At 63.8% G+C, this 109,722-nt stretch carries 117 protein-coding genes and 2 riboswitches (1 of these 119 cut by a window edge); of the genes, 35 read left to right on the forward strand and 82 right to left on the reverse strand.

Annotated features, from left to right (window positions below):
• The 5 genes from AC07SZ_RS08385 to AC07SZ_RS08405 form a co-directional block, all read left to right on the forward strand.
• Nucleotides 1-540, forward strand: partial view of a M15 family metallopeptidase gene (locus AC07SZ_RS08385; protein ID WP_494913943.1) — the 3' portion only. The gene continues 183 nt to the left of window position 1, outside the view; 540 of the gene's 723 nt are visible here — the last part of the coding sequence; the start codon falls outside the window, past its left edge; the stop codon is at nt 538-540.
• Between the two features lie 211 nt (nt 541-751).
• Nucleotides 752-1,780 (forward strand): sulfate ABC transporter substrate-binding protein, encoded by a 1,029-nt coding sequence (locus tag AC07SZ_RS08390; RefSeq protein ID WP_056571863.1) that lies wholly within the window; start codon nt 752-754, stop codon nt 1,778-1,780.
• A gap of 83 nt (nt 1,781-1,863) precedes the next feature.
• Nucleotides 1,864-2,715 (forward strand): sulfate ABC transporter permease subunit CysT, encoded by an 852-nt coding sequence (gene cysT / locus AC07SZ_RS08395; RefSeq protein WP_202326913.1) that lies wholly within the window; start codon nt 1,864-1,866, stop codon nt 2,713-2,715.
• The gene (gene cysW, locus AC07SZ_RS08400) at nt 2,708-3,592 is read left to right on the forward strand and encodes a sulfate ABC transporter permease subunit CysW (RefSeq protein ID WP_056571857.1); all 885 of its coding nucleotides are present in this window, start codon (nt 2,708-2,710) and stop codon (nt 3,590-3,592) included. The genes cysT and cysW overlap by 8 nt, the downstream gene beginning before the upstream one ends.
• A gap of 13 nt (nt 3,593-3,605) precedes the next feature.
• Entirely contained in the window at nt 3,606-4,646 is a 1,041-nt protein-coding gene (locus AC07SZ_RS08405) for a sulfate/molybdate ABC transporter ATP-binding protein (protein WP_056571856.1), read from the forward strand.
• Between the two features lie 16 nt (nt 4,647-4,662).
• Here the strand turns inward: AC07SZ_RS08405 and AC07SZ_RS08410 are convergent, their stop codons facing one another.
• Both AC07SZ_RS08410 and AC07SZ_RS08415 read right to left on the reverse strand, forming a co-directional pair.
• Nucleotides 4,663-5,061 (reverse strand): type II toxin-antitoxin system VapC family toxin, encoded by a 399-nt coding sequence (locus AC07SZ_RS08410; RefSeq protein WP_494913944.1) that lies wholly within the window; start codon nt 5,059-5,061, stop codon nt 4,663-4,665.
• Nucleotides 5,061-5,336, reverse strand: coding sequence for an antitoxin (locus tag AC07SZ_RS08415; protein ID WP_172373188.1), 276 nt, complete (start codon nt 5,334-5,336; stop codon nt 5,061-5,063). Before AC07SZ_RS08415 ends, AC07SZ_RS08410 begins: the two co-directional genes overlap by 1 nt.
• 224 nt (nt 5,337-5,560) lie before the next feature.
• Between AC07SZ_RS08415 and AC07SZ_RS08420 the strand changes: the two genes are divergently transcribed.
• The 3 genes from AC07SZ_RS08420 to AC07SZ_RS08430 all read left to right on the forward strand — a co-directional run bounded on the left by AC07SZ_RS08420 (nt 5,561) and on the right by AC07SZ_RS08430 (nt 8,471).
• A complete protein-coding gene (locus AC07SZ_RS08420; RefSeq protein ID WP_494913945.1) occupies nt 5,561-6,547 on the forward strand; it encodes a sulfate ABC transporter substrate-binding protein in 987 nt (328 codons plus the stop codon).
• A gap of 238 nt (nt 6,548-6,785) precedes the next feature.
• A complete protein-coding gene (locus AC07SZ_RS08425; protein WP_027029809.1) occupies nt 6,786-7,235 on the forward strand; it encodes an RrF2 family transcriptional regulator in 450 nt (149 codons plus the stop codon).
• 192 nt (nt 7,236-7,427) lie between these two features.
• A complete protein-coding gene (locus tag AC07SZ_RS08430) occupies nt 7,428-8,471 on the forward strand; it encodes a hypothetical protein (protein WP_320412012.1) in 1,044 nt (347 codons plus the stop codon).
• Here AC07SZ_RS08430 and AC07SZ_RS08435 read toward each other — a convergent pair.
• The 7 genes from AC07SZ_RS08435 to AC07SZ_RS08465 all read right to left on the reverse strand — a co-directional run bounded on the left by AC07SZ_RS08435 (nt 8,466) and on the right by AC07SZ_RS08465 (nt 16,560).
• Entirely contained in the window at nt 8,466-9,014 is a 549-nt protein-coding gene (locus AC07SZ_RS08435) for a gluconokinase (protein ID WP_494913946.1), read from the reverse strand. The two genes, AC07SZ_RS08430 and AC07SZ_RS08435, sit on opposite strands and share 6 nt — an antisense overlap.
• A 116-nt stretch (nt 9,015-9,130) precedes the next feature.
• On the reverse strand, nt 9,131-10,117 hold the full coding sequence (locus AC07SZ_RS08440; protein WP_155772460.1) for an ABC transporter permease: 987 nt from the start codon (nt 10,115-10,117) through the stop codon (nt 9,131-9,133).
• A 14-nt stretch (nt 10,118-10,131) separates the two neighbouring features.
• Nucleotides 10,132-11,112 carry an ABC transporter permease gene (locus AC07SZ_RS08445; RefSeq protein WP_494913947.1) on the reverse strand — a complete coding sequence of 327 codons (981 nt, stop codon included), beginning with the start codon at nt 11,110-11,112 and terminating at the stop codon, nt 10,132-10,134.
• The gene (locus AC07SZ_RS08450) at nt 11,109-12,656 is read right to left on the reverse strand and encodes a sugar ABC transporter ATP-binding protein (protein WP_056571835.1); all 1,548 of its coding nucleotides are present in this window, start codon (nt 12,654-12,656) and stop codon (nt 11,109-11,111) included. Before AC07SZ_RS08450 ends, AC07SZ_RS08445 begins: the two co-directional genes overlap by 4 nt.
• Nucleotides 12,657-12,731: 75 nt before the next feature.
• Nucleotides 12,732-13,859, reverse strand: a complete 1,128-nt coding sequence (locus AC07SZ_RS08455; RefSeq protein ID WP_056571832.1) for a sugar ABC transporter substrate-binding protein — start codon at nt 13,857-13,859, stop codon at nt 12,732-12,734.
• A 308-nt stretch (nt 13,860-14,167) separates the two neighbouring features.
• The gene (gene gntR / locus AC07SZ_RS08460) at nt 14,168-15,196 is read right to left on the reverse strand and encodes an HTH-type transcriptional regulator GntR (protein WP_056571829.1); all 1,029 of its coding nucleotides are present in this window, start codon (nt 15,194-15,196) and stop codon (nt 14,168-14,170) included.
• Nucleotides 15,197-15,330: 134 nt separating this feature from the next.
• A complete protein-coding gene (locus AC07SZ_RS08465; RefSeq protein WP_172373177.1) occupies nt 15,331-16,560 on the reverse strand; it encodes an MFS transporter in 1,230 nt (409 codons plus the stop codon).
• 178 nt (nt 16,561-16,738) lie between these two features.
• On the opposite strand from AC07SZ_RS08465, the gene AC07SZ_RS08470 reads away from it, so the two are divergent.
• Nucleotides 16,739-17,029 carry a DUF3175 domain-containing protein gene (locus tag AC07SZ_RS08470; protein ID WP_056571823.1) on the forward strand — a complete coding sequence of 97 codons (291 nt, stop codon included), beginning with the start codon at nt 16,739-16,741 and terminating at the stop codon, nt 17,027-17,029.
• Nucleotides 17,030-17,137: 108 nt separating this feature from the next.
• Here the strand turns inward: AC07SZ_RS08470 and AC07SZ_RS08475 are convergent, their stop codons facing one another.
• The gene (locus AC07SZ_RS08475) at nt 17,138-17,914 is read right to left on the reverse strand and encodes a FadR/GntR family transcriptional regulator (RefSeq protein WP_056572158.1); all 777 of its coding nucleotides are present in this window, start codon (nt 17,912-17,914) and stop codon (nt 17,138-17,140) included.
• A gap of 102 nt (nt 17,915-18,016) precedes the next feature.
• Nucleotides 18,017-18,913, reverse strand: a complete 897-nt coding sequence (locus tag AC07SZ_RS08480) for an NAD-dependent epimerase/dehydratase family protein (RefSeq protein WP_056572156.1) — start codon at nt 18,911-18,913, stop codon at nt 18,017-18,019.
• 119 nt (nt 18,914-19,032) lie between these two features.
• Here AC07SZ_RS08480 and AC07SZ_RS08485 point away from each other — a divergent pair, with 119 nt between their 5' ends.
• Nucleotides 19,033-19,971, forward strand: coding sequence for an NAD(P)-dependent oxidoreductase (locus AC07SZ_RS08485; protein ID WP_494913948.1), 939 nt, complete (start codon nt 19,033-19,035; stop codon nt 19,969-19,971).
• Between the two features lie 20 nt (nt 19,972-19,991).
• Here the strand turns inward: AC07SZ_RS08485 and AC07SZ_RS08490 are convergent, their stop codons facing one another.
• Nucleotides 19,992-20,774: a FadR/GntR family transcriptional regulator gene (locus AC07SZ_RS08490; RefSeq protein ID WP_056571817.1), complete on the reverse strand. Its 783-nt coding sequence runs from the start codon at nt 20,772-20,774 to the stop codon at nt 19,992-19,994.
• A 181-nt stretch (nt 20,775-20,955) separates the two neighbouring features.
• Complete coding sequence (locus tag AC07SZ_RS08495) at nt 20,956-21,945, reverse strand: sugar-binding protein (protein WP_056571814.1); 990 nt, start codon at nt 21,943-21,945, stop codon at nt 20,956-20,958.
• A gap of 450 nt (nt 21,946-22,395) precedes the next feature.
• Here AC07SZ_RS08495 and AC07SZ_RS08500 point away from each other — a divergent pair, with 450 nt between their 5' ends.
• The 11 genes from AC07SZ_RS08500 (at nt 22,396) to AC07SZ_RS08550 (ending at nt 32,407) form a co-directional block, all read left to right on the forward strand.
• A complete protein-coding gene (locus AC07SZ_RS08500; RefSeq protein WP_056571811.1) occupies nt 22,396-23,139 on the forward strand; it encodes an ATP-binding cassette domain-containing protein in 744 nt (247 codons plus the stop codon).
• Between the two features lie 61 nt (nt 23,140-23,200).
• The gene (locus AC07SZ_RS08505; RefSeq protein WP_056571808.1) at nt 23,201-24,199 is read left to right on the forward strand and encodes an ABC transporter permease; all 999 of its coding nucleotides are present in this window, start codon (nt 23,201-23,203) and stop codon (nt 24,197-24,199) included.
• 177 nt (nt 24,200-24,376) lie between these two features.
• The gene (locus AC07SZ_RS08510; protein ID WP_494913949.1) at nt 24,377-25,204 is read left to right on the forward strand and encodes a helix-turn-helix domain-containing protein; all 828 of its coding nucleotides are present in this window, start codon (nt 24,377-24,379) and stop codon (nt 25,202-25,204) included.
• 114 nt (nt 25,205-25,318) lie between these two features.
• The gene (locus tag AC07SZ_RS08515) at nt 25,319-25,762 is read left to right on the forward strand and encodes an SRPBCC family protein (protein ID WP_056571803.1); all 444 of its coding nucleotides are present in this window, start codon (nt 25,319-25,321) and stop codon (nt 25,760-25,762) included.
• Nucleotides 25,763-25,787: 25 nt separating this feature from the next.
• Nucleotides 25,788-26,582 carry an FAD binding domain-containing protein gene (locus AC07SZ_RS08520; protein ID WP_494913950.1) on the forward strand — a complete coding sequence of 265 codons (795 nt, stop codon included), beginning with the start codon at nt 25,788-25,790 and terminating at the stop codon, nt 26,580-26,582.
• Nucleotides 26,583-26,643: 61 nt separating this feature from the next.
• Nucleotides 26,644-27,126: a (2Fe-2S)-binding protein gene (locus AC07SZ_RS08525; protein ID WP_065005353.1), complete on the forward strand. Its 483-nt coding sequence runs from the start codon at nt 26,644-26,646 to the stop codon at nt 27,124-27,126.
• Nucleotides 27,127-27,139: 13 nt separating this feature from the next.
• Nucleotides 27,140-28,507 (forward strand): xanthine dehydrogenase family protein molybdopterin-binding subunit, encoded by a 1,368-nt coding sequence (locus AC07SZ_RS08530; protein WP_494913951.1) that lies wholly within the window; start codon nt 27,140-27,142, stop codon nt 28,505-28,507.
• Nucleotide 28,508: 1 nt separating this feature from the next.
• Complete coding sequence (locus AC07SZ_RS08535) at nt 28,509-29,513, forward strand: xanthine dehydrogenase family protein molybdopterin-binding subunit (RefSeq protein WP_023779827.1); 1,005 nt, start codon at nt 28,509-28,511, stop codon at nt 29,511-29,513.
• A gap of 1 nt (nt 29,514) precedes the next feature.
• Nucleotides 29,515-30,396: an AAA family ATPase gene (locus tag AC07SZ_RS08540; RefSeq protein WP_494913952.1), complete on the forward strand. Its 882-nt coding sequence runs from the start codon at nt 29,515-29,517 to the stop codon at nt 30,394-30,396.
• Nucleotides 30,393-31,520 (forward strand): vWA domain-containing protein, encoded by a 1,128-nt coding sequence (locus AC07SZ_RS08545; protein ID WP_494913953.1) that lies wholly within the window; start codon nt 30,393-30,395, stop codon nt 31,518-31,520. The genes AC07SZ_RS08540 and AC07SZ_RS08545 overlap by 4 nt, the downstream gene beginning before the upstream one ends.
• Nucleotides 31,520-32,407, forward strand: coding sequence for an amidohydrolase family protein (locus AC07SZ_RS08550; RefSeq protein ID WP_065005349.1), 888 nt, complete (start codon nt 31,520-31,522; stop codon nt 32,405-32,407). The genes AC07SZ_RS08545 and AC07SZ_RS08550 overlap by 1 nt, the downstream gene beginning before the upstream one ends.
• 176 nt (nt 32,408-32,583) lie before the next feature.
• On the opposite strand, the gene AC07SZ_RS08555 is transcribed toward AC07SZ_RS08550, so the two are convergent.
• The 12 genes from AC07SZ_RS08555 to AC07SZ_RS08610 all read right to left on the reverse strand — a co-directional run bounded on the left by AC07SZ_RS08555 (nt 32,584) and on the right by AC07SZ_RS08610 (nt 46,989).
• The gene (locus AC07SZ_RS08555) at nt 32,584-33,849 is read right to left on the reverse strand and encodes an ABC transporter substrate-binding protein (protein WP_494913954.1); all 1,266 of its coding nucleotides are present in this window, start codon (nt 33,847-33,849) and stop codon (nt 32,584-32,586) included.
• Between the two features lie 40 nt (nt 33,850-33,889).
• Complete coding sequence (locus tag AC07SZ_RS08560) at nt 33,890-34,720, reverse strand: carbohydrate ABC transporter permease (protein ID WP_056571780.1); 831 nt, start codon at nt 34,718-34,720, stop codon at nt 33,890-33,892.
• Nucleotides 34,717-35,640 carry a carbohydrate ABC transporter permease gene (locus AC07SZ_RS08565; protein ID WP_056571777.1) on the reverse strand — a complete coding sequence of 308 codons (924 nt, stop codon included), beginning with the start codon at nt 35,638-35,640 and terminating at the stop codon, nt 34,717-34,719. Before AC07SZ_RS08565 ends, AC07SZ_RS08560 begins: the two co-directional genes overlap by 4 nt.
• Complete coding sequence (locus AC07SZ_RS08570) at nt 35,633-36,784, reverse strand: ABC transporter ATP-binding protein (protein ID WP_172373148.1); 1,152 nt, start codon at nt 36,782-36,784, stop codon at nt 35,633-35,635. The genes AC07SZ_RS08565 and AC07SZ_RS08570 overlap by 8 nt, the downstream gene beginning before the upstream one ends.
• Nucleotides 36,781-37,617, reverse strand: a complete 837-nt coding sequence (locus AC07SZ_RS08575) for a metallophosphoesterase family protein (RefSeq protein ID WP_172373146.1) — start codon at nt 37,615-37,617, stop codon at nt 36,781-36,783. Before AC07SZ_RS08575 ends, AC07SZ_RS08570 begins: the two co-directional genes overlap by 4 nt.
• Nucleotides 37,618-37,864: 247 nt before the next feature.
• Complete coding sequence (locus tag AC07SZ_RS08580) at nt 37,865-38,272, reverse strand: carboxymuconolactone decarboxylase family protein (protein ID WP_056571771.1); 408 nt, start codon at nt 38,270-38,272, stop codon at nt 37,865-37,867.
• A 200-nt stretch (nt 38,273-38,472) separates the two neighbouring features.
• Nucleotides 38,473-39,969, reverse strand: coding sequence for a sugar ABC transporter ATP-binding protein (locus AC07SZ_RS08585; RefSeq protein WP_172373145.1), 1,497 nt, complete (start codon nt 39,967-39,969; stop codon nt 38,473-38,475).
• The gene (locus AC07SZ_RS08590) at nt 39,969-41,018 is read right to left on the reverse strand and encodes an SMP-30/gluconolactonase/LRE family protein (RefSeq protein ID WP_494913955.1); all 1,050 of its coding nucleotides are present in this window, start codon (nt 41,016-41,018) and stop codon (nt 39,969-39,971) included. Before AC07SZ_RS08590 ends, AC07SZ_RS08585 begins: the two co-directional genes overlap by 1 nt.
• Entirely contained in the window at nt 41,015-43,138 is a 2,124-nt protein-coding gene (locus AC07SZ_RS08595; protein WP_056571761.1) for an ABC transporter permease, read from the reverse strand. The genes AC07SZ_RS08590 and AC07SZ_RS08595 overlap by 4 nt, the downstream gene beginning before the upstream one ends.
• 75 nt (nt 43,139-43,213) lie before the next feature.
• Entirely contained in the window at nt 43,214-44,239 is a 1,026-nt protein-coding gene (locus AC07SZ_RS08600) for a sugar ABC transporter substrate-binding protein (protein ID WP_494913956.1), read from the reverse strand.
• Between the two features lie 60 nt (nt 44,240-44,299).
• Nucleotides 44,300-45,286 carry an ABC transporter permease gene (locus AC07SZ_RS08605; RefSeq protein ID WP_494913957.1) on the reverse strand — a complete coding sequence of 329 codons (987 nt, stop codon included), beginning with the start codon at nt 45,284-45,286 and terminating at the stop codon, nt 44,300-44,302.
• A gap of 269 nt (nt 45,287-45,555) precedes the next feature.
• The gene (locus tag AC07SZ_RS08610) at nt 45,556-46,989 is read right to left on the reverse strand and encodes a DHA2 family efflux MFS transporter permease subunit (RefSeq protein WP_172373142.1); all 1,434 of its coding nucleotides are present in this window, start codon (nt 46,987-46,989) and stop codon (nt 45,556-45,558) included.
• 120 nt (nt 46,990-47,109) lie between these two features.
• On the opposite strand from AC07SZ_RS08610, the gene AC07SZ_RS08615 reads away from it, so the two are divergent.
• A complete protein-coding gene (locus AC07SZ_RS08615) occupies nt 47,110-48,111 on the forward strand; it encodes an ornithine cyclodeaminase family protein (RefSeq protein ID WP_494913958.1) in 1,002 nt (333 codons plus the stop codon).
• Nucleotides 48,108-49,616, forward strand: a complete 1,509-nt coding sequence (locus AC07SZ_RS08620; protein WP_056571745.1) for an HAL/PAL/TAL family ammonia-lyase — start codon at nt 48,108-48,110, stop codon at nt 49,614-49,616. Before AC07SZ_RS08615 ends, AC07SZ_RS08620 begins: the two co-directional genes overlap by 4 nt.
• On the opposite strand, the gene AC07SZ_RS08625 is transcribed toward AC07SZ_RS08620, so the two are convergent.
• From AC07SZ_RS08625 to AC07SZ_RS08690, 14 genes are all read right to left on the reverse strand, one after another.
• Complete coding sequence (locus AC07SZ_RS08625) at nt 49,617-50,420, reverse strand: 3-methyl-2-oxobutanoate hydroxymethyltransferase (protein WP_056571743.1); 804 nt, start codon at nt 50,418-50,420, stop codon at nt 49,617-49,619.
• A 49-nt stretch (nt 50,421-50,469) separates the two neighbouring features.
• Complete coding sequence (locus tag AC07SZ_RS08630) at nt 50,470-50,781, reverse strand: MocE family 2Fe-2S type ferredoxin (protein ID WP_494913959.1); 312 nt, start codon at nt 50,779-50,781, stop codon at nt 50,470-50,472.
• A 30-nt stretch (nt 50,782-50,811) separates the two neighbouring features.
• Entirely contained in the window at nt 50,812-51,894 is a 1,083-nt protein-coding gene (locus AC07SZ_RS08635; protein WP_056572152.1) for a fatty acid desaturase family protein, read from the reverse strand.
• A gap of 85 nt (nt 51,895-51,979) precedes the next feature.
• Nucleotides 51,980-53,161, reverse strand: a complete 1,182-nt coding sequence (locus tag AC07SZ_RS08640) for an aldose 1-epimerase family protein (protein WP_494913960.1) — start codon at nt 53,159-53,161, stop codon at nt 51,980-51,982.
• 10 nt (nt 53,162-53,171) lie between these two features.
• Nucleotides 53,172-53,954, reverse strand: a complete 783-nt coding sequence (locus AC07SZ_RS08645) for an ATP-binding cassette domain-containing protein (RefSeq protein WP_162258925.1) — start codon at nt 53,952-53,954, stop codon at nt 53,172-53,174.
• The gene (locus AC07SZ_RS08650) at nt 53,951-54,955 is read right to left on the reverse strand and encodes an ABC transporter permease (protein WP_494913961.1); all 1,005 of its coding nucleotides are present in this window, start codon (nt 54,953-54,955) and stop codon (nt 53,951-53,953) included. The genes AC07SZ_RS08645 and AC07SZ_RS08650 overlap by 4 nt, the downstream gene beginning before the upstream one ends.
• 58 nt (nt 54,956-55,013) lie before the next feature.
• Nucleotides 55,014-55,958, reverse strand: a complete 945-nt coding sequence (locus tag AC07SZ_RS08655; protein WP_056572147.1) for a sugar ABC transporter substrate-binding protein — start codon at nt 55,956-55,958, stop codon at nt 55,014-55,016.
• Between the two features lie 56 nt (nt 55,959-56,014).
• Nucleotides 56,015-56,929 (reverse strand): sugar phosphate isomerase/epimerase family protein, encoded by a 915-nt coding sequence (locus tag AC07SZ_RS08660; RefSeq protein WP_056571731.1) that lies wholly within the window; start codon nt 56,927-56,929, stop codon nt 56,015-56,017.
• Between the two features lie 56 nt (nt 56,930-56,985).
• Entirely contained in the window at nt 56,986-58,071 is a 1,086-nt protein-coding gene (locus AC07SZ_RS08665; RefSeq protein ID WP_172373127.1) for a Gfo/Idh/MocA family protein, read from the reverse strand.
• A 35-nt stretch (nt 58,072-58,106) separates the two neighbouring features.
• Nucleotides 58,107-59,168: an ABC transporter ATP-binding protein gene (locus AC07SZ_RS08670; RefSeq protein ID WP_494913962.1), complete on the reverse strand. Its 1,062-nt coding sequence runs from the start codon at nt 59,166-59,168 to the stop codon at nt 58,107-58,109.
• Nucleotides 59,169-59,171: 3 nt separating this feature from the next.
• Nucleotides 59,172-60,263, reverse strand: a complete 1,092-nt coding sequence (locus tag AC07SZ_RS08675; protein ID WP_056571721.1) for an ABC transporter ATP-binding protein — start codon at nt 60,261-60,263, stop codon at nt 59,172-59,174.
• Entirely contained in the window at nt 60,260-61,219 is a 960-nt protein-coding gene (locus AC07SZ_RS08680) for a carbohydrate ABC transporter permease (protein ID WP_056571718.1), read from the reverse strand. The genes AC07SZ_RS08675 and AC07SZ_RS08680 overlap by 4 nt, the downstream gene beginning before the upstream one ends.
• Nucleotides 61,216-62,076: a carbohydrate ABC transporter permease gene (locus AC07SZ_RS08685; RefSeq protein WP_056571715.1), complete on the reverse strand. Its 861-nt coding sequence runs from the start codon at nt 62,074-62,076 to the stop codon at nt 61,216-61,218. The genes AC07SZ_RS08680 and AC07SZ_RS08685 overlap by 4 nt, the downstream gene beginning before the upstream one ends.
• 81 nt (nt 62,077-62,157) lie before the next feature.
• Nucleotides 62,158-63,771 carry an extracellular solute-binding protein gene (locus AC07SZ_RS08690; protein ID WP_172373123.1) on the reverse strand — a complete coding sequence of 538 codons (1,614 nt, stop codon included), beginning with the start codon at nt 63,769-63,771 and terminating at the stop codon, nt 62,158-62,160.
• 357 nt (nt 63,772-64,128) lie between these two features.
• Here AC07SZ_RS08690 and AC07SZ_RS08695 point away from each other — a divergent pair, with 357 nt between their 5' ends.
• A complete protein-coding gene (locus AC07SZ_RS08695; RefSeq protein WP_494913963.1) occupies nt 64,129-65,157 on the forward strand; it encodes a LacI family DNA-binding transcriptional regulator in 1,029 nt (342 codons plus the stop codon).
• 42 nt (nt 65,158-65,199) lie between these two features.
• On the opposite strand, the gene AC07SZ_RS08700 is transcribed toward AC07SZ_RS08695, so the two are convergent.
• From AC07SZ_RS08700 to AC07SZ_RS08730, 7 genes are all read right to left on the reverse strand, one after another.
• Entirely contained in the window at nt 65,200-66,219 is a 1,020-nt protein-coding gene (locus AC07SZ_RS08700; RefSeq protein WP_172373112.1) for an aliphatic sulfonate ABC transporter substrate-binding protein, read from the reverse strand.
• A gap of 31 nt (nt 66,220-66,250) precedes the next feature.
• Nucleotides 66,251-67,123, reverse strand: coding sequence for an ABC transporter permease (locus AC07SZ_RS08705; RefSeq protein WP_081294887.1), 873 nt, complete (start codon nt 67,121-67,123; stop codon nt 66,251-66,253).
• A 10-nt stretch (nt 67,124-67,133) separates the two neighbouring features.
• A complete protein-coding gene (locus AC07SZ_RS08710; RefSeq protein WP_494913964.1) occupies nt 67,134-67,970 on the reverse strand; it encodes an ABC transporter ATP-binding protein in 837 nt (278 codons plus the stop codon).
• 14 nt (nt 67,971-67,984) lie between these two features.
• Entirely contained in the window at nt 67,985-68,311 is a 327-nt protein-coding gene (locus AC07SZ_RS08715) for a 4Fe-4S binding protein (RefSeq protein ID WP_494913965.1), read from the reverse strand.
• Entirely contained in the window at nt 68,308-69,933 is a 1,626-nt protein-coding gene (locus AC07SZ_RS08720) for an FAD-binding protein (protein ID WP_494913966.1), read from the reverse strand. Before AC07SZ_RS08720 ends, AC07SZ_RS08715 begins: the two co-directional genes overlap by 4 nt.
• Before the next feature lie 39 nt (nt 69,934-69,972).
• Nucleotides 69,973-70,569 (reverse strand): thioredoxin family protein, encoded by a 597-nt coding sequence (locus AC07SZ_RS08725; protein WP_494913967.1) that lies wholly within the window; start codon nt 70,567-70,569, stop codon nt 69,973-69,975.
• Nucleotides 70,570-70,807: 238 nt separating this feature from the next.
• Nucleotides 70,808-71,749 carry a heme/hemin ABC transporter substrate-binding protein gene (locus tag AC07SZ_RS08730; RefSeq protein ID WP_494913968.1) on the reverse strand — a complete coding sequence of 314 codons (942 nt, stop codon included), beginning with the start codon at nt 71,747-71,749 and terminating at the stop codon, nt 70,808-70,810.
• A gap of 179 nt (nt 71,750-71,928) precedes the next feature.
• Here AC07SZ_RS08730 and AC07SZ_RS08735 point away from each other — a divergent pair, with 179 nt between their 5' ends.
• The gene (locus AC07SZ_RS08735) at nt 71,929-74,061 is read left to right on the forward strand and encodes a TonB-dependent hemoglobin/transferrin/lactoferrin family receptor (protein ID WP_494913969.1); all 2,133 of its coding nucleotides are present in this window, start codon (nt 71,929-71,931) and stop codon (nt 74,059-74,061) included.
• A 2-nt stretch (nt 74,062-74,063) separates the two neighbouring features.
• The gene (locus AC07SZ_RS08740) at nt 74,064-75,149 is read left to right on the forward strand and encodes an SIP domain-containing protein (RefSeq protein ID WP_494913970.1); all 1,086 of its coding nucleotides are present in this window, start codon (nt 74,064-74,066) and stop codon (nt 75,147-75,149) included.
• Between the two features lie 51 nt (nt 75,150-75,200).
• Here the strand turns inward: AC07SZ_RS08740 and AC07SZ_RS08745 are convergent, their stop codons facing one another.
• From AC07SZ_RS08745 to AC07SZ_RS08785, 9 genes are all read right to left on the reverse strand, one after another.
• The gene (locus AC07SZ_RS08745; RefSeq protein ID WP_494913971.1) at nt 75,201-75,653 is read right to left on the reverse strand and encodes an aconitase X swivel domain-containing protein; all 453 of its coding nucleotides are present in this window, start codon (nt 75,651-75,653) and stop codon (nt 75,201-75,203) included.
• Nucleotides 75,650-76,900, reverse strand: a complete 1,251-nt coding sequence (locus AC07SZ_RS08750; RefSeq protein ID WP_494913972.1) for an aconitase X — start codon at nt 76,898-76,900, stop codon at nt 75,650-75,652. Before AC07SZ_RS08750 ends, AC07SZ_RS08745 begins: the two co-directional genes overlap by 4 nt.
• A gap of 73 nt (nt 76,901-76,973) precedes the next feature.
• Nucleotides 76,974-78,041: an ABC transporter ATP-binding protein gene (locus tag AC07SZ_RS08755; RefSeq protein ID WP_056571680.1), complete on the reverse strand. Its 1,068-nt coding sequence runs from the start codon at nt 78,039-78,041 to the stop codon at nt 76,974-76,976.
• Entirely contained in the window at nt 78,041-78,829 is a 789-nt protein-coding gene (locus tag AC07SZ_RS08760) for an ABC transporter permease (RefSeq protein ID WP_056571677.1), read from the reverse strand. Before AC07SZ_RS08760 ends, AC07SZ_RS08755 begins: the two co-directional genes overlap by 1 nt.
• A complete protein-coding gene (locus AC07SZ_RS08765) occupies nt 78,829-79,692 on the reverse strand; it encodes an ABC transporter permease (RefSeq protein ID WP_056571674.1) in 864 nt (287 codons plus the stop codon). The genes AC07SZ_RS08760 and AC07SZ_RS08765 overlap by 1 nt, the downstream gene beginning before the upstream one ends.
• A gap of 66 nt (nt 79,693-79,758) precedes the next feature.
• Entirely contained in the window at nt 79,759-80,820 is a 1,062-nt protein-coding gene (locus AC07SZ_RS08770) for an ABC transporter substrate-binding protein (RefSeq protein ID WP_056571672.1), read from the reverse strand.
• 39 nt (nt 80,821-80,859) lie between these two features.
• Nucleotides 80,860-81,837 (reverse strand): PfkB family carbohydrate kinase, encoded by a 978-nt coding sequence (locus AC07SZ_RS08775; RefSeq protein ID WP_056571669.1) that lies wholly within the window; start codon nt 81,835-81,837, stop codon nt 80,860-80,862.
• Nucleotides 81,834-82,883: an ADP-ribosylglycohydrolase family protein gene (locus AC07SZ_RS08780; RefSeq protein WP_056571666.1), complete on the reverse strand. Its 1,050-nt coding sequence runs from the start codon at nt 82,881-82,883 to the stop codon at nt 81,834-81,836. The genes AC07SZ_RS08775 and AC07SZ_RS08780 overlap by 4 nt, the downstream gene beginning before the upstream one ends.
• A 3-nt stretch (nt 82,884-82,886) precedes the next feature.
• Nucleotides 82,887-83,612, reverse strand: coding sequence for a GntR family transcriptional regulator (locus tag AC07SZ_RS08785; protein ID WP_056572142.1), 726 nt, complete (start codon nt 83,610-83,612; stop codon nt 82,887-82,889).
• Nucleotides 83,613-83,797: 185 nt separating this feature from the next.
• Between AC07SZ_RS08785 and AC07SZ_RS08790 the strand changes: the two genes are divergently transcribed.
• From AC07SZ_RS08790 to AC07SZ_RS08800, 3 genes are all read left to right on the forward strand, one after another.
• A complete protein-coding gene (locus tag AC07SZ_RS08790; protein ID WP_056571663.1) occupies nt 83,798-84,055 on the forward strand; it encodes a hypothetical protein in 258 nt (85 codons plus the stop codon).
• Between the two features lie 136 nt (nt 84,056-84,191).
• Nucleotides 84,192-84,485 carry a hypothetical protein gene (locus tag AC07SZ_RS08795; protein WP_056571660.1) on the forward strand — a complete coding sequence of 98 codons (294 nt, stop codon included), beginning with the start codon at nt 84,192-84,194 and terminating at the stop codon, nt 84,483-84,485.
• A gap of 185 nt (nt 84,486-84,670) precedes the next feature.
• Nucleotides 84,671-85,741, forward strand: coding sequence for a sensor histidine kinase (locus AC07SZ_RS08800; RefSeq protein WP_056571657.1), 1,071 nt, complete (start codon nt 84,671-84,673; stop codon nt 85,739-85,741).
• Between the two features lie 6 nt (nt 85,742-85,747).
• Here the strand turns inward: AC07SZ_RS08800 and AC07SZ_RS08805 are convergent, their stop codons facing one another.
• The 9 genes from AC07SZ_RS08805 to AC07SZ_RS08845 form a co-directional block, all read right to left on the reverse strand.
• The gene (locus AC07SZ_RS08805) at nt 85,748-86,233 is read right to left on the reverse strand and encodes a pyridoxamine 5'-phosphate oxidase family protein (protein ID WP_056571655.1); all 486 of its coding nucleotides are present in this window, start codon (nt 86,231-86,233) and stop codon (nt 85,748-85,750) included.
• Nucleotides 86,230-86,421, reverse strand: a complete 192-nt coding sequence (locus AC07SZ_RS08810; protein ID WP_155772452.1) for a hypothetical protein — start codon at nt 86,419-86,421, stop codon at nt 86,230-86,232. The genes AC07SZ_RS08805 and AC07SZ_RS08810 overlap by 4 nt, the downstream gene beginning before the upstream one ends.
• Nucleotides 86,422-86,693: 272 nt before the next feature.
• Nucleotides 86,694-86,858, reverse strand: coding sequence for a DUF3309 family protein (locus tag AC07SZ_RS08815; protein ID WP_064983672.1), 165 nt, complete (start codon nt 86,856-86,858; stop codon nt 86,694-86,696).
• A 298-nt stretch (nt 86,859-87,156) separates the two neighbouring features.
• Complete coding sequence (locus tag AC07SZ_RS08820; protein ID WP_056571646.1) at nt 87,157-87,759, reverse strand: hypothetical protein; 603 nt, start codon at nt 87,757-87,759, stop codon at nt 87,157-87,159.
• Nucleotides 87,760-88,140: 381 nt separating this feature from the next.
• Nucleotides 88,141-88,767 (reverse strand): methyltransferase family protein, encoded by a 627-nt coding sequence (locus AC07SZ_RS08825; protein ID WP_244494092.1) that lies wholly within the window; start codon nt 88,765-88,767, stop codon nt 88,141-88,143.
• A gap of 230 nt (nt 88,768-88,997) precedes the next feature.
• Complete coding sequence (locus tag AC07SZ_RS08830; protein WP_056572141.1) at nt 88,998-90,014, reverse strand: ABC transporter substrate-binding protein; 1,017 nt, start codon at nt 90,012-90,014, stop codon at nt 88,998-89,000.
• On the reverse strand, nt 90,007-90,774 hold the full coding sequence (locus tag AC07SZ_RS08835) for an ABC transporter ATP-binding protein (protein ID WP_056571640.1): 768 nt from the start codon (nt 90,772-90,774) through the stop codon (nt 90,007-90,009). The genes AC07SZ_RS08830 and AC07SZ_RS08835 overlap by 8 nt, the downstream gene beginning before the upstream one ends.
• On the reverse strand, nt 90,771-91,589 hold the full coding sequence (locus tag AC07SZ_RS08840) for an ABC transporter permease (RefSeq protein WP_065005346.1): 819 nt from the start codon (nt 91,587-91,589) through the stop codon (nt 90,771-90,773). Before AC07SZ_RS08840 ends, AC07SZ_RS08835 begins: the two co-directional genes overlap by 4 nt.
• A gap of 34 nt (nt 91,590-91,623) precedes the next feature.
• Complete coding sequence (locus tag AC07SZ_RS08845; protein WP_056571635.1) at nt 91,624-92,232, reverse strand: YkoF family thiamine/hydroxymethylpyrimidine-binding protein; 609 nt, start codon at nt 92,230-92,232, stop codon at nt 91,624-91,626.
• Nucleotides 92,223-92,336, reverse strand: a riboswitch (TPP riboswitch). Its footprint overlaps the gene before it by 10 nt.
• A gap of 193 nt (nt 92,337-92,529) precedes the next feature.
• Here AC07SZ_RS08845 and AC07SZ_RS08850 point away from each other — a divergent pair.
• Nucleotides 92,530-92,838: a hypothetical protein gene (locus AC07SZ_RS08850; protein WP_056571631.1), complete on the forward strand. Its 309-nt coding sequence runs from the start codon at nt 92,530-92,532 to the stop codon at nt 92,836-92,838.
• Nucleotides 92,839-92,942: 104 nt separating this feature from the next.
• Here the strand turns inward: AC07SZ_RS08850 and AC07SZ_RS08855 are convergent, their stop codons facing one another.
• From AC07SZ_RS08855 to AC07SZ_RS08865, 3 genes are all read right to left on the reverse strand, one after another.
• Complete coding sequence (locus AC07SZ_RS08855; protein WP_056571628.1) at nt 92,943-93,731, reverse strand: formyltransferase family protein; 789 nt, start codon at nt 93,729-93,731, stop codon at nt 92,943-92,945.
• 517 nt (nt 93,732-94,248) lie between these two features.
• Nucleotides 94,249-94,767, reverse strand: a complete 519-nt coding sequence (gene msrA, locus AC07SZ_RS08860) for a peptide-methionine (S)-S-oxide reductase MsrA (protein ID WP_056571625.1) — start codon at nt 94,765-94,767, stop codon at nt 94,249-94,251.
• A gap of 209 nt (nt 94,768-94,976) precedes the next feature.
• The gene (locus AC07SZ_RS08865) at nt 94,977-96,545 is read right to left on the reverse strand and encodes a glycosyltransferase family 39 protein (protein WP_056571623.1); all 1,569 of its coding nucleotides are present in this window, start codon (nt 96,543-96,545) and stop codon (nt 94,977-94,979) included.
• Between the two features lie 176 nt (nt 96,546-96,721).
• Between AC07SZ_RS08865 and AC07SZ_RS08870 the strand changes: the two genes are divergently transcribed.
• Complete coding sequence (locus AC07SZ_RS08870) at nt 96,722-97,429, forward strand: hypothetical protein (RefSeq protein ID WP_056571620.1); 708 nt, start codon at nt 96,722-96,724, stop codon at nt 97,427-97,429.
• Nucleotides 97,430-97,633: 204 nt separating this feature from the next.
• On the opposite strand, the gene AC07SZ_RS08875 is transcribed toward AC07SZ_RS08870, so the two are convergent.
• From AC07SZ_RS08875 to AC07SZ_RS08900, 6 genes are all read right to left on the reverse strand, one after another.
• Nucleotides 97,634-98,032, reverse strand: coding sequence for a GNAT family N-acetyltransferase (locus AC07SZ_RS08875; protein WP_244494086.1), 399 nt, complete (start codon nt 98,030-98,032; stop codon nt 97,634-97,636).
• Nucleotides 98,033-98,248: 216 nt separating this feature from the next.
• On the reverse strand, nt 98,249-98,566 hold the full coding sequence (locus tag AC07SZ_RS08880) for a hypothetical protein (RefSeq protein ID WP_065005382.1): 318 nt from the start codon (nt 98,564-98,566) through the stop codon (nt 98,249-98,251).
• A 103-nt stretch (nt 98,567-98,669) separates the two neighbouring features.
• A complete protein-coding gene (locus tag AC07SZ_RS08885; RefSeq protein ID WP_065005345.1) occupies nt 98,670-98,864 on the reverse strand; it encodes a hypothetical protein in 195 nt (64 codons plus the stop codon).
• On the reverse strand, nt 98,849-99,088 hold the full coding sequence (locus AC07SZ_RS08890; RefSeq protein WP_065005344.1) for an ABC transporter permease: 240 nt from the start codon (nt 99,086-99,088) through the stop codon (nt 98,849-98,851). Before AC07SZ_RS08890 ends, AC07SZ_RS08885 begins: the two co-directional genes overlap by 16 nt.
• Nucleotides 99,085-99,285: a hypothetical protein gene (locus AC07SZ_RS08895; RefSeq protein ID WP_065005343.1), complete on the reverse strand. Its 201-nt coding sequence runs from the start codon at nt 99,283-99,285 to the stop codon at nt 99,085-99,087. The genes AC07SZ_RS08890 and AC07SZ_RS08895 overlap by 4 nt, the downstream gene beginning before the upstream one ends.
• A gap of 2 nt (nt 99,286-99,287) precedes the next feature.
• The gene (locus AC07SZ_RS08900; protein WP_081294884.1) at nt 99,288-100,007 is read right to left on the reverse strand and encodes a glycoside hydrolase family 108 protein; all 720 of its coding nucleotides are present in this window, start codon (nt 100,005-100,007) and stop codon (nt 99,288-99,290) included.
• Nucleotides 100,008-100,286: 279 nt separating this feature from the next.
• Between AC07SZ_RS08900 and AC07SZ_RS08905 the strand changes: the two genes are divergently transcribed.
• Nucleotides 100,287-101,432, forward strand: coding sequence for an acyltransferase family protein (locus tag AC07SZ_RS08905; protein WP_494914167.1), 1,146 nt, complete (start codon nt 100,287-100,289; stop codon nt 101,430-101,432).
• Here AC07SZ_RS08905 and AC07SZ_RS08910 read toward each other — a convergent pair.
• The 3 genes from AC07SZ_RS08910 to AC07SZ_RS08920 all read right to left on the reverse strand — a co-directional run bounded on the left by AC07SZ_RS08910 (nt 101,429) and on the right by AC07SZ_RS08920 (nt 104,849).
• Nucleotides 101,429-101,911, reverse strand: a complete 483-nt coding sequence (locus AC07SZ_RS08910; RefSeq protein ID WP_494913973.1) for a hypothetical protein — start codon at nt 101,909-101,911, stop codon at nt 101,429-101,431. The two genes, AC07SZ_RS08905 and AC07SZ_RS08910, sit on opposite strands and share 4 nt — an antisense overlap.
• Before the next feature lie 28 nt (nt 101,912-101,939).
• A complete protein-coding gene (locus tag AC07SZ_RS08915; RefSeq protein WP_494913974.1) occupies nt 101,940-103,559 on the reverse strand; it encodes a phage terminase large subunit family protein in 1,620 nt (539 codons plus the stop codon).
• Nucleotides 103,560-103,694: 135 nt separating this feature from the next.
• Nucleotides 103,695-104,849 carry an FAD-dependent oxidoreductase gene (locus tag AC07SZ_RS08920; RefSeq protein ID WP_056571613.1) on the reverse strand — a complete coding sequence of 385 codons (1,155 nt, stop codon included), beginning with the start codon at nt 104,847-104,849 and terminating at the stop codon, nt 103,695-103,697.
• A gap of 65 nt (nt 104,850-104,914) precedes the next feature.
• Between AC07SZ_RS08920 and AC07SZ_RS08925 the strand changes: the two genes are divergently transcribed.
• Complete coding sequence (locus AC07SZ_RS08925) at nt 104,915-105,367, forward strand: MarR family winged helix-turn-helix transcriptional regulator (protein WP_494913975.1); 453 nt, start codon at nt 104,915-104,917, stop codon at nt 105,365-105,367.
• Nucleotides 105,368-105,398: 31 nt separating this feature from the next.
• Here the strand turns inward: AC07SZ_RS08925 and AC07SZ_RS08930 are convergent, their stop codons facing one another.
• From AC07SZ_RS08930 to crcB, 5 genes are all read right to left on the reverse strand, one after another.
• Nucleotides 105,399-105,752 carry a hypothetical protein gene (locus AC07SZ_RS08930; RefSeq protein WP_494913976.1) on the reverse strand — a complete coding sequence of 118 codons (354 nt, stop codon included), beginning with the start codon at nt 105,750-105,752 and terminating at the stop codon, nt 105,399-105,401.
• Between the two features lie 66 nt (nt 105,753-105,818).
• The gene (locus tag AC07SZ_RS08935; RefSeq protein ID WP_494913977.1) at nt 105,819-106,466 is read right to left on the reverse strand and encodes a terminase large subunit domain-containing protein; all 648 of its coding nucleotides are present in this window, start codon (nt 106,464-106,466) and stop codon (nt 105,819-105,821) included.
• Nucleotides 106,467-106,488: 22 nt separating this feature from the next.
• The gene (locus tag AC07SZ_RS08940; protein WP_494913978.1) at nt 106,489-106,884 is read right to left on the reverse strand and encodes a hypothetical protein; all 396 of its coding nucleotides are present in this window, start codon (nt 106,882-106,884) and stop codon (nt 106,489-106,491) included.
• On the reverse strand, nt 106,877-107,284 hold the full coding sequence (locus AC07SZ_RS08945) for a hypothetical protein (RefSeq protein ID WP_494913979.1): 408 nt from the start codon (nt 107,282-107,284) through the stop codon (nt 106,877-106,879). Before AC07SZ_RS08945 ends, AC07SZ_RS08940 begins: the two co-directional genes overlap by 8 nt.
• A gap of 197 nt (nt 107,285-107,481) precedes the next feature.
• Nucleotides 107,482-107,913, reverse strand: a complete 432-nt coding sequence (crcB, locus tag AC07SZ_RS08950; RefSeq protein WP_494913980.1) for a fluoride efflux transporter CrcB — start codon at nt 107,911-107,913, stop codon at nt 107,482-107,484.
• A 70-nt stretch (nt 107,914-107,983) separates the two neighbouring features.
• Nucleotides 107,984-108,046: riboswitch (Fluoride riboswitch) on the reverse strand.
• Between the two features lie 295 nt (nt 108,047-108,341).
• Here crcB and AC07SZ_RS08955 point away from each other — a divergent pair.
• On the forward strand, nt 108,342-108,611 hold the full coding sequence (locus tag AC07SZ_RS08955; RefSeq protein ID WP_056571594.1) for a hypothetical protein: 270 nt from the start codon (nt 108,342-108,344) through the stop codon (nt 108,609-108,611).
• 211 nt (nt 108,612-108,822) lie between these two features.
• A complete protein-coding gene (locus AC07SZ_RS08960) occupies nt 108,823-109,128 on the forward strand; it encodes a hypothetical protein (RefSeq protein WP_056571591.1) in 306 nt (101 codons plus the stop codon).
• A 43-nt stretch (nt 109,129-109,171) separates the two neighbouring features.
• Here the strand turns inward: AC07SZ_RS08960 and AC07SZ_RS08965 are convergent, their stop codons facing one another.
• Nucleotides 109,172-109,600, reverse strand: coding sequence for a DoxX family protein (locus tag AC07SZ_RS08965; protein ID WP_056571588.1), 429 nt, complete (start codon nt 109,598-109,600; stop codon nt 109,172-109,174).
• Nucleotides 109,601-109,722 lie beyond the last annotated feature (122 nt).

A 109,722-nucleotide genomic window follows, 5' to 3' on the forward strand; every position in this document is an offset into this window, starting at 1 on the left:
GAGGCGCCGGTCTGCATTCTCACCTTGCAGGCGGCGCAAGCTCTTGCCGGTATCCAGCAGGCGATGGCCGCGAAAGGCCTGACCCTGGTCGTGTTCGATTGCTACCGCCCTGCCCGCGCCGTCGCCGACATGGGCGAATGGACGCGCGCGGGCGGTCCGCCCGATCCGCAATGGTATCCGAAGGTCAAGCGCGGCGACCTCATCGCCAAGGGCTATGTCGGTGAGCTGTCGACCCATTCGCGCGGCTCAACCGTCGATGTCGCGATTGCGCGGGCCGGCGGTCCGGCGGTCTCCAAACCGGCCTGTGGCGTCACCGATGCCCATACGCTCGATTTCGGCACCGGTTTCGACTGCTTCGACCCAATGAGCGAGACCGCGCACCGTCCGCTCGGCAATGAAGCGGCGGCAAACCGCAAGATGCTCGTCGATGCCATGCGCACCGGCGGCTTCAAGAACTACGCCCGCGAATGGTGGCATTTTACGCTCGGGCACGAGCCCTTTCCAAACCAGCGTTTCGATTTTCCGGTAAGCGCCGAATAACCCGCGGGATCGAACCGAATGCGGCCTTGCCTCGGCATCGGGCATCCCTAGATAGGACGTCGAGTCCGCGCGGAGTGTCGGCGAGGAAAATATTTCCCGACATGGCGGAAGACCGTCGAATATTTTCTTCAGGAGGGCAAAAAAGGGAACATTCGGTGCATCTAATTTCTATCAATTCGCTAGATTTGGCGCGGGTTCAACGGAGGCAGAAATGACCAAACCTCATTTCAGGAAACTGCTCGGCGCACTGGTCGCCACATCTGTCCAGTTCGGCACGCTCGGTTTCGCGTTCGCCGACACCACCATCCTCAACGTGTCCTACGATCCGACACGCGAGCTCTACAAGGCCTATGACGAGGCTTTCGTCGCCCATTGGAAAGCCGAGACCGGCGAAACGGTGACGATCCAGCAGTCGCATGGCGGATCGGGCGCCCAGGCCCGCGCCGTGATCGACGGCCTCGATGCCGATGTGGTCACGCTGGCGCTCGAGGGCGACATCAACGCGATCGTCTCGAAGTCGAAGAAGATCAATCCCGACTGGCGCAAGAAATTCGAAAACAATTCAGCGCCTTACACCTCGACCATCATCTTCCTCGTTCGCAAGGGCAATCCCAAGGGGATCCACGACTGGAATGACCTCGTCAAGGACGGCACCCAGGTGATCACCCCCAACCCCAAGACCTCGGGTGGCGCACGCTGGAACTACCTGGCCGCCTGGGCCTACGCCAACGCCCATGACGGCGGCGACGAGGCCAAGACCAAGGAATTCGTCGGCAAGCTCTACGCCAATGCCCCGGTTCTCGACACCGGTGCGCGCGGCTCGACCGTCACCTTCGCGCAAAAGGGCATCGGCGACGTGCTGATCGGCTGGGAAAACGATGCCTATCTGGCGCTCGACGAATTCGGCGCCGACAATTTCGAGATCGTCTATCCGCCGACGTCGATCCTAGCCGAGCCGCCGGTGGCGATCGTCGACGCCAATGTCGATGCCAAGGGCACGCGCAAGGTGGCCGAAGCCTATCTCGGCTGGCTCTATTCCAAGGAAGGCCAGACGATCATCGCAAAGAACCATTATCGTCCGGCCAAGCCAGAACTCGTCGCACCGGCGGATCTGCCCAAGACCCCCGATATCAAGTTGATCTCGATCGACGATCCGCTTTTCGGCGGCTGGAAGAAGGCACAGCCTTATCATTTCGGCGACGGTGGTATATTCGACCAGATCTACAAGCCGGCCCAGTAAGGTTCGGTTGTGCTGAGGAAGCTCGCCAATGGGCTTTCTTCAGGCAGAGTCCGGTTGAATAAGAAGGGACAATCCAGAGCTTCATGACGACAGCACCCGCGCAGGCGGGGTGGCGGTTCAAGCAGCCGAGTGTCATTCCGGGTTTCGGATTGACGCTCGGCTTCTCGCTTGCCTACCTCACCCTCATCATCCTCATTCCGCTGTCCGGGCTGATCTGGCGCTCGGCCTCTCTCGGCTGGGCTGAATTCTGGGCGATCGCGAGCGATCGGCGCACCATCAATGCGCTGGAAATCAGCTTCGGCACCGCCTTTCTGGCGGCCGCCGTCAATGTCGTCTTCGGCACGCTCGTCGCCTGGGTGCTGGTGCGCTACCGCTTCCCCGGCCGCCGCATCGTCGACGCCATGGTCGACCTGCCCTTCGCGCTGCCGACCGCGGTCGCCGGTATCGCGCTGACCACGCTCTACGCGCCGAACGGCTGGATCGGCAAACTGCTGATGCCGCTCGGCATCAAGGTCGCCTACACGCCGCTCGGCATCGTCATCGCATTGGTCTTCATCGGCCTGCCCTTCGTCGTGCGCACCGTGCAGCCGATCATGGAAGAAATCGACAAGGAGGTGGAGGAGGCCGCCGCGACGCTTGGCGCCAACCGCTTCCAGATCATCACCCGCGTGCTGTTCCCGGGCCTGGCGCCGGCCATCATCACCGGCTTTTCGCTGGCCTTCGCGCGCGGCGTCGGTGAATACGGCTCGGTCATCTTCATCGCCGGCAACTTGCCCTACAGATCCGAGATCGCTCCGCTTTTGATCGTCATCCGGCTGGAGGAGTACAATTATCCGGCGGCGACCGCGATCGCGGCGATCATGCTCGCTCTGTCGTTCGTCATGCTTCTGGTCGTCAATCTCGTGCAGACATGGAGCCGCAAGCGCTATGGCTGATCCCGAAATCAAATCCTACGAGCCCTACCATGAGAGCCGCTCGGCGGCGGTGACCGAAAGCCGGCCGGCACAGGCCGTGCTGATGGCGATCGTTTTTGCCTTCCTCGGCGTCTTTCTGCTCCTGCCGCTGATCATTGTCTTCCATGAGGCGCTGGCGAAAGGCATCGGTGCCTATACGCAAGCGCTGGGCGAACCGGATGCGCGTTCGGCCATTCACCTGACACTGCTCGTCGCGGCTATCTCGGTGCCGCTCAACGTCGTCTTCGGCATCTCCGCCGCCTGGGCCATCGCCAAGTTCGAGTTCAAGGGCAAGGCCTTCCTGACCACGCTGATCGACCTGCCCTTCTCGGTCTCGCCGGTCATCTCGGGTCTGGTCTACGTGCTTCTGTTCGGCGCCCAGGGGCTGCTCGGAGAGTGGCTGAAGGCACATGGCATCCAGATCCTGTTCGCCGTGCCCGGCATCGTGCTGGCCACCGTGTTCGTCACCTTCCCCTTCGTCGCCCGCGAACTGATCCCGCTGATGCAGGAGCAAGGCAATGGCGATGAGGAAGCGGCGCTCTCGCTCGGCGCCAATGGCTGGCAGACCTTCTGGTACGTCACGCTGCCCAACGTCAAATGGGGGCTGCTCTACGGCGTCTTGCTTTGCAACGCCCGCGCCATGGGCGAATTCGGCGCGGTTTCGGTGGTTTCGGGTCACATACGCGGCCTGACCAACACCATGCCGCTGCATGTCGAAATCCTCTACAACGAGTACAATGCCGTCGGCGCCTTCGCCGTCGCCTCACTGCTTGCCGGGCTGGCGCTCGTCACACTGGTCTTGAAAACACTGCTCGAGATGCGCTACGGCGCCGAACTCGCCGCGACGCGCGGACACTGACAGAGGGATTTGTATGGAAGTTCGCGTTGCCAACGTGCGCAAGGAGTTTGAGCGGTTTCCAGCGCTCCATGACGTATCGCTCGACATCAAGTCGGGTGAACTGATCGCGCTGCTGGGCCCGTCCGGCTCCGGCAAGACGACGCTGCTCAGGCTGATCGCAGGGCTGGAACGGCCGACGCGCGGCAAGATCTTCTTCGGCGACGAGGACGCTTCGCAGAAGTCGATCCAGGAGCGCAATGTCGGCTTCGTGTTCCAGCACTATGCACTGTTCCGGCACATGACGGTGGCCGACAATATCGGCTTCGGGCTCAAGGTCCGGCATGGATCCTCGCGGCCGCCGGCGCAGGAAATCCGCCGCCGTGCCTCCGAGCTTCTCGATCTCGTTCAGCTTTCTGGCCTCGAAAAGCGTTATCCGGCCCAATTGTCCGGCGGCCAGCGCCAGCGTGTCGCGCTCGCCCGCGCCATGGCGATCGAGCCCAAGGTGCTGCTGCTCGACGAGCCGTTCGGCGCACTCGATGCGCAGGTCCGCCGGGAACTGCGCCGCTGGCTGCGCGAGATCCACGATCGCACCGGCCACACCACCGTCTTCGTCACCCACGACCAGGAAGAGGCGCTGGAGCTTGCCGACCGCGTCGTGGTGATGAGCCAGGGCCGCATCGAGCAGGTCGGCACGGCGGACGATATCTACGACACGCCGAACTCGCCCTTCGTCTACGGCTTCATCGGTGAATCGAGCTCGCTTCCCGTCAAGGTCGAGAATGGCGAGATCTGGCTCGCTGATCGCCCCATCGGGCTTGCGGCGCCGCACGCGCCCGAGGGTGATGCAACGCTCTATTTTCGCCCGCACGACGTCGAGTTGCTGGACGGCTGCAGCGGCTGCATCGCCGGCACGGTCGCCGCCAGCCGCCGCGTCGCCGGCACGCGCCGGGTGGAGCTCGAGATCGGCGGCGACCGCCAGCGGGTCGAGATCGAACTGCCCGTCGATCACCCGGCGGCACAGAAAAGCCGGGTGGCGTTCCGTCCGGGGCGCTGGAAGCTGTTTCCGGCGGCCTGATCTTTCGGGTCAGGCGCTATTCCAGCCAGTTCTCGACCTTCAGCTTCCGTATCCGGGCGAACTTCCCCACATTGGCCGTCACCAACGTGGTGCCCAACACGCAGGCGTGAGCGGCAATAAAAAGGTCATTGTGGCCAATGGGTTGGCCAGCGGCCTCCAACTCGGCGCGAAGCGCGCCGTATTCAGCGTCCACCGGTACGTCGAGCGGCAATACAGGGATCTCGGCCAGCAGATCCTCGACCTTCTTGAGCAGCTTGGCCGATCCCTTCCTGGCGCAGCCATGTCGCAATTCGGAGGCGACGACGATGCTGGTGCAAACAGCGGCGTCACCTTCGCGCACCATTGCACTGGCAGCCTTGCCGGCCGGGTTTCGGATCATGTCGCTAATGACGTTTGTATCCAACATGAACCGCATCAGAAAATGTCCTCGGCTTCAACAGGCGCATCCTTGATCCCGGGAAAGTCGTCCTCAGGACCAAGCGGTGGCTCTTTCGCCCATTGGGCGAGCAGCGCGGCAAGGCCTGGTTTGCGGAGCGGCTCGATGACAAGGCGGTCGCCTTCGCGGCTGATCAGAACCTTGTCACCGGGGAGCTCGAATTCGACGGGAATACGCACCGCCTGGCTGCGGTTGTTGCGGAAGAGCTTGGCCTCCTTCGGAGGCGACGCGGTTGTATGCCGGTGCTGTGGCACGGTTGCCTCCGTTTGTATATGCCATATGTATATGCCAAATGATCGCCCTGCACAAGGAATACAGACCGAAACAATTGTCACCTGAAATAAAATTCTAAGGACTCGTTCTGTCGATCATATCTTTTCTCGCGGCAAGGGCGCGGAACCCTCGTGCATACCTCGCCGTGCCCCATGCGCCACGGCTATGGTTGCGCGATTAACACATTGCATCCGGAGCCCTTTTCATGAAGCGATTTTTCCTCGGCATTGCCACGGTCGCCGGCCTGTTCCTCGCGTCCTCCCAAGCCTGGTCGGCCGACAAGCTGCTCAATGCCTCCTATGACGTCGGCCGCGAACTGTTCGTTCAGGTCAACAAGGCCTTCATATCAGGGCATCCGGGCGTGACCGTCGACCAGTCGCATGCGGGCACCTCGGCGCAAGCGCGCGCCATCGCCGAGGGCCTTGGCGCCGATGTCGTCACCTTCAACCAGGTCACCGACATCGATTTCCTGGTCAAGAAGGGGTTCGTATCCGCCGACTGGCAGAAGGATTTTCCCGACAACGCCTCGCCCTTCTACTCGCTGCCCTCGTTCCTTGTCCGCGCGGGCAACCCCAAGCACATCAAGGACTGGAACGATCTGGTGCGCGACGACGTGCAGGTGATCTTCCCCAACCCGAAGACCTCCGGCAATGCGCGCTACACCTATCTGGCGGCCACGGCCTACGCCAAGGAAGCCTTCAAGGGCGACGACGCCAAGGTGAAGGAGTTCATCACCAAGCTGTTCAACAATGTTCCGATCTTCGACACGGGCGGTCGCGCCGCGACCACCACTTTCGTGCAGCGCGAAATCGGCGACGTGCTGATCACCTTCGAATCCGAGACGCGCGGCATCCGCAAGGAGTATGGCGACGACAAGTTCGAGCAGGTCACGCCTTCGGTCAGCCTGCTGGCCGAATTCCCGGTGGCGATCGTCGACAAGGTCGCCGACGAACACGGCACGCGCGACCTGGCCAAGACCTATCTCAACTTCCTCTACACGCCCGAAGGCCAGGACATCCTCGCACAGAACGGCAACCGCGTGCGCGACGCGGCCGTCGCCGCCAAATACAAGGCCGACTTCCCCGAGGTGCGCCTGCTGACCGTGGAAGACGTCTTCGGCGGCTGGGACAAGATCCAGAAAGAGCATTTCGCCGCCGGCGGCCTGCTCGACCAGGCCTATGGCAGCCGCTGAAGGCTCGCGGCACATATTGAGCAGACAAAGACAGCCGGCAATGAGCCGGCTTTCTTCGTTTTTGCCTTCGCCGGCGCCAACCCTGCGAAACGTTACAAAGAATCAACGCGTTCGTGCCTAACGTGCCATTTGGCGTCTCGTTTTCGCAAAATACCACTGCGCGGCAGAACCGTCATTATTTGCACACAAACAGCCGCCAGATGCGGGGTGGTTGGGGTTTCAACGGGTTGACTCGGGCATGCTGACAAAAAAAGGCAAATACGGCCTCAAGGCCCTCGTGCATCTTTCCAGTCTCCCGATTGGCCAATTGGCCTTCGTCAACGACATCGCCGTCGCCAACAACATCCCGAAGAAATTCCTGGATGCCATCCTGGGCGAACTGCGCAATGCCGGCTTCGTCCAGAGCCGCAAGGGCAAGGAAGGCGGCTATCGCCTCGCCCGCCCCGCCTCGGAGATCAAGATCGGCCACGTCGTGCGCGTGCTCGACGGGCCGCTGGCGCCCATTCCCTGCGCCAGCCGCACGCAGTACCAGCGCTGCGAGGATTGCGACGAAGCGACCTGCCAGGTCCGGCACATGATGCTGGAAGTGCGCCAGGCGATCGCCGAGGTGCTCGACAACAGAAGCCTCGCCGCCATGCGCGATGCCGATAACGACGATTTCCCGGTCGAACTGTCCTCGCAGATCTAGACCGACGGCTGGCGAACACCGTTCATCCCCGTGAGATTGCGCGATGCGCGCAGGCGCATTAAAGCGGTCCTGCAACAGGAACAGATGGACGCCCGCAGGATGAGGCTGTCGACGTTCGCGAAATCCCGAAACGCTGCCCGCGGACCGACCCCCACGGCCAGGTTCCAGACTGAAATCATCGCCGATGTCCCCGTGCCGGAAAGGGCTGAGGACGTGCGCTTCTTCAGCCGCAGGATCGTCCGCCCCGGCAAGGTGCGCCGGTTCTCGAACCAGGATCTGCGCGAAACCCTCCTGGCCGCCTTTTATCTCATGGTCGCGGCCTCAGTGCCGGTGCGCTGGTGGGCACCGATTTGCGATCGGATGTCCAGGCTTCGCCTCAAACGCCACATGCGCAAGCAATTTCCAGGCTACGCGGCCGCGACGCGCGCGGTGCTTGGCGGCGGCATCGACGCACGCAAGCTGTTCGAGGCATTGCTCGTGGCACGCCACCGCCGCCGGCTGCAGCTTGCAGCGCACATCGCCGGTTTCCGGTGGTCCCCGATTGTCCGGCTGGAGGGACAGGAAGGACTGCAGGCGGCACTGCGGCGCGGCCACGGCGCCATCATCTGGTGCGATCAGTTCACCTCCCAGACCATCTTCGGCAAGCGCGCCCTGCACGAGGCGGGCATCGAGGCGCATCAGGTGAGTGTCAATTCACATGGTGTCTCGGAATCGAGGTTCGGTCTGCGTTTCCTGAACCCGCCGATGGTCAAGGTCGAGAACCGCTACCTCAAGAGCCGTATCGTCTTCGAGCGCGACGATGCCTATCAGGTCACCATCCGCATCCAGAAGATCCTGAAGCGCAATGGCGTGGTGCTGATGACCAACACCATCCATGCGGGCTCGACCTTCACCGAGGTCGCGATCGGCGAAGGCGGCTGGACGCACCTTGCTTCCGCGCCGGCGAACTTCGCCGCAAGAGGCAAGGCGGCGCTGTTTGCCATGTCGACCTTCGAGACCCTTCCCTTCCGCGAATACCGGGCCGTCATCAGCCCGGAGTTGTTGCCGGCTGAAGCGGAAACGGGACGGGACGGAGCCAAGGACATGGTGCTGCAGGCACGCTATATCCTGCTCAAGCGCGACCGGCTGCTGGAAGCGCTGAAACAGTTTCCCGAACAGATGCTGATCTGGTCCAGCAGCCGAAGGCTGACGGATGCCCCGGACGATGCCATGACAACCGACGATGCCGGCTCATGACTTGGCCAGCAGCCGGATCGCTTCGGCAACGACATCGGCGACGGGTCTCGTCGCGTCGATCGTCAGGGCCCGCTCATCCCTGCCCGGCGGCTCCAGTATGGCGAACTGGCTGCCGACCAGGCTGGCCGGCATGAAATGCCCCCTCCGGCTGGCGACCCGCGCGCTCGCCGTCGCCGGGTCGACCTCCAGGTAGAGGAAGGTGATATCACGGCAAAAACCGCGCAGACGTTCGCGATAGCCGCGCTTCAGCGCCGAGCAGGCCGCGACCACGCCCTCCCCTTTGCTGGCCGATGCCGCGATGTGTTCGCCGATCGCATCGAGCCAGCCTTCGCGCAGTTGATCGGTGAGCGGCTCGCCGCTTGCCATGCGGGCGACATTCTCGGGCGGGTGCAGCCTGTCGCCCTCGATGAAGATGGCGCCCAGCGCGGCCGCCAGCGCGGTGCCGACGGCCGACTTGCCGCAGCCGGCGACGCCCATCACCACGATGGCCGGAGGCACTGAGACGGGGGCGCGCGTCGGCGCCTGCGCTGTTTCTTGGTCCATGGCTAGAGCATGATGCCGAAAAGTGTGAAGCGGTTTTCGGACGACATCATGCTCTATCTCCTTGATCTGGAGGCGGTTTCAGATTTCAGGTCAATTCGACCTGAAATCATCCGGCCCTAGCGGCTTGCCGGCGCGCGGCCGTAGAGCAACAGCATGGCGACGATGACAACGCCATAGATGATCTGCCGCCCCGCCTCCGGCATCTGCATGACCGACAGGATGGATTGCAGGAGCGTGATCAGGATGACGCCGGCAACGGTGCCGAGATAGGACCCGCGCCCGCCGAGGATCGAAGTGCCGCCAAGCACGACCGCGGCGATCGACGGCAAGAGATAGGCATCGCCCATCGACTGCGCCGCCTTGGAGGCATAACCGGCCAGAAGCACGCCGCCGAAGGCGGAGAGCCCGCCGGAGACGGCGAAGGCGATCATCACCACGCGCCTTGTGTCGATGCCCGAGAGATAGGCGGCGCGCTCGCGGTTACCGATGCCGTAGACGGTGCGGCCGAAGCCGGTGCGGGTCAGCACGAATACCATCGCGGCCCCGATCAGCGCCCAGATGATGACCGCGTTGGGGACGCCGGGAATGGCGAAGCCGGTGGCGAGGTAACGCATGGCGCCGGTGGCCGAATCCTGCGGCGAGAAGCCGCCGGTGTAGACCACCATCAGCCCTTGCGCGACGGCGTTGGTGGCAAGCGTGATGATCATCGAGGGGATGCGCAGATAGGCAACGCCGATGCCGTTGACGACGCCGATCAGCACGCCGCAGAAGATGCCGAACGGGATGGCCAGCGCGACGCCGACCGGACCATAGGCGGCCGCAGCGCATGCCATCATGGCGCCCGCCGCCACCGCCCAGGGCACCGAAAGGTCGATCTGGCCGAGCAGGATGACCAGCATCATGCCGGTGGCGATGACACCGAGGAACGAGGCCACCTTGAGCTGCTGCAGCAGATATTCAGGCGACAGGAAGCTGCGCGAATAGAGGCTGCCCAGCAACAGCAGCACCACGATGCAGGCAAAAGCCGTCAGCACCGCCGGATCGGCGCGGCGGATGAATTTAGGCATGCGGCCGGCAATGCCGCCGTCGCTCTTCCCAACCATCGGCGTCGTTTCGCTCACAGGAACCACTCCAGCCGGTTGCGGACCCGAAACAGGGCGAAGGCGCCGAGGCTGACGGCGACCAGCAGGATAACGCCCTGGAACAAAGGCTGCCAGAGCGGATCGAAATCGAACACGAACAACAGATCGCCAATGGTGCGGAAAGCGAGTGCCCCGAAGATGGCGCCAATGGCGCTGCCCTTGCCGCCGAACAGCGAGACGCCGCCAAGCACCACGGCGGCGATCGAGAACAGCGTGTAGGAATTGCCGCTGGCATAGGCCGCCTCGCCCGTATAGGTGAAGAAGGTCAGGAACAGGCCGCCGATCGATGCCAGCAGCCCGGCCAGCGTGTAGGCGGCGAACTTGCCGCGCCGGATCGGCACGCCCGACATGTAGGCCGCCGTCTCCGACGATCCCGCCGCGTAGGCCGCCCGGCCAAGCACCGAGCGGCTGAACGGCACCCAGACCACCAGCACGATGGCGAGCAGCACGACGAGGCTCGCCGGCACCACGCCGAACACGCGGCCGGTCAGCGCATCGGCAAGATCCTCATTGACCGAGCCGCCCGGGAATGGCCGTAGCAAAAGACCGATGCCGTAATAGACGGCGCCCGTAGCGATGGTGGCAACGATCGGCTGCAGTCGTCCATAGATGACAATCGCGCCGTTGATGGCGCCGCACAGAAGGCCGACAGCCAGCACGGCGATGACGCCGAGCGCCGTCTGCGCCGGCGTGCCCACCACCAGCCAGGAAGCCAGGCAGTTGGTGAGCAGGAAGATCATGCCGACGGACAGGTCGATGCCGGCGGTGATCACCACCAGCGTCTGCGCCATGGCGACGAAGGCGAGCAGCACGCCCTTGTTGGCCGCCGTCTGCACCACATTGGCTGTGAATCCGGCCGGATGGTTCGAGGTGTAGATGACGAACATGACGATGAAGATGCCGAGCGCAAGCATCGTTCCGCGCTGCTCGGCCAGCCAGTAGCGCCAATCTTTCACACGCTTGCTCCCAGGCCCACCGGGCTCTCCTCGCCATGGATGTTGAGCGCGCTCGATATCAGCGCCCGCTCGGTGATCTCGGCGCCGACCAGTTCGCGCTTGACCGCGCCATCGTAAAGCACCAGCACACGGTCGCAGCACCCGATCAGCTCGTCATAGTCGGTCGAATAGAACAGGATCGCCGCACCGGCATCCGCCAGCTTGCGCATCAGCTGGTAGATCTCCTGCTTGGTGCCGACATCGATGCCGCGCGTCGGATCGTTGAGCAGGATGATGCGCGGCTGGCGCATCAGCCATTTGGCGATAACCACCTTCTGCTGGTTGCCGCCCGACAGCGCGCCGACCGGAATGTCGAGACCCGCCGTCTTGATCGCCAGCAGACCAACCATGTCGTCGATCAGCCGCTGCTCGGCCGCGCGGTCGATGATGCCGCTCCTGGACAACCGGTCGAGCGCGGCAAAGGACAGGTTCTCGCGCACCGTCATTGGCAGCATCAAGCCTTCCGTCTTGCGGTCCTCCGGAATGAGCGCCATGCCGACGCCGTCCTGTCGGGCCACGGCGGGACTGCTGATGGCCACCGGCTTGCCGTCGATCAACACCTCGCCGGCAAGGCCGCGCAGCACACCGAAGAAGGCAAGCAGCAATTCGCGCTGGCCCTGGCCGTCAAGACCGCCGAGGCCGACCACCTCGCCCGCCCTGACGGTCAGCGAAATATCGTGCAGCCGGTCGGCCCAGGAGAGCTTGCGCGCTTCGAGCCTGGGGGCGGCGCTGGCCGCTGCCGCCACCGGTTTGGGCGGAAAGATGTGGCTGTATTCGCGGCCGATCATCAGTTCGACCACCTCATTGTCGCTCTTCGAGCCAGCCTTGTAGCTGGCGACGTTGCGGCCGTTGCGGAACACCGTGCACTGATCGGCAAGTTCGGCGATCTCGTTCATGCGGTGCGAGATGTAGAGCAGCGCCAGCCCTTCCGAGCGCAGCCGCTTCAAGACGCCGAATATCTTCGAGACATCCGCCGCCGTCAGCGCCGAGGTTGCCTCGTCGAGGATCAGGATGCGCGGTTTTCTGGCCAACGCCTTGGCGATCTCGACCATCTGCCGGCGCGACAACGGCAGGTCCTTGACCAGCGCCAGCGGATGGATGTCGGCCGCGCCGGCGCGGGCAAGGGCTTCCTCCGCGATGCGGCGCTGCGCCTTGCGGTCGATCATGCCGAAGCGTTTGGGCGGATCGGAAATGACGATATTGTCGGCAACGCTGAGTTCGGGGATCAGCGACAGTTCCTGGAAGATACAGACGATGCCGGCCTTGTTCGCCGCGCCGGGCGAAGCGAAGGCCACTTCGCGGCCATCCAGCATCATGCGGCCCTCGTCGGGCGCCACGACACCGGCCATGACCTTGATCAGCGTCGATTTGCCGGCGCCGTTTTCACCGAGAATGGCGTGGATGCTGCCGGCTTCGACCGCAAGCTCGGCCTTTTCCAGCGCCCGCACGCCGCCATAGCGCTTGGATATGCCTTCCATGCGAAAGAGAGGAGCCGCACCGTCCATCAACCCTCCAGGGCCATTAAGGGATTGCAGGCTGGCGCCGCAGGGTAAGCCGCGGCGCCAGCCATTGGCCAGCGATTACTGGTTTTCCTTGGTCTGCCCCATGATTTCCTGGGCACTGAAATTGATGCCGCAGGTCGGGAAGGAATTGCCGACGAAGAAATTGTCGGATTCCTTCGGAAAGTAATCGGTGCCTTCCTTCATGTCAGGATCCGTGGCGACAGCCAGCGGCAGCTTCACTTCCTGTGGCACCACCTCGCCTTCGAGTGCCGCGATCGCGGTCTTGATGGCGACGGCAACCTGGGCCGGACCGGAGCCGGCGGAGGTGCATTTCAGGCCATCGGCGGAATGGGCCGCGCAGAACTTGCGGAAGCCGTTTTCGGTTTCGCCGCCGAACGGCACGAACGGGTGCTTGGCATCGATCATCGCCTGAACGATGCCGGTATCGCCGCCCTGGCCGGTGATGCCGTCGAACGGACCGTTGGTGGCGATGGCGTCGGCCGTCACCTTCTGCGCCACGCCGTCATCCCATTTGCCGGCGACTTCGGTGACGTCCCATTTCTTCCCGGAGGCGTCGAACACCTCATGGATGCCATTGTGGCGATCGGTATCGACGGAGGTACCGGCCACGCCGCGCACCTCGAGGATCTTGCCGCCATTCGGCACCTTCTCGACCAGCCACTTGGCCCACAATTCGCCAAGACCCTTCTGGTCGACATTGACGTTGATGGCATCCTTGGTGTCGAGGATGTTGTCGAAGGCGACCAGCACGATGCCGGCTTCCTTGGCGCGCTTGATGACCGGACCGAAAGCGGTCGGGTTCTGCGCGTCGGTGACGATGGCGTCATAGCCGGAATCGATGAAATTGTTGATCGCCGAGATCTGCGCCGGCACGTCCTCGCCGGTCGAGACGACCTTGAATTCCTTGATCTTGGCCTTGACGTCGGGCTGGGCCGCATAGGCCTTGGCCGTCTGCACCATCTGGATGCGCCAGGTATTGGCGATATAGCCATTGGCGAAGGCGATGCGGAACGGGCCTTCCTTCTTCGGATATTTGAAGAATTTCGTGTCCGCGCCCCACGGCGCGAAGCAGTCGGCCTGGGCGGCGGGTCCGGATACGATTTCCGGGCCGGCGGCCATGGCGGCCGAGTTGAGCATGACGAATGCGCTGGCGGCAACAATGCCACCGACAAGTGACTTGATCATCGATAATCCTCCCGATTGCAGTTCTGATTTGTCGGTTCAGTTTATGGAATTTTCGCGTTTCCGGCTGGCCCCTCCGCCTTGCCCAGTCACGCCTGCCAGGTGCCGAAGACCTCCGCGATCCCTCCCCTTGCCGTCCCCATCGATCGGGGGGAAATTTATCATATTATACATAATAAACAAGCATGAGCTGTTGCTTATGTATAATAAACAGGTTCAACGCCTTTGCCGGCAATGCCCGTTCAGAGAAAATGGTAGCGCTACCATGATGTTGTGTAAAGCGCCATTCGCTGTCGTTCTCGAAAGTGTGTTCAGCGGGCCGTGCTCTCGCGGCGCTTGAGCTCGAAGCCGAGGTCGACGATGCGTTGCTCCGGCCGGTCGCCGGCGATCGCGGCCAGCGCCATGGCCACCGCGCGCCTGCCGATTTCGTAGCGATGGGTGCGGATGCTGGTGATCGAGGGAAAGGCCACCTGCATCATATCGAGATCGTTGAAGCCGACGATGCCTATCGTCTTCGGCACATCGATCGCGGCGCGATGGCATTCGAACAGCACGCCGAGCGCGATATCGTCATTGTTGCAGAACACGCCGTCGAGCGTCGGCATCTTGGCCAGGGCATCGCGAAACATTTCGCGGCCGAGCGATACGCTGGACAGCACCGGCGTGGTGGTGATCAGGCGCGGGTCGAACAGGCCGGCCTTCTCCATCGCGGCGCGATAACCGGCCAGGCGCCGCTGCGAGCGCGGATCCATGCGCGCGCCGATGAAGCCGATGCGGCGATAACCCACCTCGATCAGGTGCTCGGTCGCCGTCCTGCCGCCGTCGAGATGCGAGAAGCCGACCATCATGTCGACGGGGTCCGGCCCGGTCTCCATCACTTGCACCACCGGGCAACCGGCATTTTCCAGCAGTTTTCGCGAGGTTGGCGTCTGGTCGATGCCGGCCACGATCAGTGCCGCCGGCCGCTGCGAGCCGAATACCTGCAGGAGCCGCTCCTCCTCCAGTCCCGAATAATGCGTGTTGCCCATTTGGATGCGGAACGGGCTGTCCGACAGGCTGTCATAGATGCCGCGCACCACCTCGGCGAAGACGTTGTTGGTGAGCGAGGGCACCAGCACGCCGAACACTTCGGCGCGCGCCGAGGCCAGAGCCCGCGCATTGGGGTCCGGCACATAGCCAAGCTCGTCGACGGCGGCCTGGATCTGGCGGCGCAAATCCAGGCTGACACGCTCTGGCTCGCGCAGCGCGCGCGACACCGTGATGGCGCCGACGCCGGCCTTGCGCGCGACATCCGATATGGTCGGGCGGCCTCCGCCCCGGCGCGAGCGTGGCTTGATCATGGCCACGGCCCATGCGCGCCATCACCGGAACGCGCCCGCAACATGATCATCTGAGCTGTCGCCATTTCACCGGCCTTACCGCACCCTTCGGCTCTGGGGTCGCGCAGTGCCCGCCTGTTGTCAAGCCGAGGTGCTCAGGCCGCTATGGCGGTCCTTTGCCTTGCCTTCCACATGAACAGCCCGATCGCCACTATGTTCAGCAGATTCCACGCGATGCCGTTGAGGAAGGCGGCGGCGTAGGAACCGGTCAGGTCGTAGATCCAACCCGACATCCAGCCGCCGATCGCCATGCCGAAGATCGTCGCCATCATGACGATGCCGATACGCTGGCCGGCCTCCTTGGCGGGCAGGTACTCGCGCACGATGATCGCATAGCAAGGCACGATGCCGCCTTGCGACAGGCCGAACACCAGCGACACGACATAGAGCGAGGCGAGCCCGTCGAACGGAATGTAGAACAGCAGCGACAGGCACTGCAGCACCGAACCGATCAGCAGGGTTTTCGCACCGCCGATGCGATCGGCGATGAAGCCTGAGGCAAGCCGGCTGACGACGCCCGCCGCCATCATGATCGACAGCATGTCGGCGCCATGCGCCATGCCGTAGCCAAGATCCATGCAATAGGCGACGATGTGCACCTGTGGCATCGACATCGCCACGCAACAGCCGAGGCCGGCAACAACCAGCAGCGTCTGCAGCGCCGCCGGCGACATGGGAATCGGCTGCACCGGCCGGCTCCCGGGCGAGCCGGCGGCGGCCGCGTCAGGAGCACCGCGTCGCAGCAACAGCACCAGGGGCACCATGGTGACAAGGCAGAAGACACCGATCGCCGCGTAGGTGAAGCGCCAGCCTTCCGCCTTGATCAGCGTCGGCATGATGGTTGGCCAGAGCGCGCCGGCGAGATAGTTGCCGGCCGCAGCCGCTGTCACAGCGACGCCGCGCCGGCGGTTGAACCAGTGCGAGATGTCGGCGATCAGCGGCCCGAAGATCACCGACGTGCCGACACCGATCAGCACCCCCTGGGCAAGGGTGAATTGCAGGATCGAGGTCGAAAGCGCGGCGAGCAGCAGGCCAGCGGAGAGCGCCACGGAAGAGAACAGCGCCGGGATCCAATAGCCCATGCGATCGATGGCGCGGCCGACCAGGACATTGCCGGCGGCAAAGCCAATCATGGTCGCGGTGTAGGGCATCGAAGCATCTGCACGGTCGACGCCGAACTCGGCCTGCACGGCGGGCAGCACCACGACCACCGCCCACATGCCGACCGCGCCGATCGTCGCCAGCAGCATCGAGATGGCCAGCCGCATCCACGCGTAGGAACTGTCGATGCCGGCACTGGGCCGGCTCAAGTCGGTTCGGGTCAAAGGCGTTTCCTGTCGGCGGACTCGAAATCGGCTGCCGTTTTGGCCACTATCGGCACATTCCCAGCCCACAGCAGCGCCACGGCGGGCAAATCCGTGGCTCCAGAGCGGGCACGAAGGCGGGAACCGACGCCAATGTCTGGAGTTTTCCGATCAGCGAACCCGCAAAGGAGTCCCAGCCATGACCACCGCCAGGAAGAAATGGTCGGCCGAGGTGACCGAGCACAGCGACGCGATGGATCTTGAGGATCACGTCTTCGAATCCGACGACGCCAAAAAGATCGCCGCCTCGCTCAAGCGGTCGGCCGAGCACAGCCATCGCCGCAAGGCCGAACCCTTCCAGTCAGCCATGTCGATGCTGAATTTTTACATCAATCGCGCCGGCAAGAACCTGCCGGCCGCGCGCAGACAAGTGCTTGAGCACGCCAAGGACGAACTGCGCCTGGCCTTCGGCCGCGAGAAGGAAGACTAGCGCCGGCCCATGTTGAGATTCAGGTCAGGCCGAGCCGATGGTTTTTGAGAACCGGAGCGGGCCATAAAGTGCCGTGCGCAGAGCCGGATCGCCTGAAGCTCAGCATCCCTAGCGCGACTTGATCACGTGGTCGGTGTTGGCCAGCAGCTTGCGAACCGCGGCGCGCGCCGCGTCCGGGCGTTGCAGCCGGATGTTCTTCTCGATCGCCTCATGCAGCTTTTGCACGTGGTTGAGATCATCGACTTCCCGGGTGGTGAAGGTGAACAGGTGATCGAAGGCGGATTCGATCAGCACGCCGAGCGGCACCAGAAGATCGTTGCCGGAGGCGCGCAAAATGGCAAGGTGGAAGCGTGTGTCGGCGCGGGTGCGCTCCTGCAGGCTCGCGGCCTCCCCCATCTCGCGGCAGGCCTGGCTGATCTCGGCCATCTGTTCGTCGGTCCGCCGCATCGCCGCGAAAGCGGTCGCTTCGGGCTCGATGATGTGGCGGAACTCCTGCACAGTCTTCAGGAACACCTCGCGGTCCGGCGACGTCGCGTACCAGGCGAGCACATCGCGGTCGAGCAGGTTCCAGCGTTCTTTCGGCTCCACCCAGCTGCCGATCTTGGGGCGTGAGGCAAGCAGGCTCTTGGCCATCAGCATCTTGATCGCCTCGCGCACCGCCGAGCGGCTGACGCTGAAGGTCTCCGACCATTTGGCTTCGTTGGGCAGGATGGTGCCGGGCGGATAGTCGCCGCGCACGATCCGCAGACCGATCTCGCTGGCCAGCGACGTGTGCACGCTGGCGCCGGGAATACGTGCCGCGTCGGGCCGTCGAACACCGGTCGAGCGCTCGACGGCGGCCGCCTTGTCCGGCGATTTTTCCTTGTTCGGCTTCGCGTCCCGCATACGCTTCAGAAAGGCCGGTTTGCGGAAGCTGTCAAGCACCACGGAACGGTTGCGCCGCAAAGCGCCCCGCTATGCACAGCCCAACCGCATTTGCCCGCTCGCTCAGGCCGTTTTGACGTATTTGCGCCAGCTGTGTTCCGGGCGGAAGCCGAGCATGTCGCGCGCCTTGCGGTTCGACAGCAGCGTCTCGTATTCACCGAGTTCGGCCTTGACCGGCACGCCCGGATAGAAGCGCTTCAAGAGTTCCGCCGTCGGCAGGTCGGACGAAGTATCGTCGTTGGCCGCGTTGAACACCTGGTAGCCGAGGCCGTCCTTCTCGATGGCGCGTAGCGTGATCTGGCCGAGATCGCGCGCGTCAACATAGCTCCAGGCAATGCGCTTGCGAAAACCGGGGTCGGCGAACCATTTCGGAAACAGCGAGTATTCGTGCGGCTCGATGACATTGCCGATGCGCAAGGCATAGATGTCGGTGCCGTTGCGTTGCGCGAAGGCCCGCGCGGTCTTCTCGTTGACGACCTTCGACAGCGCGTAGCTGTCCATCGGATCGACATCATACGCCTCGTCGAGCGGGAAATATCTGGGATCGCGCGGCTCGTTGGCGAACACCAGGCCATAGGTTGTCTCCGAGGACGCGATGATGACCTTGCGGATGCCGAGCTTCACCGCCGCCTCGATGACATTGTAGGTGCCCATCGCATTGATGCGGAACACCTCGTTGTCGGGCGTGATCATGATGCGCGGGATGGCGGCGAAATGCACCACCGCATCCACCGGCTGCGGGCGCAGCGACGGATCGAATTCGTGCAGGCCCATATAGCTCGACAGTGCGTTGAACACCTGCCCGCTGTCGGTGATGTCGGTGATCAGCGTACGCACCTTGGGATTGTCGAGCGGCTTGGTGTCGATGTTGAGCACCTGGCAGCCGTGCTCGACAAGATATTGCACGACATGGCGCCCAGCCTTGCCGCTGCCGCCGGTGAACATGATCCGCTTCGTCATTCTGGTCTCCATGACAGGCTCTGGAATTCCCGTCTATTGTCAGACAATATTGCATTCCGCAACCACATAGGGCTAAAACGGCGGCGCAATTATCGATAATCCTGGATAGGACAGACGACATGAACACCTCCGCCGCGCGCGAGACGATCGGCTTCATCGGCCTTGGCCTGATGGGGCACGGCATTGCCAAGAACATCGTCGACAAGGGCTATCCCCTGACATTCCTTGGCCGCAAGAACCGCAAGCCGGCGGAGGACCTCCTTGGCCGAGGCGCCAGGGAAGCATCGACCTCGCGCGATGTCGCGGCGGCATCTGACATTGTCTTCATCTGCGTCACCGGGTCGCGCGAAGTGGAAGCCATCATCCGCGGCCCCGATGGCCTCAAGGAAGGCTTGAAGAAAGGTTCGGTCGTCGTCGACTGCTCGACCTCGGACCCGGTCTCGACCGTCGCGCTCGCGGCCGAACTCAACGCGCTTGGCATCGACTATGTCGACGCGCCATTGAGCCGCACGCCGAAGGAGGCCTGGGAAGGCACGCTCGATGCCATGGTCGGCGCACCGGACGCCGTCTTTGCCAGGGTGAAACCGGTGGTCGAGACCTGGGCCGGCCGCATCGTCCACATCGGCGACACCGGCGACGGCCACCGCATGAAGCTGCTCAACAACTTCATCTCGCTGGGCTATGCCGCCATCTATTCCGAAGCACTGGCCCTGGCTCAAAAGGTCGGCATCTCGCCGCCGCGTTTCGACAGCGTCATCCGTAACGGCCGCATGGATTGCGGCTTCTACCAGACCTTCATGCGCTGGACGCTGGAAGGCGACCGCGACGCCCACAAATTCACCATCGCCAACGCCTTCAAGGACCTGACCTATCTGGAGTCCATGGCGGGTGCGGCCGGCATCGCCAACCCGCTCGGCAACGCCACCAAGAATTCCTTTGCCGGCGCCCATGCCACCGGTCCGGCCGAGCAGTTCGTACCGATGCTGGCGACCCATATCGCCAAGGTCAACGGCGTCGACCTGATGCCGATGAAGGATGGCAAGAAGCAGACGATTTGAGGTTCAAACGGCCGCACGGCTCACCGCCGCCTGCTTCCAATCCCTTCATCGGTGTCGGCGAGCAGCTTGTGTACGGCATTGCGGGCCGCCGCCGGCCGTTGCAGGCGGATGTTCTTCTCGATCGCCTCATGCAGTTTCTGCGCTCGCCGCTGGTCGCCGACCTGCCGCGTGGTGAAGACGAAGAGATGGTCGAGCGCGGACTCGATCAGCACGCCGAGCGGCACCAGAAGGTCATTGCCAGAGGCCCGCAGGATGGCGAGGTGAAAGCGTGTGTCGGCGCGGATGCGTTCCGGCAGGTTGGCCGCCTCGCCCATTTCGCGGCAGGCGAGGCTGATCTCGGCCATCTGCTCGTCGCTGCGCCGCATGGCGGCAAAGGCCGACGCTTCCGGTTCGATGATATGGCGGAACTCTTGCACGGTGCGCAGGAAGGCCTCGCGGTCGGGCGCGGTCGCGTACCAGGCAAGCACGTCGCGGTCGAGCAGGTTCCAGCGCTCCTTCGGCTCGACCCAGCTGCCGATCTTGGGGCGTGACGCCAAAAGGCTCTTGGCCATAAGCATCTTGATCGCCTCGCGCACCGCCGAGCGGCTGACATTGAAGGTTTCGGCCCATTTGGCCTCGTTGGGCAGGATGCTGCCGGGCGGATAATCGCCGCGCACGATCCGCAGACCGATCTCGCTGGCGAGCGAGGCATGAACACTGGATCCGGGAAAGTGCGCCGCGTCGGCCCTGCGCATGGCCGCCGGATCGCGGCTGGCTTTCGCCTTGGCCCGGCTGGCTTTTCTTTCTGCCTTCTCGTGCGGCATCCACGTTCCAGTAGGTCGGCTGCCTGTCGCCCGGATGGATCCGTATCTGCGTGGCGCGCCGATCCCGTTGCCGAAAATCCAAACCATGGACGCGACAAGGCCGGAGCCTGTTGCCCCTCGCCACGGCGTCTCGCTCAGGAATTGACGGGGCGCCCGTTGGCCGAGCGCCCCGGATCGAAAACTACTTTTGGATACAGGTGTCGACCGTATCCTTGGTGCATTCGTCGAGGCCGGTGAAGACCGGATCGGCGACCTTCTTGCCCGTGATCAGGTCGATCATCACCGACGGCGCCTTGTAGCCCATTTCAAACGGCCGCTGGCCGACCAGCGCGGTGACAAGGCCATCCCTGGCGATCGCCACCTCGTCGCCGATCGTGTCGGCGGCGCCGATGACAAAGTCGTTCTTGGCCAGCCGGTCCTTCAACGGTCCAACCAGGTCGCGATAAGGCTGCGGCGCGCCGAACAGCGGCCAGCCGCCCATGATGCCGAAAGCATCGAGCTTGGGGTTGGCCGCAAGGATATCGGTCATTGCCTGCACGCCCTTGGCACCGTCGTCATTGGTGAAGACCGGGCAGCCGGCGACTTCGGTCCAGCCGCCTTCACCGGCTAGTGCCGCAAGCCCTTCCTTGCCCGTCAGGGCGTCGCGCATGCCTTGCGCGCGGCGCAGGATGTTATCGGCTGCCGGGTTGCCCTCGATGGTGCAGATCGTGCCGCCATTCGGCTTGGCCTTCTTGATGTATTCGCCGATCTTCTTGCCCATCAGGTAGTTGTCGGTACCGAGATAGGTCTTGCGAAGGGCTGCGTCCTCCTTGGCCAGGTCGGCGTCGACAGTCATGATCGGGACCGTCGGATTGGCGGTCTTGAGCGTCTGCGCGATCAGCGGCGCGTTGGACGGCGAAATCGCCACCGCCGCCGTGTCAGGCTTGCTCAGTATATCCTGAAGGATCTGGGCCTCGCCGGCCTCGTCGGAAGTCGACGCCGGACCCGTGTAGAAGCATTCATATTCCGAGCTGGCGTTTTCCTTGTTCCATTTCTCGCAGCCCTGGTGGATGGCCTCGAAGAACGGATTGTCGAGACCTTTCACCACGATGACGAGCTGCTTCTTGGCCAAGGCCGGCCCGGCGCCCAACGCCATGGCGGCGACGGCGGCGAGCAAAACTGTTTTCCTCATATCAGTCCTCCCTTGAAAAACAGACGGACACGGCGTGCCCGCCACACAGATCGGCCCCAACGCGAGATGGCAGGGCGAATGCCCATGCCGCCTGGCAAGACCGATAAGCATTTCCAGATGCGACCGGACCGGCATTGCCGGCACGATCGATGATCTCCCGCCGACCCCGCCGTCGATCATGGCCCGGGACCGGCAAATCTTCCTCCGACCCTCAGCTAATAACGGCAAGCCGCCAACGTCAATTGCTATTTGTCCTACAAAACGGATTTTTCGGAACCGCCATCCACTATTCGTCTGACAAATGGTCTATTTCCTATTCATCGGACAATTGACGCCCGCACGGGCATTTGCGTAAATGACTGATATCGCTGTTTCCGGGAGGAGCTGGGAGAGCGACGCGAAAGCCGCCCCTGTCCCGGGCATGCGGCAAGCACAGGGAGGCAAAGGCTGGTGGCGGTTCTCGAACTCACCAACATCTCGAAGCATTTCGGCGCCATCCAGGCGGTCAACGACGTGTCGCTGTCGATCGAGCCCGGCCAGGTCGTCGGCCTGATGGGCGATAACGGCGCCGGCAAGTCGACGCTGGTCAAGATGATCGCCGGCAATTTCCGGCCGAGCCATGGCGCGATGCGCATGGACGACAAGGAGCTGATCCTGCACAAGCCGGTCGAGGCGCGCCAGCACGGAATCGAGATCGTCCACCAGGACCTGGCGCTCTGCAACAATCTGACCGCGGCGGCGAACGTCTATCTCGGGCGCGAGTTGCGGCGCGGCGTCGGTCCGTTCCGCATTCTCGACTATGCGGCGATGTACAAGCGCGCCGGCCAGATCTTCGCCGAGCTCAAGTCCGAGACCCGGCCGCGCGACCTGGTCAAGCAGATGTCGGGTGGCCAACGCCAGGCGGTGGCCATCGCCCGCACCATGCTGTCGCAGGCCAAGATCGTGCTGATGGACGAACCGACGGCGGCGATCTCGGTCAGGCAGGTCGCCGAAGTGCTCAACCTGATCCGCAATCTGCGCAACCAGGGCATAGCGGTGGTGCTGATCAGCCACCGCATGCCCGACGTCTTCGACGTCGCCGATCGCGTCATCGTCATGCGGCGCGGCAGGAAGGTCGCCGACAAGACGATCGCGTCGAGTTCGCCCGAGGAAGTCACCGGGCTGATCACCGGCGCCATCGAGCAGGCGGCATGAGGGCGCAAAACCCGTATTTCACCACGCTGGCGCGCATCGCCGCCGGCAGGAAAGGTCGATAATGGCAGTCACCCTTGACCAGACGATCGCGCAGAAGCAGCACACTTTCCTGTCGCGGATATTCTCCAGCCAGACGTTCTGGGTGGTGATCGCCGTCATCCTCGCCTGCATTTTCCTGTCGTTTGCCACCGACGCCTTCGCCACCTCGAAGAACCTCTACAACATCACCCGCAACGTCACCTTCGTCGCCATCGTTGCGCTCGGCATGACCTTCGTCATCATCACCGGCGGTATCGACCTGTCGGTCGGCTCGGTGCTGTGCCTGTCGTCGATGGTGCTGGCCGTCACCATGCATGCCGGCTATTCGATCGAAATCGGCATCCTGGCTTCGATCGCCACCGCGCTTGCCATCGGCGCCTTCAACGGGGTCATGATCGCCTATCTCGGATTCCCGCCCTTCGTGGTGACGCTCGGCATGCTGTCGATTGCCCGCAGCCTGGCCATGGTCGCCTCCAACAACACCGTCGTCTTCCAGTTCGGGCCGGACCACAACAAGCTGCTGGCGTTGGGCGGCGGCGCCTGGCTGTTCGGCATCGCCAATCCGGTGCTCTACATGATCCTGCTGGCGCTTATCACCGGCTTCGTCCTGCGCTGGACCAAGTTCGGCCGCCACATCTTCGCCATCGGCGGCAACGAGCACGCTGCAACGCTGACCGGCGTGCCGGTGCGCCAGATCAAGGTCGCCGTCTACATGATCTCGGCGCTGTCGGCCGGCATTGCCGGCATCATCCAGACCGGATGGCTGGGCGCCGTCACCACCAATCTCGGCACCGGCATGGAACTGCAGGTCATCGCGGCCACCGTCATCGGCGGCGCCAACCTGGCCGGCGGCGTCGGCACCGCCTTCGGCGCCATCGTCGGCGCCGCCCTCATCGAGGTGATCCGCAACAGCCTTGGCCTGCTCGGCATCAACGCCTTCTGGCAGGGCACCTTCATCGGCGGCGCCATCCTGCTGGCGGTGCTGTTCGACCGCATCCGCAACTTCCGCCGCAGCGATTGAGAGCCGCCGCCGTCGAAGCGCTATTCGTTCCGGTTCCTATCGCTCAGTCTGAAAATCGGCCGGGGCGACCCGCCATCGGCACCGGCCGCGAGCCGATGCCTTGACGGAAACCGGAAACCGGCCGCACAATCCCGGTGCAGGCGAAGGGAGGCCAGTCGCCTGCGGGAGGATATACCCATGACGGAAGCGATCAGGCTCTACTGGGGCCGGTTCGGACATGTTTCTATCCTGAATGTCGCAAGCGACTTCGTCACCCATGCCCATGTCGAGGCACACCTGATCATCTGGCTGGAAGGCACGGCCGGCGAAATGACGATCGGCCGCGAGACGGTCAGGCTGGGACCACACACCGCCGCCGGCATCAATTCGCTGCAGCCGCACAGCCACGTCCTGTCGCAGGATGGCAGGCCGGGCCTGTTCCTGGCCTTCTACATCGATCCCGACTGGGCGCGCAGGCGCCGCGACCTGCCCTCTTCCGCGCCATTGTTTGCCCAGGCGGCGATCACGCTGGAGCCCTGGCTGCACCGGGCCGCCGCCAGCCTGCTCGACCATCTGACCGACAATGAAAGCGTCGACGACGTGGCCAATTACGAGATCGAGCGCTTCATCGACAGCGTGCTCGATGCCGCCGACGCCTCGGCGCCGCAGGAAACCCGCATCCGCATCAGCACGATGCAGGACTTCCGCGTCCGCAAGGCGATCCAGTTGATGAAGGCCAATGTCTGCGAACGCATCTCGTTCGATGACGTGGCGCGCAGCGTCGGGCTGTCGCGGCCGCATTTCTTTGCCTTGTTCAAGGAACAGACCAATCTGACGCCCAACGTCTACTGGAACACGCTGCGCATGGAAGAAGCGGTGCGCCAGCTGCAGTGGTCGCAGGAGCCGCTGATCTCTGTCGCCTGCAATCTCGGCTTCACCACGCAGGGCAATTTCTCGCGCTTCTTCCGCGACCATGTCGGCGTGCCGCCGACACTCTACCGTGAGGCGGCGCGGGCAACGGCCTGAGCTCCAGCCGCTTGTTTTTCAGACTCCTTGATACGCGCTCAAGACGCATTGATAAGCGTCACCCGGGTCAGCCCCCTACCCTTGCCGCAACGCTCATTCGCAAGGGAACATCATATGGCCAAGGTCACCATCTCCAGCGTCATCGACGCGCCGGTCGAAAAAGTCTGGGCGCGCATACGCGACTTCAACGACCTGCCGGGCTGGCACCCGCGCATGGTCGAAAGCCATATCGAGGATGGCAAGGACGCCGCCGCGATCGGCTGCGTGCGCAACTTCCAGCTCGCCAGCGGCGCGCGCATCCGTGAAAAACTGCTCGACTTCTCCGACGACAATTTCCTCGTCAGCTATTCCATCCTGGAAACGCCGCAGCCGCTCACCAACCACAAGGCGACGCTGCAGCTTCGGCGCGTCACCGATGGCGACCGCACCTATGCCGAGTGGACAGCCAGCTTCGACGCCGCCCCGGAGGATGCGGACAAGCTGGCCGAGGGCATGGGCGCCAATGTCTTCCAGGGCGGCTTCAACGCCCTGAAGAGCCACTTTGCCGGCCAGAGCTGAATCGGGCTGAGAACAGGAGTGTTCCATGGCGCTTGCCCTCCAGACATTCCCGACCGTGAAGGACGCCAATGCGGCGCTGAAGACGGCCGGTACCCGCTATCTCGGTGGCGGCACACTCGTGGTCCGCGCGGCCAATGAAGGCGATGTCTCGGTCTCCGGCCTTGTCAGGTCGACCGACCCGACCCTGTCGGCCATCACGGTCGCCGATGGCAAGATCCGCATCGGCGCCTCGGTGACCATGGCGGCGATCGCGCGACATCCGGAACTCGGCACGCTCGCCAAGGCCGCGCGCGCCGTCGGCGGCCCGGCGGTGCGCAACATGGCGAGCGTCGGCGGCAATCTGTTCGCGCCCGCGCCCTACGGCGATTTCACCGTCGCCTTGCTGGCGCTCGACGCCACGGTCGGCACCGATGACGGCGAATTGCCGATCGAGACCTTCCTGGCCGGGCGGGACGACAGCCGCGCCATCGTCACGTCGGTCGGCTTCACGCTGCCGAAGGCCGACGGCTTCCGCTTCCTGAAAGTGTCGCGGATCAAGCCCAAGGGCGTCTCGGTGCTGAGCATCGCCATCGTTCTGGAGCGGGCCGCGGACGGCACCGTCTCTTCGGCACGGATCGCGCTCGGCTGCATGGCCGATCGGCCCGTGCGTGCCAAGGCGGCGGAAGAGGCGCTCGAGGGAAAGACGCTTGACCAGGAAGGCATCGCACTGGCGCTGGCCGCCGCCGCCGAAGGCACCACGCCCATCACCGATCCGATCGCCAGCGCCTGGTATCGCGCCGAAGTGCTGCCGGTCCATCTCGGCCGGCTGCTGCTGAGTTGAAATCACGAGTTGGGGGGCGCGCGTCTGTCCGATCCTTCGGGCGGACGCGCAAGGAGGAAACATGGCGAAGGTCCCGGTTCAATTCACGCTCAACGGCTCAGAAAAAGCCGAATTCATCGACAGTGGCACGACGCTGCTCAACGCCTTGCGCGACAAGATCGGCGACACTTCGCCGAAAGGCGGCTGCCACCAGGGCACCTGCGGCGCCTGCTCCGTCATCATCGACGGCGAGCTCCGGCTGTCTTGCCTGACCTTGGCTGAAACTTGCAACGGAACAGCCATCACCACGACATCGGGCCTCGCCGAGGGCGGCGTCCTGCATCCGCTGCAGCGCGCATTCCTCGACACGTTCGCCACGCAATGCGGCTTCTGCACGCCGGGCATGATCATGGCGGCCAAGGTGCTGCTCGACCACACGCCCAACCCCACCCGCGACGACGTGGTCGAGGCGCTGTCGGGCAACATCTGCCGCTGCACTGGCTACGAGCCGATCATCCAGGCGGTGCTGACGGCCGCGCGCTCCAATTCGCAGAACGCCGCCTGAGGGGATCAAGAGAATGGAACTGCGCAAGAACTACTTCGCCGATGTCCGCAAGGACGATCTGCATGAGATCGGCCAGCCCCGGCCCCGTTCGGATTCGCCCGGCCATGTCACCGGCAAGACAGCCTTTTTCGCCGACCGCAACTTTCCCGGCATGCTGCACCTGAAGATGGTGCGCAGCCCGCACCACCACGCCCGCATCCGCTCGATCGACACGTCCGAGGCTGAGAAACATCCAGGTGTGGTCAAGGTGCTGACCGCCAAGGACGTGCCGCACAATGTCTACACCATCCTGATCCTGATCCAGATCGGCCCCGAGGACGAGACCGTGCTGGCCGACGGCAAGGTGCGCTGGAAGGGCGAGGCCGTGGTTGCGGTGCTGGCCGAGACGGAGCGCGCCGCGCAGGAAGCCGCGGCGAAGGTCAAGGTCGACTATGACGTGCTGCCGGCCGTCTTCGACATGGAGGAAGCGCTGAAGCCCGGCGCGCCTTTGGTCAACGAATATCACGGCCAGAACTACTATCTCTATGACAGTGGCGAGTGCCGCAAGGTTCGCTTCGGCGATGTCGAGGCCGGCTTCGCCGGCGCCGACCACATCTTGGAACAGAGCTATCAGTCCTCGCCGATCGAGCATGCGCCGACCGAGACCACCGGCTGCGTGGTGGCGCCCGAGGGCAATGACCGCTTTACCTGCTACACCAACACGCAGGCAATGTTCTTCACCCTCGACAACACGTCGATCATCCTGCAGATGCCGGGCTCGAAGCTGCATTTCGTCGGCGGCACGGTCGGCGGCGGCTTTGGCGGCAAGGTCGACGTCATCGTCGAGCCGATCGCCATCCTCGGCGCCAAGCTGACCGGGCGACCGGTCTGTTTCATCTACAGCCGCGAGGAAGAGATGCAGATCTCGTCACCCCGTGCGGCCGAAAAGGTGGTCATCAAGGACGGCGTGATGAAGGACGGCCGCATCGTCGCGCGCAAGGTCACCGGCTACACCGACGCCGGCGCCTATTCGCGCCACTCGCCCTATGGCGCGCAGAAGGGTGCCGGCCACTATCCCGGTCCCTATACCATCCCGAATGTCTGGATCGACACCTACTGCGTCTACACCAACCGCACGCCGTCGTCGGCCATGCGCGGCTTCGGCGTCACCATCGGCGACTTCGCGCTGGAGGTGCAGATGGACAAGCTGGCGCGGCTGATCGGCATGGACCCGCTCGAATTCCGCTTCATCAACGCCTATCGCGACGGCGACATCAAGGCGCATCGCCAGCCGACGGAAGGGGCAGCGCTCATCGAGTGCATGCAGGAAGCTTCGCGCGCCGCCAACTGGCCGGTGGCGGAGAAATACATGGCGATGTCCTCCTACGTGAAGGGAGCTTGAGATGGCGATCAGGCGCGGACGCGGCGTCGCCGCGATCAACTATCCCACCGGCATGAATCTCGGCGGCGATCCGACCCAGGCGCTGGTCCACTCGACGCCGACCGGCAATTTCATGGTGACGCTGTCCTCGGTCGATCTCGGCCAGGGCATGAAGCAGATCATGGCGCAGATCTGTGCCGAAACCATCGGCGTGCCGACCGACCGCGTCGTCGTCGACACCGCCGACACCGACACCGGCCCGCATTGCATGGGCACCTTCGCCTCGCGCGGCACGCATCGCGCCGGCAACGCCGTCATCCAGGCCGCGAAAGAGGCGCGCCAGGTGATGCTGGAAGTGGCGGCGGAAGAACTGGAGGTCAACGCTTCCGACCTCGAGACCGACGGCCAGGGCAACATACTGGTCAAGGGCGCGCCGCAGAAATCGATCTCGATCTTCGACGTCGCGCTGTCTGCGCATTTCAAGCGCGGGCGCTCGATCTCGGGCCGCGGCATGTTCCTGATCCCGCGTTCCTATCCCGAGAAGGAAACCGGAGCGATGAAGCCGTCGACCTGCTACGCGCATGCCTGCACGGTGGCCGAGGTAGAGGTCGACGACGAGACCGGCGAGGTCACCGTGCTGACGGTCAAGAACGTCTTCGAGATCGGCCGCGCGCTGAACCCGAAAATGGTCGAGCAACAGCTGGTCGGCGGCTCCTGGATGGGCATCAGCCACGCGCTCTACGAGACGACGGAGCCCTACTACCCCAACCGCGATCATGGCGGCACCGACTTCAACCAGTATCTGATGCCGGGGCCAGGCGACCTCGCCGAGACCGAGATCATCGTTCTCGAGCGGCCCTCGGCGGACGGGCCCTACGGCGCCAAGGGGCCGGGCGAAATGTGCGCCAATCCGCAGATACCGGCGGTCGCCAATGCCGTCTTCGACGCCGTCGGCGTGCGCATCGACACGCTGCCGATCACGCCGGAGCGCATCCTGCGCGCGCTCAAGGCGCAAGCGGCGAACTGAAATGCCCGAGGTGAACGCCGAGACTGTCGCGACCTCGCCGGAGGCGGTGGCGTCGCATCTCGCCACCTCGCGCTATCTGGCCGACGACAGCCTGGCCACCGCCATCTTCCTGGCGATCCGGCTCGGCAAGCCGCTGCTGCTCGAAGGCGCGCCGGGCGTCGGCAAGACCGAGGCCGCGAAGGCTGTCGCCGAGCTGCTCGGCCGCGATCTGGTGCGCCTGCAATGCTATGAAGGCGTCGACGCCGCGCATGCGCTCTACGAATGGAACTACCAGCGCCAGCTGCTCGCCATCCGCCATGCCGGCGAACACGAAATCGACATTTACGACGACCGCTTCCTGATCGCCCGGCCGCTGCTGCAGGTGTTGCGGGCACCGGAGCAGCGCGTGCTTTTGGTCGACGAGATCGACCGTTCGGATCATGAATTCGAGGCGCTGCTGCTCGAATTCCTCTCCGATTTCCAGATCAGCATCCCCGAGCGCGGCACCATCCGTGCCGGCGCGCAGCCGATCGTCATCCTGACCTCCAACCGCACCCGCGAACTTGCCGAGGCATTGCGACGACGCTGCGTCTATCACTGGATCGGTTATCCCGATGCCGAGCGCGAAGCCGCCATAATCATGCTGCGCGCCGGCGATGTCGCTGAGGCCACCGCGCGCGCCGTTGCGGCAGCCGTGCAGACCATCCGCGCCCGCCCGCTGGCCAAGCCGCCCGGCATCGCCGAGGCCGTCGAATGGGCCAATGCCGCCACCATCCTCGAAAAAGGCGGCAGCCCCTGGCCGGAAGCCTTCCGCCGCGCCATCGGCGTGCTGATCAAGGACGAGGAGGATCTGTCCTACATCGCGCCTGAGCTTGGCCGGATTGTCGAGGAGGCGCTTGCATGAGCGCGTTGCCCAACGCCGCTACGCCCTTCCTCGGCTTCGGCCGCCTGCTGCGCCGCTACGGCTTCGCCATCGCCCCCGAACAAGTCTCCGGCTTCATGCAGGCGGTCACACTGCTCGGACCACGCTCGATGGCCGACATCCGCGAGGCCGCCCTTGCCACGCTGGCGCCGCCGCCCGATCGCCGCGACGAATTCGAAGCGCATTTCCAGAGCCATTTCTACGGCAGCACGTCAGCCGTGGTCGAAGGTGACGCGGACGAGGAAACCCGCATCAAGGATGATGGCGGCGCTGACGACCAGCGGATCGAAGCCGAGCACAGCCAGGAAGGCGGCGAACTGTCCTCGGCCCTGGAGCAATTGAGCACCCGCGATTTCCAGGGCGACGACGACAGACTGACCGCCTTTCAACGCAAGCTGCCGTCCGCCCTGCCCGCCCGCCGCTCCTTCCGCACCGTGCGCACCCCTTCGCGCGGCAAGCTCGACCTGCGCCGCTCGCTGCGCGAAATCGTCAGCGCCGACGGCGACGTCCCCTCACCGCTGCTGCGCCGCCGCCAGACCGTGCCACGCAAGCTGCTGCTCTTGATAGACGTCTCCGGCTCGATGAAGCTGCACACGGCGGACTATCTCAAGCTCGCGCACGCCATCGTGCAAGGCGCCGACCGCGCCGAGATCTTCACCTTCGGCACGCGGCTCACCCGCATCACCACGGCATTGCGCATCCGCGACCGCGACCAGGCGCTGGCGCGCGCGGCGGCCCAGGTCGACGACTGGGACGGCGGCACCCGCATGGGACCGACACTGCTCGCCTTCCTCTCCGTTCCGCGCTTTTCGTCCTTTGCCCGCGGTGCGGCGGTCGTTGTCCTGTCGGACGCTCTGGAACGTGGCGACCATGCCGAGCTGGAGACGGCCATACGCAGGCTGAGCGCCCGTGCCTTCCGGCTGTCGCTGGCAACACCCTTGGCCGGCGACCCGCGCTTCCGCCCGGCGACGGCGGCACTGCGCGCCATCCTGCCTGACCTCGACGACCTCATCGACGGCTCGTCGTTGACCAGCCTCACCGATTTCATCCTGTCGCTCGCCCGTCCCGCCCCCGCGGCATCGACAATCTGGAAGAGGGTTTCCTGATGCAAAAAGCCATCGACGCGCATTTCCACATTTGGCGCCAGAAGGACCAACCCTGGCTGGTCGGGCCGATGGTGCCGCGCATCTTCGGCCCTTACGAGCCGATCCGGCGCGACTATCCGATCGGCGAATTCCTCGACGACCAGAAGGGATCAGGCGTCGAGAAGGCCGTCTATGTCCAGACCAACTGGGCGAAGGAGGATTTCGAGAAAGAGGTCGCCTTCCTGCAGAAGACAGCGGGTGAAACCGGCTGGCCGCACGCCATCGTCGGCTATGCCGACATGACGGTGGATGACGTCAGGCCCCAGATCGACCGGCTGATGAAGTACAAACTGCTGCGCGGCGTGCGCATGCAACTGCACTGGCACGAAACGCCGGCCTTCCGCTTCGCCGCTTCGGCCGACCAGGTCATCGATCCCAAGGTGCGCGCCAACGTCGCGAGGCTGAGGGACTATGGCCTGTCCTTCGACCTGCAGCTTTTCCCCGCCCAGATGAAGGACGGGCTGACGCTGGTCGGTGAGAATCCCGATACCAGCTTCATCCTCACCCATGCCGGCATGCTGACCGGCACGGATCAGGAAACCACCGAGGCCTGGAAGGCGGGGCTGCGCACGCTCTCGGCGGCACCCAATCTCTACGCCAAGCTCTCCGGCCTCGGCACCTTCGTCCACCGCAACGATCCGGCGCTGATCGCCTATATCGTCGACAACGCGATCGATATCCTGGGCTCCGATCATCTGATGTTCGGTTCCAACTTCCCGATCGAGAAGCTCTGGACCAGCCACGCCGAGCTGATCAAGGCGCACCGTGACGCGGTGGCGAAGCACGGCGCGACCGCCGAGGCCGATATCTTCTGGAACACGGCGGAGCGGGTTTACCGGCCAGTGTAGCACTCTCTTCCTTCCCCCCTTGTGGGGGAAGGAAGATCGGCGCGCAGCGCCGAGACGGATGAGGGGTGTTCCAGCGAAGTGAGACGTTGGCGTTCCCTGGAGCACCCCTCATCCGACCTCGCTTCGCGAGGCCACCTTCTCCCACAAGGGGAGAAGGTAAGTCCCCGCCTAAGCCCTTACTGCGTCGGCAGCATGCCTTCGACGTCGCTGGCCGCGTCCGTGAGCGCTTCCTTGGGCGAGGCCGACTGGTCGACGATGCGCGACAGATTGTCGACGATCGTCTGCGTGACCTTCACCCCGTTGGTGCCCGGGAAGGCGTACCACGGAACCATCAGCGGCATCTGGCTGAGCCCGGCCTGGAACAGCGGGTTCTTCTTGTAGAAATCGCCGAGATAGTCTGACGATTTCGCTGCCAGCTCGTTGTTGGGGACATAGCCGGTGCCCGGCACGACGACGGAAGCGCCATAGGGGCCGGCGGCGAATTTCGCGAACTTCCAGGCAGCCTCCTGCTTGGACGTATCCTTGGTCAGGATGACCACGGCGTTGCCGCCGGTCGGCAGACGGCCGTTGACCGGATCGATCAGCGGGATCTTGGCGGTGCGCAGCGTGAACTTGTCGCCGACATTCTTGATGGTGTTGACCAGCGCACCGGTGGTCTGGAATTCGAAGCCGACCTTGCCGGCCGCGAAAGCCTGCTCGCCCGCCGGCTTGGTGAAGACCGGCATGCCGCCCTCCTTCACCATCCGTTCCAGGATCTCCACCGCCTTCTCGCCTTCGGGTCCGTTGAAGGCGACCTTGCTTTCGTCCTCGTTCAGCATCTTGCCACCGGCGCCGAACAGCAGCGCCGAGAACATCCAGTCATCGCCCTGCCAGCGGAAGTCGATGCCGTCGACACCATTGCCGAGTGCCTTGATCTTGCCGCCGAGCGCGATCACCTCGTCCCAGGTCTTGGGCGGATTGTCCGGATCGCCGCCGGCCGCCTTCACCAGGTCGGCGTTGTAATACATGATCGGGTTGGAGGTGGCGAAGGCCAGGCCGACCTGCTTGCCGTTGACCTGCGCCAGCTTCAGGATCGTGTCGGAGAAGCCGAGCTCCGCCATGTTGCCTTCCTTCTTGACCAACGGGCCGAGATCGACGGCAACGTCGCGTTCGTTCAGCATGCGCAGGCGGTTGAGGCCGATGAAGGTGATGTCGGGCATCTCGTCGGTGCCGGCCTGGCGAAGAATGGTCTGGATGCCTTCTTCATAGGTCGCCGACGGGCTGGCGAACTGGATCTTGATATCGGGGTTTTCCTCCATGAACTTCTTCGAGATCGTGTCCATCACGTTCTTGAAGAAGCCGGGCATCGGGTAGTGAATCGTCAGCGTCGTCTCGGCATAGGCCGGAATGGCCGTCGCCAGCGACACCGCCGCCGCGGCGAAAATCCTGGAAAAATGCTTCATTGCTCGTGCTCCTCGTTGGCCCAGTCAGTTGTTGGCAAGCTCAGCCTTTGAGACCGGTCATGGTGATGCCCTCGACGAAACGCTTCTGCGCCAGCAGGAACGCGGCGACGAGAGGAAGGGTGATGATCAGCGTGGCGGCCATCAGCGCGCCGTAGTCGTCGCCGGCCTCGGCGGCGCGGAAATACATCAGGCCGAGCGGCGGCGTCGCGTAAGCCTGCTTGCTGACGACGATCAGCGGCCAGTAGAGATCGTTCCAGTGCGCGACGACGGAAAAGATCGCAAAGGCCGTGACCGCCGGCCACGCATTGGGGACGATGACGCGGGCGACGATGCCGAGTTCGGACATGCCGTCGAGCCGTGCGGCGTGCAGCAGGTCGTCGGGCATGGCGCGGAAGAACTGCAGGAACATGAAGATCGCGAACACCGATATGGTGAAAGGCGCGACCAGCGAGGTGTAGCTGTTGAGCAGCGACATCCTGTCGAAGGCGACATAGAGCGGCAGCGCCGTCGCGTGGATCGGGACCAGCAGGCCGAGCATGACCAGCACCATCATCAGCCGCGCGGCCCGGAACTTCAGCTTGGCCATCGCATAGGCGCACGGAATCGCCACCACGACCTGGAAGAAGAAGATCACGCCGCACACGACAACGCCGTTCCACAGCAGTGTCGCCATCGGCACCTTGGCAAACGCCTTGGCGAAATTCTCGGCGAAGTAGAAATGCCGCGGAACGAGCGACAGCGACGAGGTGAAGATATCGCTCTGCGTCTTGCCCGCTGTCGAGATCATGAAGATGTAGGGCGCAAGGATCATCAGCGCGCCGAGCGAAAGCAGCGCGAAGCGGATGACGCGGCCGGCCGGAACGCTGCTCATGTGTAGTGGACCCGCCGGTCGAGGACGCGGTATTGCAGCAGCATCAGCACGACCAGGATCGCGAGGAAGACGACCGTCATCGCCGAGGCGTAGCCGACGCGCAGATAGACGAAACCTTCCTGGTAAATAGTGAAAAGCAGCACTTCGGAGGCCTTGTTGGGGCCGCCATCGGTCAGCATCTTCACCGTTTCGAAAACCTTCACCGCATTGGTGATGCTGATGGTGACGACGAACAGCGTCGTCGGCCCGAGCATCGGCCAGGTGACGAGGAAGAACCGGTCGAGCGCCGATTTCGCGCCGTCGACGTGAGCGGCGGCATAGAGTTCGCGCGGGATCGCCGTCAGGCCCGCCAGGAACAGCACCATGTTGAAGCCGACCGACTGCCAGATGCCGATGATCGACAGGCTGTAAAGCACGGTGTTCGACGCGCCGAGCCAGTTCGGGCCGGGAATGCCGGCTAGCGAAAGCAGCGCGTTGAGCGGCCCGATCGTCGGGTGGAAGATGTATTGCCAGACGGTCGCCATGGCGACGATCAGCGAGGCGACCGGCAGGAAATAGACGGTGCGGAAAAAGCCGCGCGCCCGGCCCTCGCCTTCGATCAGCAGGGCAACGCCCAGGCCAAGCACGATCGAGACCGGCGCGACAATGGCCGTATAGACCGAGGTGTTCCACAACGACCGGCGGAAGGTGCGGTCGTTCAGGAGGTGTGCGTAATTCTCGAAGCCGACGAAGCGGAACTTGCCGTAGCCGAGCTCGAAATCGGTGAAGCCGAGAAAGATGACGGCAGCCACCGGCAACAGCACGAACAGCAGCAACAGCACGATGGCCGGCGCCGCCAGCAGCCAGGCGGTCCGGTCCTCGCTGCGCGCGCGCAGCGCCGCCGCGCTCCGGACATTGCCGGCCAGCGCAACGCTAGACATAGGCCGGCTCCTGCCGCGCGCCCGCCGCGATGCGCAGCCGCTTTCCCTCCGGCCCGAAGACCATCGCCTGTTCAGGGGCCAGAAGGATGCCCACCTTCATTCCGGCAATCAGGTCCCTCGCCTCGTGCGGCGCCAGCTTGGCGACGATGATGTCGCCGGAGGCGTCGAGGCGGCAATGGGCAATGACTTCCGAGCCGAGGAATTCGAGGCGCTCGATCCGTCCGGCAAGGCCGCTCCTGCCGCTGGGGGAAAGTCTTACGAATTCGGGCCGGATGCCGAGACTGACCGGCCCGGTCGCAACCTTTTCCAGCAGGGCCAGCCGGATGCCCTCGAAGCCGACACGGCCGCTTTCGGCCTGTGCTTGGATGATGTTGATCCTCGGTTGGCCGACGAAGCGCGCGACCTCGATATGGGCGGGATCGTTGTAGATCACGTCGGGCGCGGCGAGTTGCAGCAGATTGCCGCCGATCATCACCGCCACACGGTCAGCCATCGAAAGCGCCTCGGCCTGGTCGTGCGTCACATAGAGCGTCGGCACGCCGGCGCGGCGGTGCAGTTCGACGATCTCGCCGCGGGCATGGACGCGCAGATTGGCATCGAGATTGGAGAGCGGCTCGTCCATCAGGAAGATGCTGGGATGGCGCACCATCGCACGCGCCAAGGCGACACGCTGCCGCTGGCCGCCGGACATCTGCCCCGGCTTGCGGTCAAGCAGATGATCGATCTTCAGCAGACCCGCCATCTCGCGCACATCGCGCGCAATGCCGGTGCGGATCTCTTTCTGGCCGGGCAGCAGCGAGCCAACGAGCGGCAGGCGCTGCGACCGGCTCAGCCGCTTCATGGCAAGCGGCACGGCGATATTCTGGCCGGCCGTCAGATGCGGATAGAGCGCGTAGGACTGGAACACCATGGCGATGTTGCGGTCGGCCGCGGCAACCGGCGACATGTCCCTGTCGCCGACGAAGATCTCGCCGCTGTCCGCATGGTCGAGCCCCGCCAGGATGCGCAGCAAGGTGCTCTTGCCGCATCCGGAGGGACCGACAAGCGCGATGAACTCGCCGGGCTCCACATCAAGGCTGATGCCGTTCAGAATGGCATTGCCGCCAAACGACTTTTTGACGCCGCGAAGCGAAAGCGCGCTCATGACGCGACCTTCTTGCGAACCTTGTGCGCCTCGTGCGGATAGACCTCCTCGACGACGTCATCCAGGACATGGGCCGTCATGCCCGGGATGGCGACGATCTCGCTGGCGACCGTGTCGCCGAATTGATGCACAACGGCGCCAAGCAGCCGCTCGCCCGGCATATCACGCTCCATGTCGCCGACGACGAAGGCCGCCGACGGACCCCATACAAGCGACGTGTTTTCATATTCGCCCTGCCATGCCCGGTGCAGGTGACCACTGGCGAACAGCGCGACATCGTGGGCGCCGATCAGGTCATAAAGACGCTGCCGCTGCGCCGGCCTGACACTCCAGTAACCCGTGTCGCCCTCACCGGGCTCGTCGATGAAGAGCGGCTTGTGGGCAAAGAGCGCGACGCGCCGGCCGGCGCGGCTTTCCAGTGCGGTCCGCAGCCATTCGAACTGCGCCTCTTCCTCGGCATCGTCAAAACCCATCAGCAGGCTGTCGAGCCCGATGAGACGCCAGGTGCCGGTGTCCTCCATCCAGTAGTCGGGGCCAACCAGCCGGCGCCAGCGCTCGAGGCGTCCGGCATTGACCGGCTGCAGCGAGCCGGGCAGATGGCCGACATCGTGATTGCCGGGCACCAGCAGCATCGGCTTCGGGATCTCCCGCATCAGATCCATGCAGAAGGCGATGTCGTCGTCCCGGTCGGCACCGTCGACGCTGAGGTCGCCCGTGTGGATGACAAGGTCGGCGCCGCTCTGCTCGATCCAGGCGGCCAGCGGCTGCCAATTGCCGTTGAAGTGCGGCTTGGTCGGGCTGAAATGGGTGTCTGTGATCTGAACGATTTTCATGTCGGCTCCAGCATGCGAGCCGAGCCCCCCGGCGAGCGGCATCGCATGGGGCTTCCTTAGTGCCGTTCCATGTCACTTCCTTAACAGCCGCTGGGATAAACCGCGCAATTGCGGGCAGCGGCTGGCGAAGGGTAGCCGGCGGCAATCGGCGCAGCGTGGAAAGCGCCCGGATTTCAGCCGCTTGCCACTGCTAGGCTACAGAACAGCCGCGCTCACGATCTTGCGGCGGCGCGGCGGGAAATCACGCTCACCTCACCTCGAATTGCGGGTCGACCGGGATCTGCATCGCCGTGACCAGATGGTTGGTCTGCCCCGCCAGCCCGATGATCGACACCAGCTCGCCATGCTGCGCATCGGTCATCCCCTTGGCCCGCGCCGCCGCCGTGTGCGAATGGACGCAGTAGGAGCAGCCATTGGCGGTCGAGACGGCGATATAGATCATCTCCTTGGTCAGTGGATCGATGGCGCTGTCGGCCACCATCACCACCTTGAGCTGCTCCCAAACCCGCTTCAGCGACACCGGATCATTGGCCAGCCCACGCCAGAAATTGTTGACGAAGTCGGATTTGCGCGTCGCCCGGATATCGTCGAACACGGCCTTCACATCAGGGATTTTTTCGACCTCGGCATCGCTGAGGAGTCTTGTCGTTGCCATGGTGTGGTCCTTCCGTTTCGATCGATGAATTAGGTCGTTGAATCAAGTGATGCGCATAGACGGCTAACCGGTTTGTCCGATTCAGTTTTTGGCTCGGAACAGCACGGACGCCGAGGTTGGCAGAGCAACCCAGCGTCGCCCGTGGATGACGAAGGGAGAGACGCCTCGGCCAATTGTCGACGCACACACCAGCCAGAACCCTAATGCACCGCCGCGTACATGATCTTCTCCTCCGTCGCCTCCGCCGGCGAAAACTCCTCGACGATACGGCCCTGGCGGCAGACCAAGATCCGGTCGGACAGGTTCATGATCTCCGGCAGGTAGGACGAGATCACCACGACGGCCAGTCCCTCGTCGGCCAGCCGGTTGATGATCTGGTGGATCTCGGCGATGGCGCCGACATCGACGCCCCGCGTCGGCTCGTCGAAGATGACAATGCGCGGCTTTTGCACCAGCCCCTTGCCGATCACCACCTTCTGCTGGTTGCCGCCGGAAAGCTCGACCACGCGCGCATTGTCGTTGATCGCCTTGATGTTCAGCGTCTTCGTCCATTCCGCCGACAGCTGCCGCATCTCCTGCGCATTGATCACCCAGGCCTTTTCGCGGCCCGCCGCCAGCAGCCCGCCGAAAAGGTTCTCGGCAATGCCCATCGTCTCGAAAATGCCTTCGCTCTTGCGGTCTTCGGTTACGTACACGATCCCGTCGGCCACCGCTTCGCTCGGCACGAGATAGCGCACCGGTCTGTCATCGAGCTCGATCGCCCCACCCCGCAAGAAATCCCGCTTGTAGATACCGGACACGATCTTGAAGGTCTCGGTGCGGCCGGAGCCGATGAGACCGAACACACCGGTGATCTGGCCCTCGAAGATCGAGAAGGAATTGTTGCGCACGACATTGCTCATCGAAATGTCCTGCACCGACAGCACCTTCTTGCCCGCCTTGCGCAGCCTGGCTTCGTCGCGCTGTCGGTAGATCTGGCCCGACAAGCTGCGCCCGACCATGGCGGCAACGATCTTGTCGCGGTCGAAGGCGGAAGTATCGTCGGTGACGACCAGTTCGCCGTCGCGCAAAATGGTGATGCGGTCGGCGATGGCAAGCGCCTCTTCCAGGGCATGGCTGATGAAGACGATCGAGACCCCATTCGCTTTCAATCGGCGGATCAGCGCGAAGAAATGCCGCTTCTCCTCCGGCGTCAGCGTTGCCGTCGGCTCGTCGAAGATGATGATCTCGGCATTGTGGTGCACTGCACGCGCGATCTCCACCATTTGCCTCTTGGCCGCGCCCAGCGTCGCCACCATCGCGTTCGGATCGACCGGGAAATTCAGCGACTGCAGGAACTGTTGTGCTGAAATATACGTGCCGCGCAGCCGGTTGAGGAATTTTTCAGTACCGAGATAAAGATTTTGCGCCACCGTCATCGACGGCACCAGGCTGGTCTCCTGGAACACCATGGCGATACCGGCCTCGAGTGCCGCATGCGGCGAGGCGTAGGCGATCTCGCGCCCCTTGTGGAACATCTTGCCGGAGGTGGCGTCGACGACGCCGGCGATGATCTTGGTCAGCGTCGATTTCCCGGCACCATTCTCGCCGAGCAGCGCGTGGATCTCGCCCTTGCGCAGGTCGAAGCTGACATTTTTCACCGCCGGCACGCCGCGATAATTCTTGGTGACATTCTCCAGGCGAACGATCGGTTCCATCAGAAACCTCCCGTATCGACGGCAAGCACACAGTCGCCGCCCCTGGAGGCGATGAACAACTTGCCGTCCTTTTCCACCACGCTGCGGATGCCATGGCGCGTGCCGTTGGCGCGGCTGTGCAGGCTGAACTGCGGCTGCATGTTCTGATCCAGTCTGACCACCAGCCCGTAGGAGCGGCTCGGCGACCATGGCTTGTGGATGCCCATGGTGCGGATGCCGCCGCATTGCAGTGGTTCGAGGAAGCTGCGGTTGGAGGCCAGCGCCGGCGCGATCCAGTAGGCCGGCGGGACCTGGTCAATCATGTCCTGCCGGTAATGCGTCTCCTGCAAGACGAACTCGATCAGCCGGTTGCGCGGCGCGAACAAGGTCAGCCACGCCCCGCCATCGCGCGCCGGCGCGAGTCGCGCGGGATAGCCGGGCAGATGTGTCAGCACCGTCGAACGATTGCCTGTCGCGCTGCTGAAACGGATGAGCTGGTGGCGCCAGCTTTCGCTCACCAGAACGCCCTCGCCCGCCGGATGCAGACCGTTGGGGAACGCGATGTCGCCGGCAACTTTCTGGAAGCCGATCGCTCCCGGGCCACATCGCCACAGCGAACCGGACGCGCCCTTCTTCATCAGGTCGGCGGCCCATTGCGATGGGGTGTGCTCGGCCGAGCCATTGGCCAGCCAGAGCGTGCCGTCATCGGCATAGGCAAGTGCCGTGACGCAACGCACATCCGTCGGCAGCGAAACATCCTTGCCCGATATCAGCAGCTTGCCGCTTTCGAGAGCCACCGTCAGCTCACCCGATGGCGACAGCGCCAGTGCCGAAACGGGGGACGCAAAGGTCTCGACAACCCTGGGCTCGGCTCTGGCGCCAAGCGAACAGACGGCGTTGCCGCTTGAGGCGAGCAACCTCTCACCGGAGGCCAGCAGATTGTCCGGCTCGGCCAGTTCGGCAAACGCAGGCTCGTCATCGAGCCGCGTGTTGGGCCGGAAGGCGCCGTCGAGCGGCGGGATGGTGACCGCCTTGCCGCGAAACATATCCAGGATCGGATCGAGGATCATGGCTTTGCTCCCCAATAGGAAGCGGGGCTGGTCCAGTTCGGGTCGGCACCCGAAATCCTGTAGCGGCCGATGCGGTTGTTGAGGATGCCGCCGACGAAAAGATATCCCTTGTGCTCGCGCATCGAGGTGACCATCGGATGCGCATCGCCGGTGAGGTCGCCGAGTGCCTCCACGATCCCGCCCTTCTCGTTGAATTTCACCACGCCGCCGGTGTTGATGTTGGGGAACAGCCACTCGTCCTGCGGCAGCCGCCGCGTCATGCGCTTGCGCATGTCGGGATGGCGCAGCGACAGGTCGAAGCTTGGCGTGCGCATGCCCAGCCACGCCATCCAGTAATTGCCGTCCGACGCCCGGTTGATGTTGTCGGGATAGCCCGGCATGTCGCGGATGACGCATTCGGCGGTGCCGGCCTTCGGCCCTTCCAGCCAATAGCGATGCACGCGGCAGGCCCAGCTTTCGGCGAAGAACAGCGACTTGCCGTCATGAGCCATGCACACACCATTGGTGTAGCGATAGCCGTCGAGCAGCGTCTTCGTCGAACCGTCCTTGGGGTCGTAGACCAGAAGGCGCCCGGTGGCGCGGTTCTCGATCGAGTCCAGCGCCCAGTCATGCGCGTCGTAGCGCTTCGTTGAATCCGTGAAATAGATGCGGCCATCCGGCGCGATGTCGCAATCATTGGGATCGCGCAGCCGTGCATCGTCGACGATCGAGGTCCAGGAGCGTGACGTCTCGGCCGAAAGGCGTTTCACCTCCCGGTCCGGCGAAACGGAATAAAGCCCCATGGCACCGACGCAGCTGATCAGATTGCCCGATTTGTCGAAGGCGAGCCCCAGCGGAAAGCCGCCAATATGGGCAAACACTTCCGACTTGACGTAGTCCGGCGCGAAGAAGCGGACGATCTCGCCATGGCGGGTGCCGCAATAGAGATTGTCGTCACGGTCGAGGATGACATCCTCGGGCCCTTCCAGCTCACCGAGCCCGATATGATCGGCCGCGGACAGGCGGTTGTCGAGCTCGTAAGGCGTGCCGGAGCCCGGCACCGCGGACTGTGTCTCGCCCATCTTGAGATAGACCGGCGCGACATAGACTTCGTTGAGCACCTTGTGGCGGTTCTTCAGCCAGCGGATGTCGATGGTCACCGCCACCGCCAGCATGATGCCGAGCACCATCTGGTTGGTGCCGGTGCCGTAGCCCAGCCGGATCAGCCCGTTGGTCATGGTCAAGACGATGATGGCGCCCATCAGTCCCTTGATCACCGAGCCGCGCCCGCCGCCGAGGCTGACGCCGCCGACCACCGCCGCCGTCAGCGCCATGATCTCGAGGTTGAGGCCGGTGCCCGGCCCTGCACCGCTCAAGCGGCAGGCAATGAGGAAACCGCCGATCGAGGCGCAGAAGCCCGAGAAGACATAGGTCATGAACACGGTGCGGCGCACGCGGATGCCGGCATTGTGCGCCGAGCGCCGGGATCCGCCGACCGCCAGCACATGCCATCCCGGCCGCGAGCGCGTCAGCGCGATATGGGTGACGACGGCGAGGATGATCGCCAGCCAGACCGAGACCGAGAGGCCCCAGAAGGTGCTGTCGCCGATGAAATCCAGCACATCCGACGTGGCGGTCGAAAGCTGCACGTCGGCGGCGTAGGTGGTGACGAGGATGTCGAACAATGCCCGACCGAAGATGAAGGTGACCAGCGTGGTGAGGAAGGCGCGAAGCCTGAGATATCCGACGAGGTAGCCGTTGATGGCGCCGAAGACGAGCCCGGTGGCGAGCGAAGCGGCCAGCGCCAGCCAGATCGACTGTTCGAGGATGAAGAACACGTAGACGGCCGAGAAGCAGGACAGCGCGAAGATCGAGCCGACCGAGAGATCGATGCCGCCGCCCAGCATCACCACCGTCATGCCGGTGACCACCATGGAGAATTCGCCGAGCTGGCGGGTCGATTCCTGCAGCGACGTCAGTTTGAAGAAACCCGGAATGATCGAGCCGAACACGCCGAGCGTTGCCACCAGCGCCAGGAACGGAATGGCATTGTCGGTCCAGCGTTTGGTCAGGATCTCGCCGACCAGATGGTCGGGCACGAGATTGTAGCGCCAGGACTGAAGGCGTTCGCGAAAGGACATCGGCTCACTGCGGTACGAGAAAGAGGTGGCCGGGCAATCCGGCCACCTCATTGATATCTGTCGGGAACGTGCGGTTTATTTCGCCGCCGCTTCGGCCTGCAGCGCCTTCAGGTCCCAGCAGCTGTCGGGCTTGAGATCGGCCTTGGTCGTCGCCTTCTCGAGCGTATAGATATAGGTGTGCGAGGTGCCGGCTGGCTGGCCGCTCTGCAGCAGGAACTTGATGATGGCGTTCATGTCGCCCGACTGGCGGGCGAGATCGGTCATCACCACGGCGCCATAGGTGCCGTCCTGCAGCTTGTCGCAATCGGCCGCCTTCTCGCCGCCGCCGGTGGTGACGAGGAACACCTTGCCGTCGAGCTTGGCGTCTCGGATCGCGGCCGATGCGCCGGTGGCGTCACCGTCCCAGAAATCGATGATCGAGCAGATGTCCGGGTTCTGCTGCAGCATCGTCGTCGTCACGTTGCGCGAGGTCGTCGCGTCCCAGTTGGAGTCGGGCTTGGCCACCACCTTGAAGTCAGGATGCTTGTCCAGCACCTTCATGATGCCGGCATACTGATAGAGGCTGGAAGAGTTCGCCTGGTCGCCCTGCACAAGTCCGATCTTCTTCGACGAGTTTTCGCCGCAGCCCTTGATCGCCGCTTCGGCCTCGAGCTGGCCGAGCCGGTCCCAGTCGCTGCCGACGAAGGCATCGGCCGGGAAGTTGGCGGGGTTGTCGACCAGAAGCACATAGGTGCCGGCGGCCTGCGCCTTCTTCATCAGCTTGGAATAGGAGTTGAGGTCCGGCGCATGGATGATCAGCACGTCGGGCCTGGCGTCGGACGAGATAGCGTCGGTGATAGCCTGCGCGCCCGCATCGACCACCCAGTTCGGATCGCGCGTCTCGAACACGCCACCCCAGGCCTCGACTTCCTTCTTCAGGTAATGCGCCCAGCCCTGCGCCAGGTCGAAGCCCATCGCCAGCGGCACCAGCATGACGCGCTTGCCCTTGAGCGCCTGCGCATAAGCGGCCGGACCCGGATCATCGGCGGCGAAGGTCGGCGCCACGAAGGCGGTAACGGCCAGCGCCGTGGCGGCGGCCATCAGTGTTCTGATCAGTTTCATGTCACGTCCTCTGTTTCGACTGTCATTGCCGGCCGATCGTCGCGATCGTTCCGGGTACCCCTAAATGTCGCCTTGTTGCGCGGTCTGTTCGTCGCGTGGATTGATGATGCCGTCGACGATGATGGCGCCGAGCAGGATCGCAGCCTTGATCAGGTTCTGGTAGAGCAGCGGAATGTCGATGATGGTCATGGCGTTGAGAAGGATGCCGATCAGCGCCGCTCCAACCAGCACGTTGCGCACCCCGCCCCGCCCGCCCGACAGGCCGATCCCGCCGATCACAGCCACCAGCACGATGTCGTAGAGCAGCGTCGAATTGACGACACGCGTGTTGATCGAATGCAGGCTCGCCGCCGTCAGCAGGCCGGCGATCAGGGCAACGAAGGCAGAAAGCACGTAGCGCAGCACCAACATCGGCCGCACCGGAATGCCGATGTTGCGGGCCGCGACCGGGTTGTCGCCGGCAAAATAGATGTAGCGCCCCCATTTGGTGTAACGCAGGAAGAGGAAGAACAGGAAGGCGAGGCCCGCGAAGACGAACACCTCGATCGGGATATCGAGGAAGCGCAGGCCGCCGAGCAGTTCGACCCAATGTCCCTGCGGCACCGGCACCGCATCCTGCGTGATCAGTTGCGAGCGCACATAGCCGAAGACGAAGGAGCCGGTGGCCAGCGTCACGAAAATCGCCGGCACGTCGGCATAGGCGACGAGAAAGCCGTTGAGCAGCCCGATGGCGAGCACGCCGGCCAGCACATAGGCGAAGGCCAGCCCGTCCGACGTCCCCGTGTTGAGCAGCTGCAGATACCAGGCGACCGACATCGCCATGATCGCCACCGCGGACAGGTCGATACCGCGGCCGATGATGACGACAGCCATGCCGAGCGCCAATATGCCCAGCACCGACACCGAGCGGACAATGGCGACGAGGTTGTTGGGATCGATAAAGCCCGGCAGCCCCATTGCCGCCGCAACGAACAGCACCACGGCAATGGCAAAGACAATGCCTTCCTGATTCAGGCTCCTGGGAGTTAGCCAGCCGGTCGTGTTCATGTCTGCATTTGCCCCGATGGCAGCGCTGCCATCCCGAAAGCAAAAGCTAATCGGCTCAGCGCCGGTTCGTCAAATGAATCCGCGCTTGGAACACCGGCGGATGTCGATATTCACCGGGTGGACACATTGATTGCCGAAACTGGCGCAATGCGCGGAAACTCCTGCATTTTTGGCAACCGATTGCGCCATCGCCGTCATTTACGAAAGCGCTGTATCAAGGCGAAGGGATGGGGCGGAATTTATCTCCGCATCGGGCGAAAAATTTGAGTTCATTTCGCCGGCGCGTGGCCGGAAACCTCGGCTCCCGCGGCGGGCGGCAGCACGAGAAAACGCAATGCCGCGACCAGGCCGATGACACCGATCGCCAGGAAGGCGATTCGAAAATCGACGAGATCGAGCGCCGGCCGGTCCCTGGCGATCTGCGACAGGTTCAGGATCGCCGCCGCCACCGCGACGCCGAACAGCATCGCCACCTGCTGCAGCATGGACGACAGCGTCGCCGCCGAACTGCGCTGCGCCGCATCGATATCGGCGAAGGCCAGGGTGTTGAGCGCGGTGAACTGCATCGACCGCGACAGGCCGGCGATCAGCATCAGGACCACGACCAGCGCCTGCGGCGTCTGCGGCGAGATCGCTCCGCAAGCCATGATCGAGGCCGAGGCGATGATGCCGTTGACGACCATCACCGGGCGGAAACCGAAACGCCGCAGCGTTGGCGTCGTTATCGTCTTCATGCCGAGATTGCCGAGGAAATAGGCCAGGATCATCAAGCCGGCATCGACGGGCGAGAGGCCGAAGCCAACCTGGAACAAAAGCGGCAGCAGGAACGGCGTGGCGTTGATCGCCATCCGGAATATGGTGCCCGCGGCGAGTGTCGAGATGGCGAAGGTCAGCACCTTGAACGAGGAGAGATCGAGCAGCGGATGAGTCGCGCGCCGCAGATGCCGCACCGCCAGCCAGCCGATGACGATGCCCGCCGCGATCAGCAGCACCGTCGGCCGCGGGCCGTCCTCGGGATGCGCGATGCGCTCGAGGCCGTAGAGCAGGCAGGCGAGCCCGAGCGACGTCAGGAAAAACCCCGGCCAGTCGAGCGGCTTGGGATCGGCTTCCCGGTCGCCCGGAATGAAGCGGGCGACCAGCGCCAGCCCGATAAGCCCAAGCGGCACGTTGATGAAGAAATTCCAGTGCCAGGACAGGTAGGTGGTGATGAAGCCGCCGAGCACCGGCCCGACCACGGGCGCGAACAGCGCCGGCCAGGTGATCAGCGCGGTGGCGTTGAGCAGCTCGGACTTCGACGCATTGCGCAGGACAAGAATGCGGCCGACCGGCGTCATCAGCGCGCTGCCCAGCCCCTGCACGGCGCGAGCAGCGACAAATTGGGGCAGGTTTTCCGAAAAGCCGCAGGCAAGCGAGGCCAGCGTGAACAGCGCGATCGCCACGAGAAAAATGTTGCGCGCGCCGAACCGGTCGGCAAGCCAGCCGGACAGCGGCACGAAAACAGCCATGGTCAGCATGTAGACCGTGATGCCGATGCTCATCGCCACCGCCGGCACACCGAAGGAGGCACCCATCTGCGGCAACGAGGTCGAGATGATCGTCGAATCCAGCAATTGCATGAAGAAGGCGATGGCGACGATCAGCGCCACGCGCCGCGCACTGGTGGCCGTTGCCGGCAAGGCTTCAGTTTCGGGAATGGCAGTCATGTCGGAACCGGGTTGAACAGCATTTGGCCGACTGCGTCCATAGCCAGCGCAACAAACTTTCGTGTCGCCTCGCGGCCTGCTATGGGATGGGCGGGGCGACCGAGGAAAGGGCGCGCATAAATGAAGCCCATCTACATCGACTATCTCAATGCTCTAGACATCGATGCGCTTGCCATGACCGACGGCGAAATCATTGCCGCCGTCGAGGCCGGTCTGGTCGCTCAGGGCAAGGGCCAGACCGTGATCGAACCGCGTGTTCACCTGGAACCGGACCCATCCTTCCACGGCCATTTCAATGTGCTGCGCGGCTATGTGGCGCCACTCGACGCGGCGGGCGTGAAGATCGTCGGCGACTACGTCGACAACTATCTGCATGGCCTGCCCTCTGAATTCGGCATTCTGAACCTGTTCGATCCGCGCACCGGCACGCCGCGTGCCATCCTCGATGCCACCGTCATCACCGACATGCGCACCGGCGCCGTCACAGCGATCGGCGCGAAGCATCTGGCACGCAAGCACTCCAAGGTGCTCGCCCATATCGGCGCGCGCGGCACCGCCTATTGGAACGTGCGCCTGCTTGACCATCTCTTCGACTTCGACGAGATCCGCGTCCATTCGCGCCGCCCGGAAAGCCGGGACGGCTTTGCCGCCAAGCTCTCCGGCGACCTCGGCAAGAAAGTGACGGCGGTCGCCGACTGGAAGAGCTGCATCGAAGGCGCCGACATCGTTGTCGAGGCCTCGCGGCTGCCGGAGCCTCGGCCGCTGCTCAAGACCGAATGGATCAAGCCCGGCGCCCTGGTCGTACCCTATGGCACAATGAGCGCGGTGGAGCTGTCGCTGACCGACATCATGCAGAAGATGGTGGTCGACGACTGGGGCCAGTGCAAGGGCGGCAAGTTCGGTTCGCTGCGCGCCCATGTCGAGACCGGACGGCTGAGTGAAAAGACGCTGCATGCCGAGCTTGGCCAGATCGCCGCCGGCCTCAAGCCGGGCCGGCAAAGCGACGACGAGACCATCCTGTTCTGGCATCGCGGCCTGTCGCTGTCCGACATTGCGCTCGGCAAGGCGATGCTGGCCAAGGCAGGAGAAAAAGGCATCGGCCAGAGGCTGCGTTTCGCATGAGCGCGCTCGTCCTCACCGGAGCCGCCGTAAGTGTCGGCGATATCGCCACCGTCGCCCGCGGAGCCCGCAAGGTGGAGATCGGCCCCGATGTCCTCGGCAGGCTGGACAAGGCACGCAAAGTGCTCGACCAGGCCGCTGCCTCCGGCCAGCCCATATACGGGCTGAACACCGGGCTCGGCGCCAATCTCGGCACGGCGGTCGAGGGCGACGCCAGTGCCTTCCAGCGGCAATTGCTGGAAGGGCGCAGCGGCGCGGTGGGAGAGGCGCTGCCGGTTGAGGCGGTGCGGGCAACAATGGTCGCTCGCCTGGCGATGCTGTCGGCCGGCGGCTCCGGTCTCTCTCCCGCTGTCTTCGTCGCTCTGGTCGACGTGCTCAATGCCGGTGTCCATCCGGTCATGCCGTCACTCGGCTCGATCGGCGCCGGCGACCTCGTGCTGATGACCGCGCTTGCCCGTGTGCTGATCGGCGAAGGCGAAGTCGACTATCAGGGCCGTCGCATGCCGGCGGCCAAGGCGCTGATGATGGGCCGCCTCGCGCCCATCAGCCTGGCACCCAAGGACGGGCTGTCGCTGATCAACGCATCGGCGGTGTCCTCCGGCTGCGGCGCGCTTGCGGTAACTGACGCGCTGTCGGCGCTTGCCCAGCAGCAGCAGGCCGGCGCGCTGACCATGGAAGGTTTTGGCGCCAACCGCACCATCCTCGATCCGCGCCTGCACATGGCACGCCCGGCGGCCGGCCAACAGGAAGCCGCCAAGATATTGCATGATCTGCTGGCCCGCGACGAGCCGCCGGCGCCGACCACCCTGCAGGATCCGCTGTCGATCCGCTGCATGCCGTCGATCCACGGCGCGCTGATCGAGGCGATCGGCCAGGCTAAACGTGCCGTCGAGATCGAGCTTAATGCCGCCGCCGACAACCCGCTGGTGCTGGGCGATGACGAACTGGTGCTGTCGACCGGCAATTTCCACACGGCCGCCCTTTCGCTCGCTTTCGAGACACTCAGCCTGGCGATCGCGCAATGCGCCGCCGCGAGCGTCGCCCGCTTCATTCAGCTCACCGGCTCGGGACGCAACGGCCTGGCGAAATATCTGTCGCCGGTCGGCGGCGCGTCGGCCGGCTTCGTGCCCCTGCAGAAGACGGCGACATCGATCCTGGCCGCCATTCGCCACAAGGCCAATCCTGTGATGCTCGACTTCCTGCCGGTATCGGAAGGTGTCGAGGACCATGCGACCCAGTCCCCCCTCGCCGTTGCGAAATGCGCCGGGATGATCGCGCTATGGCGGCGGCTGATAGCCTTCGAGCTGATGGCTGCCGCCCAGGCCGTCGACCTGCGTGAAGGGTCGACGCTGGGGCCACGCACTGGCTCGATCTATGCGGCGGTGCGCGCGCATGTATCGATGCTGAAAGACGACCGGCCGCTGGGAACCGACGCCGAGCTGCTCCACGCCATGCTCGCCGATGGAGCGTGGCAAGGCGCCGCAATGGTCAGCCAGGAAGCCGAATAATCAGCTCCTTGCGTCTACCTTTTTCATGAACAGGCTGAGCTCGGCCGGGTCCATGTGCACGATGTGCCTGTCCTCCGGATAGGCGCCACTGTTGACGTCGGCGACATATTCGGAGAATGCCGCCACCCGCTCCGCCTGCAGCCGGTCATATTCGGCGGCGAAATTGCGATAGACCTTGGAGTGGCGCGGCATGTGACCCCGGTTCTGGCCAAGGATATCCTCGGCGAACAGATATTGCGCATCGCAGCCGGTGCCCGCCCCCATCGACAGCATGATCAGCGAGGTCCGCTCCGAGATTGCCTTGGCAACCTCCACCGGCACCACCTCGATCTCCGCGCCGATGGCGCCGGCGGCCTCCAGTTGCTTCACCGCTTCGAAGACCTGAAGAGCGGTATCGGCGGTCTTGCCGACCGCCTTGAAGCCGCCGGTCCAGGTGGCGCGGGATGGTATGAGGCCGACATGACCGATGACGGGAATGGCATCGTCGGCCATCCGTTTGATCGTGGCATGGCCGGCGCTGCAATAGACGGCGTCGGCACCGGCCTTGTAGAGCCGGAACGCCCAGCGCAGGAAATCATCCGCCGTGCCGATCTCGAAGAAATTCTCGCCCGGCATGGTGAACAGGCTGGGCGCGGCATCGCGATATTGCGGGTTAAGCACCAGTTCGGGCGGCACCGAGACGATGTCGACCCCTGCCCGTTCGGCGGCCTCCGCCTCGTCGAGCGTCAGCACCCGCAGCATGGTCAGCTGGCGCTTGCCCTTCATGGCGCGCAGATCGGCGACGGTCGGTCTCTTTCGGCTCATTAAAACATCCTCTCTGTTGCTTGCCACGTGCTGGGTCGGTTGCCGCGCGTCAAATCTGGATCATCACCTTACCGGCCTCGATCTTCACCGGATAGGTCGCGAGATTGACGCAGACCGGCGCGCCCTTGGCCTGGCCGGTCTTGTAGTTGAAGCGGCCATTATGCTTGGGGCATTCGATGATGTCGTCCATCACCAGCCCCTCGGCCAGATGCGCCTTCTCATGCGTGCAATAGCCGTCGGTGGCGAAGAACTGATCATCCGGCGAGCGGTAGACCGCGAAGGTGCGGCCGCCATGGTCGAAGCGGATGACATCCTCCTCCTCGACGTCGTCCACCGCGCACGCTTCAACCCAATCGGCCATCTTTCAGTCTCCTGCCAACACTCGCGATCGTTATTCGGCGGCCGCCGACATATCGACCTCGTGGAACTCGCCGCGATAGGGCCTGGCCGTCGGCGGCAATTCGCGCTTGAGGTAGAAATCCTCGTATTTCAGCTGCCTGAGCAGGACCGGCCAGACCTCGCGATAGGCATGCCACATCGACGGGTTCGGCTCAGGCAGATCGTGCTTGATCAGCTCGTGCAGCCTGGGCAGCGCGTGGTACGGCACCATCGGGAACATGTGATGCTCCACATGATAGTTCATGTTCCAGTAGATGAAGCGGCTGATTGGGTTCATGTAGACGGTGCGCGTGTTGAGCCGGTGGTCGACGACATTGTCGGCAAGGCCGATATGCTGCAGCAGGCCGGTCGTCACCATGTGCCAGGTGCCGTAAAGGCGCGGCAGGCCGATCAGCACCAGCGGTATCCATGACCTCAGCGCGATCGCAAGAACGATCGTCGCGAGATATATGGCCACGTGCCATCGGGCGGCGACCACGGCCTTGTGCTGTTCCATTTCGGGGATGTAGCTCTTCTCCTCCGCCGACAGCGTGCCGAAGGCCTGGCGCACCAGCGTCGGCAGCGAATAGCGGAAATCGAGAATGCCGGTGAAGGCGAGCGCCGCCTTCAACAAATCCGGCGGACGCATCACGGCGATCTCGGCGTCGCGGCCGACAATGATGGTGTCGGTATGGTGGCGGGCATGGCTCCAGCGCCATTGCACGGGATTGCGCATCAGCATGAAGGAGGCGATGTGGTAGACGACATCGTTCATCCAGCGCGTGCGGAAGGCCGTGCCGTGGCCGCATTCGTGCCAGCGCGAATCGCTCGACGAACCGTAGAGCACGCCATAGACGAACAGGAACGGCACCACCCACCAAGTGCCCCAGAACCAGACGATGCCGGCGGCCGAGCCCAGGATCGCGGCGAGCCAGATCACCGTGTCGCGGATCGCCGGGCCATCGGAGCGCTGCATCAGTTCCTTCATCGCCTTGCGCGGCACGTCGGTGTGGTACCACTCGGCCGAGGCCAGGCCGGTCTCGATCGCCCTGCGTGTGCTTTCGCCGACCAGGCTGTAATCGCGCTTTTTTGCCATCGTCGTCACATCGACCTCCAATCGTCATGCACCGCTGGCAACCCGGTCCGCCGGCCGGAGGGCTTGCTTTGGATAAATGTAGCGCTCATGCCCTGCCCGCCAATCTTGGGAAATTGCCGGAAGGCTGAGGATAATCCTGCTTTGGCTGCCGGGCGATGGCCGCGATCCGGTTTTCGGCGGCCGCGATCTCACCCGCACCGTCGAGCACCCGGAACACCGCATCGTAGGCCCGGCTTTCCCCATGCTCCAGCCAGATCATCTCGCCGCGGTCGCGCGCGGCGAGATCGCCGAGCACATGATGGGTCGAAGGCTCCATGCCCAGCGCATACTGCCCGGCCTGGAAATTCTGCCATTGATAGGCACAAGGCAGCTGGTCCTTGCGCGTCACCACTTCGAAACCGAGTCCGAGGCGGTCGTTGACCACCGCCACCGGAACCTCGCCCTTTGCGTCGGCGCCCATCTCATGCTGCCAGACCTGCTCGCTGAACCCCATTCGCGGTTCCGGCGCTGTGCGATAGCCGACCTTCTGCGCCTTGTAGCGCTCGCCGGCATGACCGGCCCACACCACGTCGCGGATCGGCGCGAGATAGCGCGAACCCTGGTCGAGCAGGGGATGGCTGACATTGATGTGGTAGAAATACATATGCGGCGTGCGGTTGAAGCCGTGATTGACGACACGGTCTGAAAGCCGGATCTCGTTGCCGCCGACATCGGCTTCGATGCGACGGATGAGATGCAGATCCTCGCCGAACACCGCCGACTGCTGGACGATGCCTTCGGCCCACAGCACGCAGCGGTCGCCCTCCCAGCGCTCGCCATGGCCGGTCAGCCGTGCCGGAATGGTGCCGACGCGGCCGTGCAGCGAATGGGTGACGGTACTCTTGCCGGGGTAGTTGTAGTTTTCGGCCGGCACCTCTTCCCGGCCCAATATGTGGTCGAGGCCACAAGTGACGAGCAGCCCGGAAAAGGAGCGTGCCCAGGCGAGCCCGCTCTCTCCCTCATAGTCGTGCAGACCCGGATGGCGGAAGCCGCTCGGCGAATGCCAGCCGATCGCCAGGCCCTTGAACTCGCAATCGGCGATATCAAGCGCCCGGTCGACCAGCGCCGTGAAGCGCAGGCCCGAGCCGGTGCGGAACTCCAGCATGCGGATGCCGCGCTCCACGCCGTCGCCAAGCGTCATCAGCCGCACGCCGGCGAATTGCGACAGCATGCCGGATCGCTCCGCCACTTGCCTTCGCGACAGCGTCTTGCCGTAAAGCTCTACCATGCGACGCCCTTCACTTTGCCCTCGCCTCTTTGAGCAAGGCCGACATGTCGGCGCCGGTGATGATGCTTTCCACGGTCAAGAGGTCGGTGTCGGCGACGATCTGTTCGGCGACGATTTCGCCGCGCCGCATGACGATGATGCGGTCGGCGACCTGGAACACGTGGTGGATGTTGTGGGTGATCAAAAGCACCGAATGGCCGGCGTCGCGCACTTCCTTGACGAAGCGCAGCACGCCATGGGTCTCCTCGACGCCGAGATTGTTGGTCGGCTCGTCGAGGATGATCACCTTGGCGGCGAACTGCATGGCGCGCGATATGGCGATCGACTGGCGTTCGCCGCCCGACAGCGTCGAAACCAGCGCATCGGCGTCGAGTTTCTTCGAGATGCCGACGCGCTTGAGCAGTTCGGAAGCGGCCTTGCGCAGCTTGGCGAGATCGAGCGGCGCGAACACGCCGAGCCAGCCGAAATTGACCGGCTCGCGACCGAGGAAAAGATTGCGCGCGATGCTGAGATCCGGCGCCAGCGACGTGTCCTGATGGATGGTCTCGATGCCGAGGTCCATCGCATCGCGGGTCGAGCGGATCGAGACCTTTTCGCCGCGCACATAGATGTCGCCTCGGTCGACGGGGAACACGCCCGAGATCGCCTTGATCAGCGTCGATTTGCCGGCGCCATTGTCGCCGAGCAGCGCCACCACTTCGCCTTCCCTGAGCGTCAGCGAGGCATTCTTCAGCGCACGCACGCTGCCGAAGGATTTCTGCAAATTCTGCAGCCGAAGCACGTCCATTATCAGCTCCTTGCGGCGTTCTTCTGCAGCAAAGCGTGCAGGATCAGCATGGCGAGGATGATGAGGCCGACGAAGATGTTGTAGGCCAGCCCCGGCACGCCGATCAGCACGATGCCGTTGCGGATGGCGCGCAGCATCAGCGCGCCGACGATGGTACCGAGGATGGTGCCGCGCCCGCCGGTCAGCGCCGTGCCGCCGACCACCACCATGGCAATGACTTCCAGTTCGTAGCCGGTACCGGCCACCGGCGAAGCGGCGGAGATGCGGAAGGCGCTGATCATGCCGGCAAGACCGGCCAGCACCGAGGTCGCGATGAACAGCCAGATCTTGACGGCGTCCGCCGGCACGCCGCGCGCCACCGCCGCGTTGCGGTTGGAGCCGATGGCGCTGATCCAATTGCCGAGCTTGGCGTAGCGCAGGATGTAGATGGCAAACAGCGACAGGCCGATGAACCACCACAGCGAGGTATAGAAGCGGAACGAACCGACATTGAAGCTGCCCGCCAGCAGGGTCACGAAAAAGCCGGGCTGGTCCCAGGATTTCAGCGGGAACCCTTGCGTGATGTAGAGGGCCGCGCCGCGTACGACGAGCAGCATCGACAGCGTCACCAGGAAAGACGAAATGCCGATCTTGGTGACGATCAGCCCGTTGATGGCGCCGATCGCGATGCACAGGAGAAGGCCGGCCAGAAGGGCGATGCCGATATCCAATCCCCCGTTCTGCACCAGCAGCATCACCACCACCGGCGCCAGTCCGAACACCGCGCCGACGGACAGGTCGAATTCGCCCGCCGTCAGAAGCAGCGTCATGCCGAGCGCGATGATGCCGAGCTCGGGCAGGAACGCCATCATGTTGGAGATGTTGAGCGGCGACAGGAAGTTGCGGTCGGCGATGGCGAACACCGCCAGCAGGACAATGAGGATGATGAGCGAGGAAAATTGCGGCGAGCGTATCAGGCTCGATCTGCGTTTCCCGACAGGCATCTCGTCTTCTGCGGCGATCGTCATGACTGTTTGAACCATGCTTGAAAGACGCCCGCCGCTTTCGCAGCGGGCGCTGCTTTTATCATTTCTTGTCGTAGAGCTTCAGGATCGGGTCGACGCTGGAGGCGTCGTAGAGACCGAAAGTGTGGATGTCGTAGCCGATCGGCTCACCCGATGCGGCCAGCCCGAGCAACGCCACCGGCATGAAGCCTTGCGCCGACGGGTACTGCCAGGCGGCAGCGTTGACGAAGCCGTCCTTGACGGCCTGCGCCGTCTCCTTGGAATTGCCCCAGCCGACGACCGGGATCTTGCCGGCCGGCACGCCGGCACCGTCGAACACCCGCTTCACGCTGGCCGCCACGGAATCGCCGAGCGCGATGATCGCCGGCGGATTGTTGGCCACCATATAGTCGGTCATCTTGGCGATGATGCCGGCCGGATCGGTGCCGCAATCGACGACGTCGTATTTGATCCCCAACGGATCGAAAACGCTTGCGATGCCTTCCGTCTCCAACTGCTGATAGCTGGCGCCGGGAACTTCCACCGGCAGGAACACCTTGTCGCCCTGCTTCACCATCTTGTGGTCGACGAGGTACTTGGCCCAGACCGCGCCGGCTTCCTTGAGGTCGGCGCCGACATAGGCCTGGCGGCCCGTCGCCGGATCGTCGGTGTTGAAGAACACGATCGGGATGCCGGCAGCCTTTGCAGCCTTGACCTCCTCTGTCCAAAGCCCCGGCTGCGCCGAGGTTGTGGCGATACCGTCGGGCTTGGCGGCGAGCGCCGAGTTGAACGCCTCTTTCTGCGCCGCCATGTCGCCACCGCTGAAAGAGATCTTGCAGGTCACCTTGAGCTGGTCGCAGGCCTTGGTCGCGCCGGCGTTCCAGTCGATCCAGAACGCATCCGAGGGGCCGCCATGCGACAGCAGATAAAAGGTCTTCTGGCCCTCCGCCGCCTGCGCCGTCGTGCCGAGGGCCACGCCGGCGAGCACCGTCGCCGCGGCCGCCAATTTCCAAGCGAATTTCAACATTCTTTCCTCCCTTGTTTGGAGCCGAGCGGCCGCGAACCGGCAGCGCGAAACAATCATCAAAGGCCGTTGGCGCGGAATTTCCCGTCGAGGAATTTCTTGGCGCGCGGCACGTCGTCCTCCGACAGATGCTCGATGATCACCGGGATGTTCGGATGCTTCTCAGCCAGCCGCTTGAGATAGAGATCATAGTTCAGCGAGCCGAGGCCCGGCGCCGGCAGTTCGATCTCGCCGACGCCGCGGAACGTATGGCTTTCCATCGCATCGGCGTCGCCGATATCGGCGTGCTTCTCCGACTTGTCATCGCCCGAGCGCTTGACGTCCTTGGCGTGCGCGATCTTGATCTTGTCGGTCAGCGTGTCGAACACCTGGTTCAGGATCTGGTCCATCCTGTCGATATTGTGCGTCTCGAAATAATTGGTGGGGTCCATCAGCAAGCCAAGGCCGGGGTGGTCGACCTGCGCGAACATCCTCACCGTCTCCTCGACCGAGCCGACGACGTTGTTGACATAGGTTTCGAGCAGGAAGACCGCGCCGTGGTCATAAGCCGTCTGCGCGAGGTCCGCGATCACCTTGCGGCATTCCTCGAAACCTTCCTCAGTCTTGTTCTTGGGATGATGGACCCAGTCGGATTCGGTGTTGTAGGTGCCGGTCTCCGAGATCACGTAAGGCGAACCGAAATGACGGGCGTTGCGGATGATCTCCTTGAGATAGCCGACGCGCTTGTCACGCTCGGCCTTGTCCGGATGGATGATGTTGGTGTAGCCCGACACGCAGCAGACCGGCAGGTTGTGGTCGCGGAAGACGTCGCGGACCTTCTTCGCCTTGTCCTGCGTGATCTGTCCGGCCGACAGGTCGACATCCTTGAAGTGGAGATCGAGCTGCACCGTGTTGAAACCGAGGCCGCGGATCTTCTTCGCCGTCTCTTCGAGGCCGTACGGGAAATAGCCCGTGAAAATACCTGCCTGCATCATGATCTTGAATTCCTCCCTGTAAGCGATTCAGTTGTCTGGTGTTTCGGTTGCGGTGATCAGATAGCGATTTCGGAAAGCTTGACCGTTCGGCCCGATGCCATCGAGCGGTATCCCGCCTCGACCAGCGCCATGGTCTTGACATTGTCAGCGACGGAGAGCGCGGGCGGCGTGCCGGTCTTCACCGCGTGCTGCAGCTGCTCCATCACGCCGATGAAGGCATGCGGGAACCACATCGTGTCCCAGCTTGGGCTGACCCATTCGCCGCCGGTGGTTTCCGCGGAGGCATAGGTCAGCGTCGAGGCCGCACCCGTCGGCCAGCCGATCGTGCCCTTGGCGACACCCTTCGTGCCGTCGACGCGCCAGTTGATGTGCTGGTCGTCCTTGTATCCCTCCTGGCGCGGGCCGGACCAGACATCCTCGAGCGAAACCGCGAGCACGCCGGACGGGAAACGCAACGTCGAGACGGTGATACCGTCCAGATGGTCGAATGTCGTGCGCGGATCCTTGCGCGTCAGCGTCGTGATCTCGTCGGGATCGCCGAACAGGAAGCGCAGCACGTCGAGATGATGCACGCTCATATTGGCGAGCGTCAGCCGGTCGTAATCCTCGAGGAAGGTCTGCCAGTGCGGGATGGCGTGCATGTCGATCTGCGCGAAGACAATGTCGCCGAGCGCGCCGCTGTCCATGATCTGCTTCAAGACGCGCATCGACTGGTCGTAGCGCATGTTCTGGTTGACCGAGAGGATCTTGCCGGCCTTCGCCGCTTCATCGCGCAGCTTGACGGCTTCCTCGACCGACAGCGCCAGCGGCTTCTGCGCCAGGATTGCCTTGATGTGCTTCTGCTTCAGCGCGTGGCGGATCAGCGCCGGCTGCAGATCGGGCGGGAAGGCAAGGTCGATGATCTCGACATTCGTGTCCTCGATCAGCCGTTCCGGCGTGTCGTGCACGGTCGGGATGCCCCAGCGCGTGGCGACCTTCTGCGCATTCGCCCGCGTGCGCGACGCAATCGCCACGACTGGAAAGCCGGCCTCCTTGTAGGCGGCGAGATGGCACTCCGCCATGATCATGCCGGCACCGACGCAACCGATCCTGTATTCCTTTGTGCGGACCTTCACGTCCGGTTCGAAGCCTTTGGCTGCCATGTCTTCCTCCCGAAATTCTGTCCTTGCGGCCGCAATCATCTCGACAACGCGCCTCCGCTCTGTCCGAAATAATGCACGCGGGTGGCCTCGCAGGATATCGCCACCATGGCGTCAGGCCTGATGTCGGGCTGGCCGCGCAACAGCGCCTTCAGCCGCGCTTGCCCGGCAGCGAGTGTCACGACGGTGTAGCCGCCGAGCGGCTCGACTTCGAACACCCGCGCCGGGCGGCCCGAGCCCCCGTCCGCCCAGGGTCTGACCTTGATGTCTTCCGGCCTCAACCCGATCTCGACGGCATCAGCGGGAGCAGTCTTGTCGGCAATCCGGATCGTGCCTTCAGCCGCCTCGACACCGCCCTCGCCGCGCGCCGATTTCAGGATGTTCATGACAGGCGAGCCGAGCAGCCGCGCCACATAGGTGCTGGCCGGCCGGTCATAGATCTCGGCCGGCGCACCGATCTGCCGGATCTTGCCATTCTCCAGTATGGCGATGCGGTCGGCGATCGACATCGCCTCTTCCTGGTCGTGGGTGACATAGATCAGCGTCTTGCCGAGTTCGCGCTGGATCCGCTTCAGCTCGACACGCGTCTCCTCGCGAAGCCTGGCATCAAGCGCCGAGATCGGATCGTCCATCAGATAGGCGTTGGGATCGCGCACCAGCGCACGCGCGATCGCCACGCGCTGCCGCTCGCCACCCGAAAGCTGCGCCGGCGGCTTGTGCAGGATGTGGCCGATATGCAGCTTGGCCGCGACGTCGGCGACGCGCTTTTTGATCTGGAGCTCGGCGACGCCGCGTTCGACCAGCGGAAAGCGCACATTGTCGAGCGCGCTCATATGCGGGAACAGCGCCAGGTTCTGGAACACCATCGCCACATTGCGCTCGGCCGGCGATACCGTGTTGACCGGTCTGCCGCCGATCAGGATTTCTCCGGCGTCCGGGCTCTCCAGCCCGAGCACCAGGCGCAGCATCGTCGACTTGCCCGATAGCGGCGGCCCGAAGAAGCAGAAGAACTCGTTGTCGTTGACGGTGAACGACGCATCGTCCACGGCGAGCGTTGCACCGTATCGTTTCGTCACGTCGCGGAAGACGATGTCGGCCATGGCTCAATCCACCCTCATCGCAAGGCCGCTGGCGGCATCGAAGATGCGCACCGACGCCGCCGTGGGCGCGACAACCGCTGTTTGTCCGATCGAGAGCCCGACATCATTGTCGAAGACCGCCTTCACGGCGCCCTCGCCCTGGCCGAGATGGACGATGGTGCGCGCGCCGATGCGCTCGACGAAGGTGACAGGCATGGCAAGACCGCGGCCGTCCTGCGCCAGGGCCACCTGCTCCGGCCGGAAGCCGTAGAGCACGTCACCACTGGCACCGCGCAAGGTGGCCGCCAACTCGTCCGGCAGCGGCGGCGTGATGCCCAGCGGCCCGAGATCGACGACAAGCCCGCGATCACTCTCCGCCGGCTTGCCCTTGAGCAGGTTCATGCCCGGCGCACCGATGAAGCGGGCGACGAAGACATTGACCGGATTGTTGTAGACTTCGAGCGGCGTGCCGACCTGCTGCAGAACGCCGTGGTCCATGACGGCGATGCGGTCGGCCATGGTCATGGCTTCGAGCTGGTCGTGGGTGACATAGACCATGGTCTGCCTGAACTGGCGCTGCAGCTGCTTCAGCTCGGTGCGCATGACGGCCCGGAAGGCGGCATCGACATTGGACAGCGGCTCGTCGAGCAGGAAGATCGCCGGCTCCATGATCGCCGAGCGGCCGATCGCCACGCGCTGCAAGATGTTGACCGACAGCCGGTCGGCCTTGCGGTCGAGCAGCGGCGTCAGCTGCAGCAGCTCGGCAATGGCGCCGACGCGTCGGTCGATCTCGGTTTTCGCCGCACCGCGCATTCTTGGCCCGTAGGCCAGGTTCTGGCGCACCGTCATATGGGTGAAGATGGCATAATTCTGGAAGACGAAGCCGACGCCGCGCCGGCCCATCGGCACGCCGGCCATGTCGCGCTCGCCAAACAGGATCTTGCCGCTGGTCGGCTCTTCCATGCCGGCGATCATGTTCATCGTGGTCGACTTGCCGCAGCCGGATGGCCCGAGCAGCGCCATGAACTCGCCATCCGCTATGTCGAGGTCCATCGTCTTCAGCGCGGTGAAGTCGCCGAATGTCTTGGTGAGGTTGCGCAGCTGGATCGCGCTCATGCCGCCACCTGCCCTGCCCGCGCCATGCGCTTCATGGCGAACACGGCGACGACGGAGAGGACGATCAGGATGGCCAGCGCGATCGCCGCCACATAACCCCAGATCAGGTCCTGCGTCGTGACCTTGTAGATGTAGACCGAGATCGTTTCCGTGGCGACGCCGGGACCACCGCCGGTCATGATGTAGAGCGTGTCGAAGATCTTGAAGTTCTCGATCACGCGGATCGCCAGCGCGATGATGATGATGGTCTTCATCTTCGGCAGCACGATGGTGACGAAGCGCTGCCAAGGATTGGCGCCGAGCAAGGTAGCCGCCTTGATCTGGTCCTCCGGCACGCCGACCAGGCCGGCAAGCAAGATCAGGAACATCAGCGGCGTCCATTGCCAGATATCAGCGATCATCACCGCGATCAGCGCCAGCGTCGGGTCCGACAGCCAGGCGATGGTGACCTGTGTACCTGATATGGCGGACAGGATGTCGTTCACCGGGCCGCCGGACTGGAACAGCATGAAGAACATGTAGCCGGCCACCGCCGGCACCACCATCATCGGCGTCAGCAGGATCGAATAGAAGATGCGCTTGCCCGGAAAATCGTCCGCGAACAGCGTCGCCAGCGCCAGGCCCAGCAGGAATTCGGCCGGCACGCAGACGATCATGACGATCGCCGTGCGCTTCAGCGCGCTCCAGAAGCGCGCATCGGCGGCAAGGTCCGTATAGTTGGCAAAGCTGTTCCACATCTCCCAGGCATTCCACCAGCCGAGGCCCGAAAGCGGCGACCAGTCGGTGACGCTGATGTAGAGCTGCATGAGCAGCGGAAAGACCGAGATGAACAGCACCAGGATCTGCGCCGGCAGCGTCAGCCGGAAGCCCAGCTTTGCTCCTTCATCGCGCGGCGCCGGCTTTGCCTGGACGGCCTTCATCGCGTCCTCCGAAATCGTGGCAATCACCGCGCTCATTGCTTGAGCGCTCCAAAAGTCAGGCCGCGCACCAGATGGCGCTGGATGGCGATGCCCATGATGACCGGCGGCACGGCGGCGATGAGCCCCAGCGCTGCCTTGGCACCATAGAGCTGGCCGGTCATCGAGGACGACAGCGAGGCCATGTAGACGGGGATCGTCACCCATTCGCGCGTCGTCAGAAGCAGCGCGATCAGATAGTCCGACCAGTTGAGGATGAAGACGAAGAGGGCAGCACTCGCGAGCGGCGCGCGCATCATCGGCAGCGTGATGCGGGTGAAGACGCGCAGCCGCGAGCAGCCTTCGACCAGGGCGGCTTCCTCGATCTCGCGCGGCATGTCGTCGAAGAAGGTCTTCATCAGCCAGAAGGCGAACGGCAAGGTGACGATGCCGTAGATCAGGGCCAGCCCCCACCAGCTGTCGGTGAAGTTCAGGAACGACCACATGATCATGACAGGGATCATCACCGCCATCGGCGGAAACAGCCTGAGCTGGATCAGCGCCAGCGGCAGATTCTGTCCGGAGCCGAAGCGCGACAGGCCGTAGGCAGCGGCCGTGCCCGCCGACATGGCGATCGCGGTGCCGAACACCGCCGAGAGCAGCGACGACAGGATCGGCTTCAGCGCGGTGCGGTCGAGCGCCACGATCAAATTGTTGGTGGATTCGCCGAAGACGAACTGGAAATTGCTGAGTGTCGGGTTCTTCGGCCACCAGGTCAGGTCGACACCGGTCGCCGACCATTCGGCGATCGGCTTGAAGGCCATCGACACCATCCACAGGATCGGCACCAGCGTCACCGCCATCGCCGCGAGGATCGCGGCGTAGCGGAATATCTCGAAAGGAACGGAACGCTTCATCTGGCTGCTTTTGCTGGTGATATGGGTTGCGGAGGGGAAGAGCTTTCGCCCTCCCCTCCGGCTCTGATCCAGGGAGACGGATCAGCTGATCGGATCGAGAACGGTCGGCCAGGCCTCCTTGTTGGTTCTGATGGCTTCGAGCAATTTGTCCTCGCCGATCCGCCGGGCGATCTTCTTCCACTCGGCTTCGGTGTCGGCCATCGCCTGTTCAGCGGTCTTGGCCTTGGTCAGCGAGGCCATGAGGTTTTCGTCCAGCGCGTTGTGGAAGGCGGTGGCGCCGGGATAGTTGATGGTCGGCACCGTGCGGGCGACGGTCTCGCGCACCACATCCATGTGGTAGGCATGATAGGTCTGGCGCACCAGCGGATCGGAGAAATCCGAAAGCCGGAACGGATCGAGATAGCCGCCGGGATTGGCGCTCATCCAGGCATAGATGCGGGCCGAGCCCAGCCATTGCAGCAGGAGGTAGGCGACTTCCTGGTTTTTCGACTGCGACGAGACCATGCCGGTCAGCGAGAACCACAGCACCGAGCGGCTGATCAGTTTGCCGTCGATCTCGCGTCCCGGCGGCAGCATCGTGCCGATCTTGCCGGTGACGGCCGAATCCTTGTTGCCGGCATTGTCGAGGAATTTCGGCAGATTGGAGAAGGCGCAGGTCATTGCGGCACCCCCCTTGGCGAAATTGCCATACTGCTCCGGCCAGCCCCATGAGATCGCATCCGGTGAATGATGGACGAGCGATTCCACATATTCGTTGGTGGCGGCGATGCCGTGTTCGGAATTGATCAGTGGCTTGCCGTCGTCGCCGAACAGGAACTGGTTGGGCGAGGCCATCGAGACATAGCGCTGGTACCAGTTGGTGTAGCCCCAACCCTGGTTGCGCAGGTCGGTCGAGCCGAACAGGCCCTTGTCGGGGCGCTGGAAGAAGGCGGCGATGTCGCTGTGCTGCTTCCAGGTCTTCGGCGGCGCCAGGTCGTAGCCGTATTTGTCCTTGAAGGCCTTCTGCTCGGCGGCGTCGCCGAACAGGTCGGTGCGGTAGACCCAGGTCTGGAAGTCGCCGTCGAGCGACACGCCATAGTTCGAGCCGCGATATTTGTTGAGCAGCGACACGCCCTTGGCGCCGTCGACATAGCCGGTCTTGGGATCGTCCCACTCGGGCTTGTACTGGGCGACGAAGTCGTCCAGCTTGGCGATGCCGCCGGTCTCGGCGAGGTCGCCGAGGCGGTTCCATTCGGTTGAATAGATGTCGTAGGCCCCACCCTTGGTGGAGATATCCTGCATCGTCTTGGTGAATTCCTGGCCGTTCGGCAGGCCGACGATCTCGATCGGAATGCCGGTTTCCTTTTCCCACAGCTCCTTGATCGATGGCGCGCCGGCCGGGAAAGGCTGCGTCAGCTGGCCGATCGAGCCGTCCGACAGGCCGAGCACGATTCTAGCCGGCGCCTTGCCTGCGCCCTTCAGCGCCTTGGCGGCCTCGATGGCGCGGCCTTCCGGTGTGTCCGCGCCGTATTGATAACGCTCGGCGCCCTCGAAACCGGTCGGGCCGCCGATCATGCCAGGCGCCAGCGCGTCGGCCGCAAAGGCGCGGCCGGGACGAATGAATTGCGGTGCGATGCCGGCCGCGGCCACGAACGCCGCCGCCTTTCCTCCGGACGCCAGCAATCGGCGTCGCGATATGCGGATCAGATCAGACATTGGAATTCCTCCCTCAGGGCTCAATGTTTCCTCCACGAGCCCATGAGGGATATTGACGGCAGTATCGGAAGGCTGTCAACATCATAAATAATCAAAACACCTCACAACATCGCAATAAGGCGAGGAAATGCGTCATACCAAGGTCCATGCATCGCTCCTGATGCCTCGAATTGATGGGAAATGTGCTTTCCCATCCCGGCTCCGAACCGTCAGGCGACCTGATTTAGCCCGGCGGCTTGCGCTTCGGCCAAGGCCGGATACATCATTTCCCATCAGAATCGCGGATAGCGGGTGCCGTCGCCATCATGCCGGCGGCCGGCATTGCACGATCTTGATGCATTGAGGAGATGAAAGACGGTGCGTTCCACCCTGACTGACATAGCCCGGGAAGCTGGCGTTTCCGCAGCCACCGTCGACCGCGTGCTCAACAACCGTCCCGGCGTGCGGGCGCGCACGCGCGACATCGTGCTCGAAATGGCGCAGCGCCTCGGCTACATCGCCGAAAGTCCGAACGGGGCACCGCCGAGGCCCTCATCCGGCGAGGTCATGAGGCTCGACTTCGCGCTGCCGGCCGGCACCAACTCCTTCATCAAGATGCTGCACCGCCACATCGAGGCACAGGCCCTGGCGCGCCCCGATCTCGACGTGCACATCGCCACGATTGAAGGCTTCAATCCAGACCGGCTTGCCCGTCTGCTGCAGGATCTGCGCGGCAAGACGCAAGGCGTCGGCGTCATCGCGCTAGACCATCCAACGGTACGCGAGGCGATCCGCTCGCTGTCGGCCAATGACGTCAAGGTGGTGACCATCGCCTCCGACATCCTGCATGTGCCGAGGGTCGCCTATATCGGCATCGACAACCGTGCCGCGGGTCGCCTGGCCGGCTATCTGCTCAAGCGTTTCATGGGCCCGGAACGTCCCGGCAAGGTGGCGCTGTTCGCCGGCTCGCTGTCTTATCGCGGCCATGAGGAACGCGAGATGGGGTTCCGGCACATATTGACCGAGGAATCCCCCAATCTCGAGATCGTCGAGATGCGCGAGATGCTCGACGACCGCGAAAAGGCCTATTCGGAGGCATCGGCGCTTCTGGAGCGGCACCCCGACCTTGCCGCGATCTACAATGTCGGCGCCGGCAACACCGGCATCGCACGCGCGCTCAAGGAGCGCGGCCGTGCGCAATCCATGGTCTTTCTCGGCCATGAGGTGACGGACGGCACCAAGGACCTGCTGCTCGACGGCACGCTCGACGCGGTCATCGACCAGAACCCGCGCGTCGAGGCCCGCGAAGCACTCAACACCTTGACCCATGCGGTCCGGGGGCTCCCCTATGAATTGCACCAGCCCAGGCTGCAGGTGATCTTCAAGGAGAACATCCCGGAAATCTGACGGATCGGGACGAGCGGCGCAGCGCCGCCCGACGCTTCTGACTTACTGGACGGCGGCGACCTGCGCGGCGGCGGCGTCGACGAAACTCTTGTCGACCCATTTGCCGTAGTCGATCGAACCCTTCAAAAGCCCGGCGCCAGCCATGAATTTCTCCTCGCCCTTCAAGGCGTCGATGGCGTCGTCGGTGAGTTTGGGATCCTGGTGGAACACGCCGTCGGCATAGGTCTTGCGCACTGACTTCTCCGACGATTTGGTCGCCTCGACAAAGATCTTGATCGTCTCGTCGGGATGCGCGTCGGCCCAGCGCGAAATCTCGATATCGACCTTCAGCAGCCGCTTGACCAGGTCGGGATATTTCGCCGCGAAAGCGCCGTTGACCGAGATGACGTTGGGCACGTTCCACTCCGGATGCGTGCTTGTGTCGAACAGCACCCGCGCCTCGCCGGTGTCGACCAGCTTGGCCGCTGTCGAGTCCGTCTCGACGATGGCGTCGATGTCGCCGCGCAATAGCGCGGGGCCGGAGGCCTCGAAAGGCAGGTTCAGCCCCTCGACGTCATTCGTGGTCAGGCCGACGCTGTTCAGCGCCTTGCTGAAATTCGAATGCCTCACCGTGCCGGTGAGATAAGCGACCTTCTTGCCCTTGAGGTCCTGCAGGGTCTTCAGCGGCGAGTTGGCCTTGACGACGACGTAGGAGCCGCCCGCCCTGACATAGCTCGACAGGCCGATCAGCTTGACATCGGCGCCGGACGCGGCGACGCGCAGCGCCGGGTTGTTGCCGGTATAGGTCACCTCGATGGCGCCGGTGGCCAACGCCGTCGTCGCCTCCGAGCCGCCATTGAAGGTCACCAATTCAACCTTGATGCCGTCCTTGGCGAATTCCTTGTCCCACCAGCCATCCTTCTGGGCGAGGATGAATTTGAGATGCCCGGGCGCGGTGCTGCCGATGCGGATCACATCGGGCTTGTCCTGCGCGAAGGCGGGCATGCCGCCAAGGCCGATGACGACGGCAATGGCGCCCTTCAGGAGCAGCCGGCGAAATCCATCGAATGCGATGCTGGTCATGGGAAAATCCTTCCTGATTGGAATGAATGGCTTAAATGAGCGAAGACTCGGACTGGCCTTTCCAGGCGGTCGCCCAGCGCTCGAACCAGACGAGCAGGTAGTTGACGGTCAGCCCGATGACGGTGAGCGTCAGGATGCCGGCATACATGTCGCCCGTCTCCATCATCAGCTGCGAGTTCTGGATGAGGAAGCCGAGGCCGGATTTGGCCGCCAGCATCTCGGCGCCGATGACAGCGAACAGCGAGGATTTGACCGCCAGCCGCGCGCCGGCGACGATCGAGGGAATGCTGGCCGGCAGGATGACTTTGCGGAACAGGTCGAAGTCGGACGTGCCCATCGAGCGTGCCGCCTTGATCAGCAGCGGATCGACCGATTTGACGCCGCTGATCGTGTTGACCAGCAGGAAGAACACCGAGGAGTAGAAGGTGATGGCCACCTTCGATTCCTCGCCAATGCCGAGCAAAAGAATGAACACCGGCAGCAGCGCGAATTGCGAGGTGTTGCGCAGCGTCTGCACCAGGAGGTCGCTGACCTTCTCGAACAGCGCATAGCGTCCCATCAAGAGGCCGAGCGGAATGGCCACCACCACGCCGAGCGCGAAACCGATCGCGGCGCGCTGCAGGCTGATGCCGATATGTTCGATCAGCACGCCCGAGGCGAGCAGGTTCCACCACGCCACCATCACCTCGCTCAGCGGCGGAAAGAAGATGCGGTTGAGCCAGCCGAGCCGCGGCGCGATCTCCCACAGCAGGAAGAACAGGCCGAGCAGCGGCAAGCCGTAGACGAAAGTGCCGAAATGCGCGCTCTTCCTTCGGGCCTTGGCGGCGCGGCCAGCCCTTGGCGCCGCCCCGGCAACGCCGCGAAAACCGATGGCGGGGCCAAGCTTTTCGGTCAGGTAGGCCATGGCTAGCTCCTCAATGGCTGAAGGCTGGCGACAGCGTCCAGTCCTTCTGTGCCTTGTTGACCTCGTCGCGCAGCACGTCCCAGACGCGGGCGCGGTAATCGTTGAAGGCGGTGCTGGCGCGGATGTCGCCGTCGCGTGGCCTCGGCAGGTCGATGTCGATGATCTCCTTGACCGCGCCTGGCCGCGCGGTCATCACCACCACCCGGTCGGCGAGGAAGATCGCCTCGTCGATGGAGTGGGTGACGAAAATGATCGTCGTCTTGATCTTGCCCCAGATCCTGAGCAGTTCGCCCTGCAGCAGTTCGCGCGTCTGCTGGTCGAGAGCGGCGAAGGGCTCATCCATCAACAGCACTTCAGGGTTGCTGGCCAGCGCCCGCGCGATTGCCACGCGTTGCTGCATGCCGCCGGACAACTGGTTTGGGAAACGGTCCTCGAAGCCGGCAAGACCGAACAGCGACAGCAGGTGACGGGCGGTGGCCGTACGCTCCGCCTTGGCGACGCCGCGCACCTCCAGCGCGTATTCGATGTTGGCCAGCGCCGTGCGCCAGGGGAACAGCGCATACTGCTGGAAGACGTAGCCAGTCTTGGGATCAGGCCTGGTGATCCGCCTTCCGTCCAGCCGGACGTTCCCGGCAGTCGCCTGCGTCAACCCGCCGATGATGTCGAGCAGCACCGATTTGCCGGAGCCGCTCGGCCCGACCAGAGTGATGAACTCGCCCCTGCGGATGGACAGATCGACGCCGTCGAGCACGGTGACGCGATCGGTCGCCTCACCGTCGACGGTGACGAACTGCCCCGGCTTGAGCTGGAAGGTTTTCTTGATGTCGCTGACGACGATGCGGTCCATGATCTTGTCGCCTCCTATTGCGCCACGCGGATGCGGTGCGTCGGGTCGAATTCCGAGCCGCCGGCCTTGCCGCGCTTCCAGCCGAGCGCACGGGCATAGGAGCCGAACAGAAGCCGCTCCTCGACTTCCGCCTCGCTGATGCCGGTCGGCCCTTCGGCGAATTCGGCCACGTAAAGCGCGTCGGTCGGGCAATAGATCTCACACAGGAAGCAGGTCTGGCAGTCGTCCTGGCGCGCGATAATGGGGGCGCCGTTGTCAGTCGCGTCGAAGACATTGGTCGGGCATACCTTGACGCAGATGTCGCACTCGATGCAGCGCGTGGCGGAGACGATCTCGATCATGAAGCCAGCTCCGCGAGCCGCTCCGGCGCGCCGGCAATGCGGAACGCGTCGACGCCGGTGATCACCAGCCGGTGCGCCAAATCAGGGCTCTTGCCAGGCACATCGGTGCGGCGGTGCATGCCGCGGCTTTCGGCGCGATGCAGCGCGGCAGCCACCGACCAGCGCCCGGTCGCGGCGATCGATGCCGCCTCGCGTGTGCGGACCCGATCCAGCCCCTCGCCCTGCAGATGGTCGCGCACATCGCGCCAGACGCTCTCCAGCCGCTCCCGGCTTTTATCGAGACCGGCACCGCTGCGGAAGAAATTCCCCTCGAGCGGCGTCACCTCGTTGCGCACGGCGTCGATCACCTCACCTGCCGCAATGTCGGCGCGCGGCGATGCTGCCGGCCTCAAGCCGGCCTGGCCGAGCGATTGCACGATGCCGCGAAACGCCTTGCCGCCGCGACGCTTGGCATGGATCGAGGCGCCCTTGCCCGCCCACCAGCCGCTGGCCAGCGCCCAGGATGAGTTGACGGCGCCGCCGCCGGAAACCGCGCCGGTCATGATTTCGCGGCTGGCCGCGTCACCGGCTACATAGAGGCCGGGCACGCCGGTGGCGCAATCGTCGGAGACGATGTCGACGCCGCCCGTGCCGCGCACCGTGCCTTCGGCGCGCAAGGTGATACGGAACAGCTCGGTGAACGGGTCGATGCCGGCGCGGTCGTAGGGCACGAAGCAATTCGGCTGGCCCTGGCGCAGCCAGCCCTGCAGCGCCGGCTCGGCCTGGTCGAGCCGCGCATAGACCGGACCATCGATCAGCGCGCGCGCCACTTCTTCCTCGCGGTCGCCAATGCCGTTGCGCAACGGCTCGCCTGTCGGCCCGAGGATCGGCGAACCATCCTCGCGATGGAACGAGGCCCAGCGGAACGGCAACCCCTTGTTGAGCGAGGAGCCGTACGGTGCCAGCGTGTATTTGCCGGTGAACTCCATGCCCGACAGGCTGGCTCCGGCCTCCGCCGCCATCAGATAGCCGTCACCGGTCAGGCCGGTGCCGCCGAGGATGCGCTCGCGGAAAGCGCAGCCGCCGGTCGCCAGCACCACTGCATTGGCATCGACGCGCCAGTCATGGCCCTTCTGCCGGGCAACGCCGGCGGCGCCGACGATGGCATCGCTGTCCGAAAGCAGTTCGAGTGCCGGGTGATGGTCGAGCACGGTGACGCCGGCCAGAAGCACGCGGCGGCGCATGAAGCGCATGTAGTCGGGACCGCGCAGATTGGCGATGTAGAGCCGGCCGTCCTCCTCGCTGGGGAAGGGATAGCCCCATTCGGAAAGCCTGAGCAGATTGCGGTAGGCGGTGTCGACGCAGCGCAGCATCCAGCGCTGGTCGGCGAGCTCGCCGGTGCGCTGCCAGCGCCGCTCGACCACGGCATGCCTGTTGTCGCCCGGCGGCACGCACCATGTGCCTGTGTTGGACGGCGCGGTGGCGCCGCTGGTGCCGAGATAGCCCTTGTCGGCCAGCACAACCTTCGCGCCGCTCTCAGCCGCCGCGACCGCCGCCCAGGCCGCGGACGGCCCGCCGCCGAGCACCAGCACATCGGCCTGTAGATGCAAGCTGTCGGACACGGATCGTTGTGGCTGGGGCATGGCTACTCGGATATCGATTCAAGGCAGGCCGCGGCCGCTTCAGGCGGCACGGGCCGCGCCCGCGAACCACACCGGCTCATTGCCGGCGCTCCATTTGATGTTGCAGCCGATCGACGGCACCTGATCGGCCGCGGGCCTGCCGCCCTCCAGCACCGTATCGACCGCGACGCGCAGATCCGCACCCGTTACCGGCTTGCCATTGCCCGGCCGCGCATCGTCGAACTGGCCGTGATAGGCCAGCCGGCGATCGGCGCCGAACAGGAAGAAGTCGGGCGTGCAGGCCGCGCCATAGGCCTTGGCCGCCTGCTGCGAGGCGTCCTTGAGATAGGGGAAGGAATAACCGAATTTCTCGACTTCCTCACCTATGCGGGCGAGCGTCTCCTCGGGGTGCGCCTCATGGTCGTTGGCGTTGATCGCCACCACCTGCAGCCCCTTGGCCGCATAATCCCTGGCGAAGGCGGCGAGTTGCTCGCGGATCAGCACGACGAAAGGGCAGCGGTTGGAGATGAAGGCGACGAGCAGGGCCGGCCTGGCGTCGAAATCGGCCAGCCGGTGCAATACGCCCTGCGCGTCGGGCAACAGGAAGTCCGCCGCCTTGGTGCCAAGCTCGATCGGATTGGATTCTGTCTTCGGCATCGATGCGCTCCCTTTTCCACCTGTTTCACGGGCCATGCCACAGGCGCGCTGGGCGCCCACAGTTAGTCTATGAATTTAGTAGAATTATAGGCTGGAGAACGCGTTTACGGTCAACCGCAAGGACTAGAATATCGTGCCAATGTTCCAGGCCGGACCGGCAAGTTTGTGCGGGAAGCAGCCAATCCGGAGAAATTCGGCGAATGAGGCGTCATCTGCGGATCAAGGGTTGGTGCCGGTATCACCCTTCCGGATAAAGCGCCTTCGCCAGGTCGCGGATCGCATCCGATGTACGCGGGCCAAAGCCGATCATGTAGGCGCCGTCGAGCACGATCAGCGCCTTGTTGGCCGCCGCTGGCGTAGCCGCCAGCGCGCGGTTTGAGAAGACCTGCTCCGGCGTCGGCCCGCCCTTGCCGTCGCTCATCATCAGGATCACATCGGGCGCCATCTCCACCAGTTTCTCTTCCGAGGCGGCCTTGTAGCCTTGCACGACATCCATCGGATTGAGGCCGCCGGCATAACGGATGATGGCGTCGGCCGAGGTGCCGGCGCCGGCGGCGCTCAACTTCACCAGCCCATGGAAGAACACCACTTTCTTGCGCCGCTCCAGCGGGATTTTCGCGGACAGCTCGGCGGCGGCCTGGAAGGCGGCGAGCACCTCGGCGGAAACCGCCCTGCCCTTGTCCTCGAGCCCGAGCGCGGCGGCAATCAGCGTGATCTTGCGTTCGATGCCTTCTGGCGTGTTGTCCTGCGGGACGAAGACGATCGGGATCGCCAGCGACTTCAGCACCTCCACCGCTTCCGGCGGCCCGCTGTCCTCGGCCGCCAGGATCAGATCGGGACGCAGGCCCGCCAGCCCTTCCACCGAAAGCTGGCGGCGATAGCCGACATTGGGCTTCTCGGTCACCTCGGGCGGATACTTGCTGCCCCGGTCGACCGCGATGATGCGCTCGCCGGCGCCAAGCACATGGACGATCTCGGTGACATCGGAGCCAAGCGTCAGGATTCTCGTTGCCGGCCCCGGCGCGACAGTTCGTCCCAGCGCATCGACAACGCTCTCGGCGGCCAGCGCCTTGAAGCCGCAGGACGGTGCCAGCACCGACAGCACCAGAAACAGCACCGCCAGGATCCTGCCCGGCTGGAACCATGGACTCCGCCTGCCCTCGCCTACGCTGCCCTGCATCGTTCACTCCTGTCCATTTGCCTTCTCGATGATTGGCTTGGCCTATAAATTTAAAGTTGACTAATGTCATCATGTTTTAATATGTGACCTCTGCCCGGACCGTTTGGTCGAGGGATTCCAATCATGCCAGCCAGGGCCGTTCAGCCACCGCCAGCAGTTTGCATTTGCTTGGGGCTTGCATGACAACGACAACAAACACGACCTTGATGGCCAGCACCGCGCTCGCCTTCGTACTCGGCCTCTGCGCCGTGCCTTTCGCCAATGCGCAGGAACAGGAACAGGAACAGGAGAAAAAGGCGGCCGCCAAGAGCGACCGCCTGGCGCCGGCCAGTGCCAGGCAGAGCCAGCCCGCGACCATGCTCGACGTGATCACCATCTCGGCGACGATGATCAAGACCGCCGTCATCGAATCGATGGCCGCCATCAGCGCCGTCGGCCAGGATGAGCTCGACCGCATCCAGCCCGACACCGCCGCCGACATTTTCCGCGCCACGCCCGGCGTCGCCGCCTCGATGAATGGCGACGACCCGGCGACCGCCATCAACATTCGCGGGCTGGAACAGTATGGCCGCGTTGTCGTCACGCTGGATGGCGCCCGCCAGGATTACTGGCGCGTCGGCCATGGCTCCGGCTCGTCCTATGTCGAACCCGACCTGATCAAGGAAGCCACCGTCATTCGCGGCCCGGTGTCGAACGCCTATGGTTCCGGCGGCATCGGTGGCGTCGTCTCCTTCGAGACCAAGGACGCCGGCGATTTTCTCAAGCCGCGGGAGAGTTGGGCCCTGAGCGAGAAGCTCGGCTATGAAGACAATGGCGACGGCTTCACCACCAGTACCACCGGCGCTTACCGATTCAGCGAGGATGCCGACATCATCGGCAACCTCATCTATCGCGACCGCGACAGCTACACCGACGGCAATGGCGACACCGTGCCATGGATCGGCGAGCGCGTGACAAGCGGTTATATGAAGACGACGCTGCGTCCGGCCGACGGCCATGAGCTGAAGCTCGGCGCCATCCTGCAGCGCTACAACGACCAGATCACCGGTTCGAGCGGCTCGACCTCGCCGACACTGAGCCGCTACGACACCAACACCACCAACCAGACCTACACCGCCGCCTACAGCTGGAAGCCTGACGACAACGACCTGATCGACCTCAGCGCCAACGCCTATCACAACCGCACCCGCGCCGAGCAGACGCAGGTCTGGCCCACCTCGGCGATCGGCAATTTCCGCTTCTATGATGTCGCGACATCAGGCTTCAACGTGAAGAACTCCTCGCGCTTCCACGCCTGGGGCATCGCCCACACGCTGACCTATGGGCTCGACTATTATTATCTCGAGGCCTCGTCTGAAGCCGCGCATTTCGGCGCCGGTGAACAGCAGGGCTATGGCGGCTTCCTGCAATGGCAGGGCGACTACGAGAACTGGCTGCAGGTGATCACGGCCCTGCGCTATGACGGCTACCAGCTCGATGGCGAGACCCGCTCGGTGCCGCCGGAACAGGCGTCGATCTCCGGCGACCGCTGGTCGCCGCGCCTGACCGTCGGTGTCACGCCGTTCGAAGGCTTCCAGCTCTACGGCACCTACTCCGAAGGCTACCGGGCACCGGGCCTGCAGGATGTCTTCCGTGGCGGCGGCGCGCATGGCGGGGCCGACTCCTACCGGCCCAATCTCCTGCTGCAGCCCGAAACGGCGAAGAACTGGGAGGCCGGTATCAACGTGAAGTACGACGATGTGCTGACGGCGGGCGACCGGCTGCGCGCCAAGGTCAACGTCTTCCAAACCGATGTCGAGGACTACATCGACGTCGACCTCACCGTCCTGCCGCGCACGGCAATCAACATCGGCGACGCGCGCCTCAGGGGTGTCGAGGCCGAGATGGTCTACGACCATAACTGGGGTTTCGTGAACCTCGCAGGCGCGCTGATCGACGCCAAGGTCGTCAGCGGCGTCTATTCCGGCCAGGCCTTGAACAACACGCCGCTCGACCGCTTCTCGGCCACGATCGGCTTGCGCATGCTGGAGGATCAGCTCACCATTGGCGCGCAATATCTCAGCGTCGGCAAGATCACCCGCACCAGCCGCACCAATCCCAACGCCGTGCCGGTGGTCGATGACGGTTTCGACCTCGTCAATGTCTTCGCCAACTGGACCATCAACGACAATCTCAAGCTCGATTTCGGCGTCGATAACGTCTTCAACACCGCCTACACCGACCCGCAAAGCGCATGGTCGACCACGGCTGCAACGGAACAGGGCAAGGGCCGCACCTTCAAGCTGGCCCTCACCGGCAGGATCGGAGGATGACAATGAGCGAAGCATCGATGCATGAACTTGCCTGCGAGGCGCGGCTCAACCTGAAGCGCCTGCCGGACTACATGGACAGCATCAGCGACAGGCTGCGGAGCTTCGAGGCCGATGCCTCGCATGATGGCCGGCGCATCGATTTCCGCTTCGTCTTTGGCGGTGCCTCCATCGACATGGAGCAGTTGGTGATGCGGGCCAACGCGCCCGACCGCGACGGGCTCGCCCGCATCAAGGACCTGCTCGCCACGGCGGTCCAGGTCTACGCCAGGGAGGAAAACCCGGAGATCGTCTGGACCGGCGATCTCTCTGGCGAAACCAGCCTCGCCCAGTTCCGCGAGATGACGGTAAGAGAGGTTCGTGACCTCACCCCGCATATGCGCCGCATCCGTCTTGCCGGCCAGGACCTCGGTCGTTTCGCCAAGTTCGGCGGCATGCATATCCGCATGCTGTTCCCAACCGGGGAAGTGCCCGATCCGCTGTGGCCGATGCTCGGCGACAATGGCCTGCCGGCCTGGCCCGCTGACGACCGGCGCCCGGTGGCGCGCGTCTACACCATCCGCGCGCTAGACGTCGCCAGGGGCATCATGGATGTCGATTTCCTCGTCCACCCCGGTGACAGCGTCGGCTCCGCCTGGGCCACGCAGGCTGCGGCCGGGATGAAGGTCGGCATCATGGGACCGGTCGGCCGTCCGGTGCGGCAGGCTGAGTGGTACGTCATGGGATCGGACGAAACCGGTCTTCCCGCGCTGGCGCGGCTGCTGGAAACGCTGCCGGCGCAAACCAGGGGCGTCGCCTTTGTCGAAGTCGCCGACGAGCGCGAGAAGCAGGAGATCGACAACGCCACGGGCATCGAACTGCACTGGCTGACAAGGGACGGCGTGCCGGCGGGCGAGGACAAGCTGCTCGCCGAGGCCGTCCGCTCGGTGGCATGGCCACAGGACGGCTCGACCTTCGGCTGGTTCGCGGCGGAAGCCGGTGCCGCCAGGATCGTGCGCGAATATTGGCGCGACACGCTGGGGTTGGGCCGGGACCGGACGCTGGCAGCGGCCTATTGGCGGCGCGGGGCCGCGGGGCTGATGGCTGGGTGAGATTTGAGGTCTGTCTGATGGCAGTAAGCTGACAAGCGTTGGCGCTGACTTTCAACGATTTTCTCGGACCCTGCTGACGATCGCCCCGCCATCCGGCCCGATAGCGATAGCAATCCGGTCACCAGGAACAATCTCAGCAATGTCACACACCACCAGCGGCATATGGATGTCGTAGAGAAACTCCGCCACGATGGCGCCAACCGCCAGGATCGGGTCCGGCCGCTCCAGAACAATGCCGGCCGGCGCCGTGCCACGACGGATCGCTTCGGCTAGCACCGAGGAGGACGACGACGACCCCCGCCCGCCCGGCATGATCAGGATCTTGCCGGCCACGTTCTGGCCAAGGCCAGGATGCGAGTGATCGATGATCTCGCCGGTCTCGGCGTCGATGCCGCCCCAGAAACTGAGAGGCTGCGAAAACACCAAAGCCAGGCCTTCGGCCTCGCCGGCGAGTTGGAAAGCGCCCGGCCATTCGACAACTCCACTTGCAGCCGATCGCGTCATGAACCACCCCTCACGACATGCCCGACCGCGGCGGAGCGGATGCAATCCCTCATGTCGGCGAAGGCGACGGTCACGCCGATATTGCCCGGCGCGTAATGCGCCCATTTGCCGGAGTTGGTCATCACCACACCGTCGAGCCGCTCGAGAATCGTGGTGACATAGGTGCAGGTGTCGGCGACCGGGATCAGGCCGAACGCCTCCATGCCGGCAAGCGCGCCTTCTTCCTGCAGCCGCGTCAGCGTCGCGCGCCCGGTGTTGACATAGATCGGAATGCCCTTGCCCGGTGCTGCCTCGCGCAGCACCGGCAACAGGCGCATCCATTCCTCATGCGAGAAATGCGGCGTGCCCAGCGACACCGCCGCCAGCGGCGCTCCGTCCGGCACCGTCGACAGCCTGGCCAGCGCATCATCGATATCGGCGCGGGTGACGATGATCGTCTCTTCCGGCGCCTGGCCGTGCAACGCTTCGTCGAGCGTCCCCGCTTCCGGCGTGATGCCGACCGCATGGAACAGCGCCACGGCGCCCGTCGTCGCGGCGGCCGCGCCCAGCGCCTTCAACTGATCCTCGTCGCGTGGCTTCGGCAGGCCCGATATGACCGGAATGCGGTCGCCACTGGCCTGACCGATGACCAGCCCGACGCCGACGAACAGGCTGTCGCCTGGTTCGGCCTCGGCGATGTTCAACTTGAACAGGATGCGACCACGCCGGTTCTCGCTCAGATGCAGGCCCCAGGCTGGCGCGCGCCCGGTCATGGCGCAGCACAGATCGATGAAATCGCCATAGCGGTTGGTGCGCGCGCCGATCACCGAATTGGCGAAAACGATGGCGTTGGATTCGCCCCAGGCGATCTGCTGGCCGAATTCGGGCCGGAAGCGCGTCTGATAGGGCGCACAGGTGAAGGTCGCCTGGCAGCCGAGTTCCAGATGCGCCTTCATCAGCCGCCGCGCCGGCACCTCCTCGGCCGCCGGCATCTTCACCATGCCCGGATGGATGAGATCGAACGAGCCGACATTGAGCGTCGTCGGCACCTGCACGCGCCCGCCGCCCTCGACCAGCCGTTCGACGAAGTCGAGCCCGGCCTTGCCGTGATAGAGGCAGCCATCGATATGGGCACCCGAAATGTCGAGCAGGCCACGCGCGCCGATCGCGTTGGAAAAGGCGACGAGGATTTTCATGGCGGCGGCCGCGGATGGGCCTTGCTCGCCGTCGAGCATGGATCGGTCCTGCGCGGTCAGTTCAAGCGTCATCGGAATGCTCCGGACTTATGCCGGGCTATGCTGTTCCTTATTGCCCGCTGTCTGGCAAGAGCCAGAACGAGGATCAGCTCGCCGCGATCAGCACCGTGCTTTCCGGCGACCAGCGCAGCACCACATCCTGACCCTCCGCCAGCCTCTCAGCGCCGGTGTTCTGCACGATGACCTTCAACGTCTGGCCGGCGCGCTCGACAAAGTAGGTGCTGTTGTTGCCGGCGAAGATGCGCTTGGAGACCTGACCCTTCAGCATGTTCGCATTGGCCGCATCGGACGCCCCGCCATCCGTGGCAATGCGAATTCGCTCGGGCCGCACGGCGCAGCTCGCCTTGGCGCCGGCGGCAAGCGTTGCGCCCACGCCGGCGGCGATCGCCGTGCCGTCCGGCAGCCGGATGCCGTTGCCGGTCGAGTCGCCGCGAAAGATGTTTGCGTCGCCGAGGAAGGTGGCGGCGAACTCGCTTTTCGGCCGGTCGTAGATTTCCTCCGGCGGCCCCTCCTGTACCAGGCGGCCGTCGCGCAATATGCCGATGCGGTCGCTCATTGTCAGCGCTTCTTCCTGGTCGTGGGTGACGAAGATGGTGGTGATGCCGATCTCGCGCTGGATACGCTTCAGCTCAATCTGCATGTCGACGCGCAGCGCCTTGTCGAGCGCGCCCAATGGCTCGTCCAGCAGAAGCACACGCGGCTTGGTGACGATGGCGCGGGCAAGCGCGACACGCTGGCGCTGGCCGCCGGAAAGCTGGTGCGGGCGGCGGCCGCCGAGCTTGCCGAGTTGCACGAGGTCGAGCGCGCGCTGCACTTCGGTGGCAATCACCGCCTTGGCCTCACCGCGCACCGACAGGCCGAAGGCGACATTGTCGGCGACGCTCATATTGGGAAACAGCGCGTAGTTCTGGAACACCATGCCGATGCGGCGCTTTTCGACCGGCACGCGCTCGACGCTCTCGCCGCCGATGGAAATACGGCCGCTGTCGGGAAAATCGAAACCGGCGATTTGCCTGAGCAGCGTGGTCTTGCCGCTGCCCGATGGTCCGAGCAGCGCGTAGAAGCCGCCATCGGCGAAATCGATGGAGACATTGTCCAGCGCCTTGTGCGCGCCGAAGCTGCGGGAGACGTTCGCGACCTGGACGCCAGCCATTATTTCTCTCCGCCGAATTTGAAGAAGCGCGCCGTGAGCAGCATGAGCGCCATGGACACGACAATGATGATGGTCGAGACCGCGTTGATCTCAGGCGTGAAACCTTTGCGGATCGCGGCGTAGATTTCGACCGGCAGCGTCGTCTGGCCGGGTGTCGAGAGGAAGTAGGAAACGACGAACTGGTCGAACGACACGGCAAATGCAAACAGCCCACCGGCGATGACGCCCGGCATGATCCAGGGCAGCGTGACGCGATTGGTCACCTGCCACTGGTTGGCGCCGAGCGAGCGTGCCGCCTCTTCCAGTTCCGGCGCGAAAGTCTGCAGCCGGGCCGAGACGACGACGATGACATAGGGCAGCGCCAGCGCGACATGGCCGAGCAGGATGGCGAACAGGCCCCGCCCGATGCCGACGCCGAAGAAGAAGATCAGCATCGCCGTGCCGGTGATCAGCCACGGAATGGCGATCGGTGGAAACAGCAGCGCCTGCAGCACCTTCTTGCCGCGGAAATCATAGCGAAAAAGCGCCAGCGACGCCGCCGAGCCGAGCACGACGCTGATGAGCGTGGTGATGATTGCGATCTCCAGGCTGTTCCACGTGGCCGCGATCAGCTGGTCGTTCTGCCACAGCGAGGCATACCATTCCGTCGTCCACTCGAACGGCAGTTGGTAAAAGGGCGAGACGTTGAACGACATCAACGCCATGATGATGATCGGCAGATAGAGGAAGGCGAGCAGCAGGAAGATATAGATCCGGCCGAACCATTCGAGGATGCGGGTCGTCATCATCAAGCGGCCCTCCGCAACACAGGCGAGGCGATCGCCAGGATGACCAGCACGACCGCCAGCAGGATGAAGGACAGCGCGGCACCCAGCGGCCAGTTGAACACGGCGACGAACTGGTCCTCGATCACCGTGCCGTAGAAGGTGCCGGTGCGCCCGCCAAGGATGCGCGGCTCCATGAACGAGCCGACGACGGGAACGAAGATGAGCGCGGCCCCCGCCACCAGACCGGGCATCGACAGCGGGATGATCACGCGCTTGAGCACCTGCAGCCGCGAGGCGCCGAGCGAACGACCGGCCTCGATCAGCGAATCGTCGATCGCCTGCAAGGTGAGATAACAGGTCAGCACCATGTAGGGCACGTAGGAGTGCACAAGGCCGATGATGACGGCGGGATAGGAATACATCAGATCGATGTTGATCTTGAACGGCAGGACGGCGTTGAGCGCCGTATCGAGGATGCCACCCTCGCGCAGCACCATCGCCCAGGAGAATATCCGCACCAGCCCGTTCGACCAGAACGGCAGGATGACCAGCAGGAAGATCGCCTCGCGGCTGCGGCCTTTCAGCACCTTGGCCAGCACATAGGCGGCGGGATAGCCGATGAGGATGCACCATAGCGTCACTTCCAGGCCGAGCCTGAGCGAAGCGAGCAGCAGCGTCAGATAGAGGCTCTGCGAGAAGAAGGCGGCATAGTTGCCAAGCGTGAAAGCCCAAGGCTTCCCCGTCAGCGGCAGGTCGGTCATGAAGGAGAAGAAGACCATGGCAGAGAGCGGCAGGAAGATCGCCACCGTCAGCCAGAGATAGGCCGGCGCCAGCAGCGGCAGGGCCGATCTCAGCCCGCTGCGCGGCGCACCCTGCGCTGCCATGATAAGCCTCCTCCCCAGGATTGAGGGACCAGCCGGCGCGAACCGACGGCTGGTCCGGACGTAGACCTACTTCACGTCGACCTTGAGCTGCTGCCAGAGCGCCAGGTAAGCCTCGCGCTGCGCGTCGGTGATCGGCGCCTGGAACTGGATGCGCTTGGCGACCTCTGGATCGCCCATCACCTTGCGGTTGAAGGCATCCTCGGGCAGAGCGTCCACCGCCTTGGTGTTGGCGGAGACCGGGGCGCCGACCTTGGTGACCCATTCGACATAGAATTTCGGGTCGATCATCCAGTTGATGAAGGCCTGCGCACCCTCGACGTTCTTGGAGCCGACGGGAATGGAGAAGGCATCCAGCCAGGCGACGGCGCCCTCCTGCGGAATGACCAGGGAAACCGGCAGCTTGAAGTGCGTCTTGGCGCGGTCGGCCGAGCCGCTCCAGTAGGTGCCGATGTCGATCTGGTTGGAGGCGACCATCTGGTTCCAGTCGTTCTCCGAGCTCCAGAAGGTCTTGATCTGCGGCATCAGCGAGGTGAGCTTCGTCTTGACCGCATCCATATCCTTGATGTCGTTGATGTTCTGGCCGGTGGCGATGGCGCCGAACTGCACCGCCTCGACGGCGTCGTCGCGAATGACGACGCGGCCCTTGTGCGCGGGATCCCACATTTCGGCGATCGACGTCGGCGGCTTGTCGAAGGACTTTTCGTTGATGGCGAGCGCGGTCAGGCCCCACACCCACGGCACGCCATAGACCTTGCCGTCATGGTCGAGCATCGGCGAACCGGCCTTGTCCTTGCTGATGTCGGCATAGTTCGGCAGCTTCGACACATCGATCGGCTGGATCAGCTTTTCCGCCATCGCCTGGTCGTTGAAGGCAGCGTTGATCATGACGACGTCGTAGAGGCCGGGATTGGTCCGGATCTTGGTCAGCATTTCCTGTTCGGAATTGAAGAAGTCGTTGACGACCTTGTTGCCGGTCGCCTTCTCGAAGGCCGCGACGGCCCATGGCTCGTCGGCGCCGTAGCCTTTCCAGTTGAGCACATGCACTTCGGCGGCACTGGCGGCCAGCGTGAGCGCGGTGGTGAAGACGGCCGTCGCCGTCAAGAGAGCAGTCAGTCTTGGCATGCGCATGTTGGTTCCTCTCTTTGTTTGCCCGCTTGGCGGGGCTTGTCAGGCTGTCTGATGGGCCTTCTGGTTCTGGCCCGGCGCGCCGGTCGCGGCGGCCTGGCTCAGGAAAGTCTGGATTTCGGCATCGTTCGGCGCCGATGAGCCGCCATGACGGGTCACCGAAATGGCCGCCGCCGCATTGGCGTAGCGCGCCGCCTCGAAAGGATGTGCACCCCGCGCCAGCGCGCTGACGAAAGCGCCGATATGGGCATCGCCGGCGCCATTGGTGTCGACGGCATCGACCTTGAAACCGGCAACGGTTTGCGCCGAACCGCCGGCCAGCCTGACATGGCAGCCCTTGGCGCCGGAGCGGATCACGACACCGGCCGCCCTTGGACAATGATCGGCGAGAAGCCGCGCCGCGAGGGTCTCGACATCGCCCTGGCCGGCGATCTCGGCGGCTTCCGCCATGTTGCAGCTCAGCCATGCCGAGCGGGCCAGCACACGCGCCAGGATCGGGCGTGGAATGTCTGAAATGACGGGCGTCGGGTCGAAGACAAAGGGAATGTTTTCCGGCAGCGCCTCGATCCAGTCGGCGAGTGCTTTGCGGCTGCCCGGGTAGCTCAGCGTATAGCCCGAGGTGAACACCCAGTCTCCCGGCGCTACTGATACCGGCGCCATCATGTCGAGGTTGAGAATGCTCTCCGCACCGGGCCATGACACGAAAGTGCGTTCGGCATCGCTCGAGATCATGGCGACGCAATTGCCGCTGTCCATCACAGGCGATGGCGGCGTCAGTGTTTCGATGCCCTCGGCGGCGAAGGCGGCGCGCAGGAAATCGCCATTCGGCCCGCTGCCGAGTTGGCCGCCAAACACCACTGTCATCCCGGTGCGGGTGGCCGCGACCATCATGTTGAAGCCGCCGCCTGCGACCTGCGCGTAGCTGGATGCCGTCTTCTCAGTGCCTGGCGCCGGCAAGGCGTCGATGCGGTAGACATAGTCGACCACCGCGCTACCGATATGGACGAGACGCCCGCTCATGCCGCGGCGTCCTTGCCGGAACCGGCTTTTGGTGCAAGGCCTTTGGACGTCCGCGCAGCGACAAGATCGGCGGCAAGCGCGCGAACATCCGTCATGTCGATCCCCCTGAGGCCGGCGACGCGTTCCCTTGGCAGCCGTGAAAAGCCGGTGCAGGCGCCGGCCATGCCGGCCGCGATGGCGCCGATCGTGTCGGTGTCGCCGCCGAGATTGGCGCTGATGACCGCCGCTTGCCATGGGTCACCATCGGCGACTTCCAGCACAGCGAAGGCCGCGGGAACGGATTCCTGGCTGGCAACGCCGGTGCCGACCAGATCGGTGATCAGCCGGATCGCATCCCTCATCACCTTGCCGCGCACCAGATCCTGCGCCCAGACGATACGCGCCGCGATGTCGCCGCCGGTCACCCAATGGCCAAGCGTCGCCCCTCGCCTCGCCGCCGCGACGCCGCTGTCGGATGCGGCGCGCCAGTCGCCGCCGGAAACGCCGTGGCTGACGGCGGCCGCGACGGCGGCAGCCGACGCTATGGCTATCGAGGTGTTGTGCGTCGCCCGGCAGGTCTCGGCCACCTTGGCGACGAATGCATCGAGCGGTTCCAGCGGCATCATGATGCCGACCGGCGCGATGCGCATCGCCGCCCCATTGGTGTCGCCGCTACGTCCCGCCTCCTCGGCCGGCACGCCATTGTTGATGGCGTCGATGGCGCGCTTGGTCGATGGTCCCAGGAGATCGTAGCTGCCGCGCGCCTTGACCTCGCGCTCCCAGTCGAGCAGCGCGTTGACCCAGCGCGCATGGTCGAAGCGCTCGCCTGAAACAACCAGGATGCGGCCAAGCAGCAGCGCCTGTTCCGTATCGTCGGTGATGGTGCCGGCCGCGAGCCCCTTCGATACCGGATGATCGGCGAAGGGCGCGATGAAATCCTCGACATGGCCGTAGAGTTCGGCAATGCGCGCCGGCGACAAAAGCTGCGTCGGCATGCCGAGCGCGTCTCCCAGCGCTCCGCCGACAAGCGCGCCCATGGCGCGATCAAGTGTGGTGTCGTCCGGCATCGCTCAGAACCTCATATGCAGCGCGAAATGCGCGGGATTGAGCAGGCTGGTGACATATTCGATCGGCCGGTCGTCGGCCGCACGCGTCAGCCGGCGGCCGCGCAGGAAGGGTGTACCTTGGGGGCAGCCCAGAATGGCGGCGTCCTCGGCGTTGAGCATCTCGATACCCACCCATTCCTCGCCATGGTCGGGGATCAGGCCGGCGCCGCGCAACGTCTGGTGCAGCGATCCCTCACGCAGGCCGCGCAGCGGCACGTCCTCAAGCTCCGGCGACAGCGGCAGGCGGCTGCGCTCGATGGAAATCGCATGGCCATCGCTGGCGTTGGTACGCACCCGGTCGACAGCGATGAAGAACGGGCTTTCGATGCCAAGCAAGGCTGCCAGATCCACGTCTTCGATGACTTCCAGCCGCAGCGTCCTGGTCTCGGCATTGGCGCCAGCATTGGCCAGCGCCCGCGACCAGCCGATGGCGTCGTCGACCGGCTTGCCGTCGAAGGTGACGAAGGAGCCGATGCCGACCTTGGTGGTGATCAGCCCGCGGCTGGACAGTTCCTCGAGGCCCTTGCGGACCGTGTTGCGACTGACGGAGAAGCGCTGGACGAGTTCGTTTTCGCTTTGCAGGCGGTCGCCGAAGCCGAGCAGGCCGGAACGGATTTCATGTTCCAGAACGGTCGCGATCTGCTCGGGCTTGCCCGTGCCGGGAGACAGTTGAACCGCGCGCCGCTTCATATTCATACCTGTTCAGTGAACCTGTATAATCCTGTTCAATATATGGTCACAAAACGCGTGTCAATGCGGTGCCGAGGGCAGATGGAGAAGGCAGCGAGTTCCCGGCCCCGGAAAATGTGGTGGAGAGCCGGACAACCGACCACTGGGCCCGACACTGTGATAGGTTCGCGCGTCGAAGGAGCACCATGTCCCATTCAACAGAGCATAAGAATCCCAAGCTGATCGTCGTGATTGCGTTCGATCGCGGCGAGGACGGGGACCTGTTTCCAGCCTTCGGCCCCGCCGACCAGCAAAGCGAAGACCGCGCCATACGCACGGCCAGGGCTTTGGCGGTTAAACACGCCGGCGTGATCGCCTGGAGCCGGGATGCCGACCCGACCCTTGGGGACTACGGCCCGCCGACCACGCTGTTTGCCAGCGGCGACGTCCCGGACATGGAATAATCCGGTAGCGCCCAGGCAGCCCAGAAGGAATAAAATCTGATTTTAATATTCGTTCACCTCAAGGAACTGTTTTCTCTCAATCCCGTTTGTCTTCAGGTCGTTTATTCCAATGACCTCGACAGAGAGGAATTCCCAGATGAACTTCAAGATGCTCACGATGGGCGCGATGGCGCTTGCTATGATGACTGGCTCGGCGTTGGCCGCTTCGGGGGGCAACACCTCCGCGCTCGACAATCCGGAGAAGATGGCACCCTTCTACACGGACTCAGGCATGAAGACGATGAAATCCGAAAAGGAATTCAAGGCCGCCTGGATGGCCATGAAGGAAGAAGACCGCGCAGGCATGATGAAGGAATGCAGCGACAAGGCCATTGCCAAGTCGCATGACAATTTCTGCAAGATGACCAAGCAACTCGGCGGCGCAAACTGACCAGTCACGATTTGGGCGCATGCCGAAATCGAACAGCCGGAAGAAGGCGGGCCGAGTGTCCGCCTTTTCAGCGATACGTGGGACATCACGTCATCGTGGCTGGTGATTTACTTCGCGACAATGGCCGGGCAAAGGTGTAAGGCCCTTGCCTGGAGAGGCAAAACGCCGCTCGTCTGGCTTGCCCCATGTTTCAACCCATTGCGAACATCGAAGACGCGCAGACGCTGGCGCAGGCGATCGTCAACACCATCACCGAACCATTCCTGGTGCTGGACGAGCAGTTTCGCGTGCTGGCCGCCAGCCGCTCCTTCTACAAGACATTCGAGGTCGACCCCGCGCAGACCCAGGGCTCGCTGCTCTATGCGCTAGGCGATGGTCAGTGGGACATTCCGGCACTTCGCTTGCTGCTGGAGACGATCATTCCCGAGAAAGTCGCCATGGACGGCTTCGAGGTGGAGCATGATTTCCCGCGGATCGGCCGCCGCACCATGCTGCTCAACGCCCGCAAGGTGCTTTACGACCACAGCCCGGCCGTAACCATCCTTCTCGCCTTCAATGACATTACCGCCCGCCGTGTCATCGAACGGGAAAAGGAAGAATTGCTGCGCCGCACCGAGGATCTTCTTCACCAGAAGGACGTGCTGCTGCGCGAGATGGAGCACCGGGTTGCCAACAGCCTGCAGATCATCGCCAGCATCCTGTTGCTGAAGGCACGCTCGGTCACGTCGGAAGAGACGCGTCAGCATCTCAAGGATGCCCACCAGCGCGTGTTGTCCGTGGCAGAGGTGCAACGCCATCTTCATACCTCGGTTGGCGTCGACGAGATCGATGTTGGCTCCTACCTTCCGAAATTGTGCAGCAGCCTCGCCTCGTCGATGATCGGCGAAGCCCAGCCCATCACGGTCGCTGTCATGGCCGAAGGCGGCAGAATGGATTCACAAAAGGCGGTCAGCCTTGGGTTGATCATCACTGAACTGGTGCTCAACGCCATCAAATATGCCTTCCCCAAGGAAAAGTCCGGCGCCCTTATCCAGGTGACCTTCGAGACCGCGGGCAACGATTGGAAACTGACCGTTTCGGACAACGGTGTCGGCAAGGTCGCCAACGACTTGCCGAGTACTGGACTTGGAACAGCGATCGTCGAGGCACTGGTGAAACAGCTGGAGGCCAAGGTGGAAACCGTCAGCGACACCAACGGCACAAGCGTCTCGGTCACCCGGGCAACGTTCACTTCACGAGTGCCGCGCGCGGCGTAGGAACCGCTACCACGAGGCCTGCCTTCCCGACATCGCCTCGATCCTGATCCGATAGAATAGATGGCTGCCCGAGAGCGCCAGAGTATCGCCGGGCTTCAGCGCTCCAGGCTCCCACCAATTCCCATGCTTGGCAAGAAGCGACCAGGCAAGCCGGCGATCGCTATCGACCGGAGCGATCATCCTTTCAACGCCGGTCATGCAGCCATCTGGATCAGGCGCTTTGGACAACTCCTCGAACAGGCCTTCCACCACGACACTCCTCCAGCCATCGACACCGCCGACATCGTCGACCTGAAGGCAGACATGGGGATTGGCCCGCATCCAGTCGACTTTCCTGCCGGGAAGCGAGAAACTGAAAATGGAATTCTCGCCAAAGGCGAAATGGACCGGCACCACATAAGGTTTCTGGTCACGCACGCATGCCAGGCGACCGATGCGTTGCGTCTTCAAAAGGGCGACGCACTCCTGCCGCGTCATCTCCTTGATGTTCATCCAATCCTTCTTCCTGTTCGGGCCGCGCGCTCGATGCGGCGTACGACCTTGATCGCCTCTGCTTCCGCTATGCCGATCAACCCATCGATCTCCTGGATGGTCTCGACATGCTTGCCAGCGCCGCCATCCGCCGGGACATGAAGATCATCGCGAATTTCGCAGAGTGCGGTTCTGAGTGCTGCGGGCATCGGGCTGCCTTCCGCAAGCTCAACAGTCTCGACGCAAGCCGGTTCCTTCGGCTTCAATGCAAAAGCCCGCTCCGGGATGCCGGGGCGGGCCTTGGAGGAGGATGAAGGGGTGGGACCCTCTCCTCTTGTTTCCACGGGGGGTGTGGACCGAATTCACAATACGATAGTCGCGAAAAATTTGGGATCACAAGCCGGCTTGCTTCCATCACAATCCGGTGCGCTCCGACCTGGGCTTGGTCACAAGATCGCGATTATCCGAAGCTTGCGGGCCTCTAGATCCGCCCTAGCACGACAAGGATGATAATGATTAGCAGCACGAGCCCGAGCCCGCCGCCACCATAGTAGCCAGTCCCATAGAACGGTCCGCCGCCGAGCCCGCTGAAACCGCCAAGCAGCGCGATGACAAGGATGATGATGAGTATGGTGCCTAAGCTCATGGTTTCCCGCTCCTGTAGGCGCTGCCACGCCGGTTTTAACATCGCCACATGCGACGTTTCGAAGACGTGAACGTTCGAGCAGCCTTACCGTTCCGCGCTATAGTGGGCACGGCATCCGCACGGAGATGATTTCCGCCGGCGAATGCAATCTCGGGCAATAAAGTGCCGGTGGAAATTGAAAGCGCTCGACATGCAGGAAGCCCGCCTGAGTGACGGGCTTCCGACCGGCCGAAGGCCAGGAGAGTGCTGTCAAAGCCTCACGGCTGGTTTCGCACGTCCGACCCTGGCGCTCTTTGCCTCAACGACGGGCGATCAGCAGGCAGAGTTGACGCAGATCGCGGTCATAGGTGCCTGCGCTGCTGAGCACGTCGACGCAGCGCTTCTTCATGCGCGCTACCTGGCCGCCGGACATCTGCGCTACGACACCCGGGAGGCTCGGGTTCGACGGGTTGCTCGGGTTGGACGGATTGCTCGGGTTGGACGGAGTTGTCGGATTGGTTCCACCGATGCCGATGCCGACCCCGACGCCGCTCGCGCCGCCAACATTGGCGCCGAGCCCGGCGGTAACGCCACCCGTCCCGCCGACATTCGCACTGGTCCCCGCATTGATGCCGTTGCTTCCACCGACCGAGGCCCCCAATCCGGCGCTGACGCCGTTCGAGCCGCCGACATTGGCACCGGCACCAGCATTGACGCCGCCGCTCCCGCCAACCGAAGCGCCGACGCCGGCGTTGACGCCACCGCCGCCACCGACGGAGGCACCGACACCGGCATTGACGCCGCCGCTACCACCCACCGAGGCCCCGACACCTAGCCCTGCCGCATTCGCTGGCAAGGAAAGAACGAGGACGATTGCACTACCGGCCAACACACTGGCGACTGTCTTGATGGTAAAAGCCATAACACTCTCCTGTTGTCGTTGCGCTAAGGCAGTCGGCGTACAGCCGATTGCAGATTTAACTACGTGACAAAGGAGAGCAGGTTTCAAACCATCACATACTTGCGATGATGATGGTGTTTATTGCAAGAATGCAGAAATTATAAGAGGAATAAAAATATAATACACGTGTAAAAAACATTCTACGTCAAAGAGCGCGAATTATCGATATAGCAGCTGATCTTGGAATAAAAACGATTTTTCATGGAAGCGTCGCTCCGTGTCAAACCGGAAGATCGGACATCACTCAGCGATCAGGACAGAAACAAGGAACCGCTCCGGGCAAGCGCTGCCAGCCATCCCCAGTCCTGGCAGGATCGGCTCTCTTCAGCGACAGTCCTGCTCTCAGAATATCCGGTAGAACAGCCTGTAGTGCACCCGTTCCATGTAGGCGCGATATTCCGGCTCGGCCGCCAGCAGGGCCTCCTCGCGCAGGATGCGATACAGTTGCAAATAGGTGATGACCGCATAGACCGCGAGGTTGTGGAAGGAGAAGGCCGACAGCAAGTAGAGCACGTGGCCGGCAAGGTAGCCGGCATAGATCGGGTGCCGCACGATACGGTAGGCGCCGCCCGTCATCACGCCACGGTTGCCGGGCAGGATGGCAAAGGAACGGCCCAGCGATATCTTGCCCCAGATGACGAATAACAGCGCCGCGAACTGCAGCGGCGCGGCGATATAGACTGGAATGAGCGCCGTGCCTGGTTCAAGGCTGATCAATGCAACCCCGAAACTGGCGCTCACCGAGACGATGACCGTAAGTGGATTCCAGTCGCGCGTCACCGGACGCCGCGACACGAGCAGCCAGGTGAAGGTGAGTATCTCGGAAATCGCCACCAAGGCGGCGTTGAGCCGAGTCGGATCCTCCACGACCTGGTAGAGGCCGCGATAGACGAACAGCCCCGCGCAGGCCAGGGCGCAGGCACGAAAGAAGCCTTCGCGCAGGTCGGCAAGGATCTCGCGCTTGCGCACGTCGGACAAGATCCCGTTCCGGCCTGCGCTTGAAAGCGTTTCACTTTTTGACGTGAGCAAGCCAAGCACCCCGATGATCCCTCGAAGGGACCATTGCATGCAACCATTGCCGGGCGGTTAACCGGCAAGATCGGATCGGGATTGTCGGGATCGACCAGAAGGCTGGAGAAAGACGCGCCCCGACGCCAACCAATAGCGCACCGAGTGCACCGGCTGACGCGCATCCAGCCTCAACCCAGATATGAATTTGCGAAATACCTGGCGAAATCCGGACGTTGCGTCAGAACCTTGCCATCGGCGTCTCGCAAAATGCCCGCGGTGAAGAGATAGCCGCCGATCGCGCCCATCTTCACCGGGTCCATCGTGCCGATGGCACCGTTTTCCGCGCGCAGATAGTGTCCGTTGATCAGCACTTTCAGCGACGCCTCGATCAACGACGGATTGGTCAGGGCATCCTTGTTGGCGGCGATCAGCAGCGCGGCGGCTTCTTCCGGATGATCGACGGCGAACTGATAGCCGCGCCGCGTTGCCTGGACGAAGGCCGATGCCAGTGCCGGGTTTGCTTGGAGATATGCTTCGCTCGACGAGATCAGCGTCGTGTGCTCGTCGGGCACGCCATAATCGGCATAGACGAAGCTGCGCTGCTTGACGCCTTTGAGTTCGGCCTCGACGCCCTCCCAGGTCGCGACCTCCAGCGTGAAGTCGACCGAGCCATTGGCCAGCGCCTCATAGGCGGAGGTGCCGAGCGTCACCGTCTCGAACTTGCCCTTGCCACCGTCGTGGCGGATGATGGTCGAGATCAGCGCATTTTCCCAGGCGCTGCCGAAACCGCCATAGGTCAGGCCGTCTAGGTCCCTCGGGCTTTTGATCTCGCTGCGCGCCGCATTGAAGACCACGCGGCCGGTTTCGGCCTGCACCACCGCATAGACCGCCTTCAAGTCGGCACCGGCGGTCCTCTGGGTGAAAAGGCTGATGGTGCCGTTGATGCCGAAATCGGCAACGCGGTTGGCGACCAGCGTGCCGGCGCCGGTGTCGCTGTAGGGCAGGATGTCGGCCGCGAGGCCGGCCTCGCGGTAAAATCCCTTGTCGCGGGCGACGAACAGCCCGATGTGGTTGGTGTTGACGGTCCAGTCCAGCGCGACAGATACTTTTTGCGTTGCCGCAAGCGAGCGGCTCGATCCCCCAACCAGCGGAAGACCGCTGGCAAGGGTGAGCAGCAAAGCCTGCCGGCGCGTCAAGTCAGTCATGGTCATGTCCTTTGGATGGTTGAGGGTTGAGCAAGATGTCGAGGATCTCGGCCTCGAGTGCGCCGGCCTGTCGCGCGGCGGCGCCGGTCGGATCGCGCGGGCGCGGCAGCGGCACCCTGATTTCACGCAGCACACGGGCCGGGCGCGCCGACAGCACATAGATGCGGTCGGACAGGAACACGGCCTCGCGCACATCGTGCGTGATCAGCAACGCCGTCCAGCGATGGTGACGCCACATCTGCTCGAGCCAGCGCTGCATGGCCGCGCGGGTCAGCGCGTCGAGCGCGCCGAACGGCTCGTCGAGCAGAAGCATGTCGCGCTCCTGCACCACCGTGCGCAAAAGCGCCGCGCGCTGGCGCATGCCGCCCGAAAGCTGTGCCGGAAAATGCCGCTCGAAGCCGGCAAGCCCGAACTCGGCAAACAGCGGCGCGACGCGAGCCCGCGCCACCTTGCGCCTGGTGCCTTGCACTTCCAGGCCGAGCGTCGTGTTGTCGATGATACGCCGCCACGGCATCAGCGCGTCGCGCTGCGGCATGAAAGCAAAATGCCTGCCATGGTCGTCGAGCGGCGCGCCATCGAACAACATCTCGCCCCCGCCATGCTCGGCACCTGTCAGGAGTTGGAACAGCGTCGACTTGCCGGCACCCGAAGGCCCAAGGATGGAGACGAATTCGCCGGCGCCAACGCTGAGCGAAATATCGGCGAGCACGTCGAGCTCGTCGAATGCCTTGCGCACATGCCGCAATTCGAGCCGGCTCATCTCCGCGCCCCCTTCCCCGCCGGCTGCCGGCCGGCCCGTTCCCACGGCATGGCAAGGCGCTGCAGGAGCGCCGTCAGCCCGAACAGGACAAGCGTCAGCGCGGCGCTGACACCGACGGCGGCCAGCACCAGGTCGGGGCGGAAATTGTTCTTGGCGTTGAGCATGTAGATGCCCAGCCCTTTCGCCGCACCCGCATATTCGGCGAAGATGGCGCCGACCACCGCATAGGTGATGGAGATCCGCAGGCCCGCGAAGAAATAGGGCAGCGCCGAAGGCAGCCGCGCCAGCACGAAGACGCGCCAGCGCCCTGCCCCCATGGCGCGCAGCATCTGGCCGATCTCTGCCTCGGTCGCCTCGTAGCCCTGCACCAGAGCCACCAGCATGGGAAAGAAGGTGACCAGCGCGACCAGCATGATCTTCGGGGTCAGCCCGAAGCCGAACCACAGCACCACCAGCGGCGCGATCGCCACCAGCGGCAAGGTCTGGCTGATGATGAAGACAGGAAACAGCGCGCGCCGCAGCGGCTGGAAGAAATCGACCAGCATGGACAGCAGAAAGGCGGTACTGAGCGAGCAGGCAAAGCCGATCAGCGTGGCGCGGATGGTGGGGATAGCGTTGTCGACCAGCGCCTCGCGATTGAGCAGCGCCTGTTCGAAGACGCGTGACGGCGCGGGCAGGATCGTCGGCTTGATGCCGGAATAGGTGGCGTAGAGCTCCCACGCAACGAGCAGCAACCCGACCGAGATGACGGCGGGTATAGCCTTGGCAAGGGAAGCCGCGATCGGGCGCGGCACTGATGATGAGACCACGAGCATAACCTTTGACGGGTCGCGCGGAAGCGCGGCCGGCCTAGACAGCCGACGGGCTGTTGGCCGAAACCGTGACGTCGAGGGTTACGTGGCCGGCCCCCGGCCCGAAGCGGCAGAAGGCCTCGTTCAGCGCCGAAAAGATCGCGCCAGTGTCGCCGCGCAGTTTGGTGCAGAAGTTCTTGGAGCGATCGTAGACGCCGGACTGCTTCAGGAAATCGATGCAGCCATAGATCTCGTCCATGTGGTCGCCTGTGCCCATCACATAGAGTGAGAATTGCGCCGCCGCCGGCTGGCCGGTGGCAGCAGCATTGCGCACCGCGGTGATGGCGGCTTCCTTGCGTGGGCCAAGCGGCCCGACAGGTCCGCCAAACGCGTCTGAGCGGCAGATCGGATCATCCGGCTCGCCCGGGCAGCCGCGCGAAATGGCCGCCGACAGCACGCAATGCTTGCCGCTCCGCGCCGCCGCCACGAACAGATCGCGCAGCGCCGGGAACAACACTTCGGGCGGCCCGACCAGCAAGGTCGAGATGTCGTCGGTCTCGATCCTGAGCCTGTCCCGGTAGGGATCGAGCGCGCCGAGCGCACCGAGGATGACGCCGACGAAATCGTCGGCCATGGGATATAGGGAAATCTGTGCGCCTGAAAACATCGCCCGCCTCGCTCCGCTGGTATTACCCAGATCAGCTTCTAGGGTCTGTGGGCTTGCCGCCCCCGTCTCAGCCCCGACCGTACGGAGCACCCCTGTGGATGGACGCCTTAAAGCACCATTCGCACCGAAGGGGAAGCCGTTTTTTCGGCGCACCGGGCCAAAAGCATTGCACCAGATCTGATCACAGGATGGGCGCCGGAGGTCCTCCCCGCGCGAATTTATCGGGAACCTTCGCCACGCCGCGAGGTTGACCCACCAGTCGCAACGCGACGAGTTCACAGAAATGGAGACAGAACCATGTTCATGAAAATCCTCGCAGCTTCGGCGTTCACCGTTGCCCTTGCAACATCCGCGATGGCGCAAAGCAATAGCGCAAATGGCACGGACGGGTCGAGCGGCAGCGGCCAGTCGATCACCGTGGACCCCAGCACGCCGGCGTCACCCAACACGGTCGATCCGGCGGCGACCAACAGCACCACCACCGCCCCGGGCGACATGAATTCCAATGCGGACAAGAACTGCCCGACCAATCCCCAAGGTGCGCAGAGCGATGCCAACGGCAACGCAACCGCCCCGACGGTGAACGACAACAACTGCGGCAAGTAATTTCGATCGCAACCAGGGAGATCGCGGAGCGCGAGCGCCGCGATCTCCCTGTGTAACCGGTCTCAATGACCGGGCTCCGGCAAGCCGCTTTTCTCGCTGAAACGCTATTTCAGGACACGGCTTCTGACTTGAGGGCGCGCAAAAGCGGCGCGCAATTTCAAGAGCCGTTTGAGCAGGCGGCCATGGGTTAGATAGCGGACCCTGCCATCGGCGAGATCGAACTCGGCGGTGCCCCATCGTGCGACCGGCGCTTGTCCAGTCGGCGGGCCAAGTCGTCCGATTTGGAACGCCAGTCTGACCTTGCGGCCGGCGACATCCAGATAAATCCCTGGAATATTGCCCAGCACATGCCATAACCGCGCGACATGCTCGATCGACATGGCCGGCGAGATCATCGTGTGGGCCGGTTCAAGCCGCGCCCAGATGAAATCTCCCGCCGGCTGTCGTGTCCCCGAAAGGTTGCCTTTGCAGTAGGCGGGCGCCACCTCGCTCACCAGCGTGTGCATTGCGCTTGCCAAGCCGTCGATCAGGGCCCGCCGCGACGCCCAGTCTGTCTCCGAAAACGACACCTGCCCGAGGATGTCGCCGTCGTCGAAGGCGGCGGACATCTTGTGCAGCGTCACACCGCCATGAACGGCATGCTGGCCGTCCACCGCCAGGCGGTGGAGAGGATGCGGCCCCCGATAGTTGGGCAGCAGCGCTGGGTGAAGATTGAGCCCGCCCTTGGGAAAAATGCTCAGCAATTGCGGTGGGACCAATGTGGGGAAAGCATAGCAGATCAACACAGCGGCGTTGACCTGCGACAATTGATTGCCGAGCGTGTCCCAATCATAAGGCCGCCCAAATTCGATCAGCCTTGCCGGCGTGTCGCCGACATAGCGCCTGAGCAACAATCTGCGTTTCAGTCTTCGGCGTAGATTGCCGGTGCTGAAGTGCTTTGGGCGCCGACGCAACCCAGGCACAACGATAGCCCCGATGCGATGGCCTGCTTCAAGCCACCCTGCCAGCAGCGGCCCGGTAAAGTGGTTGACGTCGAGTATGAACACGGCCGAAAGCCGGTCTTGCCCGGTCTGCGGGCTCAAAAGCAGCACCCTCTCAAAGCGCCCGTCAAGCCGATCACCTCATTCAAACGACGATCGAGCCAGGCCTTTTCGGGGGGCCGACCGCTTGCCAATGAAGGCCGTCGATCAGGTCTTGATTTGCGAAGACGGTATCAAGGCGGTGACGTCCGAAAGGCGGCCCCCTTTCGTCAGGACTGGCTTCTGATAAATCTTCTTCATGCTTCCCCCGTCGGATCATCCGCGCAATTTCGGCAATGCCACCGCCCGTCAACCGTCATGCGATGGCTGGCCGAGCGGCAATCGGCGAGGCGATTATAGTCCCATGCCGTGCGAAAGCCTATCCGTAAACTTATGAGACGGCTTTCTCACGAACCGGCAGCTTCCAGCCTGGCCTGACGAAATGGCAGGTATAGCCGTTGGGATATTTCTCCAGATAATCCTGATGCTCGGGCTCGGCCTCCCAGAAAGCACCTGCCGGTGCGACTTCAGTAACGACCTTGCCCGGCCACAGGCCGGAGGCATCGACGTCTTCAATGGTGTCTTCGGCGACGCGCTTTTGTTCGTCGCTCGTATAGTAGATCGCGGAGCGGTAGCTCATCCCGACATCGTTGCCTTGGCGGTTGCGCGTCGTCGGATCATGGATCTGGAAAAAGCGCTCCAACAATGTGCGATAGCTGATCACGGCCGGATCGAAATTGATCTCGATGGCTTCGGCATGGGTGCCGTGGTTGCGATAAGTGGCATTGGGTACGTCGCCGCCGCTATAGCCGACACGAGTGGAGATGACGCCGGGGTAGCGCCGTATCAGATCCTGCATGCCCCAGAAACAGCCGCCGGCAAGCACCGCGCGTTCGGTCGAAGTCGCCATGTCACGTCTCCTCAAGAAAGCAATTCAGGGGAAACGCTAGCTGTTTCCAGCCTGAATTGCACAACAACAAATTGGATTTCCCACAAATGGGCATTGTCGGCGGCTTCGTCCAGTCGACTGGAAGTGAACGCGGCGCCTACAGGGTGCGTGCGACCCATGCACGAACGAAACTATCACGATGCGGAACGGGATCGACCGCTCGACAGGCTTCAGTTGCGCGGATGCCGGGTCCGGCTGTCGGCGGCAAGCGGCAAATACCGCGTGCCGGGCGGAATGGCGGCAAAATTGATCGTCACTGGCGGCGCCCCGCGCGACCAGTTGAAAAGAACGGTCTTGACCGGGATGTCGTCCAGCCATGCCCGCAGTTGCGGCGGCACATCACGCCCCGACCAAATCATCAGCATGCCGTGGTCGCGCAGCCGCTGTGTTGTGATCCAGGGCGCGAATCGCGTATTGAGGTCGGTGAAGATCGAAGGCTTGTCATAGGCGTTGAGGCCCGCCAGCATGGCCAGATTGGTATCGCCGCCGACAATGTCGAGCCGGCCGGGCACCGCTGCGTGCCAGACCGCCTCGGCCTCGTCCGAGATCGGTTGCGCCGGCCAGCAGACGGCGTCCATGCGCCCCCGCACATTGCAATCCGTCCAGCGGATCGCCGCATAGGCGGCCGACATGGTGACGATGCAGGTGAATGCGCAGATCGCCAGCCTTCGCATCTCGAAGGCACCAAGCCGGTGGCCGAGGAAGGCGAGCGCCACGACGCCGACAAGATTGTACATCGGCGCGCCCCAGGATTCACCGGTGCCGGTGAACAACGAGGCCAACATGATCAGGACCGCCGGGCCGAGCCCCATCCATACGAGATAGACCAGAATGCCGCGTTCGACGGGCGCTTCTGGGGCAGGCGAACGCCGCAGCAGCCCCGATATCGACAGGACCAGGAGAAAGCCGGAGAGCCCGGCCATCTGGACACCGATGTAATACAGGCGAGCACGGTGTTCCGTCACCCAGGCGTCGCGGTCGGCGAAATAGGTCAGCGGCAGGAAATCGATGCGGTAGAGTTCGATGGCCAACGGCGCGGCGACGGCGAGAAAAACCGCAAGGCCGAGCCATGGCCAAGGCGTTGCAAGCCGGCCGCGCGCGCGCGCGTCGGACAACAGCCAGAGAGCGCCGAAGGAAAGCAGCAGGCCGGTGGAGAACTTGGCATAGAGCCCGACGCCCGACACCAGTCCGAGCGCCAGCCACCAGCCAGGTCCACCACCGCGGCCTGCACGCCAAAGCAGCCAGCATATGGCCGCCCAGAACGGCATCTGCGCATAGTCATGATTGAATTGCGGGGTCGGCCAGCCGAAGAAATAGACCGACGGCATCAAGAGCACCGCGGCCAGCGCGCGGCTTTGCCCGAGCATGTCGCGGGCCAGCAGATAGACCAGGACGAAGGTCGACGAGATCGTCAACTGGGCGAGCAGATATTGCGGCCAGCGGAACGATCCGGTCAGAAGATGGCTCGTTTCAAGCAGCCAGCCGGGAAGCTGCGGATGCTTGTAGGTCAACAGCACCCATTCGCGGCCCCACATGAACCCTTCCACGACATCGCCAGGCGGCGCGGGGTCGATCAGCGCCGGCACCATCGTCCAGCACACGATCTGCACCAGGCACAAGAGCGCCAGCAAATACCAGGGATGACGAAGCAGGCCGGACCAGACCGACGAACGGTCGATGCCCGCGACAGGCAACCCGCCCGGCAGCCAACCATCTATGGAGTCGTCAATTCCCGTCATGCGGCGCTTAAATCACACCGACCGGTTCGCCGAACAGCCCCAACGTCGAAGCTTACGAAAAAGTATACTTGCAGGCCATTGCAGGACCAAGATTGAGCGGGAATTTCAGCGCTCCATTGCCCTCCCCGACAGAACAATCCGCATATCTGATCCTGTCTGAACCTCCCGGATACTCAATGCGTCACCAGCATGCCGTCATCCACCACCGCGCGTTCGATTTCTGGCTGGCGCGCGCGGCTGTCCTCGTCATCATCTGCCTGCAGCTTCTGGTCATCAACGATCTCTCGTTCGGTCCCCGCTGGCTGGCGCCGGCCCTCGAGGCGGCGCTGCTCGTGCCGCTGTCGGTCGCCACGGCCTGGACACAGGTCGCCACCCAGAAGGCGGTCGAGGAGGAGCACTGGTATCTGGTCGGCCGGTTCCGCGTCATGATCCGCAGGACGGCCCTGGTGATGACCGGGGTCGTCAGCATCATGAACTGCGGCTCGCTGGTGTTCCTGGTGCGCGCGCTGCTGGCGGGCCATGCCGGCTCCAGCGGCCAGACGCTGCTGATCGACGCGCTCAACATCTGGGTCACCAATGTCATCATTTTTGCCTTGTGGTTCTGGAGCACCGATCGCGGCGGGCCGCCGACCTGCGGCCTCGTCAACCGCGCCCATTCCGATTTCCTGTTCCCGCAAATGACCTTGAACGACCGCGAGATCCGCGACTGGCTGCCGGGCTTCGTCGACTATGTCTTCCTCGCCTTCACCAATGCGACAGCGTTTTCGCCGACCGACACCTTGCCGCTCTCCCAGCGCGCCAAGCTTTTGATGATGGCCGAGGCGATGATCTCCCTGCTGACGATCGCACTGGTCGCGGCCCGCGCCGTCAACATCCTGGCCTGATCCATGTCGTCCAAAAGTGACCTCGGCTTCGGGAAGACGACATGCGTAAAAAACAAAGCCCTGAAGCGCGCCGCATGAATCCACTTCGCCGCGGCGCGCTTTAGCCCAAAACGCAAAAAAGCCCGCTCCGGCGAACCGGAGCGGGCAGTTGGATTGTCCGCGACTGTCGTGAAGCCGGAGCGCGAGGTGGAGGATCCACCACCCTCAATCCGCGCCGAGGTCGCGTTCGAAGACCACCTGGTCGCGCAGCGGAATGCCGTTCACAGCCGAGCCTTCGGGGTAACCGGTCGATGGCCCGAAGGCGTCCTGCACGATACGGCACATGCGAAATCCCTGTCGCTGGTAGAAACGCAAATTGCCGATATCGGCCGTTGCGGTCGAGACGATCAGGCGCCTGCCGTTGCGCTCGCGGCAACGGGTGATTGCCGCCGCGACCAGGGCACGCCCCAACCCCTCGCTCTGCCTTGCCGGGCGGACCGCGAGGCTCTTGAGTTCGAACACACCGCCCTCACCTGTCTCGATGACCTGCGCATGGCCGACGATCCGACCGCCATCGCGCGCGACAAGCACCTCGCCCCGATCGATGTAACTGGAAATCTGCATGGGGGAATCGTCTGCCAGGGCAAACAGAGGCCGTAAAGCCTCACGGTTTCCGTCGTATCGTTCAATAAGCATTCGCAGGTCCGGAAGGGATCAACGCCACCGCGAGTTCGGCGGCCCTGCTCTGGATATAGCAGCGGCCGGTCAGAAGCCACAAATGCAAAAATCCCGCCCTTGCGCGAGCTGTCAGGTGGAGATTTCGGCACGCAAAGCCTGCGGCTATTCCTCCGGGGCCGGACTGAACTTGCGCACGATCACCTCGAACAAAATATCCGAAATCCACATGGCGCAGACGCCAATGAGAAAGGCCGCCGCCAGCGTTGTCGTGTCGTCATTGGCCAGCGGCAGGCCCGTGGCGCGGGAATATTGGACCAGGGGCAGCGTCAGATAGGCGGCGGCGAGCGCGCCGCAAATGGGTGACGCCACCATCTCGCGCAGCTTGTAGCGGTGCCGCGACAAGGCGCGCAGGACGCCGCCGGCCAGGCCGGCGACAACGACCGGTCCCTTGATGCCGAGCAGATCGAAAAAATCATGCATCATCTCATCGCCCTTGCGATCAGGAGACCAAGGACCGATCCGGCGCCGAAAATGACCAGCCGGCCGAGCATCATGGCTGCATCCGGGGTAAATGCCACGAGAGTCATGGCTGCCATCCGCACAGTTTTTCGCCCTTGCGATTGTGTGCCAACAACGCCTTGACCTCGGCGTCCGGCAATGTCTCGACCGTGGCCGCCGACAGGCGCAGCGGGTTCGACACCGCGCAGAACCCGCCCTTGACGGTTGTGCAGCCTGCCATCGCGGCCAGCACCGACAGCAGCATCAATCCCTTGCCCATGATTTGAGCTCCTTTCGCGCGGTGGCGGCTGGCAGCGCGCCGATATCGTTCTGGACCTGGTCCGCGATGTCGTGCGCAGCGGCTTCGGCGGCGGCTTGCCTGGCACGTTCGCCGCGTTCGCCGGCAAGCCGCTGGCGGACGCCCCAGCCGAGCGCCGCGAAGATGGCCGCACCCATGCCGAGAAGGGTCGGATTGCCGAGCAGGAAGGACAGCAGCGCGCTCATTGGTTCGCCTCATCCTTGACCAGATAGCCGACGGCAAAGACGGCGATCGGCAGAAGCGTCGCCCATGTCTCGGCGTCATACCAGGACGGCCAGAGGTTGCGCACGAAGACACCGCAGACCGACAGGACCGCGGCGGCGATGGTCGCGGCTGTCAGCTTGTTGGTCGGGCGGATGGTAGGTTGGATGACAGTGGCCATGATCAGAATATCCCTTGCAGGGCAACGGCAATGTGGTGCCAGGCGGCATAGGCAAGCAGCAGGCAGGCGGCGATGACCCCTCCAGCCTTGGCGGCAACCGGAATCCCTGAACCCGACGCAGCCTCGGCGGCCGACGTTTCAACATCGGGTGGCTGCGGGACCGGCCCAGGGACCAACGCTGGCGTTGCGGGCTGCGCGGGCACTGTCGCGGGGGCCGACATCAGCAAGGCTTGGGTCCGCACGGACTTGACCCGATCGGACCAGCCCCGCCCGAATGTCCCCCATGTCGGCAATCGCTTGAGAAACGCCAGACGGGCATCACAAAGCTGGTCGATGACGATGCCGGCGGGTCTTGCCCTGGCTGCCGCCAGCGTGGCCGGACCGATGCGCCCGTCCTGGGAGACGCCCACGGCTGCCTGCAGGTATTTTGCCGCCCTGCCCGGCCCGCTGTTCACAGCGAAATCGAACACGGCGTAGTCGACACCGTCAGGCAGCTCAGCGCCGAGCACGGCGTCCCAGTAGAACCGCCGATAGACGGTCGCGACCTGGTCGTCGCCGATCTTCTTCAGATCGGCCTTGCTGGCATCGGCCTTCACATAACGGCGAAAATTCGCCAGCGTCACGCCCTTCATGGTGGCGCCGCCAGGGTCGGCCGGATTGTCCGACCAGCCGCCCTCGGATTTCAGGACGAGCGCAAGCGCCCGCGCAAAGTTGCGGTCCATGGGGGTTCCTTTCGGGTGATAGTGGCTCGAGTTATCGATGCGGAGCTACAGTGGATTTGAAGCCGACATCGTTTGGATAATTCGAATAGCCGCCTTCGTGTGCAAGCACGCGGGCAAGCGATTCCTTCTCACGGGAAACAGCCATGAATTTTCCTTTGGGATGATGTTCGGGGGGCGAGTTGGTTTAGATCGGCCTAAAGTCCCGCAGACGTTGTTCTCTGTTTTTTCTTTCAGTTGTCATGGAGCATGACTGCGAATAGGTTGCGCCCAATTTTCCAAATGAGAGACCCCGGCTTGCTTAAGTCGCTTGCAAAAAGACTGTTCCCGAGATCAGCGCCAGCCGATGCTCTAGCGACTGTAGAACGCCAGCGGAATCCTTCACTGGACGGACTTCGCGGGTGCGCAGTGCTAATCGTGATGTGCTCTCACTTTGACGGACTTTTCGGCATCACTAAAGGCAATCTCGGCGTCGACATCTTCTTCGTCCTGAGTGGTTTTCTAATCACGTCGCTGCTGCTTCGCGAAATTGCCGACACAGGTACCGTCAGCCTCGGCAATTTCTATGCTCGCCGAGTCCTGCGGTTGGCTCCGGCTCTGCTCGTCTGTGTTTTTCTTTTCGGCGCGATCGATCTCGCATTTGGAATATTCCCCCACAATATCATCCTGCGATCAATTCCTGCCGCTATCTTCTATGTGAGCAACTGGGTGCGCGCCGCCGATCTGTGGAATATGTATGAGTTCGGGCACACTTGGTCGCTGGCGATCGAAGAGCAGTTCTATCTTATCTGGCCGATAGCGCTCCTGTTCCTGATTGGTCGCGTCCAGAACTTCACGGCGATTTTTGCCGGTGTGCTGTTTTTGGTTCTGGCAATAGAGGTGAACCGCTACACGTTGGTGGCCCGTGGCGCTCCGGAGATGTGGGTCTCCGCGGCATTCCACACTCGCGCAGACGCGATATTTGCCGGAGCGCTGCCTGCCATCGTCGCCCACGCCGGGATATCAGAAGGGTTCAAGCGGTTGCTTTGGTGGGCGGCGCCTGCCGGCGTCATGGTAATCGTTCTTGTGCTGCTGTTGCCTGCCGACTATCTCGCCTGGAAACAGCCGTTTGTTGTTGCGTCGGTCGCCGTCATCGTTCTCCATCTTTCGTCAAATGCAGGGTCACGCATGCACCTAGCAATGTCGGCTGACTGGCTCGTCTACACAGGCAAGATATCTTACGGTCTTTACCTTTACCATTACCCGATCTGGTATTTGACGGTGCACAAGTACGGAGCCGCGCTGTCTGTCGGAGAAAAGCAAGCAATCGGTTTATTCATCCTAGCGCCCGCCTCCTATGCCATGGCAGGCATGTCGTTCAGGTACATCGAAACTCCCGCCCTGCTGATGAAGGAGCGTTTCCGCAGCAGGGTCACTGCCCTTGCCTAGTTCTTCGCGGCAAGGGCCGCTGCCACAGCGCTGTCAATCATCGCCTGCACTTCTGACTGTCGCGCTGCTTCCGCCTTTTGTGCGGCCTGCCCTTCGGCCGCCGCCTGCTCAGCCTGTTGCCGGGCTCGCTCTTCCTCTTCCGCGACCCTTGCTAGGCGCTTGGCCTTTGCGGCATCGCACCAGGCCTTGCTGTTCGCTGCGATTGCCGGATAAGCGCGGTGATGTTCAACAGCCGACGCGATGAAGTCGGCGAGAGCATCGCCGTCCTCCACCTCGAAGCCCATCGCGTCGAGAAGCACCCCGTTCTGCCACCGGACGAGACCGGCGACATCATCACAATCGGGCTGGATTGCGAGCCTGTGAGGCTCCATCCCGCCGAGGCTATTCCCATCATCATCAATGACGCCCTTTAAATAGCGAAGGCCGGCCGAGCCGTCAAAGCCCAGCGTGATATCCTGAAAGGTCGCTACGCGCTTCATGTGTGCTATGTCCTTTGATGTTCTTAGTTTAGACAGTGAACAACTGGCCTGAGCAGCGGACGTTTGCCGCTGTGTCCATGCCCAGGGGCTGAGAGGCCCCCCCACTCGCCACTGTCTCGACGGAGATGGCCGACGTGTTTACCGGGATGTAAGCTTGGGGGCTCCCTGTGAAGGTCATGTTGTTGAAATACACAGCCCCTACGACACCCGTGACGGCTGCCGTGAATGGCATCCCAGCTATGGTCATCGTTCCGGTTCCCGTGTGTGCCGTCCATGACAAGTTAACGGAGTACGAAAACAAGTTGCCAATCTTGGTGTACTTACCGGTCTGGGCGTTATAGGTCCCCGTGCCAGCGGTTGTGGCACCAACAAGGGTGGGCGTAAACGTGCCTTCCTCATAGTCATCCAAGGTGTTGGCGTTAGAGCTTGGCGCATCGGTTGCCGGAAAAGCAATCTGCCCGCCGGTCAACGTGATTGTGTCGATCGTAGGTGTTGCCAGTGTGGGCGAGGTGCCGAAGACCAACGAGCCGCTTCCGGTCTCATTGCTCACAGCAGCCGCAAGCTGAGCGCTGGTGCCGCCCGCCAGGAACGCGGCCATGTTGGAGGCAAGGCCGCTGATGCCGGTCGACACCGGCAGTCCTGTTGCATTCGTCAGCGTCCCCGAAGACGGCGTGCCGAGCGCCCCACCTGACGTCAATAGGCTGGAGAGCAGGACACCGCCGTCTTGAATCATTTTGCCCGTCGTGCCGTTGAACATGGCGACACGTCCAGAGACCGACGATGCCGGACCTGTTACAACATCGGCAATCTTGATCCCACTATCCTTGCCCACTTTGCCAGTCGTGCCGTTGAAGGTGACGATATTGTCAGCCCCCGACGAAGCAGGCCCGGTGAAATCCCCCGCTCCCAAGCCATCCGCGCCCTTGTCGCCATTCCGATCGAACGTGAGCCAGCAGGCCATGCCATTCGTCATCGAGCCCGACCCGCTAACGTAGGCAAGTGCCACCTTTCGATAACGGGTCGCCGCCATCAAATCGTCGCGCAGTTTTACAACCTGACCATCCTTGCGATGGAAAATCCTGAATTCCTCGAGCCACTCGCCGAGGGTGGAGAACACCTTGAAGCGGCCGGATTGCATGCGGTCGAGCATCTCCATCAGCCCGGCCTCGACCGAGACCGAGCCGTCGGGAAATTGCGCGTGGCGCGACAGCATGTTCAGCCCGTGCGCCGCATATTGTTTGGCAAGCGCCACCCCCGCCCCTTCCAGCGTCTCGCGGCGGCCGTCGCGCGGCCAGGCGAAGGGCAGCCATTCGCCCCAGGGTTTCAGGGTCAGCGTCTGCATGGCCGGCGTCTGCTGAGAGGCCCGCGCTGATTTGGTGACATAGACGACATCGGCTTCCGTATCCCAGGCGAGCTCGACGGCGGCGGAAGGATGGTCCCAGCCGAAATCGAGCGCGCCGATGCGCGGCCAATAGCGCGGCAGCCGGAACGGCTCGCAGACAATCAGCGCCTCGGCGACGGGAAAGATGCGGCCCGAGCCCAGCACGGGAATGCCCTGGGCGCGGGCCTCGCGCTCATGTTCGGGATAGGCAGCAACGATCGCCTTGCGTTCTTCGGGCGAATAATGCGCGGCATCGTCGATGGTCATGAAGGTGACGTGACGGGACATGGCGGGCCTGATTCAGCTTGTGAGATGACCACTGCATGGCGCTGTTCAGGCGTGGTTTTTTGGGGTCGGATGCGACAGTTCTTGGGAGAAGGCGGAGCGCGCTTTTCGATCTTTTTACCCAGCCACCGCCCGCATCTGCGCATGCTGCCGCACATGCTCCAGCGTCAGCTCCAGCCCGATATGCGACAGCTCTGTCGCGGCGGCTTCCGCGGCATGCGTGGCGGGTTCCACCACGCGCTCGAACATCTCCTGTTCGTAAAGCTTCACGGCTTGCCTCCAGTCACCGGCCTCGACCAGGTGGCGGGCGAGTTCGGCCGCGTCGAGCATGGCGGCGTTGACGCCCTCGCCGCCGAAGGGCGACATGACATGGGCGGCGTCCCCCAGCAGCGTCACGCCGACCCGGTTCGGCCAATGGTGGCCGATCGGCAGCGCGTGGATGGCGCGGGCCACGATATTGTCGTTGCTGGCCGCGATCAGAGCGACGAGCTCCGGCGCCCAGCCCTCGAATTCGGCCATCAGGCGGGCTCGCGCCGCCGCCGGCGAAGCGAAATCGAACGTCCTCTCCGCCCAGTCGGCGGGCACGCGGAAGATGGCATAGCCGCGCAGATGCGCATTGGCGTTGCGCTGCACGATCATGCCGCGGCCGTCGCCCTCGGCGCCGATCTTGCCGCGCCCGACCAGCTTCGACAGTTCGGGATGGCTGGCGTCGACATCGTCGATGCCGAATTCGATGAAGGTCAGCCCTGTATATTGCGGCCGGTAGCGCGAGACCAGCGGCCGCACCCGCGACCAGGCGCCGTCGGCGCCGACGACGAGGTCGAACGGGCCGAGCAGGTCGGCGCCGAAGGCCAGGTCATAGGCGCCGTCGGGGCGCGCATGGACCTCGCGCAGCTCCCTGCCCCATTGCACGCTGCCTTCCGGCAGCGAGGCAAGCAGGATGTCGCGCAGCGCCGAGCGGTCGACTTCCGGCCGGTCGCCGCTGTCATCGTCATCGGCCAGCACCAGCCGGCCGTCCTTGTCGTAGAGCCGGCTGCCCTGGTCCTCGTAGCGGGCGATGCGCAGGAATTCCTTTTCGAGGCCGGCGCGCCGCAAGGCGAGCTGGCCGGAGTCGACATGCAGATCGAGCGTGCCACCCTGCGGCCGGACCAGCGCATGCGCCTCGCGCTCGAAGACGGTGGCGGCGATGCCGTTGAGATGCAGGATGCGCGCCAGCGTCAAGCCCGCGGGGCCGGCGCCGATGATGGCGATGCGCAAAGGGATTCCGGTCATGGACAGGGGTCTCGCATTGATTTATATAGGAGCCTATACAATAAACATAGGCACCAATGCAAGTCATGACCGACTGGACCCTGTTCTCGAACCCCGCCCCACTCATCAACATGGCAGCGCGCAGCCTCGCCCGCCTTGGCGAGCGGCGGGTGAAAGCCTTCGGCTTCTCGATCGGCCAGATGCCGGTGATCTATCTCCTGCGCGACGGCGCGGCGATGTCGCAGAAGGAACTGGCGCGCTTCGCCAAGATCGAGCAACCATCCATGGCGCAGATGCTGGCGCGCATGGAACGCGACGGCCTGATCCGCCGCACGCCCGACCCCAAGGATGGCCGCAGCAGCCTGATCTCGTTGACCGAAGCGGCGCTGAAAAAACTGCCCGCCGCGCGCGCGGCGCTGGACGAAGGCAGGGACGAGGCATTGGCCGGTTTCAGCGAGGACGAGGTGGCGACGCTGCTGGGCATGCTCAGGCGGCTGAACGAAAACCTGGACCGGATGGTGGCGCGGGAAGTGGAGTGAGCAAGTTCAGGACCCCAGTTCCGAGGCCCACCTAGCTCTTATACCCCTCGTTCAAGCAATCATTCTTCCAGGCCCAGTCGAAGTCGGCCCGCGAAATGGACTGGCCCATGCCCGGCTCGACAAACGGACCGGCGGTGTTGTCGATATAGACGATGAAGCGCGCCTCCTTGGTGAAGGTGCCGACCTTGGCGGTGATGACGCCGCAGGTCTGGCCGGACGAACTGTCGCCGGTAAGCTGGACATGCGAGAATGTGGCGGAAGGATCGCTCACCAGCTTGTGCATCTTGCCTTCGGCGGCACTGATGGCATCGGCGCGCCAATCGCCGCTGCCGCTACAGGCCGAAAGCACGGCGCAAAGGACAAGCAGTTCCGCAATCTGGCGCATGTGGGACCCCGAACGTCGCACCGGACGCTACCCGGCCACCGGTTGCCGCAAAAGCGGTATTGCGGATCATGGTTTCGCGGCGGTTGACCCCTTCGCCATCCTCTCCACTTCCCCCGCCGACAGGAACAGCAGCACCACGTCGCTCATCCCAAGCAGCGGCGTGAACGTCACGATCGTTATCCCGCCGGTCGCATTGGTGCGGGTCAGGCCTTCGGAATAGATGTCGAGCGGCGGCTCCTCGTCGAACCAGACGCCGTGCAGCGTCTCGCCCTGCCATTTCTCGCGGCCCTTCTCGAAACTCTTGAACGACAGCACGCTCTCGCCGGCCTGCACATCGCCGCCGCCGCCATGGCGCACCACGACGCTGTCGAGCGCGCCCGGCGCGCCGCGGCCCATGATGGTCTGATGAATAGCATCCGCCGGGATCATGCCGGTGCCCCAGGCCGCCTGCTGTTGCGGTGGGCCGACCAGCACGCGCTGCGGGTTGTCGCGCGTGCCCTCGCCGGTCACGCCGGCCGCCCAAAGCCGTACAGGCGTGTCGAAAACCTTGCCTTGCCACCAGGCGGGATAGCGGCCGGTCAGATGCATCGCCCATTCCGCGCCGCCGGCCCTGGTCTTGCCGAGCTGGTTGCCGGCCATGAACAGGCGCTCGCGGTTGACCGCTCCAGCCGCGTGAAATTCGGCCTGGCGCGGATACGGTCTGTACGCCGCCAACTGGTTGCTGCGTCTGCGGCGGTCAAGTTCCGCCAGCAGCGCCAAATATTCCGTCTTCGCGGCGATCGGCGGGCTCTTCGAGGAACGGCCTGACGACGGCTTCGAGGGCCCTGATGCGGCTGCGGATCTGTTCATCGCTGAGGGCGTCCAGATGGTTGACGGCGGCGACATCGAAATCCTTGGGCAGGACTGAAAGCACGATCTTCAGATACTGGTCGGGCTTGTCGGCCCGCACCTCGGCGATGACGCCGGCGCCATGGGCGCGGAAATCGGCCCGCACGGCGGCAAGAAAGTCGTCGCCCAGCGTCTTTTTCGGCCGCTTCGGCCGAGGCGTCGGCGCGGCCGCCTCGCCGGCCCGCTTGCGCCTTGCCGGTCTTGTCTTGCGGCGCGCCGGCCCGGCGCCGGCTTCGTCAGCCATCGACCTGGCCCATCGCCTTTGCGGCGGCATCGCTGGCCGCCTTGCCCGCCTTCGGCATCGATCCGACCGGCTTTCTCGAGCGGCCGGTTTTCTTCTTGGCCCGCTTGGCGCGCTTCGGCTTGGCGGTCGCGGCAGTTTTTGCCGCACCGGCGCGTTTTGCCATGCTGGCCTGCGCCTTCAGCCGCGCCAATACGAGACCGATGGCATGCCCGCCAATGCCGGCTTGCGGAAAACCAAAGCCGCCGGCCGCATCCCGCACCATGCCGATCAGCACGCCAGGCGCCACCGGCTCGACGCGGCCCAGACGCGGCCGGGGCGCGGCGCCCTCGAACTCGCCAATGGCGCTGACGATGTCGCGGCCGTCATCGTCGGTGATGATGGTGGCATAGCGTTGGGTCATCGGATTCTCGCAGAGGGGGGCGCTGTCCCGCCGGCGTCCAAAATCGGCAGCCTCAGCGCCGTCACATGACAAGGCGCCAAAAACACAAAACCCGCCTCGGCGGCGGGTCGTTGGCGCAAATCAGCACCATGGACGAGATGATAGCCTGACTGCCCTCACCCGGTCAAGGAAAAAATTCCTAGGCCTCAAAACCCGCCTCAAGCCTCCTCCTCGATCATGCTCTGTGCGACCTGCGTGGCGCCGCCATTGATCCGGGCGGCGACGATGTGGCCGAGCGCCACGGCACCCACGCACAGCAGCACCGACAGGCCGATGTTGAGCGCCGCCCGGCCGAAGCCGCCGGCGCGCAGCAGGTCGAGCGTCTGCAGGCTGAACGACGAAAAGGTCGTATAGCCGCCGCACAGGCCGATCATCACGAACAGGCGCAGGCTTTCGGAGGCGGGATAGCGCCCGCCGGCCAACGTCAGCGTGCCGAAGAAGCCGATCAGCAGCGAGCCGCTGATGTTGATGATGATGGTTCCCCAGGGCAGTTCACTGCTCACCGGCAGCGCCCAGGTGGAAACGAGGTAGCGCGCCAACGTGCCCAGCGCACCACCGGCCATGACCAGAAGACAGTTCGAAAAAGACATGCTCGATCCTCTCTGAGACGAGCACATCGGCCCGCCGTGGCGGCGGAATCGACAGATTCCCACCGCGGTTTTCGCGGCAGGAGTCATCAGCCATCACTGGCGGTTTCGGGAGAACCCCATTCCCATCACTGGTAAGATGCCAGATGCCAGACATCTCCCATTACTGGCAACATGCCAGAGCGCGGCCGCTTCGACAAGCCGGCGGCGGAAGCGGGAGGCTGAAAACACAAAACGGCGGCGGGTCGTCGGTGCAAATCAGCACCATGGTCGAAATCATGATCGACTGCCATCACCGGACAATCGGATCGCCAACGGCCGATCGCCGAAATCCGGCATTGGCTAGCCGGCTTTTCTTCAGCCCGTAGCTGTGGGATCATCGGTTGAAGCTCATGGAATGATTCCCGTCACGGCCTTTGTGGGAGAGGACGATGGACAGACCAGCCATGGCATCCGTTTTCAGGATGCGACATGCTCCAGCCTCGGTTTCCGGGGTGCGAAGTACCGGCCAGGGACAGGCCGATCCGGTGATCCGCGTGAACTCGCTTGGCGAGGCGATCCGCTTCGTCGCGGGTGCATACCCCAACTACGACATCGGCGCCGTTGCCATCACGTGCGGCGATCCGTCGATCCCGCGCCTCGGCAGCCTGGAGGTCAAGGCGCTGTGGCGCGAATATGGCGAACGCCTGACGCAGGAATAGACAGTTTCCCACGACAGACGGCCTGCCCGTCGTCCGGATCGAAGATGACCGTACCCGGCGCCTTCATCGGCTGGTCGGGATTGCGGCGGCGATCCCGCTGGTGCTGCTGGTCGCGCTGTTCGCCGACAGGATCCGAGGCGGCACGCTTTGGCTCCGGATCGGAAACGCGGCTGGCGCGTTTCAGCTACGGTGAATAGAGGGAGCAATCGTCATGAATGTCGCCAACCTGCAACTCGAGGGCCTGCTGATGGCCGTCGCCTCGATCAACCATGTGCTGGTGCGCAAAGGCGTGCTGACATCGGAGGAGATCGATATCGCCCTGCGCAAGGCCGAGGCTGGCGAGACCAGCGAGGAGCGGTCCGGCGGCATGTCGGCGTCGAGCCGTGACGCTGTCAACTTCCCGATCCGGCTCCTGGAGCTCGCCAACCAGTGCCAGCCGGAGGCGGACATGCCCTCATTTTCCAAACTGGCCCGCATGGTCGGCCAGATGAAGGAGCCATATAACGACCAGATGTGAGATCAGCCGTTTCACGGAAACGGCTGACTCCTCTGATCATCCCCTATGCCCTGCCCGGCCAGCCCGGGTTCAGCGCCAGCGTCTGTCCCGGTCCGTGCACCGCCGCGAACAGCAGTCCGGCGATGAAGGAAAAATGGTCGACGAAGAAGCCGAACTCGGCCTGGTTGCCGGCCCAGTGGCTGGGGCCGTGGAAGGCGAAGGCCAGGAACAGCACATAGGCAGCGGCGACAAGGGCCGCCTGCGTGAAGAAGGCGCCGCTCAGGAAACACAGTACCAGCGCAACCTCCAGGATGGCCGCGCACCAGGCGAGGAAGAGAGGGAAGGGAAAGCCGGCGGCGGCGATGAAACCCGCGGTGGCGCCCATGCCCATGAACTTGAAGGTCACCGCCATGAGGAAGACGGCGGCAAAGATCAGGCGGGCAATGAGAAGGGCCGTGGTCTGCCACGGCGATTGAGCGATTTGCGACGGCATGACTTTCTCCAGGGGTTTGAAAACCGTTTCGCTCCCAAGGACGTGCGACCTTAGGCGGTTCCGACATCCCCCTCGCGAATTTACCTGAAAACCCATAAGGGACCGCCCGCCGCCACGGCGGC

It is taken from the genome of Mesorhizobium sp. GW821-FHT07A06 (assembly GCF_059419085.1).

Coding starts and splice junctions, on each gene's coding strand:
- AC07SZ_RS08760 (WP_056571677.1), bottom strand. CDS start 78,829: ATGATGACGACCCGCATCCTCGAATGGTTCGGCCGGATCTATATCTTC.
- AC07SZ_RS08965 (WP_056571588.1), bottom strand. CDS start 109,600: ATGCCGTCGCAAATCGCTCAATCGCCGTGGCAGACCACGGCCCTTCTC.
- AC07SZ_RS08810 (WP_155772452.1), bottom strand. CDS start 86,421: ATGCCCGCAGCACTCAGAACCGCACTCTGCGAAATTCGCGATGATCTT.
- AC07SZ_RS08660 (WP_056571731.1), bottom strand. CDS start 56,929: ATGATGCAGGCAGGTATTTTCACGGGCTATTTCCCGTACGGCCTCGAA.
- AC07SZ_RS08670 (WP_494913962.1), bottom strand. CDS start 59,168: ATGGCCGACATCGTCTTCCGCGACGTGACGAAACGATACGGTGCAACG.
- AC07SZ_RS08920 (WP_056571613.1), bottom strand. CDS start 104,849: ATGACCGGAATCCCTTTGCGCATCGCCATCATCGGCGCCGGCCCCGCG.
- AC07SZ_RS08550 (WP_065005349.1), top strand. CDS start 31,520: ATGCAAAAAGCCATCGACGCGCATTTCCACATTTGGCGCCAGAAGGAC.
- AC07SZ_RS08590 (WP_494913955.1), bottom strand. CDS start 41,018: ATGATCCTCGATCCGATCCTGGATATGTTTCGCGGCAAGGCGGTCACC.
- AC07SZ_RS08435 (WP_494913946.1), bottom strand. CDS start 9,014: ATGGACCAAGAAACAGCGCAGGCGCCGACGCGCGCCCCCGTCTCAGTG.
- AC07SZ_RS08755 (WP_056571680.1), bottom strand. CDS start 78,041: ATGGCTGGCGTCCAGGTCGCGAACGTCTCCCGCAGCTTCGGCGCGCAC.
- AC07SZ_RS08620 (WP_056571745.1), top strand. CDS start 48,108: ATGAGCGCGCTCGTCCTCACCGGAGCCGCCGTAAGTGTCGGCGATATC.
- AC07SZ_RS08850 (WP_056571631.1), top strand. CDS start 92,530: ATGTTCATGAAAATCCTCGCAGCTTCGGCGTTCACCGTTGCCCTTGCA.
- AC07SZ_RS08635 (WP_056572152.1), bottom strand. CDS start 51,894: ATGGCAAAAAAGCGCGATTACAGCCTGGTCGGCGAAAGCACACGCAGG.
- AC07SZ_RS08520 (WP_494913950.1), top strand. CDS start 25,788: ATGGCGCTTGCCCTCCAGACATTCCCGACCGTGAAGGACGCCAATGCG.
- AC07SZ_RS08785 (WP_056572142.1), bottom strand. CDS start 83,612: ATGAAGCGGCGCGCGGTTCAACTGTCTCCCGGCACGGGCAAGCCCGAG.
- AC07SZ_RS08865 (WP_056571623.1), bottom strand. CDS start 96,545: ATGACGGGAATTGACGACTCCATAGATGGTTGGCTGCCGGGCGGGTTG.
- AC07SZ_RS08780 (WP_056571666.1), bottom strand. CDS start 82,883: ATGCCGGACGACACCACACTTGATCGCGCCATGGGCGCGCTTGTCGGC.
- AC07SZ_RS08685 (WP_056571715.1), bottom strand. CDS start 62,076: ATGAAGCGTTCCGTTCCTTTCGAGATATTCCGCTACGCCGCGATCCTC.
- AC07SZ_RS08600 (WP_494913956.1), bottom strand. CDS start 44,239: ATGAAACTGATCAGAACACTGATGGCCGCCGCCACGGCGCTGGCCGTT.
- AC07SZ_RS08540 (WP_494913952.1), top strand. CDS start 29,515: ATGCCCGAGGTGAACGCCGAGACTGTCGCGACCTCGCCGGAGGCGGTG.
- AC07SZ_RS08815 (WP_064983672.1), bottom strand. CDS start 86,858: ATGAGCTTAGGCACCATACTCATCATCATCCTTGTCATCGCGCTGCTT.
- AC07SZ_RS08765 (WP_056571674.1), bottom strand. CDS start 79,692: ATGGCAGCGCAGGGTGCGCCGCGCAGCGGGCTGAGATCGGCCCTGCCG.
- AC07SZ_RS08945 (WP_494913979.1), bottom strand. CDS start 107,284: ATGACCCAACGCTATGCCACCATCATCACCGACGATGACGGCCGCGAC.
- AC07SZ_RS08940 (WP_494913978.1), bottom strand. CDS start 106,884: ATGGCTGACGAAGCCGGCGCCGGGCCGGCGCGCCGCAAGACAAGACCG.
- AC07SZ_RS08625 (WP_056571743.1), bottom strand. CDS start 50,420: ATGAGCCGAAAGAGACCGACCGTCGCCGATCTGCGCGCCATGAAGGGC.
- AC07SZ_RS08570 (WP_172373148.1), bottom strand. CDS start 36,784: ATGAGCGCGCTTTCGCTTCGCGGCGTCAAAAAGTCGTTTGGCGGCAAT.
- AC07SZ_RS08525 (WP_065005353.1), top strand. CDS start 26,644: ATGGCGAAGGTCCCGGTTCAATTCACGCTCAACGGCTCAGAAAAAGCC.
- AC07SZ_RS08690 (WP_172373123.1), bottom strand. CDS start 63,771: ATGTCTGATCTGATCCGCATATCGCGACGCCGATTGCTGGCGTCCGGA.
- AC07SZ_RS08875 (WP_244494086.1), bottom strand. CDS start 98,032: ATGCAGATTTCCAGTTACATCGATCGGGGCGAGGTGCTTGTCGCGCGC.
- AC07SZ_RS08675 (WP_056571721.1), bottom strand. CDS start 60,263: ATGAGCGCGATCCAGCTGCGCAACCTCACCAAGACATTCGGCGACTTC.
- AC07SZ_RS08885 (WP_065005345.1), bottom strand. CDS start 98,864: ATGGGCAAGGGATTGATGCTGCTGTCGGTGCTGGCCGCGATGGCAGGC.
- AC07SZ_RS08545 (WP_494913953.1), top strand. CDS start 30,393: ATGAGCGCGTTGCCCAACGCCGCTACGCCCTTCCTCGGCTTCGGCCGC.
- AC07SZ_RS08425 (WP_027029809.1), top strand. CDS start 6,786: ATGCTGACAAAAAAAGGCAAATACGGCCTCAAGGCCCTCGTGCATCTT.
- AC07SZ_RS08790 (WP_056571663.1), top strand. CDS start 83,798: ATGTCCCATTCAACAGAGCATAAGAATCCCAAGCTGATCGTCGTGATT.
- AC07SZ_RS08455 (WP_056571832.1), bottom strand. CDS start 13,859: ATGATCAAGTCACTTGTCGGTGGCATTGTTGCCGCCAGCGCATTCGTC.
- AC07SZ_RS08725 (WP_494913967.1), bottom strand. CDS start 70,569: ATGCCGAAGACAGAATCCAATCCGATCGAGCTTGGCACCAAGGCGGCG.
- AC07SZ_RS08800 (WP_056571657.1), top strand. CDS start 84,671: ATGTTTCAACCCATTGCGAACATCGAAGACGCGCAGACGCTGGCGCAG.
- AC07SZ_RS08650 (WP_494913961.1), bottom strand. CDS start 54,955: ATGACGATCGCCGCAGAAGACGAGATGCCTGTCGGGAAACGCAGATCG.
- AC07SZ_RS08900 (WP_081294884.1), bottom strand. CDS start 100,007: ATGGACCGCAACTTTGCGCGGGCGCTTGCGCTCGTCCTGAAATCCGAG.
- AC07SZ_RS08485 (WP_494913948.1), top strand. CDS start 19,033: ATGAACACCTCCGCCGCGCGCGAGACGATCGGCTTCATCGGCCTTGGC.
- AC07SZ_RS08895 (WP_065005343.1), bottom strand. CDS start 99,285: ATGGCCACTGTCATCCAACCTACCATCCGCCCGACCAACAAGCTGACA.
- AC07SZ_RS08705 (WP_081294887.1), bottom strand. CDS start 67,123: ATGGCCTACCTGACCGAAAAGCTTGGCCCCGCCATCGGTTTTCGCGGC.
- AC07SZ_RS08560 (WP_056571780.1), bottom strand. CDS start 34,720: ATGAGCAGCGTTCCGGCCGGCCGCGTCATCCGCTTCGCGCTGCTTTCG.
- AC07SZ_RS08510 (WP_494913949.1), top strand. CDS start 24,377: ATGACGGAAGCGATCAGGCTCTACTGGGGCCGGTTCGGACATGTTTCT.
- AC07SZ_RS08905 (WP_494914167.1), top strand. CDS start 100,287: ATGAGAGACCCCGGCTTGCTTAAGTCGCTTGCAAAAAGACTGTTCCCG.
- AC07SZ_RS08735 (WP_494913969.1), top strand. CDS start 71,929: ATGACAACGACAACAAACACGACCTTGATGGCCAGCACCGCGCTCGCC.
- AC07SZ_RS08475 (WP_056572158.1), bottom strand. CDS start 17,914: ATGCGGGACGCGAAGCCGAACAAGGAAAAATCGCCGGACAAGGCGGCC.
- AC07SZ_RS08470 (WP_056571823.1), top strand. CDS start 16,739: ATGACCACCGCCAGGAAGAAATGGTCGGCCGAGGTGACCGAGCACAGC.
- AC07SZ_RS08925 (WP_494913975.1), top strand. CDS start 104,915: ATGACCGACTGGACCCTGTTCTCGAACCCCGCCCCACTCATCAACATG.
- AC07SZ_RS08795 (WP_056571660.1), top strand. CDS start 84,192: ATGAACTTCAAGATGCTCACGATGGGCGCGATGGCGCTTGCTATGATG.
- AC07SZ_RS08820 (WP_056571646.1), bottom strand. CDS start 87,759: ATGGCTTTTACCATCAAGACAGTCGCCAGTGTGTTGGCCGGTAGTGCA.
- AC07SZ_RS08730 (WP_494913968.1), bottom strand. CDS start 71,749: ATGCAGGGCAGCGTAGGCGAGGGCAGGCGGAGTCCATGGTTCCAGCCG.
- AC07SZ_RS08890 (WP_065005344.1), bottom strand. CDS start 99,088: ATGAGCGCGCTGCTGTCCTTCCTGCTCGGCAATCCGACCCTTCTCGGC.
- AC07SZ_RS08750 (WP_494913972.1), bottom strand. CDS start 76,900: ATGACGCTTGAACTGACCGCGCAGGACCGATCCATGCTCGACGGCGAG.
- msrA (WP_056571625.1), bottom strand. CDS start 94,767: ATGGCGACTTCGACCGAACGCGCGGTGCTTGCCGGCGGCTGTTTCTGG.
- AC07SZ_RS08910 (WP_494913973.1), bottom strand. CDS start 101,911: ATGAAGCGCGTAGCGACCTTTCAGGATATCACGCTGGGCTTTGACGGC.
- AC07SZ_RS08640 (WP_494913960.1), bottom strand. CDS start 53,161: ATGGTAGAGCTTTACGGCAAGACGCTGTCGCGAAGGCAAGTGGCGGAG.
- AC07SZ_RS08555 (WP_494913954.1), bottom strand. CDS start 33,849: ATGAAGCATTTTTCCAGGATTTTCGCCGCGGCGGCGGTGTCGCTGGCG.
- AC07SZ_RS08960 (WP_056571591.1), top strand. CDS start 108,823: ATGAATGTCGCCAACCTGCAACTCGAGGGCCTGCTGATGGCCGTCGCC.
- AC07SZ_RS08710 (WP_494913964.1), bottom strand. CDS start 67,970: ATGGACCGCATCGTCGTCAGCGACATCAAGAAAACCTTCCAGCTCAAG.
- gntR (WP_056571829.1), bottom strand. CDS start 15,196: ATGATCAAGCCACGCTCGCGCCGGGGCGGAGGCCGCCCGACCATATCG.
- AC07SZ_RS08805 (WP_056571655.1), bottom strand. CDS start 86,233: ATGAACATCAAGGAGATGACGCGGCAGGAGTGCGTCGCCCTTTTGAAG.
- AC07SZ_RS08595 (WP_056571761.1), bottom strand. CDS start 43,138: ATGTCCTTTCGCGAACGCCTTCAGTCCTGGCGCTACAATCTCGTGCCC.
- AC07SZ_RS08515 (WP_056571803.1), top strand. CDS start 25,319: ATGGCCAAGGTCACCATCTCCAGCGTCATCGACGCGCCGGTCGAAAAA.
- AC07SZ_RS08955 (WP_056571594.1), top strand. CDS start 108,342: ATGGACAGACCAGCCATGGCATCCGTTTTCAGGATGCGACATGCTCCA.
- AC07SZ_RS08565 (WP_056571777.1), bottom strand. CDS start 35,640: ATGTCTAGCGTTGCGCTGGCCGGCAATGTCCGGAGCGCGGCGGCGCTG.
- AC07SZ_RS08870 (WP_056571620.1), top strand. CDS start 96,722: ATGCGTCACCAGCATGCCGTCATCCACCACCGCGCGTTCGATTTCTGG.
- AC07SZ_RS08605 (WP_494913957.1), bottom strand. CDS start 45,286: ATGAACACGACCGGCTGGCTAACTCCCAGGAGCCTGAATCAGGAAGGC.
- AC07SZ_RS08915 (WP_494913974.1), bottom strand. CDS start 103,559: ATGACCATCGACGATGCCGCGCATTATTCGCCCGAAGAACGCAAGGCG.
- AC07SZ_RS08835 (WP_056571640.1), bottom strand. CDS start 90,774: ATGAGCCGGCTCGAATTGCGGCATGTGCGCAAGGCATTCGACGAGCTC.
- cysW (WP_056571857.1), top strand. CDS start 2,708: ATGGCTGATCCCGAAATCAAATCCTACGAGCCCTACCATGAGAGCCGC.
- cysT (WP_202326913.1), top strand. CDS start 1,864: ATGACGACAGCACCCGCGCAGGCGGGGTGGCGGTTCAAGCAGCCGAGT.
- AC07SZ_RS08535 (WP_023779827.1), top strand. CDS start 28,509: ATGGCGATCAGGCGCGGACGCGGCGTCGCCGCGATCAACTATCCCACC.
- AC07SZ_RS08930 (WP_494913976.1), bottom strand. CDS start 105,752: ATGCGCCAGATTGCGGAACTGCTTGTCCTTTGCGCCGTGCTTTCGGCC.
- AC07SZ_RS08700 (WP_172373112.1), bottom strand. CDS start 66,219: ATGACCAGCATCGCATTCGATGGATTTCGCCGGCTGCTCCTGAAGGGC.
- AC07SZ_RS08665 (WP_172373127.1), bottom strand. CDS start 58,071: ATGGCAGCCAAAGGCTTCGAACCGGACGTGAAGGTCCGCACAAAGGAA.
- AC07SZ_RS08440 (WP_155772460.1), bottom strand. CDS start 10,117: ATGGTTGGGAAGAGCGACGGCGGCATTGCCGGCCGCATGCCTAAATTC.
- AC07SZ_RS08480 (WP_056572156.1), bottom strand. CDS start 18,913: ATGACGAAGCGGATCATGTTCACCGGCGGCAGCGGCAAGGCTGGGCGC.
- AC07SZ_RS08490 (WP_056571817.1), bottom strand. CDS start 20,774: ATGCCGCACGAGAAGGCAGAAAGAAAAGCCAGCCGGGCCAAGGCGAAA.
- AC07SZ_RS08720 (WP_494913966.1), bottom strand. CDS start 69,933: ATGCCCCAGCCACAACGATCCGTGTCCGACAGCTTGCATCTACAGGCC.
- AC07SZ_RS08715 (WP_494913965.1), bottom strand. CDS start 68,311: ATGATCGAGATCGTCTCCGCCACGCGCTGCATCGAGTGCGACATCTGC.
- AC07SZ_RS08495 (WP_056571814.1), bottom strand. CDS start 21,945: ATGAGGAAAACAGTTTTGCTCGCCGCCGTCGCCGCCATGGCGTTGGGC.
- AC07SZ_RS08615 (WP_494913958.1), top strand. CDS start 47,110: ATGAAGCCCATCTACATCGACTATCTCAATGCTCTAGACATCGATGCG.
- AC07SZ_RS08880 (WP_065005382.1), bottom strand. CDS start 98,566: ATGCATGATTTTTTCGATCTGCTCGGCATCAAGGGACCGGTCGTTGTC.
- AC07SZ_RS08830 (WP_056572141.1), bottom strand. CDS start 90,014: ATGACTGACTTGACGCGCCGGCAGGCTTTGCTGCTCACCCTTGCCAGC.
- AC07SZ_RS08420 (WP_494913945.1), top strand. CDS start 5,561: ATGAAGCGATTTTTCCTCGGCATTGCCACGGTCGCCGGCCTGTTCCTC.
- AC07SZ_RS08630 (WP_494913959.1), bottom strand. CDS start 50,781: ATGGCCGATTGGGTTGAAGCGTGCGCGGTGGACGACGTCGAGGAGGAG.
- AC07SZ_RS08410 (WP_494913944.1), bottom strand. CDS start 5,061: ATGCGGTTCATGTTGGATACAAACGTCATTAGCGACATGATCCGAAAC.
- AC07SZ_RS08390 (WP_056571863.1), top strand. CDS start 752: ATGACCAAACCTCATTTCAGGAAACTGCTCGGCGCACTGGTCGCCACA.
- AC07SZ_RS08740 (WP_494913970.1), top strand. CDS start 74,064: ATGAGCGAAGCATCGATGCATGAACTTGCCTGCGAGGCGCGGCTCAAC.
- AC07SZ_RS08585 (WP_172373145.1), bottom strand. CDS start 39,969: ATGGAACCGATCGTTCGCCTGGAGAATGTCACCAAGAATTATCGCGGC.
- AC07SZ_RS08575 (WP_172373146.1), bottom strand. CDS start 37,617: ATGAAAATCGTTCAGATCACAGACACCCATTTCAGCCCGACCAAGCCG.
- AC07SZ_RS08770 (WP_056571672.1), bottom strand. CDS start 80,820: ATGCGCATGCCAAGACTGACTGCTCTCTTGACGGCGACGGCCGTCTTC.
- AC07SZ_RS08775 (WP_056571669.1), bottom strand. CDS start 81,837: ATGAGCGGGCGTCTCGTCCATATCGGTAGCGCGGTGGTCGACTATGTC.
- AC07SZ_RS08745 (WP_494913971.1), bottom strand. CDS start 75,653: ATGACGCGATCGGCTGCAAGTGGAGTTGTCGAATGGCCGGGCGCTTTC.
- AC07SZ_RS08530 (WP_494913951.1), top strand. CDS start 27,140: ATGGAACTGCGCAAGAACTACTTCGCCGATGTCCGCAAGGACGATCTG.
- AC07SZ_RS08655 (WP_056572147.1), bottom strand. CDS start 55,958: ATGTTGAAATTCGCTTGGAAATTGGCGGCCGCGGCGACGGTGCTCGCC.
- AC07SZ_RS08580 (WP_056571771.1), bottom strand. CDS start 38,272: ATGGCAACGACAAGACTCCTCAGCGATGCCGAGGTCGAAAAAATCCCT.
- AC07SZ_RS08840 (WP_065005346.1), bottom strand. CDS start 91,589: ATGCTCGTGGTCTCATCATCAGTGCCGCGCCCGATCGCGGCTTCCCTT.
- crcB (WP_494913980.1), bottom strand. CDS start 107,913: ATGTCTTTTTCGAACTGTCTTCTGGTCATGGCCGGTGGTGCGCTGGGC.
- AC07SZ_RS08505 (WP_056571808.1), top strand. CDS start 23,201: ATGGCAGTCACCCTTGACCAGACGATCGCGCAGAAGCAGCACACTTTC.
- AC07SZ_RS08450 (WP_056571835.1), bottom strand. CDS start 12,656: ATGGACGGTGCGGCTCCTCTCTTTCGCATGGAAGGCATATCCAAGCGC.
- AC07SZ_RS08680 (WP_056571718.1), bottom strand. CDS start 61,219: ATGAGCGCGGTGATTGCCACGATTTCGGAGGACGCGATGAAGGCCGTC.
- AC07SZ_RS08845 (WP_056571635.1), bottom strand. CDS start 92,232: ATGTTTTCAGGCGCACAGATTTCCCTATATCCCATGGCCGACGATTTC.
- AC07SZ_RS08610 (WP_172373142.1), bottom strand. CDS start 46,989: ATGACTGCCATTCCCGAAACTGAAGCCTTGCCGGCAACGGCCACCAGT.
- AC07SZ_RS08405 (WP_056571856.1), top strand. CDS start 3,606: ATGGAAGTTCGCGTTGCCAACGTGCGCAAGGAGTTTGAGCGGTTTCCA.